The 115343-nt window shown below is 52.7% G+C and carries 103 protein-coding genes and 4 pseudogenes (1 of these 107 running past the window's edge); 90 read left to right on the forward strand and 17 right to left on the reverse strand.

Annotated features, from left to right (window positions below; genetic code table 11):
- Positions 1–454 (forward strand): group II intron maturase-specific domain-containing protein (locus NFS35_RS00005; RefSeq protein ID WP_275564650.1); only part of this gene is annotated, 454 nt, incomplete at its 5' end.
- A gap of 158 nt (positions 455–612) precedes the next feature.
- Here NFS35_RS00005 and NFS35_RS00010 read toward each other — a convergent pair.
- Positions 613–897: a DUF6809 family protein gene (locus NFS35_RS00010; RefSeq protein WP_129182522.1), complete on the reverse strand. Its 285-nt coding sequence runs from the start codon at positions 895–897 to the stop codon at positions 613–615.
- 120 nt (positions 898–1017) lie between these two features.
- On the opposite strand from NFS35_RS00010, the gene NFS35_RS00015 reads away from it, so the two are divergent.
- Positions 1018–1224: a ribbon-helix-helix protein, CopG family gene (locus NFS35_RS00015; protein ID WP_129184072.1), complete on the forward strand. Its 207-nt coding sequence runs from the start codon at positions 1018–1020 to the stop codon at positions 1222–1224.
- A 72-nt stretch (positions 1225–1296) separates the two neighbouring features.
- Here the strand turns inward: NFS35_RS00015 and NFS35_RS00020 are convergent.
- Positions 1297–2289, reverse strand: a pseudogene (locus NFS35_RS00020) (DUF4368 domain-containing protein); the annotation flags it as partial.
- Between the two features lie 215 nt (positions 2290–2504).
- On the opposite strand from NFS35_RS00020, the gene istA reads away from it, so the two are divergent.
- The 23 genes from istA to NFS35_RS00130 all read left to right on the forward strand — a co-directional run bounded on the left by istA (position 2505) and on the right by NFS35_RS00130 (position 31808).
- Entirely contained in the window at positions 2505–4073 is a 1569-nt protein-coding gene (istA, locus tag NFS35_RS00025) for an IS21 family transposase (protein ID WP_251205099.1), read from the forward strand.
- Positions 4063–4194, forward strand: coding sequence for a hypothetical protein (locus NFS35_RS28925; RefSeq protein WP_275564651.1), 132 nt, complete (start codon positions 4063–4065; stop codon positions 4192–4194). The genes istA and NFS35_RS28925 overlap by 11 nt, the downstream gene beginning before the upstream one ends.
- A complete protein-coding gene (locus NFS35_RS00030; RefSeq protein WP_251205100.1) occupies positions 4164–4490 on the forward strand; it encodes an ATP-binding protein in 327 nt (108 codons plus the stop codon). Before NFS35_RS28925 ends, NFS35_RS00030 begins: the two co-directional genes overlap by 31 nt.
- 420 nt (positions 4491–4910) lie before the next feature.
- On the forward strand, positions 4911–9461 hold the full coding sequence (gene gltB, locus NFS35_RS00035) for a glutamate synthase large subunit (RefSeq protein ID WP_251205101.1): 4551 nt from the start codon (positions 4911–4913) through the stop codon (positions 9459–9461).
- A 20-nt stretch (positions 9462–9481) separates the two neighbouring features.
- A complete protein-coding gene (locus NFS35_RS00040; protein ID WP_251205102.1) occupies positions 9482–10975 on the forward strand; it encodes a glutamate synthase subunit beta in 1494 nt (497 codons plus the stop codon).
- Between the two features lie 249 nt (positions 10976–11224).
- Positions 11225–14422, forward strand: a complete 3198-nt coding sequence (locus NFS35_RS00045) for a sulfatase-like hydrolase/transferase (RefSeq protein WP_251205103.1) — start codon at positions 11225–11227, stop codon at positions 14420–14422.
- A 71-nt stretch (positions 14423–14493) separates the two neighbouring features.
- Positions 14494–17262 (forward strand): beta-mannosidase, encoded by a 2769-nt coding sequence (locus NFS35_RS00050; protein WP_251205104.1) that lies wholly within the window; start codon positions 14494–14496, stop codon positions 17260–17262.
- 109 nt (positions 17263–17371) lie between these two features.
- On the forward strand, positions 17372–17848 hold the full coding sequence (locus NFS35_RS00055; RefSeq protein WP_251205105.1) for a GNAT family N-acetyltransferase: 477 nt from the start codon (positions 17372–17374) through the stop codon (positions 17846–17848).
- Between the two features lie 49 nt (positions 17849–17897).
- Positions 17898–18881, forward strand: a complete 984-nt coding sequence (locus NFS35_RS00060) for a sugar phosphate isomerase/epimerase family protein (RefSeq protein WP_251205106.1) — start codon at positions 17898–17900, stop codon at positions 18879–18881.
- A gap of 18 nt (positions 18882–18899) precedes the next feature.
- Positions 18900–20090: an acyltransferase gene (locus NFS35_RS00065; protein ID WP_251205107.1), complete on the forward strand. Its 1191-nt coding sequence runs from the start codon at positions 18900–18902 to the stop codon at positions 20088–20090.
- Positions 20091–20125: 35 nt separating this feature from the next.
- Positions 20126–22225: a hypothetical protein gene (locus tag NFS35_RS00070; RefSeq protein WP_251205108.1), complete on the forward strand. Its 2100-nt coding sequence runs from the start codon at positions 20126–20128 to the stop codon at positions 22223–22225.
- 286 nt (positions 22226–22511) lie between these two features.
- Positions 22512–23396: an ABC transporter permease gene (locus tag NFS35_RS00075; protein WP_251205109.1), complete on the forward strand. Its 885-nt coding sequence runs from the start codon at positions 22512–22514 to the stop codon at positions 23394–23396.
- A gap of 14 nt (positions 23397–23410) precedes the next feature.
- Entirely contained in the window at positions 23411–24073 is a 663-nt protein-coding gene (locus NFS35_RS00080) for an ABC transporter permease family protein (protein WP_251205110.1), read from the forward strand.
- 284 nt (positions 24074–24357) lie between these two features.
- Positions 24358–24732, forward strand: a complete 375-nt coding sequence (locus tag NFS35_RS00085) for a TnpV protein (protein WP_251205111.1) — start codon at positions 24358–24360, stop codon at positions 24730–24732.
- A 138-nt stretch (positions 24733–24870) separates the two neighbouring features.
- The gene (locus NFS35_RS00090) at positions 24871–25068 is read left to right on the forward strand and encodes a helix-turn-helix domain-containing protein (RefSeq protein ID WP_160218064.1); all 198 of its coding nucleotides are present in this window, start codon (positions 24871–24873) and stop codon (positions 25066–25068) included.
- Entirely contained in the window at positions 25061–25750 is a 690-nt protein-coding gene (locus NFS35_RS00095) for a response regulator transcription factor (protein ID WP_016221139.1), read from the forward strand. The genes NFS35_RS00090 and NFS35_RS00095 overlap by 8 nt, the downstream gene beginning before the upstream one ends.
- Before the next feature lie 4 nt (positions 25751–25754).
- Complete coding sequence (locus NFS35_RS00100) at positions 25755–26693, forward strand: sensor histidine kinase (protein WP_251205112.1); 939 nt, start codon at positions 25755–25757, stop codon at positions 26691–26693.
- Between the two features lie 134 nt (positions 26694–26827).
- On the forward strand, positions 26828–27751 hold the full coding sequence (locus NFS35_RS00105) for an ABC transporter ATP-binding protein (protein ID WP_251205113.1): 924 nt from the start codon (positions 26828–26830) through the stop codon (positions 27749–27751).
- Positions 27745–28449: an ABC transporter permease gene (locus NFS35_RS00110; RefSeq protein ID WP_135991512.1), complete on the forward strand. Its 705-nt coding sequence runs from the start codon at positions 27745–27747 to the stop codon at positions 28447–28449. The genes NFS35_RS00105 and NFS35_RS00110 overlap by 7 nt, the downstream gene beginning before the upstream one ends.
- A gap of 11 nt (positions 28450–28460) precedes the next feature.
- Positions 28461–29321, forward strand: coding sequence for a DUF4097 family beta strand repeat-containing protein (locus tag NFS35_RS00115; RefSeq protein ID WP_016221135.1), 861 nt, complete (start codon positions 28461–28463; stop codon positions 29319–29321).
- Between the two features lie 19 nt (positions 29322–29340).
- Positions 29341–29529, forward strand: a complete 189-nt coding sequence (locus NFS35_RS00120; RefSeq protein WP_016221134.1) for a cysteine-rich KTR domain-containing protein — start codon at positions 29341–29343, stop codon at positions 29527–29529.
- A gap of 614 nt (positions 29530–30143) precedes the next feature.
- Positions 30144–30617 carry an RNA polymerase sigma factor gene (locus NFS35_RS00125; protein ID WP_251205114.1) on the forward strand — a complete coding sequence of 158 codons (474 nt, stop codon included), beginning with the start codon at positions 30144–30146 and terminating at the stop codon, positions 30615–30617.
- Positions 30618–30719: 102 nt separating this feature from the next.
- On the forward strand, positions 30720–31808 hold the full coding sequence (locus tag NFS35_RS00130; protein ID WP_251205115.1) for a type 2 periplasmic-binding domain-containing protein: 1089 nt from the start codon (positions 30720–30722) through the stop codon (positions 31806–31808).
- Positions 31809–31866: 58 nt separating this feature from the next.
- Here the strand turns inward: NFS35_RS00130 and NFS35_RS00135 are convergent, their stop codons facing one another.
- On the reverse strand, positions 31867–32691 hold the full coding sequence (locus NFS35_RS00135; RefSeq protein WP_251205116.1) for a helix-turn-helix domain-containing protein: 825 nt from the start codon (positions 32689–32691) through the stop codon (positions 31867–31869).
- Positions 32692–32802: 111 nt separating this feature from the next.
- Between NFS35_RS00135 and NFS35_RS00140 the strand changes: the two genes are divergently transcribed.
- On the forward strand, positions 32803–33663 hold the full coding sequence (locus tag NFS35_RS00140) for a hypothetical protein (protein ID WP_251205117.1): 861 nt from the start codon (positions 32803–32805) through the stop codon (positions 33661–33663).
- Between the two features lie 163 nt (positions 33664–33826).
- On the forward strand, positions 33827–35305 hold the full coding sequence (locus NFS35_RS00145) for a hypothetical protein (protein WP_251205118.1): 1479 nt from the start codon (positions 33827–33829) through the stop codon (positions 35303–35305).
- 82 nt (positions 35306–35387) lie between these two features.
- Here the strand turns inward: NFS35_RS00145 and asnA are convergent, their stop codons facing one another.
- Complete coding sequence (gene asnA, locus NFS35_RS00150) at positions 35388–36398, reverse strand: aspartate--ammonia ligase (RefSeq protein ID WP_251205119.1); 1011 nt, start codon at positions 36396–36398, stop codon at positions 35388–35390.
- A 158-nt stretch (positions 36399–36556) separates the two neighbouring features.
- Here asnA and NFS35_RS00155 point away from each other — a divergent pair, with 158 nt between their 5' ends.
- The 8 genes from NFS35_RS00155 (at position 36557) to NFS35_RS00190 (ending at position 45893) form a co-directional block, all read left to right on the forward strand.
- A complete protein-coding gene (locus NFS35_RS00155; RefSeq protein ID WP_251205120.1) occupies positions 36557–37273 on the forward strand; it encodes a fructose-bisphosphatase class III in 717 nt (238 codons plus the stop codon).
- A gap of 188 nt (positions 37274–37461) precedes the next feature.
- Complete coding sequence (locus NFS35_RS00160) at positions 37462–38814, forward strand: putative DNA modification/repair radical SAM protein (RefSeq protein WP_251205121.1); 1353 nt, start codon at positions 37462–37464, stop codon at positions 38812–38814.
- Positions 38815–38945: 131 nt separating this feature from the next.
- The gene (locus NFS35_RS00165; RefSeq protein ID WP_251205122.1) at positions 38946–39704 is read left to right on the forward strand and encodes a TIGR03915 family putative DNA repair protein; all 759 of its coding nucleotides are present in this window, start codon (positions 38946–38948) and stop codon (positions 39702–39704) included.
- A gap of 176 nt (positions 39705–39880) precedes the next feature.
- The gene (locus NFS35_RS00170; RefSeq protein ID WP_251205123.1) at positions 39881–40105 is read left to right on the forward strand and encodes an HPr family phosphocarrier protein; all 225 of its coding nucleotides are present in this window, start codon (positions 39881–39883) and stop codon (positions 40103–40105) included.
- A gap of 153 nt (positions 40106–40258) precedes the next feature.
- Positions 40259–43129: an ATP-dependent DNA helicase gene (locus NFS35_RS00175; protein ID WP_251205124.1), complete on the forward strand. Its 2871-nt coding sequence runs from the start codon at positions 40259–40261 to the stop codon at positions 43127–43129.
- Between the two features lie 394 nt (positions 43130–43523).
- Positions 43524–43847: a PadR family transcriptional regulator gene (locus NFS35_RS00180; protein WP_251205125.1), complete on the forward strand. Its 324-nt coding sequence runs from the start codon at positions 43524–43526 to the stop codon at positions 43845–43847.
- Complete coding sequence (locus tag NFS35_RS00185; RefSeq protein ID WP_251205126.1) at positions 43844–44794, forward strand: DUF1700 domain-containing protein; 951 nt, start codon at positions 43844–43846, stop codon at positions 44792–44794. The genes NFS35_RS00180 and NFS35_RS00185 overlap by 4 nt, the downstream gene beginning before the upstream one ends.
- A 67-nt stretch (positions 44795–44861) precedes the next feature.
- Positions 44862–45893 (forward strand): DUF4097 family beta strand repeat-containing protein, encoded by a 1032-nt coding sequence (locus NFS35_RS00190; protein ID WP_251205127.1) that lies wholly within the window; start codon positions 44862–44864, stop codon positions 45891–45893.
- A gap of 117 nt (positions 45894–46010) precedes the next feature.
- Here the strand turns inward: NFS35_RS00190 and NFS35_RS29180 are convergent, their stop codons facing one another.
- The gene (locus NFS35_RS29180; RefSeq protein ID WP_330639914.1) at positions 46011–46937 is read right to left on the reverse strand and encodes an ECF transporter S component; all 927 of its coding nucleotides are present in this window, start codon (positions 46935–46937) and stop codon (positions 46011–46013) included.
- Between the two features lie 167 nt (positions 46938–47104).
- On the opposite strand from NFS35_RS29180, the pseudogene NFS35_RS29850 reads away from it, so the two are divergent.
- Positions 47105–47356 (forward strand): annotated as a pseudogene (locus tag NFS35_RS29850) (sirohydrochlorin cobaltochelatase); the annotation flags it as partial.
- Between the two features lie 21 nt (positions 47357–47377).
- Here the strand turns inward: NFS35_RS29850 and NFS35_RS00200 are convergent.
- Positions 47378–48259: a helix-turn-helix domain-containing protein gene (locus NFS35_RS00200; RefSeq protein ID WP_251205128.1), complete on the reverse strand. Its 882-nt coding sequence runs from the start codon at positions 48257–48259 to the stop codon at positions 47378–47380.
- A 139-nt stretch (positions 48260–48398) separates the two neighbouring features.
- Here NFS35_RS00200 and NFS35_RS00205 point away from each other — a divergent pair, with 139 nt between their 5' ends.
- The 14 genes from NFS35_RS00205 to NFS35_RS00270 all read left to right on the forward strand — a co-directional run bounded on the left by NFS35_RS00205 (position 48399) and on the right by NFS35_RS00270 (position 62900).
- Positions 48399–49700, forward strand: a complete 1302-nt coding sequence (locus tag NFS35_RS00205; RefSeq protein ID WP_251205129.1) for a glycoside hydrolase family 27 protein — start codon at positions 48399–48401, stop codon at positions 49698–49700.
- Positions 49701–50051: 351 nt separating this feature from the next.
- Positions 50052–51065, forward strand: coding sequence for a YdcF family protein (locus tag NFS35_RS00210; RefSeq protein WP_251205130.1), 1014 nt, complete (start codon positions 50052–50054; stop codon positions 51063–51065).
- Between the two features lie 107 nt (positions 51066–51172).
- Entirely contained in the window at positions 51173–51394 is a 222-nt protein-coding gene (locus NFS35_RS00215) for a hypothetical protein (RefSeq protein ID WP_251205131.1), read from the forward strand.
- A 627-nt stretch (positions 51395–52021) separates the two neighbouring features.
- Entirely contained in the window at positions 52022–54805 is a 2784-nt protein-coding gene (locus NFS35_RS00220) for a valine--tRNA ligase (protein ID WP_251205132.1), read from the forward strand.
- A gap of 66 nt (positions 54806–54871) precedes the next feature.
- Positions 54872–56191 (forward strand): bifunctional folylpolyglutamate synthase/dihydrofolate synthase, encoded by a 1320-nt coding sequence (locus NFS35_RS00225; protein WP_251205133.1) that lies wholly within the window; start codon positions 54872–54874, stop codon positions 56189–56191.
- Positions 56188–56349, forward strand: a complete 162-nt coding sequence (locus NFS35_RS00230) for a hypothetical protein (protein ID WP_251205134.1) — start codon at positions 56188–56190, stop codon at positions 56347–56349. The genes NFS35_RS00225 and NFS35_RS00230 overlap by 4 nt, the downstream gene beginning before the upstream one ends.
- Positions 56350–56456: 107 nt before the next feature.
- Entirely contained in the window at positions 56457–57755 is a 1299-nt protein-coding gene (locus tag NFS35_RS00235) for a tetratricopeptide repeat protein (RefSeq protein ID WP_251205135.1), read from the forward strand.
- Positions 57756–57985: 230 nt separating this feature from the next.
- Complete coding sequence (locus NFS35_RS00240) at positions 57986–58309, forward strand: STAS domain-containing protein (RefSeq protein WP_251205136.1); 324 nt, start codon at positions 57986–57988, stop codon at positions 58307–58309.
- Positions 58306–58806: an ATP-binding protein gene (locus tag NFS35_RS00245; protein WP_251205137.1), complete on the forward strand. Its 501-nt coding sequence runs from the start codon at positions 58306–58308 to the stop codon at positions 58804–58806. Before NFS35_RS00240 ends, NFS35_RS00245 begins: the two co-directional genes overlap by 4 nt.
- Complete coding sequence (locus tag NFS35_RS00250; RefSeq protein ID WP_251205138.1) at positions 58785–59549, forward strand: SigB/SigF/SigG family RNA polymerase sigma factor; 765 nt, start codon at positions 58785–58787, stop codon at positions 59547–59549. The genes NFS35_RS00245 and NFS35_RS00250 overlap by 22 nt, the downstream gene beginning before the upstream one ends.
- Positions 59550–59735: 186 nt before the next feature.
- Entirely contained in the window at positions 59736–60902 is a 1167-nt protein-coding gene (locus tag NFS35_RS00255; protein WP_251205139.1) for a glycoside hydrolase family 25 protein, read from the forward strand.
- Positions 60903–61035: 133 nt separating this feature from the next.
- Entirely contained in the window at positions 61036–61518 is a 483-nt protein-coding gene (locus tag NFS35_RS00260; RefSeq protein WP_251205140.1) for a stage V sporulation protein AB, read from the forward strand.
- 69 nt (positions 61519–61587) lie between these two features.
- Entirely contained in the window at positions 61588–62229 is a 642-nt protein-coding gene (locus NFS35_RS00265) for a stage V sporulation protein AA (RefSeq protein WP_251205141.1), read from the forward strand.
- Between the two features lie 164 nt (positions 62230–62393).
- Positions 62394–62900 (forward strand): SpoVA/SpoVAEb family sporulation membrane protein, encoded by a 507-nt coding sequence (locus tag NFS35_RS00270; RefSeq protein WP_251205142.1) that lies wholly within the window; start codon positions 62394–62396, stop codon positions 62898–62900.
- 96 nt (positions 62901–62996) lie between these two features.
- Here the strand turns inward: NFS35_RS00270 and NFS35_RS00275 are convergent, their stop codons facing one another.
- Positions 62997–63662, reverse strand: coding sequence for a thiamine diphosphokinase (locus tag NFS35_RS00275; protein ID WP_251205143.1), 666 nt, complete (start codon positions 63660–63662; stop codon positions 62997–62999).
- A 186-nt stretch (positions 63663–63848) separates the two neighbouring features.
- On the opposite strand from NFS35_RS00275, the gene NFS35_RS00280 reads away from it, so the two are divergent.
- From NFS35_RS00280 to NFS35_RS00335, 12 genes are all read left to right on the forward strand, one after another.
- Positions 63849–65450 carry a trypsin-like peptidase domain-containing protein gene (locus tag NFS35_RS00280; protein ID WP_251205144.1) on the forward strand — a complete coding sequence of 534 codons (1602 nt, stop codon included), beginning with the start codon at positions 63849–63851 and terminating at the stop codon, positions 65448–65450.
- Between the two features lie 143 nt (positions 65451–65593).
- Positions 65594–66763 (forward strand): amidohydrolase, encoded by a 1170-nt coding sequence (locus NFS35_RS00285; protein WP_251205145.1) that lies wholly within the window; start codon positions 65594–65596, stop codon positions 66761–66763.
- A gap of 58 nt (positions 66764–66821) precedes the next feature.
- On the forward strand, positions 66822–67244 hold the full coding sequence (locus tag NFS35_RS00290; protein ID WP_251205146.1) for a GNAT family N-acetyltransferase: 423 nt from the start codon (positions 66822–66824) through the stop codon (positions 67242–67244).
- A gap of 235 nt (positions 67245–67479) precedes the next feature.
- Entirely contained in the window at positions 67480–67947 is a 468-nt protein-coding gene (locus tag NFS35_RS00295; RefSeq protein ID WP_251205147.1) for an RNA polymerase sigma factor, read from the forward strand.
- 5 nt (positions 67948–67952) lie between these two features.
- Positions 67953–68900 (forward strand): hypothetical protein, encoded by a 948-nt coding sequence (locus tag NFS35_RS00300; RefSeq protein ID WP_251205148.1) that lies wholly within the window; start codon positions 67953–67955, stop codon positions 68898–68900.
- Between the two features lie 92 nt (positions 68901–68992).
- Positions 68993–71341 carry an ABC transporter substrate-binding protein gene (locus NFS35_RS00305; protein WP_251205149.1) on the forward strand — a complete coding sequence of 783 codons (2349 nt, stop codon included), beginning with the start codon at positions 68993–68995 and terminating at the stop codon, positions 71339–71341.
- 90 nt (positions 71342–71431) lie between these two features.
- Positions 71432–72271, forward strand: a complete 840-nt coding sequence (folD, locus tag NFS35_RS00310; protein ID WP_251205150.1) for a bifunctional methylenetetrahydrofolate dehydrogenase/methenyltetrahydrofolate cyclohydrolase FolD — start codon at positions 71432–71434, stop codon at positions 72269–72271.
- 569 nt (positions 72272–72840) lie between these two features.
- A complete protein-coding gene (locus NFS35_RS00315; RefSeq protein WP_251205151.1) occupies positions 72841–73833 on the forward strand; it encodes an Rpn family recombination-promoting nuclease/putative transposase in 993 nt (330 codons plus the stop codon).
- A gap of 83 nt (positions 73834–73916) precedes the next feature.
- Positions 73917–74393, forward strand: coding sequence for a LytR/AlgR family response regulator transcription factor (locus NFS35_RS00320; protein WP_251205152.1), 477 nt, complete (start codon positions 73917–73919; stop codon positions 74391–74393).
- Complete coding sequence (locus NFS35_RS00325; protein ID WP_251205153.1) at positions 74384–74554, forward strand: LytTR family DNA-binding domain-containing protein; 171 nt, start codon at positions 74384–74386, stop codon at positions 74552–74554. Before NFS35_RS00320 ends, NFS35_RS00325 begins: the two co-directional genes overlap by 10 nt.
- 128 nt (positions 74555–74682) lie before the next feature.
- Positions 74683–75270: a hypothetical protein gene (locus tag NFS35_RS00330; RefSeq protein ID WP_251205154.1), complete on the forward strand. Its 588-nt coding sequence runs from the start codon at positions 74683–74685 to the stop codon at positions 75268–75270.
- Positions 75255–75401, forward strand: a complete 147-nt coding sequence (locus tag NFS35_RS00335; RefSeq protein ID WP_251205155.1) for an ATP-binding protein — start codon at positions 75255–75257, stop codon at positions 75399–75401. The genes NFS35_RS00330 and NFS35_RS00335 overlap by 16 nt, the downstream gene beginning before the upstream one ends.
- A 48-nt stretch (positions 75402–75449) precedes the next feature.
- Here the strand turns inward: NFS35_RS00335 and NFS35_RS00340 are convergent, their stop codons facing one another.
- Positions 75450–76148: a carbon-nitrogen hydrolase family protein gene (locus NFS35_RS00340; protein ID WP_251205156.1), complete on the reverse strand. Its 699-nt coding sequence runs from the start codon at positions 76146–76148 to the stop codon at positions 75450–75452.
- A 297-nt stretch (positions 76149–76445) separates the two neighbouring features.
- Here NFS35_RS00340 and NFS35_RS00345 point away from each other — a divergent pair, with 297 nt between their 5' ends.
- From NFS35_RS00345 to NFS35_RS00380, 8 genes are all read left to right on the forward strand, one after another.
- Positions 76446–77954 (forward strand): ABC transporter transmembrane domain-containing protein, encoded by a 1509-nt coding sequence (locus NFS35_RS00345; protein WP_251205157.1) that lies wholly within the window; start codon positions 76446–76448, stop codon positions 77952–77954.
- A 25-nt stretch (positions 77955–77979) separates the two neighbouring features.
- Positions 77980–78951, forward strand: coding sequence for an ATP-binding cassette domain-containing protein (locus NFS35_RS00350; protein WP_251205158.1), 972 nt, complete (start codon positions 77980–77982; stop codon positions 78949–78951).
- 208 nt (positions 78952–79159) lie between these two features.
- Positions 79160–80854 (forward strand): ABC transporter substrate-binding protein, encoded by a 1695-nt coding sequence (locus NFS35_RS00355; protein WP_251205159.1) that lies wholly within the window; start codon positions 79160–79162, stop codon positions 80852–80854.
- A gap of 166 nt (positions 80855–81020) precedes the next feature.
- The gene (locus NFS35_RS00360) at positions 81021–81980 is read left to right on the forward strand and encodes an ABC transporter permease (protein WP_251205160.1); all 960 of its coding nucleotides are present in this window, start codon (positions 81021–81023) and stop codon (positions 81978–81980) included.
- 85 nt (positions 81981–82065) lie between these two features.
- A complete protein-coding gene (locus tag NFS35_RS00365) occupies positions 82066–82929 on the forward strand; it encodes an ABC transporter permease (protein ID WP_330639917.1) in 864 nt (287 codons plus the stop codon).
- Between the two features lie 22 nt (positions 82930–82951).
- Positions 82952–84586, forward strand: coding sequence for an Imm5 family immunity protein (locus tag NFS35_RS00370; protein ID WP_251205161.1), 1635 nt, complete (start codon positions 82952–82954; stop codon positions 84584–84586).
- A 169-nt stretch (positions 84587–84755) separates the two neighbouring features.
- The gene (locus tag NFS35_RS00375; protein WP_251205162.1) at positions 84756–86723 is read left to right on the forward strand and encodes a methyl-accepting chemotaxis protein; all 1968 of its coding nucleotides are present in this window, start codon (positions 84756–84758) and stop codon (positions 86721–86723) included.
- 90 nt (positions 86724–86813) lie between these two features.
- Entirely contained in the window at positions 86814–88532 is a 1719-nt protein-coding gene (locus tag NFS35_RS00380) for a dipeptide ABC transporter ATP-binding protein (RefSeq protein WP_251205163.1), read from the forward strand.
- Between the two features lie 102 nt (positions 88533–88634).
- Here NFS35_RS00380 and NFS35_RS00385 read toward each other — a convergent pair whose 3' ends face one another.
- A complete protein-coding gene (locus NFS35_RS00385) occupies positions 88635–89486 on the reverse strand; it encodes an AraC family transcriptional regulator (protein WP_251205164.1) in 852 nt (283 codons plus the stop codon).
- Between the two features lie 83 nt (positions 89487–89569).
- Positions 89570–90118 carry a DUF6512 family protein gene (locus tag NFS35_RS00390; protein ID WP_251205165.1) on the reverse strand — a complete coding sequence of 183 codons (549 nt, stop codon included), beginning with the start codon at positions 90116–90118 and terminating at the stop codon, positions 89570–89572.
- Between the two features lie 103 nt (positions 90119–90221).
- Here NFS35_RS00390 and NFS35_RS00395 point away from each other — a divergent pair.
- Both NFS35_RS00395 and NFS35_RS00400 read left to right on the forward strand, forming a co-directional pair.
- Positions 90222–90374: pseudogene (locus NFS35_RS00395) on the forward strand (helix-turn-helix domain-containing protein); the annotation flags it as partial.
- A pseudogene (locus tag NFS35_RS00400) lies at positions 90334–90519 on the forward strand (TnpV protein); the annotation flags it as partial. The pseudogenes NFS35_RS00395 and NFS35_RS00400, both read left to right, overlap by 41 nt.
- A gap of 106 nt (positions 90520–90625) precedes the next feature.
- Here the strand turns inward: NFS35_RS00400 and NFS35_RS00405 are convergent.
- Positions 90626–90952: a helix-turn-helix domain-containing protein gene (locus NFS35_RS00405; protein ID WP_251205166.1), complete on the reverse strand. Its 327-nt coding sequence runs from the start codon at positions 90950–90952 to the stop codon at positions 90626–90628.
- 139 nt (positions 90953–91091) lie between these two features.
- Between NFS35_RS00405 and NFS35_RS00410 the strand changes: the two genes are divergently transcribed.
- The 6 genes from NFS35_RS00410 (at position 91092) to NFS35_RS00435 (ending at position 93910) form a co-directional block, all read left to right on the forward strand.
- Positions 91092–91280: a hypothetical protein gene (locus NFS35_RS00410; RefSeq protein WP_251205167.1), complete on the forward strand. Its 189-nt coding sequence runs from the start codon at positions 91092–91094 to the stop codon at positions 91278–91280.
- Positions 91262–91438 carry a SymE family type I addiction module toxin gene (locus tag NFS35_RS00415; RefSeq protein WP_251205168.1) on the forward strand — a complete coding sequence of 59 codons (177 nt, stop codon included), beginning with the start codon at positions 91262–91264 and terminating at the stop codon, positions 91436–91438. Before NFS35_RS00410 ends, NFS35_RS00415 begins: the two co-directional genes overlap by 19 nt.
- A 36-nt stretch (positions 91439–91474) precedes the next feature.
- Complete coding sequence (locus NFS35_RS00420) at positions 91475–92242, forward strand: nucleoside phosphorylase (RefSeq protein ID WP_251205169.1); 768 nt, start codon at positions 91475–91477, stop codon at positions 92240–92242.
- 54 nt (positions 92243–92296) lie between these two features.
- Positions 92297–92836 (forward strand): DUF1697 domain-containing protein, encoded by a 540-nt coding sequence (locus NFS35_RS00425; protein ID WP_251205170.1) that lies wholly within the window; start codon positions 92297–92299, stop codon positions 92834–92836.
- A gap of 43 nt (positions 92837–92879) precedes the next feature.
- Complete coding sequence (locus tag NFS35_RS00430; protein ID WP_251205171.1) at positions 92880–93449, forward strand: hypothetical protein; 570 nt, start codon at positions 92880–92882, stop codon at positions 93447–93449.
- Positions 93450–93631: 182 nt separating this feature from the next.
- Positions 93632–93910: a hypothetical protein gene (locus NFS35_RS00435; protein WP_251205172.1), complete on the forward strand. Its 279-nt coding sequence runs from the start codon at positions 93632–93634 to the stop codon at positions 93908–93910.
- Between the two features lie 143 nt (positions 93911–94053).
- Here NFS35_RS00435 and NFS35_RS00440 read toward each other — a convergent pair whose 3' ends face one another.
- The 3 genes from NFS35_RS00440 to NFS35_RS00450 all read right to left on the reverse strand — a co-directional run bounded on the left by NFS35_RS00440 (position 94054) and on the right by NFS35_RS00450 (position 95235).
- The gene (locus NFS35_RS00440) at positions 94054–94545 is read right to left on the reverse strand and encodes an MGMT family protein (RefSeq protein WP_251205173.1); all 492 of its coding nucleotides are present in this window, start codon (positions 94543–94545) and stop codon (positions 94054–94056) included.
- 204 nt (positions 94546–94749) lie between these two features.
- Positions 94750–95079, reverse strand: coding sequence for a TipAS antibiotic-recognition domain-containing protein (locus NFS35_RS00445; RefSeq protein ID WP_251205174.1), 330 nt, complete (start codon positions 95077–95079; stop codon positions 94750–94752).
- Complete coding sequence (locus NFS35_RS00450; RefSeq protein ID WP_251205175.1) at positions 95080–95235, reverse strand: hypothetical protein; 156 nt, start codon at positions 95233–95235, stop codon at positions 95080–95082.
- Between the two features lie 134 nt (positions 95236–95369).
- Here NFS35_RS00450 and NFS35_RS00455 point away from each other — a divergent pair, with 134 nt between their 5' ends.
- From NFS35_RS00455 to NFS35_RS00470, 4 genes are all read left to right on the forward strand, one after another.
- A complete protein-coding gene (locus tag NFS35_RS00455) occupies positions 95370–95657 on the forward strand; it encodes an RpnC/YadD family protein (protein WP_251205176.1) in 288 nt (95 codons plus the stop codon).
- Between the two features lie 338 nt (positions 95658–95995).
- A complete protein-coding gene (locus NFS35_RS00460; RefSeq protein ID WP_251205177.1) occupies positions 95996–96400 on the forward strand; it encodes a BlaI/MecI/CopY family transcriptional regulator in 405 nt (134 codons plus the stop codon).
- Positions 96401–96526: 126 nt separating this feature from the next.
- Positions 96527–98875, forward strand: a complete 2349-nt coding sequence (locus NFS35_RS00465; protein WP_251205178.1) for a M56 family metallopeptidase — start codon at positions 96527–96529, stop codon at positions 98873–98875.
- Entirely contained in the window at positions 98796–100094 is a 1299-nt protein-coding gene (locus tag NFS35_RS00470) for a hypothetical protein (protein WP_251205179.1), read from the forward strand. Before NFS35_RS00465 ends, NFS35_RS00470 begins: the two co-directional genes overlap by 80 nt.
- On the opposite strand, the gene NFS35_RS00475 is transcribed toward NFS35_RS00470, so the two are convergent.
- A complete protein-coding gene (locus tag NFS35_RS00475) occupies positions 100064–100552 on the reverse strand; it encodes a TIGR02452 family protein (RefSeq protein WP_251205180.1) in 489 nt (162 codons plus the stop codon). The genes NFS35_RS00470 and NFS35_RS00475 overlap by 31 nt on opposite strands.
- A 560-nt stretch (positions 100553–101112) precedes the next feature.
- On the opposite strand from NFS35_RS00475, the gene NFS35_RS00480 reads away from it, so the two are divergent.
- From NFS35_RS00480 to NFS35_RS00495, 4 genes are all read left to right on the forward strand, one after another.
- Entirely contained in the window at positions 101113–102438 is a 1326-nt protein-coding gene (locus tag NFS35_RS00480) for an MFS transporter (protein ID WP_251205181.1), read from the forward strand.
- Positions 102439–102449: 11 nt separating this feature from the next.
- Positions 102450–105677: an MFS transporter gene (locus tag NFS35_RS00485; protein ID WP_251205182.1), complete on the forward strand. Its 3228-nt coding sequence runs from the start codon at positions 102450–102452 to the stop codon at positions 105675–105677.
- Positions 105678–105853: 176 nt separating this feature from the next.
- Entirely contained in the window at positions 105854–106531 is a 678-nt protein-coding gene (locus tag NFS35_RS00490; RefSeq protein ID WP_251205183.1) for an NUDIX hydrolase, read from the forward strand.
- A gap of 69 nt (positions 106532–106600) precedes the next feature.
- On the forward strand, positions 106601–107341 hold the full coding sequence (locus NFS35_RS00495; RefSeq protein ID WP_251205184.1) for an MmcQ/YjbR family DNA-binding protein: 741 nt from the start codon (positions 106601–106603) through the stop codon (positions 107339–107341).
- 66 nt (positions 107342–107407) lie between these two features.
- On the opposite strand, the gene xrtK is transcribed toward NFS35_RS00495, so the two are convergent.
- The gene (gene xrtK / locus NFS35_RS00500; protein ID WP_251205185.1) at positions 107408–108295 is read right to left on the reverse strand and encodes an exosortase K; all 888 of its coding nucleotides are present in this window, start codon (positions 108293–108295) and stop codon (positions 107408–107410) included.
- 158 nt (positions 108296–108453) lie between these two features.
- Positions 108454–110565, reverse strand: a complete 2112-nt coding sequence (locus NFS35_RS00505; protein WP_251205186.1) for a VIT and vWA domain-containing protein — start codon at positions 110563–110565, stop codon at positions 108454–108456.
- A 204-nt stretch (positions 110566–110769) separates the two neighbouring features.
- Here NFS35_RS00505 and NFS35_RS00510 point away from each other — a divergent pair, with 204 nt between their 5' ends.
- From NFS35_RS00510 to NFS35_RS00525, 4 genes are all read left to right on the forward strand, one after another.
- Complete coding sequence (locus NFS35_RS00510; RefSeq protein WP_251205187.1) at positions 110770–110922, forward strand: hypothetical protein; 153 nt, start codon at positions 110770–110772, stop codon at positions 110920–110922.
- Between the two features lie 124 nt (positions 110923–111046).
- Positions 111047–113869 (forward strand): cation-translocating P-type ATPase, encoded by a 2823-nt coding sequence (locus NFS35_RS00515; protein WP_251205188.1) that lies wholly within the window; start codon positions 111047–111049, stop codon positions 113867–113869.
- A 175-nt stretch (positions 113870–114044) separates the two neighbouring features.
- Entirely contained in the window at positions 114045–114785 is a 741-nt protein-coding gene (locus tag NFS35_RS00520; RefSeq protein WP_251205189.1) for an AAA family ATPase, read from the forward strand.
- A 92-nt stretch (positions 114786–114877) separates the two neighbouring features.
- Positions 114878–115343: the start of a vWA domain-containing protein gene (locus NFS35_RS00525; protein WP_251205190.1), read on the forward strand. Its footprint extends 635 nt past the window's final position; only the first 466 of its 1101 coding nucleotides appear in the window; the start codon lies at positions 114878–114880; the stop codon falls past the right edge of the window.

The raw sequence follows: 115343 nt of genomic DNA on the forward strand, positions 1-115343 counted from the left end.
GAGTAAGAGCCGACTGATAGAGTTTGGAAGGTACGCGGAGAGCAACAGCAGACGCAGATATGGAAAGAAGCCGGAGACATTTGATTTTCTGGGTTTTACTTTCTACTGTGGGAAAGGCAGGAAGAGGGGAAATTTCTGTGTGAAGCTGAAAACAAGCAGAAAGAAATATGCACAGAAACTAAAAGGCATGAAGGAATGGCTGTATGCCAATAACGACCTGCCTGTGAAGGAACTGATAGAAAAGCTGAATAAGAAGCTGGTAGGGCACTATAGGTATTATGGTGTCTCCTATAATGGCAAGAAGCTGGGCTCTTTTCTGCATTTCACCCAAAGATATCTGTGTAAAGCACTGAACAGGCGAAGCCAGAAGAAAAGCTATACATGGGATGGGTTTGCCGATATGCTAAAAGTTTATCCCTTAGCAAAACCAAAGATTTATGTGAGGTTATTCTAAAAGTGAATGTTACTATGAGGAGCCGTGTGCGTGAAAGGCGCACGCACGGATCTGTGAGGGGCTTGCGGCGTGAGCCGCTTGTCTACTCGACTGTCAACAACTCCAAAAAAGGCAGCCGCTCCCCTCAAAGCGTCTGCCTTTTCCTGTCCCCCGTCCTTTTACTCGTTCCTGAAAACCTCCGCCATCATCTTTGCCCCCAGCTTAAAACCGTCAATGAACATTTCCGAGAACTCAAACGGGATTACGTCAAGCTGTTCGTCCATGATTTTAATGAACCGCTCATCAAGGGGCGGCTCCAGCTTGGCCAGCACCTCAATAAAGTCCTCGTAGTGGTGGTAATGCCCCTGATGGATTTTACGGTATTCCTCACCTCTGGGGGCATACTGTTCCGCCGGGAAGATTTCGCCGTTATAAAGCTGTTCCAGTACATTCTTCACTTCCATGACCTCCTTTTCATTTTGTAATACTATTATATATTACATATTTGTATTTTATCATGTGTTATATAAAGGTCAAGAGGAATCGTTTATAATGGTTGCAGGAACGTAATACGGAGGTGTAACATGGCAGACAAGTTTGTGGTGCGTCAGAAGAAGCCCGACAAGAAGGAAGATAAGTCGGTGGTCATGACGCTGCGGATAGACCGGGAATTGCAGGAGGAATTTGACGCTCTGGCGGCGAAAAGCGACCGCTCCCGAAATGAATTGATGTGTATGGCTCTGCGCTATGCCTTAGACCATTTAGAGTTTATCCCGGAAGCCGGAGAGTAGGGAACCCGGCTTCTTTTTCGTGTACGGGCAAAAAGAAAACCCTTCCCCCGGAAAGAGGGAAGGGCATTGCCATTATTCTGTTACCGCCGGTATCTCCCCGACAAAGTTATAAATGATTTTGATTTCCTGAAATTTCTCCCCGCCAGCCTTTTTCACCTCACCCACCAGAATCCGGCTGATAAGGCGGTTTAAGATACCCTCGTCCAGTTCCTGTATCGTGGCATACTGCCGGATTTCCCGGATAAAGGTACGGACATCGCTTTCCTGCTCATTGGAGCGGCGCAAGGAGAGGGTCAATTCTTTTAGCTGCTTCTGGTTTTCCTCCTGTTCCCGTTCCATTGCCGCCGTCAGCTTCACAAACCGCTGCTCCGACAGGATTCCCTTTGCCTTGTCGGTATACAGGTTCAAAAACATATCGTCAATCTCCCGGTTCCTTGCTTCCAGCCGCTCCCGTTCCTTCTCCATCTCTGAAGCGTCCGCCAGATACCGCCGCTCCATGCGGCTGCTAATCCGCTGGTAGAACGATTCCACGTCTTTCAACGCCATTGCCGCAAGTTCCTGAATATCCTTCAGCACAAGGTTGTACAAATCCCTCGCTTCCACCTTATGGCTGGTGCAGGCATCCTTCCCCAGCCGGTTATACGTCTGGCAGATATAATACGCCTTGTCTATCGGCTCCCGTTCCTCGCCGGTAAAGCGGTTCTTCCCAGTTCTGCCCACCTTCTCATAGCGTACCTGCATGGACTTCCCGCAGGTTGCGCAGTAGATAATGCCGTGGAACAGGTTGTAGAAGGGGCAGGCGTTCCCCTCCATGATAGGCGGGCGGCGGTCAATGAGTTCCTGCACCTTCTCCCAGTCCTCCGGGCTTACGATAGCTTCATGGCAGCCCTCAAGCACTTCCCATTCCTCACGGGGAATGATGTCATAGGTGTTGGAGCGGATTCCTTTCTGGTGCGTCCGGCAGACTAAATGCGCCCCCTTATAAAATGGGTTCCGCAGGATATGGCTAATCCGTGCGCTCCCCCATGAGTAATAATTCACGTCACATTCCGTATTGCCCTTTATGAATATTTCGCGCTGAGAGAGCTATCGATATTCATTTGAGATCCACCAGTCAGGTGAGGGGATCCAGTTTATAACCAGTATTCAGAATAGATCCACCTGTCACACGAATAGATCCAATCAAAATTTATGGTCTGTGCTTAACGATTCGTAAGTGTCTCCTGTAGAATCATGTTTGGAGAGATTGTCTCCGATTCTGCGAAAGGAGGCCGAATATTATGGCCCAAAAAATCAGCGTGAAGCTCATACTGGAGCTTCGGGGCAGTGGAATGGGAAGAAACGCCATTGCCCGGACAAGACACATTTCTGTCAACTCTGTTGGTGATGTATTTCACAAAGCAGATGAAAATGGCATCTCCTACGAAGATGTCAGAGACATGGATGAAGACTCGGTTTACCGCATGTTCTATCCTGACAAGTTCGTGCAGGAATCCATGTATGCCCAGCCCGATTACGGATATGTGCATCAGGAACTGAAACGGGTGGGCGTCACCCTGAAGCTCCTCTGGCAGGAATACCAGGACCAGTGCAGGGCGGCCGGCAGCATTCCCATGGAATGCACGAAATACTGCAAAGGATACAGCGGCTATACCATTGTGAACAGGCTGACAAACCATCTGGAGCATAAACCGGGAGATGCAGTCGAAGCGGACTGGTCAGGCCCGGTGATGGAATATGTGGATACGGCAACAGGGGAAGCCGTGAAAGTCTATCTGTTCGTGGCGACCCTGCCATACAGCCAGTATTCCTATGTAGAGCCCTGCCGGGACATGAAGATGGATTCCTTCATCCGCGCCCATGTCCATATGTACCAGTACTTTGGCGGTGTGGCCACACGCCTCATCTGCGACAACCTGAAGACAGGCGTCGTGTCCCATCCCAGGGAAGGGGAGATCGTCCTGACGGCTGATTATGAAGCCCTTGGCAGCCATTACCAGACAGCCATCATGCCTGCGGGAATCCGCAGGCCCAAACAGAAAGCATCCGTGGAGGGGACTGTCGGCAAGGCTGCAACCGCAGTCATCGCCAGGCTCAGGAATGAAGTGTTCTGCTCCTTTGATGAGCTGAAGGCTGCCGTATCCCGAAAACTTGATGCCTTTAACCACAGCAGCTTCCAGGAACGGGAAGGCAGCCGCTATGAAGCTTACCTGGATGAAAAGCCTTTTCTCCATCCCCTGCCTTCCATTCCTTATGGGATTGCCACATGGGTATACGGCAGGAAAGTGAACATTGACTTCCATGTGGTGTTTGAATACAACCGGTATTCCTGTCCTTACCAGTATGCCCGCAAAACGGTAGACCTGAAAGGCACGGACAGCACCGTGGAGATTTACAGCGGCAGCACCCGCATCGCGACCCACAACCGCTTCCCATCCGGCAGGAAGAACCAGTATTCCACCCACCAGGAGGACATGCCGGACAGGTTCCGTATCTCTCCATGGGACGATGTACGCATCAAAAACCGGGCGGGCGCCATCGGGAAATATACGGCAGAAGTGGTTGGCCGGATCTTCGAGGGCGTATCCATAAAAGAACAGGGCTACAATCCTGCCCTGGCTGTTCTGCGGCCAGGCAATAAGTACTCCGGAGCGCGCCTGGAAGCCGCCTGTGAATTCGCAGTGACCAATGGGATCAAGAAGCCCCGCTACCACCATCTTAGCTCCATGCTGGCCGCCAATCAAGATGAAATCTACATGGAACAGAAGAAAGCCTCCGACAGGGCAAAAACACCCATGGGGTACCTGCGTGGCAGCGATTACTATGGAGGTGGCCGGAATGATCAATGATGAGGGCAGGCGCAAACTGCGCGAAATGAACCTTGGCGAAATCATCTCCGGGCTGGAGGCACAGCAGGCTGCCGCCTTCCTGACCTGCTCATGGAATACGGTGACTGTGCCGCCATCATAGGCAGCCCGAAGAAGCTGCTGAACCGGTATGGAAAAATCCCGCTCCTCATCCTGGATGAATGGCTGGTCTCAGACATATCGGACAGTGAGCTGTACTTTCTCTTTGAACTGATGGAGCGGCGTTCTGACTCCACCTCTACTATCTTCTGCACCCAGTACCGGAAAGATGACTGGATCAAGCGGCTTGGCGAGGGTGTCCAGGCGGAAGCCATAGTGGACCGCTATGCACATACCGCCTATTGGATAGAAACGGGCAGCATGAACATGAGAGAGTATTTCGCAAAACCCAGGAAATAACCCTACGGGGTGGATCCCAAAGGCGAACCGGTGGTTCGCTAAGGAAAATCAGTGGAGCGGAACTACGTTCCGCTCCGGATCCGCTGGCGCGAAATAATCAGCTGCAATATAATCATTTGTATGACAGGAATATAGTGGAATGGGGATTTTGAACAGATTTTTTAGTTCTTATGTGTAGGCGATAGATAAAAATATGAAATAACAGGGAGGATAAAAAGGTGAATGGTGCAAATAGACAGAATATTTGAATGAAACAAAAGAGTTGACGAATTATCTGACAATTTTTCTTAAAGTCTTTATTTACAAATGGCAAAAAATGTTGTATAGTAGGAAAAGCAAAGACGCAAAGGAGCGCATTTAGGCTCAGTTGCGTCTTTTTTATGTTTTTTGGAGACAGACCATAGGGAAAGGAGCACCACTATGTTTGATGTGAAGAGAGAAGTTCCACAGGCGCCCCTCTACAGGGAGGCATTTGAGCATGACAACTGCGGAATCGGGGCCTGTGTCAATATCAAGGGGAAAAAAAGCCGCGCCACCGTGGAAAATGCTTTGAAAATTGTGGAGAATTTAGAGCACAGGGCAGGAAAGGACGCGGAGGGCAAGACCGGGGACGGCGTAGGGATATTGACCCAGATTCCCCATAAATTCTTTTCCAGAGTGACGAAAGTTTTGGGGATGGAGCTGGGCGGAGAAAGGGAGTACGGCGTGGCGTTCGTGTTCTTCCCCCAGGAGGAACTGCGGCGGAATCAGGCCAAGAAGATGTTCGAGATCATCGTGCAGAAGGAGGGGCTGGAATTCCTGGGCTGGCGGGAGGTTCCCACTTTTCCTGACGTGCTGGGGCAAAAGGCCGTGGAATGCATGCCTGCCATCCTGCAGGGCTTCGTGAAGAAGCCCGCCAATGTGGAGAAAGGGCTGGAATTTGACCGCAGGCTTTATATCGCGCGGAGATTGTTTGAACAGTCGTCGGAAGACACATACGTAGTCTCTTTTTCCAGCCGAACGATTGTCTATAAAGGAATGTTCCTGGTGGGACAGCTTCGCACTTTCTATGCGGATTTGCAGAGCGAAGACTACGAATCCGCCATCGCCATGGTGCATTCCCGTTTTTCCACCAATACCAACCCCAGCTGGGAGCGTGCCCATCCCAACCGTCTGATGGTGCACAACGGCGAGATTAACACCATTAGAGGCAACGCGGACAAGATGCTGGCCAGGGAAGAGAACATGTCTTCCGAATTCTTGAAAGGTCAGATGCACAAGGTGCTGCCCGCCATAGGCAAAGCGGGCTCCGACTCCGCCATGCTGGACAATACGCTGGAATTTCTGGTGATGAGCGGCATGGATCTGCCCCTGGCGGTGATGATCGCTATCCCGGAGCCCTGGGCCAACGACAAGGCCATGTCCCAGAATAAGAGGGATTTTTATCAATACTATGCCACCATGATGGAGCCCTGGGACGGCCCGGCGTCCATCCTGTTCTCCGACGGCGACATCATGGGGGCGGTGCTGGACCGCAATGGTCTGCGTCCATCCCGCTATATGATCACCGGGGACGACACATTGATTCTGTCCTCGGAGGTAGGCGTGCTGGATATCGACCCCGCTAAAATCCGCCGCAAGGAACGGCTGCGCCCCGGCAAGATGCTGCTGGTGGACACGGTGCAGGGCAAGGTGATCTCCGATGAGGAAATCAAGGAAAAATATGCTTCCAGACAGCCCTACGGAGAATGGATTGACAATAATCTTGTCTTCTTAAAGGACTTGACCATCCCCAATCAGAGGGTGCCTGAGTACACCGCGGAAGAGCGCCAGCGGATGCAGAAAGCGTTCGGCTACACCTACGATGAGCTGAAGACCAGCATCCTGCCCATGGCGAGGAACGGGGCGGAGGCCATCGCGGCCATGGGCGTGGACACGCCGCTGCCGGTCTTGAGCAAATCCGGCCATCCCCTGTTCCATTCCTTTAAGCAGCTGTTCGCCCAGGTGACCAATCCTCCCATCGACGCCATCCGGGAGGAAATCGTCACCTCCACCACAGTGTACATAGGCACGGAGGGCAATATCCTTGAAGAGAGCCCCAAGAACTGCAATGTGCTTAGGGTGAACAATCCCATCCTCACCAACACGGATCTGCTGAAGATAAAGAACATGAAAGCGGAGGGCTTCAGGGTAGAGGTGGTGCCCATCACTTATTATAAGAATACCAGCTTAGAGCGGGCCATCGACAGGCTTTTCGTGGAAGTGGACAGAGCTTACCGGGACGGCGTGAACATCCTGATTCTCTCGGACAGGGGGGTGGACGAGAACCATGTGCCCATGCCTTCGCTGCTGGCCGTGTCCGCCCTGAACCAGTATCTGGTAAAAACGAAAAAACGTACAAGAGTAGCCTTGATTCTGGAATCCGGAGAACCCAGGGAGGTGCACCATTTCGCCACCCTGTTAGGCTACGGCGCCTGTGCCATCAACCCTTATCTGGCGCTGGAGTCCATCCGGGAGCTGATAGACGTTTCCCTGCTGGACAAGGATTATTATGCGGCGGTCAATGACTACAACAACGCGGTGCTCCACGGAATCGTGAAGATTGCCTCCAAGATGGGAATCAGCACCATACAGTCCTATCAGGGCTCCCAGATTTTCGAGGCAATCGGCATCGCGCCGGAGGTCATCAGTAAATATTTCAGCAATACGGTGTGCCGCGTGGGCGGCCTTACGCTGAAAGATATCGAAGCCCAGGTGGATGAACTTCACTCCAAAGCTTTCGATCCGCTGGGGCTGGGAAGCGACCTGACTCTGGACAGCCCCGGCCATCACAAGATGCGAAGCGGCGGCGACGAGCATCTCTACAATCCCGCCACCATCCATATGCTGCAGGAATCCACCCGGCGGGGCGATTACGAAATGTTCAAGCGCTACACCGCCATGGTAAATGATGAGGCTTCTGTTAAAAACCTCCGCGGTCTGATGGATTTCCGGTATCCGGAAAAGAAAGTGCCGCTGGAAGAGGTGGAGCCGGTGGAGAAAATCGTCACCCGCTTCAAGACCGGGGCCATGTCCTACGGATCCATCTCCAAGGAGGCCCATGAGACTCTGGCCATCGCCATGAACAGGCTCCACGGCAAGAGCAATTCCGGCGAGGGCGGCGAGGATCCGGAGCGCCTTACCGCGGGCCCGGACGGCCTTGACAGATGCTCTGCCATCAAACAGGTGGCCAGCGGGCGGTTCGGCGTCACCAGCCGCTACCTGGTCAGCGCGAAAGAAATCCAGATTAAGATGGCCCAGGGCGCAAAGCCCGGCGAGGGCGGCCATCTGCCCGGGGGAAAGGTGTATCCCTGGATTGCGAAGACCAGGCATTCCACGCCGGGAGTCTCCTTGATTTCCCCGCCTCCTCACCATGATATCTATTCAATCGAGGATCTGGCGCAGCTGATATATGATTTGAAAAATGCGAATAAAAATGCGCGAATTTCCGTCAAGCTGGTGTCGGAGGCCGGTGTGGGAACCGTGGCGGCGGGCGTGGCCAAGGCAGGGGCCCAGGTGATTCTGGTATCCGGCTATGACGGCGGCACAGGCGCCGCGCCCAGAAGCTCCATCCACAACGCAGGACTCCCCTGGGAGCTGGGACTGGCGGAGACCCACCAGACTTTGATTCAGAACGGCCTGAGGGGAAAGGTGCGGATAGAGACGGACGGCAAGCTTATGAGCGGCCGGGACGTGGCTATTGCAGCCATCCTGGGCGCGGAGGAATTCGGCTTTGCCACGGCGCCTTTAGTGACCCTTGGCTGCGTCATGATGCGGGTCTGCAATCTGGACACCTGTCCGGTGGGCGTGGCCACCCAGAACCCGCAGCTGCGCAGGAACTTCCGGGGCAAGCCGGAATATGTGGAGAACTTCATGCGCTTCATCGCCCGGGAACTGCGGGAATATATGGCGGAACTGGGCGTGCGCAGCGTGGATGAGCTGGTGGGACGCACGGATTTGCTGAAAGTGCGGGAGGGCCTGGCTCAGAGACAGCGGCAGATTGACCTGTCCCGGATTCTCTCCAACCCTTATGCGGGCCTGGAGCAGAAGATGACCTTTGACCCGAAACAGGTGTATGACTTCGAGCTGGAGAAGACCCTGGACGAGAAAGTCCTCTTAAAGCAGCTGAAAAAAGCCATTGACGCAGGCCAGAAAAGGAGCCTGGAGGTGGATGTGTCCAACACGGACCGCACTTTCGGCACGATTCTGGGAAGTGAGATCACAAGGCGGCTGGGCGACAATCTGGAGGAGGATTCCTACCGGGTGCTGTGCAGAGGCGCAGGCGGACAGTCTTTCGGCGCTTTCATTCCGAAAGGCCTGACGCTGGAGCTGGTGGGCGACAGCAACGATTACTTCGGCAAGGGCCTGTCGGGAGGCAAGCTGATCGTATATCCGCCCAAGGGAAGCACATTCAAAGCCTGCGAGAACATCATCATAGGAAATGTGGCCCTGTACGGGGCTACCAGCGGCAAGGCTTTCATAAACGGCGTGGCCGGGGAGCGCTTCTGTGTGCGCAATTCCGGGGCAATGGCGGTGGTTGAGGGCGTGGGAGACCACGGCTGCGAGTACATGACCGGCGGGCGCGTGGTGGTGCTGGGCGGCACCGGGAAGAACTTTGCCGCAGGCATGAGCGGCGGCGTGGCCTATGTGCTGGATGAGGGAAATGACTTGTACAAGCGCCTGAACAAGGAGATGGTCTCTTCCGGGGAGGTGACGGGCAAATATGATGTGCTGGAGCTTAAGGGCATGATTCAGGAGCATGTAGCGGCCACTAACTCCGCCCGGGGCAAGGAAATCCTGGAGCAATTTGAAGAGTATCTGCCGAAGTTCAAGAAGATCATCCCGCATGATTATGAGCGGGTCATGAAGACAATCGTGCAGATGGAGGAAAAGGGCCTGAGCGCGGAGCAGGCGCAGATTGAGGCATTTTATGCCAACACAGGACGAAAATAATCTAAGGCGGGGTGATGAAAATGGGAAAACCGACTGGTTTTATGGAATATGAGAGAGAAGTGAGCAGGGCTCAGGAGCCGCTGGAGAGGATAAAGCATTTTGACGAGTTCCATGAGCACCTGCCCGGAGAGAAACAGCAGCTGCAGGGGGCCCGGTGCATGGAGTGCGGGGTGCCCTTCTGCCAGGCCGGGATGATGATATGCGGCATGGCCAGCGGATGCCCGCTGCACAACCTGGTGCCGGAGTGGAACGATCTGGTGTATGTGGGAAATTGGGAGCAGGCCTATAACCGGCTGAAAAAGACCAACAGCTTTCCGGAGTTCACGTCCAGGGTCTGTCCTGCCCTCTGTGAGGCGGCCTGCACCTGCGGGCTGAACGGGGAGCCTGTGTCCACCAGGGAGAATGAGTATGCCATCATAGAATACGCCTATGAGCAGGGCTATGCGGCTCCCCGGCCCCCAAAAGCGCGCACGGGGAAGAAAGTGGCCGTGGTGGGCAGCGGCCCCTCCGGCCTTGCGGTGGCGGACCAATTGAACAGGAGAGGGCATTCCGTGACAGTGTATGAACGCTCCGACAGAATCGGCGGTTTATTGATGTACGGAATTCCGAATATGAAGCTGGAGAAGCGGATTGTGGACAGGAAGCGTAAAGTGATGGAAGAGGAGGGAATTGTCTTCGTCACGGGCGTGGATGTGGGGAAAGATGTGAAAGCGGAGCAGCTGCTGCGGGAATTTGACAGAGTGGTCCTGGCCTGCGGCGCTTCCAATCCCAGGGACATCAAGGCGGAGGGAAGAGACGCGAAAGGGATTCATTTCGCGGTGGATTTCCTGAAAGCGAACACTAAGAGCCTGCTGGATTCCGGGTTCGAAGATAAAAAGTATGTGGAGACTAAAGACAAAGATGTCGTCATCATCGGCGGAGGCGACACAGGGAATGACTGCGTGGGCACGGCTATCCGCCATGGGGCAAAGAGCGTGACCCAGATAGAGATGATGCCCAAGGCGCCGGATACAAGGGCCCGGGACAATCCATGGCCGGAGTGGCCTAAGGTCTGCAAGACGGACTATGGCCAGCAGGAGGCCATCGCGGTGTACGGACATGACCCAAGAATCTACGAGTCCACCGTGAAGGAGTTCGTGAAAGACAAGGACGGGAAACTGACCGCGGTGAAAATCGTGAAGCTTTCCTGGGAAAAGGACTCCTCCACGGGACGCATGTGCATGAAAGAGGTACCGGGCAGCGAGCAGACCCTTCCCGCGGACATCGTACTGATCGCGGCAGGTTTTCTGGGGGCGCAGGTCTACGTGGCGCAGGCTTTCGGCGTGGAGCTGAATGAACGCACCAATGTGAGGACCGCCGCCGGGGCCTATCAGACCAGCAGGGAGAATGTGTTCACCGCCGGCGATATGCACAGGGGCCAGTCTCTGGTGGTCTGGGCCATCAGGGAGGGCAGGGAGGCCGCCAGGGCCGTGGATGAGAGCCTGATGGGGTATTCCGGGCTTACGGTGCAGTGAAAAGTAGACAAAAGACCATGGTCGGCTTCGGCTGACCGTGGTCTTTTAAATGAAATAAAGAATATGGTATGCGCCGGAATTTATCATACTGCGTTGGTTAAGTGTATATGGCTGGTGTTATGTAGTCGGGTTACCCGGAAATTTTAACTGTTAAACAGTATATAATCTTGGTCTTGAAGATGGAAAGGACTTGAATTATAATGTAGACATATGTCAAAAGTAAAAGAATTTGTTCAAGGAGGGAATCACTTGAAAATTTCTGTAATCACGGTATGCCTGAATTCCGGGGAGAAGCTGGGAGTCACCTTGGACAGCATCCTGCGGCAGGACTGTCAGGATGTGGAAGTGATTTTGAAAGACGGAGGCAGTACGGACGGCTCTGTGGAAAAGTGGCGCCAGGAGAACGCATCGATTCCCGGCATCGAAAAAGTCAGGATTTTCGTGGAAAAAGACAGGGGCATCTATGATGCCATGAACCAGGCTGTATCCCATGCCTCGGGTGATTTCCTGCTTTTTTTGAACTGCGGGGACAGATTCGCGGACGAAGGGGTCCTGAAGCGGACGCTGGATTATCTGGAGGAGGAAGAAAAGGCAGGGACAGATTTGGACAGGCTGGTCCTGTACGGGGATACCTGCGGCGAGAAGAATGATGTGGTCATTGCCTCGGCGCCGGAGATTACAGGTTTCACCTGCTACCGCAACATACCCTGCCATCAGTCCTGCTTTTACAGCGCGGCGCTGTGCAGAGAAAAGCCCTATGACCTGCAGTACAGAATCCGGGCGGACTATGACCATTTCCTCTGGTGCTATTACCGGGCGGGAGCGAAAATGCGCCATATGGATTTCCCGGTGGCGGTCTACGAGGGCGGGGGCTTTTCGGAGAAGCGGGAAAACAGGGAGCGCGACAGACAGGAGCACAGGGAGATTACCGGAAAATATATGGGCAGGGGGGAACTGTTCCGCTACCGCGCCGTAATGGCCTGCACCCTTGCGCCCCTGCGAAAGGCCATGGCGGAGAGCCGCTGTTTTTCCGGATTCTATCATTGGCTGAAAGAGCGGGTTTATAAAAGAAAAAAATGGTTTTTAGCGGCGTTGCTGTTCTTTTTGGCAGAGCTGGCTTTATTGATATGGCCTGTGGGCTGGCTGAAAGAGGACAAGGAGAACATTCTGCTGGGAGAAGGCTCCTGGTACATGGAAAGTCAGGGGGATTCTTTTTCATGCAGCCAGGAATTCAAGCCGGAATACAGCAACCTGGAGAGCATCGGCATTGTTGTAATGGGAGAAGAGGGACTGAGCGGAGGGGATGCGGTTGTCGTAGTCAGCGATTCTGAGAATGAAGTTCTTTTTCGGACAAAGATTCCATATGAACAGGTCGCGATAGACACCTACACTAATGTGGAGGTGAATCTCTCATTGCGGCCAGGGGGGAAAAGCTACTTTTTGTCGGTATATCTGGAGCCTGATGAAAGAGGAAGAGTTCCGGTTCTGGAGGCCTGCAGTATGGAGTATTTCATGCCGGAAAATATTGCGCTGCGTCAGGAAGAGGAATTGGAAGGAGCCCAGCTTTTGACCAGATATTCCTACAAAGATGGTCTTTCAGCAGGCAGAATCCTGCGTGCACTTTTGCTATGTGCTTTTACGGCATTTGGGATAGCGTTCGGCATTCCTGAGGAACGCAGGCTGCGGACAGCTGCCGGTATTCTGCTGCTTGTCCTGGGCCCTTATGTGTTGGGGAGCCGTTTGGAACTTCTTACGATTAAGACGCAATTTCTGTTACCATATTCCATGAAATGGAATTTAGGCCTGATGTACCTTTTGGAGCTGATTGTCCTGTTATGTACACAGTCAATCAGGTTCAGCATCTGTTTTTGCAACTTGGTACTGACTTTGCTCTATTCGGCGAATTACTTTGTGTTTACTTTTCGCGGGGTGCCTCTGCGCTTCAATGATTTATCCGCCATCGAAACGGCGGTCAGAGTAATGGATCGCTACAGTCTTCGTCCAAACCATCATATGGCTATGGCATGGTGCATTTTTCTGCTGATTTTCGTCTATGGGGTCCAGACAGGGAGATGCCGCAAGGTGAAAAGAGGGAAAAAACGGGTGGCAGGACGTATAGGGTGCTTTGCATTGGGCATTGTCCTGGCGGCAGTGAGCGGGTATCAGTTTTTGTATACGGATATTTTTGAAAAAGCCGGATTCCTGAACATACGTGGATTTGACCAGAATAAGAGTTATCATTTTGATGGATATCTGGTGGCGAGTTTCATAGAAATTCAAAATTCACGGGTGACGAAGCCGCAGGAATATTCTGTGAAAAGGGTGGAGGAATTGCTGAAAGAGGCTGCCGGAAACCTGGAAGATGATTTGAAAGGGGCTCAGAAACCGCATATCATCATGGTCATGAATGAAAGCTACGCTGATTTGCGCGTACTTGGCAATCTGGAGATTAGCAAAGAGAACATGAGTTTTTTCTATAGCCTGAACGAAAATACAGTCAGGGGATACGTCAATGTGTCAGTGCTGGGAGGCGGAACATCAAATTCAGAGTTTGAGGTATTTACCGGCTGCAGTATGGGGTTTTTGCCGTCCGCTTATTATCCTTATCAGCAGTGTGTGGTGAAAGAGATGCCCTCCCTGATATCGGATTTGAAGAAAGCAGGCTATACCACATATTCCATGCATCCGGAAATAGCGGAAAACTGGAACCGTAACAGGATATACCGATATTTCGGATTTGACAATAGCATATGGCTGGAGGATTTTTCGGGAGCGGAAAAGCTTCATTATGGTGTGACAGATATGGAAACTTACAAAAAAGTGATAGAATTGTTTGAGAACAGACAGGAAGGAGAAAGCATGTTTGTTTTTGATTTGACTGTCCAAAACCACGGCGGTTATACCCAATCCGATGTAAACCGGTCAGTAGGAGCCGTGAATGTCTCTTCTGAAGAGGCGGACATCTATTTGTCGCTGATACAGGAATCGGATGATGCTTTGAAAGAATTGATATATTATTTTGAAAAGGTGGAGGAGCCTGTAATCATCTGTATGTATGGGGATCATCAACCGAAATTGGAGGATGATTTTTATGAGAATGTCTATAGCAGTACGCCGGGAATAGAAGAAAAGGATAAGACGCTGAATCAGTACAAGACCCCTTTTTTCATATGGGCAAATTATGACATTGAGGAGCGGGAAGAATTGAATATCGGAATGAGCTATCTGGGAGCTTTGCTGTTAGAAGTGGCAGAGGTTCCGGGGGCTCCGTTCTTTTCCTTTCTGCAGCAGTATATGAATCAATACCCGATTGTCACAGTGAACGGATATGAAGACGAGGAAGGGAACTTTTGTAATTGGTCCGGAGAGGATACGGAACTTATGGAATATCGGATGCTTCAATATAATCATTTATTTGACAGAAATATTGTGGAATGGGGATTTTAGGCAGATTTCCCAGTCCGGGTTTATGCAGGAAAGAACAGGTAAGGATATAGAATGACAGGAGGAGAAATAGAATGATAGTGTTGAATGTGAAAGACAACTGGACATTGACAGTAATTGGAAGAAATATATACGATATTCCGAATGTTCCAATCGAGACGAAGGTTCCGTCTACAGTGTACGGGACATTGCTGGAGAAGAACCTGATGCCCGATCCCTATTACCGGGACAATGAGCTGAAAGCGACGAAACTCATGGAGAATGATTTCGCCTATGAGACCAGGTTTACCCTGGGCAGCCAGGACAGGGAGGCTGACAGGCTGTTCCTGTGTTTCAGCGGCATCGATACTCTGGCCGATGTTTATCTGGACGGTCGGCTGCTTGGAACCGCATGCAATATGAACCGTGTATGGGAATATGATATCACTGCCGAGGTAAAGGATGACGCAGAGGATAAAGTGTACCATCTGAAAGTGGTTCTCCATTCGCCGCTCCGCTATATCAGCGAAGAGAATGAAAAATGTCCCGTAGGCGGCTCGCCGGATGCCATGCCGGGTTTCCCGCACCTGCGCAAGGCGGCCTGCATGTTCGGATGGGACTGGGGCCCCAGGCTGCCGGACGCCGGACTGTTCAGAGAAGTTACAATCCACGCCGTGAAGACCGCGCGCATCGCACAGGTCTATATCACCCAGCAGCATGAGATTACCGGGAAAACCGTCCACGGCAATACCGTGGCATCAGTGCGGCTGACAGCGGATGCCGAAATCGAGTGGATGCCGGAGGCAGGCGGGGAAGAGGTGAAACTGGTGGTGATTCTGACCGCGCCGGACGGAACCGTGCTGTCAGCGGAGAGCGCTTCTATAAATGCCGCGGCGGCTTCCTCTGTCGCCATGAACCTCACAGGGCTTTCCTGTGACCTGAGGAGCAATCACGTCCGGGCAGAGCTTACGGTCTCCGATCCCCAGCTGTGGTGGCCTAACGGGTACGGAGAGCAGCCCCTGTATCAGGTGGAGGCTCTGCTGGTGCCTGCAGGGAGCGACGGCAGCGAGGCTGGCGGAAAGACGGGGCCCCTGGATGTCTGGCGGAAGCGGATTGGTCTGCGCACTATGACGGTGAACACGGATCCCATGCCGGAGGAGCAGTGGGATGCCCACCTGACGAACCAGACGGAGGATCTGGATGACGGAAAAGATATCGTCATGAACCATGGCGACCGAAAAGTCCTGATGGTGGATCGAAAAGGCAAAAAACTGCCCGGCAGGAATTTCGCCTTTGAAGTGAACGGCCTGCAGATTTTCGCCATGGGCGCGGACTATATCCCGGAGGACAATATACTGACCCGCCAGACAAGAGAACGCACCGATATGCTGCTGGCTTCCGCCCAGGAGGCCCGGCACAACTGTATCCGCATCTGGGGCGGCGGCTATTTCCCGGATGATTTTTTCTATGATGTATGTGATGAAAGAGGGCTGGTCATATGGCATGATTTCATGTTCGCCTGTGCGTCCTATGAGTTAAGCGATGCCTTTGAGGCAAATGTCTGCGCGGAGATTCGCCAGAACATCCGCAGGCTCCGCTCCCATCCCAGCATCGGGCTGTGGTGCGGCAACAATGAGATGGAGACCGAATATGAGATGATGTTTTCAGTACAGTCGAAAAAGCAGTACTATGATTACATCAGGCTGTACGAATACATCATTCCGAAGATTGTGGAAGAGGAGGATCCCATGACTTTCTACTGGCCCTCCTCCCCCAGCTCCGGCGGAAACTTTGAGAACAGCAACGCGGAGAATATCGGCGATGCCCACTACTGGGGCGTCTGGCATGGCAATGAGCCTTTCACCGCATACAGGAAGCACCATTACCGTTTCCTGTCGGAGTTCGGTTTCCAGTCTTTCCCGGCGCTCCAGACGATTCGGCGCTTTACGGAAAGCCAGGACAGAAATGTCTATTCCCGGGTGATGGAGCTGCACCAGAGAAATACTTCGGCAAATGGTAAAAATTCAAACTATTTATCGCAGACCTACCTCTATCCGAAGAATTTCGACGAGCTGCTCTACTGCTCCCAGCTGCTGCAGGCGGAGGCAATCCGCTATGGCGTGGAGCATTTCCGGCGTTTCCGCGGCACCTGCATGGGTACGGTGGTGTGGCAGCTCAATGATATCTGGCCGGTGGCAAGCTGGGCCAGCCTGGATTATTATGGGAACTGGAAAGCGCTGCACTATGCCGAGAAGCGCATGTTCGCGCCTGTGCTTCTCTCCTGTGAGGAGCATGGGGAGATTGACCAGAAGCCGAATGTCAATACCCTGCCCGTTCCCATTGACTTCAGCGCGGATCTCCATGTGGCAAACGAGACGGGAGAGCCGGTGAGCGGCATCGTGAAATGGGCCCTCCGCCTGCCGGATTCCTCCGTGGTCCGGGAGGGGCAGTTTGAAGTGACGGTGCCGGCCTACGGCGGCGCCTGGCTCCCGCACCTTGACTGCAATGACATAGACCCGCTGAAGGTGCATCTGGAGTACGCGCTATATGTGGACGGGTCAAATGTCTCCTCAGGAACCACGCTGTTCTGCGCGCCGAAGCATTACGCCTTTGAGGACCCCGGGCTGCAGGTTTCCGTAGATGGGGATACGGTCACGGTGACAGCGGCGAACTACGCGAAAGCGGTGAGCGTGGAGACGGAAGAGGGAATACTGCGGCTTGACGACAACTTTGTAGACATGGAGGCGGGCAGCAGGACATTCCGCATCCTGCCCGGCAGGGACTTTACCCGGGACACGGATGCCGCCGCCGAGGCTTCGGGGGCATACAGGGCCAGGAGCGTATATGGAATTTCCAGTATATGAGCCAGATTAGGAAGAAAGTATAGAAGCGAATCAGCGGGAGAGGCTTGAGCAGTGCGCTGCTTTCCGGCGGTGGCCTTTGGGGTGCGGCAGGAGAAAAGGGAGGAAGAGAATGATGGAAACTGAAAAAAATACAGAACCTGCTTTTCGCTTTTTTCACGTGACAGCGCTCACGGACGGGGAGATTCTGCTGATGCTGGACAGGACCGTTCCTGCCGTTCCGGAGGAGGAATGGCTGCCGTCCTATCATTTCACGATTTTCGATATGGCGGGGAACAGGGCGGGGACCTGTGATTTAAGGATAGGGCACAATCAGAAGACCTACTACGGCGGGAACATCGGATACCGGGTGGAGGAACCCTGCCGCGGGAATCATTACGCGGGGAAAGCCTGCCGCCTGCTGTTCGGACTGGCGAAGCGGCATGGGCTGGATTATCTGATCATCACCTGCAACCCGGACAATTATCCCTCCAGGAAGACCTGCGAGTATGCGGGGGGCAGATTGAAAGAGATTGTGGATCTGCCGGAGGATAACGACATGAGGCTGGAGGGGGAGACGCGGAAATGCATTTATGAGTTCATTCTGTGAACCGGCTTGCCGTATGTTCGGCGGAATTTAGGTTGAACCTCCGCCGGATATGGATTATAATGTATCCAGGCGGCCAGGCGCGGAAGTCTGGAAATGCCGGAAAAGACGGGGGGGCGCGCCCCTGGAAAGGATTGGTGGTAAGATGGAGGATGTGAGAGTGGAACTGGCGCTGAACACAGATTTCGCAGGGGAGGGAACGCAGCTGGAGCAGATCAGAGGGACGCTTGAAGGGATTGCCCGGGCGGGATTCACCCATATTCACTGGTGCCATGAATGGGACGGGGAATACATGTATTCTGCTTATGAAATGCGGCAGATCAGGGAGTGGATGGATGAGTATGGGCTGCGCTCAAAGGCGCTCCATGCTACCAAAGGAGGTGCCAGGGATGTGAATGTCAGGGAGAGGCATTATCGCAAGGACTACACCTCCAACTGGGAGTACAACCGAAAGGCCGGGGTGGAGCTGATTCAAAACCGCGTTGACCTGGCGGCGGCTTTGGGTGCCGGTGAAATCGTGCTCCATCTGTATGTGCCTTATCTTACGATTCGGCAGAAGCCGGAGGCAAAGGAGGATTTTTATACCTGCGTCTTTCGATCCCTGGATGAGCTGATGCCCTATTGCCTGGAGAAAAAGGTGCGAATCTGCATCGAGAACCTGTTCGACATGCCCGGTGAATATATGTTGGAGGCATGGGACAGGCTGTTTGACAGATATCGCCGGGAATTCCTGGGGCTGTGCTATGACACCGGCCATGCCAATATGGTGTGGAGAGAGCAGGCACCGGAAATCCTGGAACGGTATGGGGACAGGCTGTACGCGGTGCACATTCATGACAACAACGGAGCCATGGATTCCCACTGGATTCCGGGAGAGGGCAGCATCTGCTGGGAAAAGGTGATGGGCGTGATAGCGCGGTCTGCGTATGAGGGGCCGCTTCTGTTGGAGCTGAGCTGCCATGACAGGGATGCAGAGAGATATCTGAAGAGGGCCTATGAGGCGGGATGCCGTCTGGAAAGTATGAGAAGAGGTTAAAGGAAATCAAAGGTTAGGATGAAAAAGCAAATAGAAAGAAACGGAATACAGAACAAAGCGGCCGCCCCGAAAGAGCGTATGGCCAATCTGGAACTATTGCGGTGCGTGGCTATGATGATGGTGGCGGCTCTGCATTTTCTGGGAAAGGGCAATCTGCTGCCTGACCTGACGGGCAGCAATCTGGGGAGCGCGGGCCTGGCCGCGTGGCTGCTGGAAAGCTTCTGCATCGTGGCCGTGGATGTGTACATGTTCATCAGCGGATATTTTCTCACTACCTCCTCTTTCAAGCTGAGCCGCCTGCTGCAGCTGTGGCTGCAGATATGGTCATATTCCGTTGTCTTTGGGTTGCTGGGGGCGTTCACCGGAGTGCTGAGGGAGACGGCATTTGACACGCATTATCTGCTGACGCTCCTGTTTCCGGTTACGATGGAGCATTACTGGTTCATGACGGCCTACGTCTTCTTGTATCTGCTCCTGCCCCTGGTGGGGTTAGCGGTGAAAAAAATGACTAAGCAGCAGTTGCAGCTGACGATAGTGCTTTTGCTGGTGTTTTTTTGTATCGGCAAGAGTGTGCTGCCAGTCATCTTTGAGAAAGATGCCCAGGGATACGACTGCCTGTGGTATCTGTGCGTATTCCTGACAGCGGCCTGTGTGCGGAGGTTCGGCGCTCCTTTCCTGGAGAAGAAAGGGCGCGGATTGCTGTTATATGCGGGGAGCTGTCTGCTGATATTTGCGGGGACGCTTCTCTTAAGGCTGGTGTATCTGAGCACCGGCAGGCTGGAGGCGCGGCTGGGCATGTGCATGGAGTACAACCATATCCTGCCCTATCTGGCGGCAATCGGCCTGTTCGGTGCGTTCGCCAGGCTCCGCATACAGGGAAAGTTTGCCGCAATCGTCAACCGGGTGGCGCCATACACTCTGGGAGTCTATCTGCTCCATGAGAACCTGGGGCTTCGCTATTCCTGGCAGAAATGGCTGGGAGCAGAGCGGCTGGCGGCAGTGGCGGCTGGCGGAGGAAACGGCTTTGGGGCTGTGGGCAGTCTGCTTCTGGGGACGGCGGCAGCAGTGGCAGTGGTATTTGTGTGCGGCATTTTGGCTGACATGGTGCGGAAGTGGATTTTTGACAGGGGACATGGGATTATGCTGAAAGTCGGCCCATACCGCAAATTGATGGAAAAGATAGAGAAAGCGGATGCGATGTTTCGATAAAGGCTGGATAGAAAGGATTCTGGACGGAGATGGACATGAGGAAAGAAAAGGACAGGCTGTCCCGGACGAAATGGAATAATCTGCTGGAGAATCTGGCAATCGTGATTCTGGCATTCTATCCCCTGCGGCATATACAGCTGGGGCTGGATTTTTGGGATACCGGATATAATTATGCGAATTTCCAATATATGGGGACAAAGCACATGGATTCCATGTGGCTATTCTCCACCTATCTGACCAATGCGGTGGGGAATATGCTCACAAAGCTGCAGGGTGGGGACACGCTGATGGGGATGAACCTGTACACTGGATTGTTTGCAGGCGCTCTGGCGCTCATCGGTTATTTTTTCTGTACCAGAAAGCTGAAGATGCCGAAAGCGATTGTGTTCCTGGGGGAGATGACGGCGCTGAGCCTGTGCTGGTGCCCTACCGCGTCTTTCTATAATTATCTGACCTATCTGTTTTTCCTGCTTTCGTCCATCCTGCTCTACCTGGGCCTGACGAAGGAAGAAGGCTCCAGGGGCCAAAAAGGGTATCTTGTGGCGGCGGGCGCGTTTTTGGGCGCGAATGTGCTGGTGCGCTTTTCCAATCTGCCTGAGATGGGGATGATCGTAGCCGTCTGGGTGTACGACATCATCCTTTGGCTGGAGGAAAGAAAGCGTGGGACAGAGAGGACATCTGCCGGGGAGGGATTCTGGCGGCGGACTGTCCGCCATACGCTGTGGTGCCTGCTGGGATACGCGGCAGCGTTTTTGGCGATTCTCAGCGATATCCACCTCCGCTACGGCCTCGGGGAGTATGTGGCGGGAATCCGGAGGCTGTTCGCCATGACGGACAATGCGGCGGACTACAAGCCCACCGCCATGATCATGGGAATCCTGGGCGCCTATGTGGAAAACCTGTACTGGGTGGCGCGCATTGGGGGCATCCTGATAGGCGGCATGGCGCTGTTCGCGGTGGCTGGCTGGCTGGAGACGCTGCTCTTACGATTGGAGGAGCAAAAAGGGGCCAAAACGCCTCCCTCAACCGTCGCCAGGGCGATTCCTGCGGCGGCAAGGATTCTGTGGGCTGCCATCTGCGGTGCGGCGCTTTGGCTGCTGTATCGAAAGGGTTTATTTTCTTTCCTGTTCCCCGGCTATGATTCCGTAAGGCATCCCGGGCTTGTCTTTCTGGCTCTGGCGGCGCTGTCCGGCGCTCTGGCGGTGAACGCCAGGACGCTTCATGTGGGTGTCAGGATTCTGTGGAGCGCGGTCTGCGGCTCCATGGTCTGGTGGCTGTATCAGGGTGGTTTCTTTTCTTTCCTGTTCTACAGCTATGACCCCATCTGGCATCCGGGGCCTCTGTTCCTGATGCTGACCATGCTGATTGCCGCCATCCGCATCTTCCACAGGGACAGCCCCAAAGAGGAAAAGCTGATTAGCGGCATGATTATCCTAATCATCATGCTGACGCCCATCGGCAGCAACAACGGTGTCCTGCCCAGCCTGAACAACCTGTTCCTGGCGGCGCCCTATACCCTGTGGGAGAGCTGGCGGTTCCTGCGGCATGTGGGAGAAAAGCGGCTCAAGCGGGGGCTGGCGATTTCGGCCTTTCCCGCTAAGGGGGTTCTGGTATCTTTCCTTGTCCTGTGCCTGTTCCAGTTCGGCGTCTTCGGCGCGGTATTCGCGTTCGCGGAGGCCACCGGGATACAGGACGCGGAGGCCACGGTGGACAATAATGCTGTCCTGCGGAACATAAAAATGAGCCCTCAGAAAGCGGAGTGGATGACGCAGCTGAGCGCCTATGTCAATGAAAACGGGCTGGAGGGGCAGGAGGTCATCCTGTATGGGGGGATTCCGGCCTTGTCGTACTATCTGCAGATGCCCTCCGCGTTCAATCCCTGGAGCGATTTGGCATCCTACAGCTATGAGACCATGGAGCGGGATATGGCGCAGTTGAAGGCCATGATTACGGAAAAGGGGCAGGAGAAGCCTGTCATCATCCTGGAAGATGCCTATGCCTCTCTGTTCCCGCTTTCTGAGGAAGAGTACCAAAAGGTAGGAGAGGATCCCAAGTGGGCGCTCCTGCGGGAATTTATGAAAGAGTTTCGATACGAACAGACTTTCCGGAACGTCAAATTTGCCGTGTATCTTTGATTTTTGTACGAAACCGCATTTCCTGCGGAGTCTAGCGACAGTGGCGGAGGTGGAAAACAGCATGGTTCATATATCATGCTGTTTTTTTGTTGTTTTTTTGTTTGGAATGATTAAAAATCACATAAAATGGCGTAAAATAGAATTGTATTGTAGTTAGAAATTGATATAATAAATAAAAATGACTTAAGGAAAAACGGATGTGGAATAAGCGAGGAGATGAAAAGACGATGAAATCGGGAAAGGATAGATTGGCGAAAAAAAGATAAAATCTGGATTTATCAGGGAGATGCGAAAGAATTGGCAGCTGTATTTTCTGCTGCTTCCTGCGGTCATCTATATTCTTTTGTTTGTATACAAGCCCATGAGCGGAATCCTGATTGCTTTCGAAGATTATAGCCTGAAAAAAGGGATATGGGGCAGCAAGTGGATTGGCTTGGACAATTTCAGCAGGCTGTTTCGCTCCTACTGGTTTCCAATCGCGCTGAAGAATACCCTGACTTTGAGTGTACTGACCCTTTTGATTGGCTTTCCTGTTCCGATTATTCTGGCATTGGCCGTGAATGAATTGCGGCAGGGGCTTTTCCAGAAATCCCTCCAGACAGTATCCTATGCACCCCATTTTATCTCAACTGTAGTCATATGCGGTATGCTTCGGATTTTTCTGAACGCCGAGTACGGAATCATCAATCACTTAATCGGGCTGTTTGGAGCAGATTCTGTTTCTTTCCTGTCAAAGCCTGAACTGTTCAAATGGGTGTATGTACTTAGCGATATATGGCAGAATACAGGCTGGAACGCGATCATTTATTTTGCGGCGCTTTCAGGTGTGGATAAAGCTTTATTGGAGGCCGCGGAAATCGATGGAGCGAACAGACTACAGAGAATACGTTATATCAACTTTCCCGTATTGATACCGACAATCATCATTATGCTTATCTTACAATGTGGAAGCCTACTGAGCGTCGGATATGAGAAGGTATATCTGTTACAGAACGATTTGAATTTGAGTTCATCAGAGGTGCTTTCGACTTATATATACAAAGTAGGGCTCCAGGACAATGATTTTGCTTTTTCTACAGCGGCAGGGTTCTTTAACAGTGTGGTCAATGGAACCATTCTGATAATAGTCAACAGGCTGGCGGGGAAAATCAGCGATTCGAGTCTATGGTAATGGAGGAGGAAGAAATGGGTGCAGAGAACAGATGGAAAAGCTATGGTGGCAGGCGTAAAATGAGTACGCTGAATCTGTCGGATAAGATATTTGTGTTTGCTAATCACATGTTCCTGATATTTGTTTTCCTGATGACATTGTATCCGCTGCTGTTTGTGTTAAGCGCATCTGTCAGCGAACCTGCAAGCGTGACAAAAGGAGAAATGCTCCTTTTTCCAGTGGGATTCACGATGGAGGGATATCGGCATCTGCTAAAATACAAGGATATCTGGAGCGGTTATGGAAATGCCTTTTTTTATACGATTACCGGGACTTTTTTGAACCTGCTTGGTGCTGTACTATGGTGTCAGCCACTGGAACTCTTATTTCACGGAAATGATTTATCTACGGGACAGATCGAAATGGCCCCTGCAGCTGTTTCTGCGGGAAATACTGGCACAGGGGCAGATGGCGGCCGCCAGCATCGAAGGAGCGGATGCGCAGTCGGTACAGGCGCTCATGCAGCAACAGGATACGGCCAATCTGTTGAAATATGCAGTGATGGTAGCGGCCATACTGCCCATGATGGTTTTGTATCCGTTTTTACAGAAATTTTTTGCCAAGGGCGTGATGATTGGTTCGATAAAAGGATGAACCCCAAAATATTTTATATAAAGAGAAGGGAGCAAAGCAAATGAAGAAAAATGAACTGGTAAGGAAAGGATTGGCGCTGATGTTGGCGGGAGTGCTTGCTGTGTCTGTCGCGGGATGCGGAGATTAGGGAAAACAAAGTGAAGGAAGCGCTTCGGATTCCGCAGAGACAAAGGAACAACAGCAAGAACAACAGGCAGAAAGCGATTCCGGGGAGCAGAACGGAAGTTCAGAGGCAGTGAACGAAGGGTGGTTCCTTATCGTAGATGAGCAGATGCAGGACGGATTTTGCGGACATTCAAAATAAGAAAGAAAGTGGAGGTAACAGACAATGGCAAAGACGATTTTTGAGGAACTGGGTGGAAAATACGAACGACAGGGAGATTATCTAATACCGTGCATAGCTTTACCAGCCGAAGAAGAACAGCCGATAGGCACATGGGGGCAACGGCATCTGGACTATCTGAAGCAGTACCGCAAGGTTACATACACCAATCTTCTCACAAGCGGCAGACTGAATACATACCTTGCCGACATCGACAGGCAGGCGCAGGAACGCTTTGAAAGGCTCATAGAGGGCATGAAACAGGCACAGGGCACAACGGAACGCCTAAAGGAAGAAAACGCCTTAGAATGGGTACAACACTTAAATAACATAAGGGCTTGTGCAAGGGAGACTGTGAACAAGGAAATTATTTATAATTAGTGAAGAAACGGTAGGATATCAATATCAAAAATCCTGCCGTTTTTTAATGAGGAACGATTCTTGTTCATGGAATCATTTTCTTGATTGTATTATTCGTTTTGACGCATTATAATATCAGTTATGAAGGAGGTTATTTCAATGTTTGATTACATGAATGTAAAAGAAGCGGCTGAAAAATGGGGATTGTCCGAACGGAGAATACAGGTATTATGTGCTACAGACCGAATCCCCGATGTAATGCGAATCAGCAATGTGTGGCTGATTCCAAAGACTGCATCAAAGCCTATAGACGGGCGTTTTAAGAAAAGAGATAAGGAGGAATCGGACAATGAGTAAGATTTTATTGGTTGAAGATGATATGGAAATCAGTACCATGCTAAAGAATTTTTTGACCACAGAGAAATTTGAGGTAATTACAGCGTATGATGGCAAAAGTGCCCTTGACAGGTTCTTTTCGGATAGTTTCAGTCTGGTTTTGCTTGATTTGATGATTCCTCAGATAAGCGGAATCGAAGTCATGGAAAAAATCAGAGAAAACAGCACTGTCCCGATTATTATTATCTCGGCAAAAGATACCGATTCTGATAAAACGCTTGGTTTAGGTTTGGGAGCAGATGATTATATAACGAAACCGTTTTCCGTCACAGAAGTATTGGCAAGGATAAAAGCAAATATCCGAAGAACTACACAGTATGCTGCAAGTGCCACAGAACAGCAGCCAATACTTCAAACGGGAAACCTTGTCATGAATCTGAATGAGTATTCTGTAACAAAAAACGGCTGTAAAATAGAGCTTACATCAAAAGAATTTGAAATTTTAAAGCTGTTATTGCAGAATCCAAAGAAAGTATATACGAAAGAACAGATTTACTCCCTTGTCTGGAATGATACCTATTATGGTGATGAAAATGCTGTCAATGTCCATATCAGCAGATTGAGGAATAAAATAGAAGATAATCCCCGTGAACCGCAGTATGTGATTACGGTATGGGGAATCGGATACAAATTGGGGGAGTGATAGGATGAGCGATAAAACAATCATATTCTTTTTGGCAGTTGTTGTCTGCTTGCTATTCCTTGTAGTTTTATACCAGCGTTTTATTTTTGGCAGGGGAATACAGGCAAAGATAAGACGGATAAATAAAAAATTGGAGGAAATTTTAGAAACTGGTAGCGACGAGAAAGTAATGGTATTTACGGACAACCCTGTTTTGATGGAATTAGGGGGACAAATCAACCGCCTGCTGATAGACCGACAGAAAATAAGGGCAGATTTTAAAAGGGAAGAAATTTCTTCTAAAAAGATGTTGGCGAATATCTCCCATGACATAAAAACACCTCTAACGGTCATATTGGGTTATCTGGAAATTATGCGTTTGAACCATGCAGATCATGAGATGTTGAAAAAAGTAGAAACAAAAGCGAATCAAGTTATGAATCTTATCAATCAGTTTTTTACATTAGCAAAACTGGAATCTGGCGATACAAATATAAATCTTGGCAAAGTCAATATCAACGAGATATGCAGGGAGAATGTTTTGGAGTTTTATGATATTTTATTGCAGAAAGATTTTGATGTTGATTTGTTTATTCCAGAAACAGCTATTTTTGTGCAGGGGGAGAAAGAAGCCCTGCAAAGGATTTTATACAATTTATTGTCAAATGTAATACGCTACGGCTCCGACGGAAAATATTTAGGAGTTTTTTTGCGTCAAGACAAGAGCAATGTATATATTGATGTGGTTGATAAAGGGAAAGGGATTGAACAGGAATTTGCATCGAATGTGTTTGACAGGCTCTATACAATGGAAGATTCCAGAAACAGGGAAATACAAGGGAACGGATTAGGCTTAACGATTGCGAAGAATCTTGCAAAGCAATTAGAGGGCGATATATTTTTAGACAGCATACCGAATGTCAAAACAACTTTTACAGTAAGCCTCAAAAAAATAACTTATTAAATTCCCTGCGAAAGAAATTCGTAAGAATTAGTCAAGAGTTTTGAAAATCTATATCGCTATAATGATATTCATAAAACACCTTTGGGCGTATTGCTACGTCCGAGAAAGGTGTTACTAAGGAAAGGAGGCAAAAAATGTCTTATATTTTGCAAACAAGCCATCTAAGCAAAACGATAGATGGGAAACAGTTAGTCACAGATGTGAATATCCATGTAAAGAAAGGTGAGGTATATGGATTTTTAGGACCGAACGGGGCAGGAAAAACCACGGTGATGAAGATGCTTACCAACCTTTGGAAACCGACAAGCGGCGCGGTTGCGCTGTTTGGGAAAGCATTGGAAAAAACTTCTTACGAGGTGCTGAAGCGTATGGGAAGTATCATTGAATTTCCTACATTTTATGACCATATGAGCGGAAAGGACAACTTACAGCTTCATTGTGAGTATATGGGGTATTACAACAAGGGCAGCGTGGAGGAAGCTCTTCAGATGCTTGGGCTTTCTGATGCGGCGGATAGGCCTGCGGGCAGTTATTCTTTAGGAATGAAGCAGCGTCTGGGGATTGCCCGTGCCATATTGTGCAAGCCAGAGTTAGTTATCCTTGATGAGCCGACAAACGGTTTAGACCCCGCAGGAATGAAGCAAATCAGAGATTTGTTTCGGATGCTATGTACCGAGTATGGCATGACGCTTATGATATCCAGTCATCTTCTCCCAGAGATAGAAAGTATTGCCGATACAGTTGGCGTTATCCATCATGGAAAGATGATGAAAGAAATATCCATGAAAGAAATTGCAGAAACAAATACGGCGTATATTGAACTTGCCGTAGAGGATACAAAAAAAGCGGCATATGTTTTAGCTGAAAAAATGCAGTTAAGTAATTTTAAAATCGTAAACGATTCGGGGATTCGTATTTATGAGCAGGGTGTCACCACACAAAAGATTTCAAGGGAATTGATGGCAAATGATGTAGAGATTGCTTCCATCAGCCAACATACAGAAAACTTGGAGGACTATTTCTTAAAAGTCACATCGGAGGTGGGAAAATCATGTTAAAGCTTGTCAGACTTGAATGGAAAAAGAATAATATCGGGAAATATTTAGGGGGCGTAATCATTATGGCGGCTCTGCTTGGCTTATTTGTCTTTGCGTTAGCGTTTTTGGGCATTGCCAACGACCCAGATGGGACACTGGATGCTGCGCCTGGGACAGATGTAATCTCCGCTCCTATCGAATTATTTACCAGTATGGCTTTTCTTATTTACACCAGTGTAATGTTGGCATCCTTTATTGTAAGCGCATACAAAAACAAGACCATGAATCTGATGTTTTCCTACCCTATTAAGCGGCAGAAAATCTTAGCTTCCCAAATGATTGCGGTCTGGACTTTTAATTTTGCCGCACTCATTTTAACAAAACTGGCAATTTATATGTGCGTGTTCTTTGGGGCAAAATTTATGCAGTCATCCTTTGCTGTTGATTTTTCAATAGGCAGCCTGTCATTTTATATACAACTGATACTAAAATCAGTGGTAATCGTCAGCATGAGCTTTATTGCCCTGTTTGTCGGGATGGCTTTAAAATCTTCAAAAGCAACGATTGTCACTTCATTTTTGCTGATTTTTCTCACACAGGCGAACATTGGCGATTTCACAATGGCAGGCAACGCAGTATTTCCCATTATTTTGACGGCTATTTCTTTGCTTTTTGCCGCTTTGTCAATCGTAAATGTGGAAAGCAAAGATTTAATGTAGGGGGCGGGGTTATGAATATGAAAAGAATACTGTTAGCGGGGATTTTAGTGATAGCTTTTGGCATATGCGGATGCGGGAATAAAGAAAAAATAGATTCTAACGAGGAATTTTCGGCGGAAGGTATTTCAGAAATTGTATTGGATATTTCCTCTTGGAATTTAAAAGTGATGGCTTCCAGCGATGACAAAGTACACATAGCCTGCGAGGGAAAAGTCGAAGATGACCGTGATATGCAGGTTGTGCAGAAAGATGGAAAACTAATGGTACAGCAGGATGATGATACGGACAAAAATCTGGCGGAGCAATTCTCATTTGGCGAAGCAGGGAAGATAATATTGTATATTCCTAAAGATAATGCTTTTTCCTTAGCCATTAACAATGGTTCGGGAGAGATGGAGTTGGAAGCGGTCAGCATTTCCACTTTGTCCTTGAACAACCAGTCTGGCTATATAACGATGTCTGATTTCATAGCTGAAAGCGCAAAAATAAAATCTCTTTCAGGCGATATTAAAATAACAGACGCTTCATGCACGGATTCTAATATCAATACAGAATCCGCATATGTTACCATGAAAAATACAGTTATTGGAAAGACCGCTGTTTCGACAGATTCTGGCGAAGTGAATATAAGCAACATAAACGGCTATGATTCCCTGTCTGTAGAAACAGGTTCGGGAGATATATCATTGACCCATGAAGCGATGCCAGATAATTTATCCTGCCATATATCCAGTGGTTCGGACGATGTAACCGTACAGCTTAAAAATGCGGAATTCAGTACCGATACGGACGGATGCAAGGATGGGAGCATCGGAAAGGGAGAAAACAGTTTATCTATCATGAGCAACAGCGGAACAGTAATTGTAAAATAGTTTTGGAGTGTAGAAAGATATGGAACAGTATCATTGGATATTTTGCCCTATATGCGATAATAAGACACGCATGAAAATAAGGGAAGATACAGAAATAAAGAACTTCCCTCTGTATTGCCCGAAATGCAGGCAAGAAAGTTTAATCAATGTAAAATCATTAAAAGTAGTTGTTATGAAAGAGCCAGACGCACAGACGCAGAGCCGATGAATTTGTGAAATAAAATCACAGTTTGTCGGCTTTGTTTTATTTCATAAGGTTTTAAGGCGAACGCCCACCATATAAAAAAACGGTGTATTGGTGGGCGGTTATGCTATGCCCGAAAAGACTTAACAGACACTCTCCAGACCTGTTTTTGAAGTTTGGAGGGTTTTTTATGTTCTTTTTTCGGGCAGTAATCCATCTGCTCATGCAATGCAGAATTTATACATACATAGCATATCGGGGATTGGCAGGAAGCCAGTTAAAAAAATCCCTGCTTATGCAACGCTACTTCTCACCATGAAACCAGAAGTAGAATCTCCACTTAACAGAATATGTATCTCCTATAACCGCAGAGGTCACAGAGCCTTTGCGGTTTTTCTTTTGTCGTTTTTTATCAGATTATGCCACAGGGCTGTTTCCGCTGTTGGCTGTCGTTCGCCGCCACAAAGGAGATTGCGGCGGTGGCAGGGCTTACCGAGAGGGCGGTCTACAAACGCCTTGAACGGCTCCGTAAAAAATTGAAGCCTATTTTTTATCCTTTCGGGGAAATTTAACCATTTCCACGGGCTATTGGGTGGGAGGGCAATTCTCCCGCTCAATTTTTTTCGGGAGGAAAGGAAATGGCATACGGGGCAAAGACATATACGCTTCGGGAGGAATCCACGGAAAGCGGCACAAGGTATTTAATCAGTTTTAAGGACGGGCAGGGGGAACACCACGAGATAGAAGTGTCCGAGAAACTCTTTCTTGAATTTCGGCAGATGGAAAGGAGGAACAGGAATCTTCAGCAATGGAACCAGCGGCACAGGGAGTTTAACGAGGTATGGGACGAAACGCTTTACAGACGTGCGTTGAGAGTGCCTAAAACGCTTGATGAAAGCATGATTGAGAAAGAACGGAATGAACTGTTTTACAAAGCGGTTGCCCGACTGCCAGAGATACAAAGGCGGCGTTTCCTGCTCTATTACGAGTATGATTTTAATTTCTACCAGATTGGCGGGATGGAGCATTGCACCGCTTCCGCTGTCCAGAAGTCTGTTTCGGTTGCAAGGGAGAAAGTCAAGGAAGAAATGAGGAAGTATCTCCAATCTTAACGATTACTGCCCGAAAAAGATGGATTAGTACAGTATAACGATAATAAATATGCTAGATTACAGAGGGCATTCATTGACAGGGTCTGGCTGGAAAATGTGGGAATGGAATACCCCAAAACCGTAGAGGAATTATATGAGACACTGAAAGCTTTCAAGGAAAAGGATGCCAATGGGAACGGAGATTCTACGGATGAAATTCCTGTTTCAGGCGACACAAATGCCAGCTGGTATCTTGCGGTCATGAGCGCATTCGGCATGCCTGTGTCCGATACAGCGTATGGCCTGATGCTGTCAGATGGAACCGTTACCTTGGCACAGACGACAGAGAACTACCAGGCGTATTTGACGTATATGAACCGGCTTTACAGCGAAGGATTGTATGATGAAGCGGCTCTTGTCCAGAACAGTGATGAATTTGTGGCGAAGGCCAGAGACGGATGGGTGGGTACATTCGGCGCGGCTGCTCCGTTTGTGACGCTTGGCCAGGATGCTTCCGTGGATGCCGGTTATATGGCTCTGGGAGGTCTGACCTCGGAGTGGAATGCTACAGGCGCGTTCCCTCTTGCAGCCGGTGTCAGCAGTGGGGTGAAGCTGCTGGTCAAGGCGGATACGGCGTATCCGGAAGCGATTGTCCGCCTGATCGACTATTTCTACACGGATGATGGAATCCTTATGGCGGCCAAGGGCACTGAAAAAAGCGTGAAGATGGAGGAGAACCCGTTTGACGCATCCTATCAGCAGGCTATCACTTTTATTCCGGACGGAGAGGAAGACAATTATGATTCTGCGGAGGCGTACCGGTATAAGAAGGCGATCATCAACGAAGGGTTCAATGTGATAAAGTCCATGGAGGGATCGGAATACAGCTTTGTAGATTCTGCATCAGATGAGCTGCTGGCCAGTGAGGAAGTCGCAAAGACCTACGGCTGGAGCGTGCTGATGGAAAGAAGAATCAGGGAGACGGGGACGGTTGACGTAATGCCTGCCTTGCTGTATCAGGAGAGTGAAGCGAATCGGAGGAACACGCTGTACACAGATATCAGTAATTACATTCGCCAGGCTGCCGCACAGTTCATCAGCGGGGAACTGGATCCGGAGACGGATTACGAAAGTTATCTGAATACCCTGAAGCAGATGAAGCTGGAAGAGCTGATTCAGATTGAGCAGGCGGCTTATGACCGCATGTACTGATTGCGCAAGAGGATTGGAAAAGCCTGCCGGTAGAGCGGCTTGGCAGGCTTTTCCGGATCTATACGATTTTTCTGTAGGTTTTCCGCAGAGCGGAGGGCGTAATGTGATACTTTTCCTTGAAGACCTTATTGAAATGGCTGAAGCTGGCGAAACCTACATTATAAGAGATGTCTTCCAGCGAATCCTGTGAGAAAATGATATCATTGTACGCTTTCTCCATTTTCAGGTTCAGGATATAGCTGTGTAGCGTGGTATGAAAATATTTCTTCATAAGCCGGGCCAGATGGCTGTGGCTGTAACCGGACAATGACAGCAAGGCCGGAAGACCGATTCGGATATTGTCGGGCTCCGCCATCTGCGCCAAAGCATTTGCCAGATCTTGAGGACAGGGATTCGGCTTTTGGAGCGAGATTTCAGAAATATATTTTATGAAGGTACATAACAGATATTTATATTCGTAGGTGTAGTATGACTCAGTCTTTGTGCTGGTACAGGCGTGTATAATGTCAAAGACTTCCTGGCCGCAGGTCATAATGGCCTGGTCAGCAGCCGAGAGTTCCTTCAGAAAATGATTGTTGAAGGCAGTGGCAAAAAGCGAAAATTCATTATATTCGATGGAAAGCGACATGATTTTGGCATTGGAAGATTGACTGATGAAACGGTGATAGTCTTTCGGACACAAGATCATAAAATCTCCCCATTTCATCTGGTATCTGGCATCGTTAACCTGATGAAGGATAGAACCATCCAGGACCATGACGATTTCGTAGAAATTGTGGCAATGGTAGATAGAAGTCAGCTTGCGCTCCGCAACAATCTGAAAGATATAGTTATTGTCTTCCAATACACAAAAATCGTCAAACAGGTAGGTTTGCTTTTGCATGGAAATCACCTCGCGGATATGGAATCATCTCTTTGATTCCATTATAGCATCATAATGGAAAAATGAAAGTACTGGGATTTATAAACTGAAAACAAGAGGAGAACAGAAGATATGTTGCTGACTTTGTTTTCTGTCATTGCCGCTTCTGTGAATAGTACGCTGTTACATAAGACGCAGCCTTATGCGAAACAGGAAGTATATCGCTTCAATCTGTACTGTGCTGTAATCTGGTGCGCCATGCTGCTGCTCTTTAACGGCGGATTTCCGGAGCTGAACCAGGATGTCATGTTCTGGGGATCGATATATGGAATCGCACAGGTATTGTTCTTGCTGTTCAAGACCAAGGCCATGGCAGCCGGGCCGGTATCTGTTACGACGCTGATTGGAAATTGTTCTCTGTTGCTTTCCACGGCGGTCAGCGTCATGGTGTGGAAGGAGCCGCTCGGGACAGGGAAAGCGGTGGGGATACTTCTGCTGCTGTTCGCAGTCTTTATCTGTACTTATTCCGGATCGAAAGGAAATGCTACGAAGAGATGGAAAGCCTATAGCATAGGATACTTTGTATTTTCAGCATCCGTTGGAATCGTTTTTAAGTTCTTCTCACATTCGGGAATCGGCGACCAGGCGAATGGCATGATGCTTCTTGCTTCGATGGTCATGATTCTGCTGCTGTCCGGGCTAAGCGGAATGGACCGGGTGCAGCATGGCAGGAGTGGCAGTATGTCGCTGTCAATGGGGAAGATCTCGCCGGGACTGGTCTTTTCCTGCGGGATTCTGAGCTGTTTTTATAACAGGCTGAATGTATATCTGTCCGGTGCATTGCCGGGAACCATTTTTTTCCCGGTATTTAATGGAGGAACCGTTATTGTATCTTTCGCTCTGGGAAAACTGGTGTTGAATGAGAAAATCAATCAGCGGCAGGTTCTGGGGTTAGTTCTGGGAATCGCTGCGATTCTGGTCATTGGCCTATGAGAAGGAGAAGATGATGATAGAATTCGAGAACAGGCTTCCATGTATGCATGTGGGAGAAATTCAAAATGGATCATATAATAATATAGAGGCTGGTTTCCCAGGCGTCTTCACAACGAAGGACACGAAACTGGGAGAATTCATACATCAGTTGAGAGTCGATATCATGAGTGACAGAAGGCTGGTATTTATCGATCATAAAATCCTGGTATGCTGCATCAACTGGATTCGGGACCATGTTCATGTCATGAAAGGGTTCATGCATTGGGAACATGACCTGAGCTCTTTTTTGGATTTTATTCTGGAAAATCAAAGTGAAGAAGGATTTTTTTATGAACTGATAAAGCAGTATGACGATTACCACTGGAAGTATGTGAATCCGGACTGTTACAAAATGTACCCGGAGGACAATCTGGCGCTGGTCAGGCTGGAGATAGAAGCGGATGTTGAGTACCTGGTGGTGGAAGGGGTCAGGCGGGTCTTTCAGGTGACCGGAGACGAGAGCTGGCTGGCCTGGGCGCTGCCGAAACTGGAAAAGGCGATTCGCTATATCATGAACAGTCCCAAAAGATGGGATGAGGAGCATGGATTGGCGAAAAGGGCGTTTACCATCGATACATGGGATTTCGTGTATGGAGTGCCCGGAGATAACCGGAAACTGGAGGAAGATACGCCCATGTCCATCATGCATGGGGATAATTCCGGACTTTATCAGGCAATGCTGCAGCTTGCCTGGATGAACCTGCGCCTGAAAAAGCCGGAGAGAGCGGCCTATTGGGAAGAAAAAGCCCATTGCCTGCAGGAAAATATGTTCCGGTATTTGTGGAATGGAAGTTTTTTTATACATCAGCTTCACTTGAATCATGCGGGAGCTGATGAACTGGAGAGGAGCAGGCTTTCCCTGTCAAATGTGTATGATATCAACCGAGGAGTGACATCGCTGGAACAGTCCCGGGCAATTATCAGGGAATACAAGAGACGCCGGAATCTGACGGAAGCGTTTGCCGAGTGGTTTACAATCGACCCGCCCTATGAGGATTTTGACGGTTATCGGGCAGGACAGTATGTGAACGGTGCCATATCGCCTTATACGGCTGGTGAGCTTGCGAAAGCGGCATTCCGGAATGGGTATGAAGAATATGGATGGGATATCATACAGAGACTTATGAGTATGTATGAGCGCGATCAGGGTATCTTCTTTCTCTATTCACCTAAAAATCAGATGCCGCAGAACCAGCAGGGCCCCAGCGCATGGGGAGCCGCGGCTTTGCTGAGCGCGATTGACGAGGGACTGGCAGGAATCGAGGATTTGGACACCGGTTACCGAAAGTTGGCTTTTTCTCCTCGCTTTCCGGTGACGGATTATACAGAGCTCCGGTATACCACTGGTTACGAAAAAAGCGGAGCAATGGTGGATGTCAGGTATATACTGAAGGAGGAGGGGATGCGCTATGATATTGCCTATCCGGGAGAAGAAGTGGCAGCGCATATCTTATTGCCGGGCGGGAGGCGATGCAGGCAGGTGCTCGTAAATCTTCAGAAAGCCATATTTGCGGAAGAGCAGGTGGGTGAATCTCTCTATGTGAATTTTAAAGGGAAGGTAAGCGGTAAGATAAGCATTCAGATACTGTTCGAACAGGACTGATTGGACATGTCCTGAATAAGAGGAACTTCAGCAGGATGTAAAAATCACCCTGCTGAAGTTCTTTATCCATGGCAATAGGATATTACAACAGCTGCAGCCCCACTTTCTCCGCTTCTTTCATGATATCAGCGGGCCACAGGGAACACTGCACTTCCCCGATATGGGCCTTGCGCAGGAAGAACATGCAGATGCGGGACTGCCCGATGCCGCCGCCGATGGTGAAAGGCACTTCCTCGTTAATCACTGCCTGATGAAAAGGCAGTTTGGCCCTTTCCATGCACCCGGCGGCCTCCAGCTGGCGCAGCAGCGCGTCCTTGTCCACCCGGATGCCCATGCTGGACAGCTCCAGGGCGATATCAAGGACAGGATAGTAGACGATGATGTCCGCGTTCAGGGCCCAGTCGTCATAGTCCGGCGCCCGCCCGTCGTGGGGTTTGCCGTTCCCCAGAGCGCCGCCAATCTGCATCACGCAGACGGCGCCCTTGGCCTTTGCTATGTAGTACTCTCGCTCCTTGGGCGTGTTGTCCGGGAACATCTCCTCCAGCTCGCCCATGGTGACGAAGAAGATGTCGTGGGGCAGGATTTCTTCTATATAATCATAGTGGATGGACATGTATTTTTCCGTCTTGCGCAGGACTTTGTATACAGTGCGGACAGTGTCCTTTAAGGTGTCCAGGGTGCGGTCTTCTTTCCGGATGATTTTCTCCCAGTCCCATTGATCCACATAGATGGAATGGATATTGTCCGGTTCCTCGTCCCTGCGGATGGCGCTCATGTCCGTGTAGAGCCCTTCCCCCACGGAAAAGCCGTACTTCTTCAATGCATAGCGCTTCCACTTGGCCAGGGACTGGACGATTTCGGCTTCCCTGCCGTCCTGGTATCTGATGTCGAAAGAGACCGGGCGCTCTACGCCGTTCAAGTTATCGTTCATGCCGGATTTCGGATCCACCATGAGCGGGGCGGATACCCTCAGAAGATGCAGGCGCTCTGCCAGCAGCGTCTGGAAAAAGTCCTTGACCTTCTTGATGGCAATCTGCGTATCGTACAGATTCAGGCCGGACTGGTAATTTTTTGGCAGTGAAAAGTTTGACATAAAGGTTAATCCTTTCTTTGAGATACAGTTTCCATTTTCTATTTAACAGCTTTTCGGGGGATTTTGCAATAGTTTTTTATATTTTTGGAGCGGAACTATGATATAATAGGCTTATTCGCGGCAGAGAGCCGCCATTGGACACATGGAGGTAAATTTGTATGGCGACATATGCCATTTCTGACATTCACGGTGAATATGATATGTTTCTGGAATTGCTTGAGAGAATAAAGTTAAAGGATACGGACACCCTGTACATCCTGGGGGATATCCTTGACAGAGGACCGCATCCCGTAAAAGTGCTGCAAAAGCTCATGGAAATGCCCAATGCAATCTGCCTGGTGGGAAACCATGAACTGATGGCGCTGGAGTGCCTGGAGTTCCTCTGCAAGGAAATCACGGAGGAATCAATTGATGAAATGGATCCCAGGATGATCGGGAATCTGCTGAGCTGGCAGGGGAATGGGAGCGTGACCACCACAGATGAGTTCCATAAACTGGATAGGGAGGCGCGGGAAGATGTCATTGAGTTTCTGAGGGAACTCCTGATATATGAGGAACTGACCGTGAACGGAAAGGATTATCTGCTGGTGCATGGAGGTCTGGGGAACTATTCTCCTGAAAAGCAGATAGAGGACTATTCACTGGAAGAGCTTGTGTGGGACAGGGCGGATTATGAGACGCAATATTTCGATGACATATATGTAGTCACAGGGCATACGCCCACGCAGTACATCGAAGGGAATCCGAAACCCGGCTATATCTGTCGCAAGAATAATCATATCGCAATCGACTGCCAGTGCTATGTGCCGGGAGGAAGACTTGCGGCAATCTGCCTTGACACAGGGGAAGAATTCTATTCATCGGCAAAGAATTGAAAATCCCATGCATCCCAATGCTCTGCTGTAAACGGAAGCCGGGAGTTCAGAAGATGGCATAAGGTCTTTTAACCGGCTTTGGAAGATGTAAAAAAGCCCTTGCATAAAAAGAACATGTGTGCTAAACTAAATAAGAACATATGTTCTAATTTTGCGAGAAAGAAGCGATAGCAAGAGGTACAAGGGACATGGAATATCTGAAGAATCCTCAGGATAAGGCCATAGAAGACAAGCTGCAGATACTGACAGACGCGGCGAAATACGACGTGGCCTGCACCTCCAGCGGCGTGGACCGTCCGGGGGATGGGAAGAGCATCGGCAGCTGCGTGGCGGCAGGCATCTGCCATAGTTTTTCCGGCGACGGGAGGTGTATTTCCCTGCTGAAGATTCTCCTGACCAACGAATGCGTCTACGATTGCAAATACTGCCGCAACCGCAATTCCAGCGACATCCCCAGGGCCACGTTCACCCCGGAGGAAGTCTGCACCCTGACAATGGAATTTTACCGCAGGAATTATATCGAGGGCCTTTTTCTAAGCTCCGGCATCATAGGCAGCCCCACGTTTACCATGGAGCTGATTTACCGCACGGTCTGGCTTCTGAGGAACCGCTACCGGTTCAACGGCTATGTCCATGTAAAGGCCATCCCGGGAGCGGCGCCGGAGGCCATCGAACAGACAGGTTACCTGGTGGACAGGATGAGCGTCAATTTAGAGCTTCCCACCGCAGAGGGCCTGCGCAGTCTTGCGCCCAATAAGCACCGAAAGAGCATCCTCACGCCCATGCGGCAGATTCAGAATGGCATCCAGATAAACAGGGGCGATCTGGTGCTGTACCGGAATGCCCCTAAATTCGTGGGAGGAGGCCAGTCCACCCAGATGATTATCGGCGCCACACCCGAGAGCGATTACCAGATTATCAATGTGGCGGAGAATCTGTATCGGAAATTTGAATTGAAAAGAGTCTTTTATTCGGCTTTCGTGAATGTGACAGGGGATAAGAGCCTGCCCGCCTTGCCCGGAGGGCCGCCGCTGCTGCGGGAGCACAGGCTGTATCAGGCGGACTGGCTGCTGCGGTTCTACGGATTCAGGGCGGAGGAACTGCTGGACGAGAAACGGCCTTTCTTCAACGTGATGCTGGATCCCAAGGAAGACTGGGCAGTGCGCCATCTGGAGCGGTTCCCGGTGGAAATCAACCGGGCGCCCATAGAGGAGCTGCTGCGGGTGCCCGGGATAGGCGTGAAGAGCGCCCGGCGGATCGTGGCGGCACGCAGGAGCGGCAGCCTGGCCTTTGGGGATTTGAAGAAGATTGGAGTCGTGCTGAAGCGGGCGCTGTACTTTATCACCTGCAACGGCAGGATGATGTATCCTGTGAAGCTGGATGAGGATTCTATCGTGCGAGGCCTTACCAGCGAAAAGGACAGGGTACAGTTCGGGAGCGACGGCATGAGCTACAGGCAGCTGTCCCTGTTTGACGACGCCGCTTTCACGCGTCCGGTTACAGTGCAGGAGCGGCAGCAGGCCGCGGTGGGGCAGCTGTGAGACAGGGTGTTCCACAGTAGGACTGTGACCGGGATTGGCAGTATCGCCGGCAGTTCTTCAGCCGGTGACATTCTGCGGCGGATGAAGCGGGCCGGGAGCAGGAGATGATGCGCAGGCGGAAAGGGACATATATGATTGTATACAGGTGCGAAGATACACTGGAGAGTGTTTTTACCGCTATCTATCAGGCGTATGAAGAAAAACGGAATCACAATGACACTTATTTAAGCCTGACGGATGATCCGATGCTGTTTGCGGAGGATATCCCGGTGGTGGCAGATGAGGAGAAGACCCGTAAGGTCATGGGAACCTTGCGGCGGCGCTTCGGCTGGGAGGACAGTGAAAAACTCTGCATGGCGCTGGCCTCGGAGGACGAGGGAAAGGCCCAGGCCGTCTATAGAACCGTAGTACAGGGACTGCGGGGGAGATGCGGCAGGGGACATCTGTTCGACAATCTGGCGGACAGCCAGGTCTACAAAGCTTTTGCGCTTGCCAGAGGCGTGTCCACAGAGGCAGGACATCAGAAGCAGTTCCTGCGCTTTCAGGAGCTGGAGGGAGGCATGCTGTATTCCAGAATCGGGCCGAAGAATGACGTGATGGTTTTTCTGATGCCCCACTTTGCCGACAGGCTGTCCATAGAGAATTTCGTCATTTATGACGAGAAGAGGAATCTGTTCGGAATCCACCCCGGACAGGGGCGGTGGTATCTGCTGCGGGGAGAGGAGGCGGACAGGCCTGCAGGGCTTCGGTTCTCGGATAAGGAGTTGCAGTATCAGGAACTATTCCGACAATTCTGCCATAGTATAACCATAGAGGAGCGCAGGAACAGAAAGCTCCAGGCGGGCATGCTGCCGCTGCGGTTCCGGGAGTATATGGTGGAGTTTCAGTGAGGGGCGCATGGCAGTGGCTCCTGCCAGGGCGGAAATCATCCGCCGGCCGTGTGAAAATGCTGGTAAAAATAATTGTTTACTTTTCAGGCATTTAGGATATAATGAGAATTGGAGGGAAAGGTTGGGACTGTGAGAGGAAAGCGTGGCAGACGGGTTGTCAGCGAAAGGAAGGAAAAATGATAAAGGAGATTCAGTTAACCCCAAATGAAGTCCAGCATTTCGTCAATGTGGCTTCCAGATGTGATTTTGAAATCGATATTTCCTACAACAGATATATCGTCGATGCAAAATCCTTTTTGGGAGTGTACGGACTGGACTTCCGCAAACCTTTGAAGGTGTCTTATGAGGGATACGATAAGGATTTTGAGGAGCTGCTGAAAGCACTTGCGTTCGAAAACTGAATCACGGCTGCCGGAAAATATCGGAACGGATTTTCAAAAAGGCGAAGATAGTAAAATGACTCCCTGTGTCAGATAGAATTTATGGTATCTGCACGGGGAGTTTTGTGTTATACTGCAAACAGTTGGAATTTACAGATGGAAGGAGAACATTCCATGGAAGAAGAGTGTTTCAGGGAAGTCCGGGCGGGAGTGGAGGAGCCCAAAGAGGGCAGCGCGAATCCGGAGGAGGTACGGGTCTCCGTGCGCAGACTGGTGGAATTCATCCTGCGCCACGGAGACATCGACAACCGCTATCATGCGTCGCCGGACAATGCCATGCAGGAGGGCGGCAGAATCCACCGCATGATCCAGCGCAGGATGGGGGCGGAATATCAGGCGGAGGTGCCGCTGAAGATGACCTTTCCGGCGGACGGATATATGCTCAGCGTGGAGGGGCGGGCAGACGGCATCATCCGGAAGGACGGCAGCGTGACCATCGATGAGATTAAGGGAACCTACCGTGACCTGTTCAGGATAATCGCGCCCATGCCGCTGCATGTGGCGCAGGCCAAGTGCTATGCCTACATATATGGTTCCCGGCAGGGCCTGGAAAAAATCGGCGTGCGCATGACCTACTGCCATATGCCGTCCGGGGAGATCCGGTATTTCCACGAGGAATATGAATTTGAAAAACTGGCGGAGTGGTTTGACGGCCTGCTTGCCGCTTACCGGAAATGGTCGGACTATTCCTGGAAATGGCGCGCTGTACGGACAGATTCCATTGCGGGGCTGGAATTCCCCTATCCCTACAGAGAGGGACAGAAAGAGCTGGCTGCCCATGTGTATCGCACCATTTACCATAAGAAGAAACTGTTCCTGGAGGCTCCCACGGGCGTGGGCAAGACGCTTTCCACCATCTACCCGGCCGTTCAGGCTATGGGAAAAGGGATGGGAGAGAAGGTTTTCTATCTGACGGCCAAGACCATCACCAGGACGGTGGCAGAGGAGGCGGTTCGCATCCTGCGGGATAAGGGCCTGCGTCTGAAGAGCGTCATTCTGACCGCCAAGGAAAAAATATGCTTTATGGACGAAGCGGAGTGCAATCCGGAATGCTGTCCCTATGCGAGAGGACATTATGACCGGGTCAACGATGCCGTGTTCGACATGCTCACTTCCGAGGAGAGCTTTGACCGGGAGACGATTGCGGCCTACGCGGAAAAGCATAGGGTCTGTCCTTTTGAGATGTGCCTGGACGCCAGCGTGTTCGCGGACGCTGTTATCTGCGATTACAATTATCTCTTCGATCCCCATGTGTATCTGAAGCGCTTCTTTGGGGAAAGCGTGGCCGGGGACTACATTTTTCTGATTGACGAGGCCCACAATCTGCTGGAGCGGGGCAGGGAGATGTACAGCGCTGTCCTGGAGAAAGAGGCATTCGTGGAATTGCGCAGGGAGCTAAAAAAGACAATTGTGTCAGAAAAAGAAAGGAAGAGGAGAAATGGGAAAAAACCTGATGTTTCCGGGCAGATGAGCCTTGACATGGCACTGTTTCCGACAGCTGTGTCATGTGCGGACGGGATAGGCGGAGGGCAGCCGGATGCCATTGACCAGACAGGTACCGTTTCCCCGGAAGCGGAAAATGCCGCCCGGAGAGAGCGGGAGGAAGGGCCGGACAGGGAAATCCACAGGCAATTGCGGGGAACGGGTGCGTATGATGAGGAGGACGGGACGGCTGATTGGGAATCGCGCGCTGCAGAGAGGCATGATGCCGGGAATGGGGATGCCGGGGACGGAGGAGAGGACCGGGAAACGCAGGACGCGGATGCTGACGGGGATGGGGAGGCCCCGCCGCAGGCCGCGGATGGACACTATGGCAGAAGGAGCGTCCTCGCCAGGCAGGGCTATGCCGAAAAGATGATGTACCATCTGGAGAAGTGCAACCGGGAGCTTTTGACCCTGAAGCGGCAGTGCGAGGACTACTGTCTCGTGGAGAGCATAGAGGCTTTTGTGGAAAAGCTGATGAGATTTCAGGAGGTCTGCGAGGATTATCTCTCAGAGCAGGAGGACAGACAGCCTCCTGTCCGGGACATGCTGCTGGACTTCTATTTCGCGGTGAGCCACTTCTTTGCCATCTATGAGCTTGTGGATGAAAATTATGTGAAGTACACACGGCTTGACGAGGACGGCAGGTTTTTCCTGAAGCTGCTGTGCGTGAATCCGGCGGGGAATCTGGCGAACTGTATGCTGCGCGGGCGCAGCACTATCCTGTTTTCCGCTACCTTGCTGCCCATCCAGTATTATAAGAAGCTTTTGGGAGGGGAGCCGGAGGATTATGAGGTCTATGCCCGGTCCGTGTTCCATCCGGACAGGCGCGCCCTGCTCGTGGCCAGCGATGTGACCAGCAAGTACACCAGGCGCTCCGAGGACGAATATGGGAACATTGCGCGGTATATCGAAGAGATTGTCAGAAACCGCCACGGCAACTATATGGTGTTCTGCCCCTCCTATGCTTTCCTGCGGACAGTCCACTTAAGATATGTGGATAACTTCGGGGGAGAGGGGCGGGAGTGCATCCTGCAGAGCGAATCCATGAGCGAGGCGGACAGGGAGGCTTTCCTGGACAGGTTCCGCAGGCTTAAGAGTCCGGAAGAGGAGGACAGCATCCTGATCGGCTTCTGTGTGCTGGGCGGGATATTCAGCGAGGGCATCGATTTGAAGCATGACAGCCTGATCGGCGTGATGATCGTGGGCACCGGCCTGCCCCAGGTCTCCCGGGAAAAGGAAATCCTGAAAGCCTATTTCGACAAAAACGGGGAGAACGGCTTCGACTATGCCTACCGGTACCCCGGTATGAACAAAGTCCTGCAGGCGGCCGGGCGGGTCATCCGCACCGCGGAGGATGTGGGCATCATCGCGCTGCTGGACGAACGCTTCCTGCAGCCTGCTTACCGCAGGCTCTTCCCCAGGGAGTGGGAACAGTTCGAGACCGTGACGGTCAATGAAGCGGCGAAGCGTGTGGAACGCTTCTGGGACCAGTGGCTATGAGGGTTTCCGGGTTTTTGCTTCAGGCAGGATCGGGCGGGAAGGGCTTTTTGTGGATTTTGGGTAAATCTGGAAATGACAATGTGGTTATATAAAAATGACAGATGTGTAAATGTGGATAACTCTGTGGATTTTGTGGATTTTTTGGGGACAGAACTTCCATAAAATGACATTTGGATCAAGTTATCCACAAAACGGCCCTTAAAAAGGCAAAAAACGGTACTGGACTGGTCAATGAGAATCGCGCCGTATTCCGCTGTCTTTTTTTCATACAATCTGCAAAATAAATATTGACATATAATATTATATGGCGTATAGTATAGGCATCAGGTAATATTATACAGCATATAATATTGCATCGAAATATAATAATGTGGATAGATAAGGAGCGGATCAGATGGTATTTAACACAGGCGCGGCGCTATTAGACGCCATCGTGCTGGCCGTCGTGTCCAAGGAGCCGGAGGGGACCTATGGGTACAAAATCACCCAGGAGGTCCGGCAGGTTATCGAGCTGTCGGAGTCCACGCTTTATCCTGTGCTGAGGAGGCTGCAGAAGGATGAATGTCTGGAAGTATATGACATGGAGTGCGCGGGCAGGAACAGACGGTATTATAAGGTAACCAGCAGAGGCTGGGCACAGCTGAAGCTGTATGAGAGCGAGTGGCGGCGGTACGCTGACAAAATTACGGGATTGTTTGAAGGAAGGATAGGGTTATGAACAGAGCGGATTTTATGAACCAACTGGAAAGCCTGCTCACGAGCATCGCGCCTGCGGAGCGGGAGGAGGCAATACAATATTATAATGATTACTTCGATGATGCCGGTGAGGAGAATGAGCAGGAGGTCATAGAGGCTCTCGGCAATCCGGCCAGAGTGGCGGAGAATATCAAGCGCGACCTGCTGGGGAACGGCTACGGCGAGAAGACAGTGCGGAAAGCCCAGGCCTCTGACAGGGCCCTGATGGAATATGGCAAGGAGCCGGATGCCGAGCAGGAGCAGACCCAGGAGGCGGGGAGCGGCATTGGAGACAATGGCCGGAACAGGCAGAACGCCGATGCGGCCTATGGGCGGGGAGGAGCCGGCGGGGCAGGCGAAAAATCGTCCTGGAATTTTCAGCAGGAGAAAGCGGATGCCGATAAGGAAACGGCCCGGCAGAACTGGAATCCCTTTGACGGATACGGGCGCAGCCAGGAGTCCGATACGGGAGAGGACGCGTACAGATGGAGCCATGACACCGCAGGATGGTTCGGGGAGAAGCCTGAAAAATCCGGGAAAGGCAAAATGCCTGTCTGGGCTGTGGCAGCGCTTGTGACGGTGCTGATATTGGCTTCGCCTGTGCTGGCGGGAGTAGTCCTGTCGATTCTGGGAGTGGTATTCGGCGGCCTTGCCGGATGGTTCGGTATGATTCTGGGCTTCGGCGTGGCGGCGGTCTGCCTGCTTCTGGTGTTCGTGGTGCTGCTGATCACAGGCATCATATGTTGCTTTACCAATCCCTGGGTGGGGATGGCCATGCTGGGCGGCGGACTGATATGCGGCTGCTTGGGGCTCGTCTTCCTGATGCTGACTGTGGCCATGGCAGGGATTGTCACGCCTGCCATCTTCAGGGGAATCGGCTGGATATTCCGTTCCCTGAAGAAAATGAGGAAAAAGACGGCCGGCGTATAGACGGATTGTTGCTGAAGGAGTAGGTTTCCCGGCGGTTGAAAAATGTTCAGATGGAGGTAGAGGATAGATGAAGAATTTCATGAAAGGCTGCGCAGTCACCGCGCTGATATTCGCTGTCCTGGGGTCGGCGCTGGCGTTCGTGGGCAGCAGTGTGGCGGGCAGGACCACGATTGGACAGGTAGTGGAGACTGTAACGAAAGGCAGGGTCCATGTGGATCCGTACAGATGGTGGATTTGGCAAGTCGGTATGGGCGACGATATTATAGATGCCGGGATTGCGGATTTCGACGAGCTGCTGCCGGAGTATGGAGACAGTAGTGTCGATGATGTTGCTGGCGAGTACCAGGAACCTGTGGAGGATGATCCGGTCACGTTTGTAAGCGAATATGAAATTGCCAAGGGCGATGTGGAGAAATTCTGTCCCGGCGCGGATATCCGCAATCTGGAAATCGATGCGGGCGGCTGCGCCTTCACGGTGTTGGAATCGGAGGATGACTTCCTGTATCTGGAGGCATACAACGCCTATAAATTTCAGAGCTACCTGAAAGGGGCTACTCTGCATGTCAAGTCCGAAAGCAAATCCGGCGTGAACTGGACGGAATCGGACAGATGCGAGATTATTTTGTATGTGCCCCATGGGTACCGGTTTGAAAAGGTGGAGGCCGATTTAGGCATGGGATATCTGAACTTCGGAGATCTGTATACGGATGAACTCTCTCTGGAAGTGGGAGCAGGGGAGATTGATATCACCTATCTGGAGGCGCGGAAAGCGGAGATATCCGTGGGCGCGGGTTCTGTAGTCATTGATGATATGAGCGTGGACCGGCTGGAGGCAGAGGTGGGAATGGGAAGCTTTCAGACGGGCGGAAAGTTAAACGAGGAGGCGGATATCGAATGCGCCATGGGATATGTGGAGATGTACCTGAGTGGAAAAGAGAGTGATTTCAACTATGATCTGGGAGGCTCCATGGGCAATGTAGAGATAGGAGACATGAGTTTCAGCGGTTTCGGCCAGGAGAAGAAGATAGTGAACGGCGCCTCCAAAAACATAGAGGCGGAATGCTCTATGGGGAACATAACCATCCTTTTCACGGAATAGTCATGGAACGGTTTCTGCTGTGTCAACGGCGGCCCCGCGGCGTGGTTACGTCCGGCGGGGCCGCCGTTTTCGCGCATCCGGTTCCTCTTTCCCATAAGCCCGGATCCCTGTGAAGCTTTACGGTTCCACGAACAATCCGGATTTTTTCAGGGCGGGCCGTAGTCCCAGGTAGATTATGGAGGCGGCTATGACTGCCACGACCGCGTTCACTCCGGTGGTGAGGGTGGCGATTTTCGCCAGCGCCGCGGAGATGTCCTGGGGCACTCCCAGCAGATAGGTCTTGTAGAAATAGCCCACCACGGGGTCTGCCACCACGTTGAAGGCCATGCCGCAGAAGCAGGCGGCGATGGTGGCGGCAGTGACTTTCTTAGGGTCATGGGCGTCGCTGATATGGAAGATTTTATGGGCCACCAGGCCTGTGATCAGGCCGATGCAGAGCTTCAGGAAGAAAGTCTTGGGCGCGCTGGTCACGTAGGAGGTGGTCAGGTCGCCGATGGTCATGCCCACGGCCCCCGCAAGGCCGCCCCAGTAGCCGCCCAGCAGCAGCGCCGCCAGCACGCAGAACACATTGCCGAAGTGGAAAGCGGTCTTCTCGGGCCCTATGGGAATGTCGATTTTGAAGAAGGCAAAGCCGATGTAGCACAGCGCCGCCAGAAGACCTGCCTGGGTCAGGCGCTTTATGTCGGCTTTCCCGGATCTGCGCATGCCGATCACCGCGTTGCAGATGCCCTTTACAGTCAGCAGGACGGCGAAGAAGACCAATGTCAGGCCGTAGGAATAAGGACGCTCCAGCGACAGTTTTTCCTCGGACAGCCTGGCGACTTCCGCCTCCAGGGCCTCCGGGTCTCCCTCCCCGGCGCCCTCTTTCACGGCGCTCAGCTGCTCTTTGGCTTCGGACAGCTGCTTCCCCAGGCTGGTGGAAGCCTGATAACTGGTATTGTACGCGTATACCGCGAAAATGATGCCCGCAATCAACAGGACTGCTCCGATGATCAACAGGCTGTAGCTTTTCTTTTTTTCCATCTTGTTCTTATTGTCGCTCATGATTGTAATCTCCTTATATACTTACGAATCAGCGAGGCCTCACTGTATTATTGACAGTGTAGCGGAAAAGTGGCATGACAAAAAGTGCCAGAATAGAACTTTTTTGCCAGACCAGTTGCGGCAAGGCGGAGTACAGAGTGTTGCAATCTGCCTGACATTTTGGCAATGAAATCTATCATATCATGCAGGACGTCTTTGCGGAAAAGAAGTATCCGGCATTCATCGGCAGTGTGTACGGGGCGTCCTCTTTTTCGGATGCGGTAGAGGGCCTGGTCCGCCAGGGAGCCCGGCGGGCGAAGCTGCTTCCGCTGATGCTCGTGGCAGGCGACCATGCGAAAAAAGATATGGCGGGCGGGGAGGGCAGCTTGCTTGCCGCAGTGCGGGATGCGGGAGTCCTGCCGGAGCCGGTGTTCCGGGGGCTGGGGGAGAGTGCGCGCCCTTTATGTGGAGCGGGTGAGGGAAGCGCTGCGGTTCCTGTATTCCGTGGGCGAACAGCCCAGGTGCCGCCGGAACACTTTCGCAAAATAATTCCTGTTCAAAAAACCGCAGGCTTCGGAGATGCTTTCCATGCTGTCCTGCGTGTTCAACAGCAGGAACAACGCATATTCCATCCGAATTCTCGTCAGATATTGAAGAGGGGTCTGCCCGGTCTCCTGGCGGAAGATCCGGGTCAGATGTGCCTGGGAGACATTGCAGAGTTCTGCCGCTTCCCCGATTCCCTTTCGCTCTGAAAAATGATTCTTGAAATAGGAAACGGCCTGCTGTATCAGGAGAGAGCCTTTTGCGGAAGGCGCTTCCAGCTCGCTTAGGAGCTGTGCGAGAAATCGGTAGAGAAATTCGCTTCCCTCATAGAGCGCGAGAGCCTCCTTATTTTTCAGCTTTTCAAAGAGCCGGAGAAACAGTGCAGTGGGGGGACAGGATGCCGCGAGGGAGAAGACGGGGCCGGTCAGGGCCCGGACGGTCTCGTAAAAGGGACAGGCAGCGGGGCCGTCGAAGTGCAGATAGAAAAATTCCCAGCCCTCATCGGAAGATTCAGGGGAAATATCCGGCGACGGCAGATAATAGCGGCTGTCCTCCGGCATTTTGGAAAAAAAGCCCCATCCGGGAGTCAGCTTATGGCAGGTATGCCCGTATGCTTCATAAATACCGCATCCTTTCAACGTAAACTGCAGCAGATATCCGCCATAGGAAGCGCGGACAGAGTTCTCAAAATAATAAGTTTCTCGGAAACGCCGCTCAATGCCCAGATCCAGCAGGACGAGAGGCGGCTGTTCCATCCGTCCCTGTTTCAGAAATCCAAAATTTCCATAAGCATATTCCATCAAAAAATTACCCTTTCCATCAAAGAAGTATCCTTGTTTCTTCCATCCTCTTTCTATATAATTGTAACATAGGATATTGAAGAAAAGAAGTTTCTTATCCGCATTCATATCAAAAAATTACCTGAAAGGAGAGATTTTCATGAACAAGAACGAATTTGCGAAGACGCCGCCCATGGGCTGGAACAGCTACGACTATTACGACACTACGGTGAACGAAGAACAGGTGAGGGCCAACGCGGATTACATGGCGGCCCATTTAAAGGAATACGGCTGGGAGTACGTGGTGATAGACATCCAGTGGTACGCCAATGACGCGGGGACCATGCGGGATAAGTTCCAGTACATCCCCTTCGGAGACCAGGAGATGGATGAATTCGGCAGACTGCAGCCCAGCCCTGCCCGGTTTCCCTCCTCCGCGGGCGGGAAAGGCTTTGGCCCTCTGGCGGACTACGTCCACAGCCTGGGCCTGAAATTCGGCATCCACATCATGCGGGGCATTTCCCGCAGGGCAGCCCGGAACCACTGCCCCGTGCCGGGCACGGATACCACGGCGGACATGGTGGCAGACCCCTCTTCCATCTGCGGCTGGAATCCGGATATGTACGGCGTGCGGGCCACAGAGGAGGGGCAGGCGTACTACAACTCCCTGATAGAAATGTATGCCCGGTGGGGCGTGGACTACATCAAATGCGATGACATCTGCGACAGCTGGCTTTACCGGAACGACCATTTCAGCGGCTGGGAGGAGACCAGAATGCTCCACCGCGCCATCGAAAAATGCGGGCGTCCCATCGTGCTGAGCCTCTCCCCCGGCCCCGCCCATATAGACCGGGCGTGGGAATACGGAAAATACGCCAATATGTGGCGGATTACCGATGATTTCTGGGATAAATGGGAGCTGCTGAAGGCCATGTTCTGGCGCTGCGAGCTGTGGCAGGATCATGTGAAAAAAGGCTGCTACCCCGACTGCGATATGCTGCCCCTGGGATATCTGGGAAAAGGGTTTGGGCATGAAAGGCAGACGAATTTTACGAAAGCCGAGCAGAGGACCATGATGACGCTGTGGTGCATGTTCCGCTCTCCCCTGATGCTGGGCGCGGAACTGACGAAGCTGGATGACTGGACGCTGTCTTTGCTCACCAACAGGGAAGTGCTGGATTTGATGCAGGAGGACTGCCGTGGGACCCAGATTCTGCGCACCGATGACATGGCCGTCTGGAAGAACAAGGACGAAAAGAGCGGCAGGATATGCGTGGCGCTGTTCAACCTGAGCGATGAGGACGCGGAACTCTCCGTCAGTCTTTCCGGGCTGGAAGAGGAGTTCCGGGAGGAAGAACCGGCGCTCCGGGAGCTGTGGGATCGCACAGAGGGCCGGGCTGCCGGACGGAAAGTGACGGCGGCGGTGGAGGCCCACGGGGTGAAGGTGTACCGGATCGGATGAGAGGTCAGGGGCGGTTTGCTGTCATAGATAGTCCGGAGTCTGCCGTAGCGCCCGCTGTCTGCGGAGGGGGACTAGCGCAGGCGGCGAATGGTTTTCCGGATTGTTTTCGTCCGGTTGCCTGCTGCAAAATGATGGCCCGGCGTGCTGCATGAACTGCCATGCTGCTACAAAATTGTAAGGAAAATGTCACCTGATTGTAAGGTTACTGTGCCATAATTGTGATATCATATCTTTATAGAGGATACTCGTTGCCGGATGTCCGTGCATATCATGGGCGGTCTGGGCCCATGATATGGAATTGAAGAAGCCGGGATAGGATTACGGTTATATAGTATAAGGGGGCAGTCAGATATGTGGCAGATTTTGATAGTTCTTTTTGGAATTTCACTTTGTATCTTTGCGGGGGTGATGGTGCGCGAGCCCAGGACATTATGGAGCGGCGTGGCCTTTTTCTGGATGATGGTCTGCCTGGCCATTGCCATGTTTTTAGTTTTAGCCAGGTATTTGGACTGGCTGAACTCCCACAGCGTGCTCCGGTATCTCCTCATCGGGCTGATGTTCCTGGCGATGTTCAGCATCGTTGCGATGCCCGCGGTCCTGATTCTCATGTTCTTCGTGGAGGGCCTCAAGGTCATCCGGCATGAGGGGATGAAACCGGCCAATCTGCTGTCCATGGCGTTTTCCGTCCTGCTCTTCGGCTACCTGACGGTCTGGCCTTTCATAGGCGGCCTGGGCCGGGACATTCTGGGCACGAAACTGTATGCGTTCATCAGCATTTTTGCGGCATATCTTCTGGTGCTGCTGGCCGTTTATTCCCTTTCCGCCATCCTGAACCTGATTCACCTGAGAAAGAGGCGGAAAGCGGATTACATCATCGTCCTGGGGGCGGGGCTGCTGGGTACCAGGGTCACGCCGCTGCTGGCTGCCCGGATTGATAAGGGCATAGAGCTGCTGCGCTACAACCAGAATGCGGTATTGATCATGTCCGGCGGCCAGGGGCCGGGGGAGGATATGGCCGAGGGCGAGGCTATGGCCGCCTACGCGGTTCAGAAAGGTGTTGATGAAGATAGAATCGTAGTAGAAAATCAATCCAAATCCACAGAGGAGAATCTGCTGTTCTCAAGGGAGCTGATGGGCAAAAAGAAAGCGAAAGTCATCGTTGTCACCACGGCCTACCATGTGTTCCGGGCATTGATCCTGGCCAGGCAGCAGGGGATGAAGTGCATCGGATTCGGGGCCAGGACAAAGTGGTATTTTACGCTGAATGCCCTGATTCGGGAATTCATCGGATACCTGAGCCTGACATGGAAAAGGCATGCTTTCGTGGCCGTGCTGACAGCCTGCGCCGCTGCGGTGATTGTATAGCTGCGGGATCTGACAGTGAAGGAGGTGCGGACGCAGTACCGAATATCGAAGGCCACGGCCCGTGATGCAATCCTCGGTGTATTGGCGGGGACGGCCAGGGGCGGCTGGTGAACCTGGAAATCCAGCGGAAGGAGACCATCGACCATGCCGGGAGGAGCAGGTTCTGTGCGGCAATGATTGACAGCCAGTGTCTGGAGAAGGGGAAAGAGTACTATGATATGCCGGAAGTGTACATCATATGCATCAGCGGGACGGATTTGCGGAAGGCCGGGAAGACCCTGTATCAGGTGGAGAAGCTGTTCAAGGGAGGTGGCGCTGTCGCTTTTTGAAAGGGGGATGTCCAATATGCAGATTCTGAGAAAATACCCTTGACAAAATCCGGCCCATAGAATATAGTAAAGCAATAGAAACGAAAAAGGCTGTGACGAAGAGGAGTACGCATTGCCCCTTGACAGAGAAGGCTGTTATCCCGGAAAAGGGATGCTGAAAGACGGCTTAAAGGAAAGGATGCGGAAGGTAGCTTCCAAGCCGGGAGCCTGAAAGCAGGCCGGAAATCCTAAGGCGCAGAAGGCGTGAAGACGCAGGTGTCTTCATCGATGTCTCTGCCATTGGGATTCGGGAAAGTAGGGCTTCACGAGTTATCCCCGTTACAGGATAGGACTTTAGTAGAAGTCACTGAGACAGCGCGGATGCATAAAAGCTCCCGCTGTGAACAAAGGTGGTACCGCGTTAATGACGCCCTTTGCTGATGAGAGTCGGCAGAGGGCTTTTTTGATGCAGTGGAAAGCAGAATGGCTCTGTGAAGACTGCCCGGCAAGAATATTCCTACGGAGAGCATCCGGCAGAAATGGCTCTGTGGAAACACCAGGCAGAGACGATTGTGCGGAGGCGTTCTGGCAGAAAAGCGTTGTGAAAATCAGACGCGGTAATTGACAGGAAAGGAGAAAAGAAACGAAATGGAAGAAAACCGTTCCAAAGAACTGGCAAAGACCTATGACCCCAAGGGCCTGGAAGACAGGCTCTACAAAAAATGGCTTGACAAGAAATATTTCCACGCGGAAGTGGATTACAACAGAAAACCCTTTACCATCGTGATTCCCCCGCCAAACATCACAGGCAAGCTGCACATGGGCCATGCCCTGGACGAGACCATGCAGGATATCCTGACCCGTTTCAAAAGGATGCAGGGCTACAACGCGCTGTGGCTGCCGGGCACGGATCACGCGGCCATCTCCACGGAGGTCAAGATTATCGAGAAACTGAAAGAAGAAGGCATCGACAAGTACCAGCTGGGACGTGAGAAATTTTTAGAGCGTGCCTGGGACTGGAAAAAAGAATACGGCGGACGCATCGTGGAACAGCTGAAGAAACTGGGCTCCTCCTGTGACTGGGACAGAGAGCGCTTCACTATGGACGATGGCTGCAACAAGGCCGTGACCGAAGTCTTCGTAAAGATGCACGAAAAGGGCTATATCTACAAGGGGGCCCGCATCATCAACTGGTGCCCTGTCTGCAATACCTCCATCTCCGACGCAGAGGTGGTATACCAGGAACAGGCCGGACATCTGTGGCATATCAGGTACCCGGTGATGGAGGAGGACGGAACGCCCAGCACCACCCGGTTCCTGACCTTTGCCACCACCCGTCCGGAGACCATGCTGGGCGATACCGCCGTGGCCATCCATCCCGAGGATGAAAGATACAGCCATCTGATTGGAAAGAGCGTGATGCTGCCCCTGATGAACCGGGTGATTCCCGTGGTCACCGACACCTACGTGGACAGGGAGTTCGGCACGGGCGTGGTGAAGATTACCCCCGCCCATGACCCCAACGACTTTGAGGTGGGAAAGCGCCATGACCTTCCCGTCATCAACATCATGAATGACGACGCCACCATCAACGAGAACGGCGGGAAATACGCCGGAATGGATCGCTATGAAGCCAGGAAAGCCATCGTACAGGAACTGGATGCCCTGGGACTTTTGGTCAAGATTGAGGACTATTCCCACAACGTGGGCACCCATGACCGCTGCGGCACGACCATAGAGCCTCTGGTGAAAGAGCAGTGGTTCGTGAAGATGGAAGAGCTGATTAAGCCCGCCGTGGCAGCGGTGAAGAACGGGGACATCCGCCTGGTGCCGGAGCGCATGGAGAAGAGCTATTTCAACTGGACGGACAATATCCGCGACTGGTGCATCAGCCGCCAGCTGTGGTGGGGGCACAGGATTCCCGCGTATACTTGCGATGAGTGCGGGGAAGTGACGGTGGCAGGGGAAACGCCGGAAAAATGCCCTAAATGCGGCTGCACCCGCCTGACACAGGATCCTGACGTGCTGGACACCTGGTTCTCCTCCGCCCTGTGGCCCTTTGAGACGCTGGGGTGGCCGGAGGACACCGAGGAGTTAAAGTATTTCTATCCCACGGACGTGCTGGTGACGGGTTACGACATCATCTTTTTCTGGGTCATCCGGATGATCTTCTCCGGTTTCGAGCACATGGGCCAGAAGCCGTTCCATACAGTGCTGTTCCACGGACTGATTCGGGACGGCCAGGGACGGAAGATGTCCAAATCCCTGGGCAACGGCATCGACCCGCTGGAGATCATCGACCAGTACGGCGCGGATGCCCTGCGGCTTACGCTGATCACCGGCAACGCCCCCGGGAACGACATGCGTTTCTACTATGAAAGGGTAGAAAACAGCCGTAATTTCGCCAACAAGGTGTGGAACGCCTCCCGTTTCATCATGATGAACATGGATGGCAAGACCGTGACGGAGCCTGCCGCTTCCCAGCTGCAGCCGGTGGACAAATGGATCCTGTCGAAGCTGAACACCCTGATAAAGGATGTCACCGGCAATATGGAGAGCTATGAGCTGGGCATCGCAGTGCAGAAGGTCGTAGACTACCTCTGGGATGAGTTCTGCGACTGGTACATTGAGATGGTGAAGCCCCGCCTGTACAATACGGACGACGCCGCAAGCCAGAACGCGGCCCTCTGGACGCTGAAGACAGTCCTGGTCGATGCTTTGAAGCTGCTGCACCCTTATATGCCTTTCATCACGGAGGAGATTTTCTGCACCTTGCAGGAGAGGGACTGCTCCCAGGCGGAAGAAGCGCATTCCATGGAAGAGGAGCATTCCATGGAAGAGTCCATCGTCATCAGCAGATGGCCGGAGTACCGGGAGGAGAGAAGCTTCCCGAAAGAGGAGAAGGACATCGGAATCATCAAGGAAGCCGTGCGGGCCATCCGCAATGTCCGCAGCGAGAGGAACGTGGCTCCCAGCCGCAGGACCCATCTGTTCCTGGTCAGCGAAAGCGATGAATGCCTGAGGACTTTCACGGAGGGCAAGCTGTTCTTCGCCTCCCTGGCCTATGCCAACGAGGTGACTATGGTCCGCAAAGCCGGAGATGACGCAAAAACGATAACAGAAGACGGCTCTGCCGTTGACGCGAACATGGACGATATCACCAAAGACGCAGTGTCCGTGGTGATTCCCGGGGCGACGCTGTACATTCCTTTCGCGGAGCTGGTGGACGTGGCCCGGGAGACAGAGCGCCTGCAGAAGGAGAAGAAGCGGCTGGAAGGGGAGCTGGCCCGGGTGAACGGCATGCTTTCCAACGAGCGGTTCCTCTCCAAGGCACCGGAAGAGAAGATTGCCCAGGAGAAGGAGAAGCTGGCGAAGTACACCCAGATGATGGAGCAGGTGGAACTGCGGCTTGGGCAGCTGCAAAATGCATAAAAAATAAGAGTCATTCCAGTAGGGATTGCTTTAGCAATTCCTACTGGCTTGTGGAGGCACCATGTCATGGAGAGACAGAATATTACCACATTCCGGCAGGCAGCAGAGTACATGGAAGATGTGCCCCGTTTTACTTCAAAGCATGATGTGGAGGAAACGAAGGGGTTCCTGCGGCAGCTGGGCAATCCGGACAGGAAGATGCGCATTATCCATGTGGCAGGCACAAACGGAAAAGGCTCCGTTTGTGCCTATTTGCGCAGCATCCTGGAGGCGGCGGGCTACAGGGTGGCTCTGTTCACATCTCCTCATCTGGTATGCATCAGGGAGCGGTTCCTGGCGGATGGAGAGATGGTTTCCGAGGAGGACTTTCTGAGAGCATTCCTGCACATATACAATCTGCTGGACTGGGAGGCCCTGGAGCGGGAAGAGGCAGGCGCCTATCATCCCACATACTTTGAATACCTTTTTTTCATCGCCATGGTGCTCTTCCCGGAGAAAAAGCCGGATTTCTGTATCCTGGAGACAGGTGTGGGAGGCAGGCTGGATGCCACGAATTCAGTTTACCGAAAGGAAATGTCCATAATTACGCATATCGGTCTGGACCATGTGGGGGTCCTGGGAGATACACTGGATAAAATCGCCTATGAGAAAGCAGGTATCATGTGCGCCGGCGCGCCGGCGGTCTGGTGGGATACCTGCCCTGAGACTACGGCCGTATTTCGGAGGCGGGCGGAGGAACTTGGGATTTCCGCATATTCCGTGTCGGAAAATGACTATTCTTTTTCAAATTTTAAAAGAAAAACCATTGATTTTTGCGTACACAATCTGTATGATAGAGATGTTACTTTTTCGCTCCGTACGATTGCCGCCTATCAGATGGAGAACTGTGCGCTGGCCTGCAAAGCCATTGAAGTGGTGGATGGCGGCAGGACGATTACGATGGAGCAGATGCGCAGGGGGGTGGCGGAGTGCTTCTGGGCGGGACGCATGGAAGAGGTTCTTCCGGAGGTCTATGTGGACGGCGCCCACAATGAGGACGGCGTACGCGCCTTTCTGGAGACAGTGTCCGCGGACGGGCATCCGGGTTCAAGAAGCCTCTTGTTTGGTGTTGTGAAGGATAAGGATTACAGAAGCATGGTAGAGAAGCTGGTTCTCGGAGGTCTGTTCCGCAGAATCGTAGTGACGCATATGCACAGCAGCCGGGCGCTGGATGCGGAAGAGCTGGCAGCGCAGTTTGACAGATATCCGAATTGTTCCTGTGAGATATGCGGAGACGCCGGGGAAGCTTTCCGTAAGCTGCTGGAAAAACGCGGGAGCGGAGAACGCATCTATGTGGCAGGGAGCCTGTATTTAGTCGGTGAGATTAAGGAGTTGCTTGAATCATGATAAATTTTGAAGACGAACTGAAAAAATTCCATCCCAGCCTTGAGGTGGAGGATGTGGAGGATGCTATCTACAGCCAAGATCTGACGGACATAGCCGATTTGCTGATTAAGAAGATTACCGAGACTGATGGTGGATTAGAACAGGAGTATGAAGAATAATAATGATGTTTTGTTATAATTGTGGCCGCCGCCTTTCGGAGCACGACTTCTGCACTTCCTGTGGGGCCGATGTCTCCTTATATAAAAAAGTGCTGCAGGTGTCCAACATGTATTATAACGAGGGGCTGGAAAAGGCCGGCGTCAGGGATTTGAGCGGCGCCGTTGTCAGCCTGCGCCGGAGCCTGCAATTTAATAAGAACAATATCAAGGCAAGGAATCTGCTGGGACTGGTGTACTTTGAGATGGGTGAGGCAGCCTCTGCCTTAAGGGAATGGGTCATCAGCAAGAATATGAGCCCGGAGAAGAATATCGCGGACGAGTACATCGACAAGATGCGCTCCAATTCCGCCAGGCTGGATTCCATCAACCAGACAGTCAAGAAATATAACAGGGCGCTGGCCCTGTGCAACCAGGACGGCGAGGATCTGGCGGTGATACAGCTGCGCAAGGTCTTGTCCATGAACCCCAGATTCATAAGGGCCCACCAGTTGCTGGCGCTGCTGTATATGAAGCAGGAGGAATGGGATCATGCGGAGCGCGAACTGCGCAAATGCATGGATATTGACAAGAACAATCTCCTGACTCTCCGCTACCTGAAAGAGGTGGAGCAGGCCCTGATGCCGGAGGAAGGGATAAAAAGGCGGAGGAAGGACGAGTCCGTCAGATATCGGAGCGAGAATGAAATCATCATCCAGCCCCTGAACGTTAAGGAGCCAAAAAGGGGAGGCGGTTTCGCCACTGTGCTGAATATGGTAATCGGCCTTATCATCGGTATCGCAGCCATGTATTTCCTGGTGGTGCCGGCAGCCCAGTCCCGGGTCCGGAATGAGGAGCAGCAGACCATTACGAAAATCAGCAACGAATCGGATGCGAAGACTGCCCGCATCCAGGAGCTGGAGGACCGGATAGAGGATTTGAACGGAAATGTCCAGAACCTGTACACAGAGATTGAGGGCTATGTGGGGGCAGGCGGAACCATACAGACCACAGAAGAACTCTTCCAGATAGCTGCGGCATATACGGAGTCTGGCGATATGTATGTGGCAATGGATCAGTTGGAGGAACTTGCAGAGCGGGTGGATATGGCGGCCATGCCCGAAGGATTCCAGCGACTGTATCAGTCAATGACTTCCGTCATCGGGCCTGAGCTTTCCAAGGAGTATTTCGATGAGGGATATCAGCAGTACTATACAAACCGGTTCGAGGAAGCGCTGGAGACGCTTGGAAAGGCGGTGCAGTATGATGCTGCCAACATAGACGCTCTCTATCTTTTGGGGGAGGCATACCGCTCCAGCGGCGATACGGCAAACGCCATCACGACCTATGACAAGGTAATAGAACTGTCCCCTGACACCGAAAATGCCAGGCTGGCTAAGTACCGCAAGGACAGCCTGAATGCCGGCTAAGTGTGTAAAGAACTTCTAAGCGGCCAAAGTGCGCCCGCTAAGAAGTTCTAAGTTACACACGAAAGAACGCAAGGACAGCGTTCTTCCAGGTCTCGCACCAAGTGTTTTGGATGGAGAAATCATAAAAAGTACAAAAGAAAAGAACCTGTAGGCGCTATGGGTTCTTTTTTCTACGTATTTATGCGGGCTTCCCATGCCGCAACAGATTTCAGAAAGGAAGGGTGTAAGTTATGGAACAGGTCACTACAGGGGATTTTCAGGTCATAGACAACTGCCTCCTGATTCAGCTGCCGGAGGAGATAGACCATCATGGAGCGGGCTTCATCTGTGAGTGCGCGGACCGGTATCTGGTCAGGGAGGAGGTGCGCGACGTGGTGTTCGATTTCGGAAGGACCAGGTTCATGGATTCCTCCGGGATAGGCATCATCATGGGGCGCTACCGCAAGATATCCTGTTTCGGAGGCAAGGTCTATGCCATACATGTGGACAGGCAGATAGAGAGAATCTTCAGGCTGTCAGGGTTGAATAAAATAGTGGAGGTACTGGAATCATGAGAAATGAAATGGAGATTATCTTTGATGCCCTTTCGGACAACGAGGGATTTGCCAGAGTGGCGGTGGCGGCTTTCATCACCCATCTGAATCCCACCATGGAGGAGATGGCGGATATCAAGACCGCTGTGTCGGAGGCAGTGACCAATTCCATCATACACGGCTATGAGAATCTGTGCGGCTATGGGAGGCCTGGCGGGCAGGATGAGGGCAGTGCCTGTGAAAAGGCGAACCCGGGCAAGGTAAAGCTGCGCTGCGTGCTGGAGAAGAACATCCTACATATCGAAGTGACAGACAGCGGAAAAGGGATCGAGGATGTGGAGCGGGCCATGGAGCCACTGTACACCACGAAGCCGGAGCTGGAGCGCTCCGGGATGGGATTTGCATTCATGGAGGCGTTCATGGACGAGCTGGAGGTGGAGAGCGCTCCGGGCCAGGGGACGACAGTCCGCATGATTAAGAAAATAGGAGTGGGCGGATGGATAGAACATCAGTGCTGATTGCCAGGTCACAGGCGGGAGAAAGCGAAGCGCGAGAGGTACTGATAGAGAGTAATCTGGGGCTGGTGCGCCATATCGTGAGACGGTTCGCGGGCCGGGGACACGATCTGGAGGACCTTTTCCAGATAGGGACCATAGGGCTCATGAAAGCCATCGATAAATTCGACTTAAAGCTGGGGCTGAAATTTTCCACCTACGCGGTGCCCATGATCACCGGGGAAATCAAGCGGTTCCTGCGGGATGACGGGCCGGTGAAGGTGTCCCGGACCATCAAGGAGAACGGGCTGAAGGTAAAGCTTGTCAGGCAGAAGCTCCAGGGAAGGGAAAACCGTGAGCCGACCGTGCAGGAAATCGCGCAGGAGGCCGGGCTGTCCGCGGAGGACGTGGTGCTGGCCATGGAGGCCTCTATAGAGGTGGAATCCATCTATTCCGCCGTGTATCAGGATGACGGCAGCGAGGTCTATCTGGTAGACAAGGTGGTCCGGGGAAGAGGGGGCAGCATAGGCAGCAGCGTGATGAGCGGCTGCGACGGAGAGGACGCGGAAAAGGAGGAGGTCCTCAACCATATGCTGCTTGGCCAGCTTCTGGACAGCCTGGAGCCCAAAGACAGGAATCTGATTTATATGCGTTATTTCCAGAACAAGACCCAGACGGAAATCGCCGCCAGGCTCGGGGTCAGCCAGGTGCAGGTCAGCCGCATGGAGAAAAGGATTCTGCTGAACCTGCGGGAAAAGGTCCGTTGAACTTTAATTTTCTGTAAAATTTTTGAAATCGCGAAAAAGCCCTTTTCTTCCTGCGCCAATTCGTTTACTATGGAAGTATAAGAAAGCTTTCCGGGTACTTCCAGTGCTGCATGCGGTATGTCTGAAAATATGCAGGGAAGACAGATTTGCATAAGGCAGGCGGATTGCTCCGGAGGAGAGGATTGTATGAGAGACAGGACAGTACGTAGAGATGCAGGCAGAATGGGGAGAATGTATGTCAGAAAGGGGGTGCGCCGCCGGATATATGCCATGCTGGCTTGCCTGGTGGCGATGGTGGCAGTGATGTTCTCGGTGATTTCCGTCTATGCGTGGATCAGGGAGCGGGCAGGAGATGCTGCCGCGGCTTCCGGAGGGGATGTGGTGGATGGGAGCAGCGTGGTAAGCATCGATGAGAATGGAAACGTGGTGGATGAAGAAGGAAATGTAGTCGGCGTGTTCTCGGGCTCCGTGGGCCTTACTCCGGAGGAGGTGGAGGTTCAGGTGGCCAACGCCAGGCAGGAGGCGGCCACGGAAGTGCTGGAGGGCATCCGGACCAGGATCAACGACGGGGACTCGATTCTGGATATCCTGCAGCCGCTGTATCCGGATGACCTGGTGGTATACAGCGGCGGACAGTACCATGTGGTTCCCATCGACTACAGCCTGGCACAGAACCAGTGGGACAATGCGAACCTGAATATCCTGGAGACCGGCGAGTATCAGTATCTCCAGGACGGCCAGGTAATTTCCCACAAGGGCATAGACGTGTCCGAGCACCAGGGCGACATCGACTGGAACCTGGTGGCCCAGGACGGCGTGGAATTCGCTTTCATCCGGGCGGGTTACAGAGGGTACGGAACCGGGAAGCTGGTGGAGGATACATATTTCGACGCCAATGTGCAGGGGGCCCAGGCGGCGGGCATTAAGGTAGGGGCCTATATCTACAGCCAGGCCATCACCGAAGAAGAGGCGGTGGAGGAGGCGAATCTGGTGCTGGAAAAAGTCGCTCCCTATACAATGGAATGTCCCATTGTGTTCGATGTGGAAAAGGTCTCCGGGGCGGACGGCCGGATGAACGCCCTTTCCATAGAGGAGCGCACCGCATTGACACAGCTTTTCTGCCAGACCATTGAAGACGCGGGATACAGGACCATGCTGTACTACAATACGGAGATGGGCGCCATGATGCTGGGGCTGGAGGCGCTGGAGGGATACGACAAATGGTTCGCGGCGTATAGGGACAGCTTTTATTACCCATATGCGTATAAGATATGGCAGTATTCCCAGTCAGGGACAGTGCAGGGGATTTCCACGGAGGTGGATTTGAATATCAGTTTTGAGCCTTTGTGGTAACGAGAGAGGATGTTCTGAGGTTGCAAAGGACACAGATTAAGGACTGCTTTGACTTGCAGATATAAGAACAAAGAATAATTTTCAAGATTCCGTATCATAATAGTCAGTAAATCCGGAAAGGAAAGCTGATGGGATGATGCGGAATTTTTTATTGATTTTGACAGGGGGAAGTTATGGTCTGCTGGCGGCGGCAGGCGTGTTCACCGTGCTGGCTGCAGTGGGGCTGGTGCCGCGGTTCGCGGGCAAGACCCACACGGCGAAGCATGTGACGCTATATGAGGAGATGGTGATATTCGGCACATTGACAGGCTGTGTGCTCAGTGTTTTTTCCAGGTACTGCCGGTTCCGGGCCTGGTGGCAGCAGCGCTGTCCTCAGTATGAGCCGGTCCTGGAGATGGCGGGCGTGTTCTGTCAGGCGGTCTTCGGACTGTTCGCCGGGATGTTCGTAGGATGCCTGGCGCTGGCCATTGCGGAGATGCTGGACAGTATCCCGATCCTCACCCGCCGTATCTCTTTCAGGCATGGTCTGGGGCTGGCAATCATCAGCATGGCGGCTGGAAAAATCTGCGGTTCCCTGCTTTATTTCCTGACGGAGCTGCACAGGACGGTGGGGTGAAAGGAACGGCAGAGGGAATTTTGGGCGTGAAGCCGGACGATGGGTATTGATTCGGGAAGGAGAGTTCTTATGGCAAATGTGACAGTCTATTTGAAATGCGACAGGAATGTGGAGGTGCGGTCGGAGGACGTGTTCCTGTCGGATGTGGGTTCCCTGCGCTGTATAGACTCTGTCATAGCGGCCAGGCTGAAAGCTTTGAAAGTACACCATTTCAGCAGTGGGGATACGAAACGGTGCGTCATCAGTTCCCTGTATCTGGTGAAGCTGATGGAGGAGACGTGCCCGAATATCACGGTGCAGATTGTGGGGGAGCCGGATGTGCTGGTGGAGCAGATCAGTGTGGATAAGCATAAGGGCTGGCAGCAATGGGCGAAGTGTGCGCTGGTCTGTCTGGTGAGTTTCTTCGGCACGGCCTTTACGATTATGGCGTATCACAATGATGTAGGCATCAACGATGTGTTCACGGAAATCTATCGTATGGTGATGGACAGGGAGCCACAGGGGCTGAATGTGCTGGAGGTGTCCTATTCCATCGGCCTTGCGGCGGGCATCATTCTTTTCTTCAACCATGTGGGGGTCAGGCGGCTCACAAAGGACCCCACGCCCATAGAGGTGGCCATGCGCAACTATGAGGAGGATGTGGACAAGGCTCTTATCGCTACGGCCGGAAGAGAGGGGAAAACGGAGCAGGGCGGCTCCGGGGAGGAATAATATCCTCCTGTCTGCGCATACTGAGAACAGAGTGCAGTGAAATGCCGCCGGTATGGGAAAGGCCTGCCGGGGGATTTGCTTATGCCGCGACGGGGCAGCATGTGGGAAAGCCGGAGAATGGCGGGAGACGGCATAGGTTTGGGGAAAGCGAGGAAAAACAGAGTATGAAAGAAAAAGAGACAAACATAGAGGCACAAGAGCAGAAAAAAGAGAAAGAGCAGCAGAAAGCCTATGAACAGTATGTCAAGGCGGTGACTCCCACCCACAGCCTGTGGCGGCAGATGCTGCATGCCTTTATTACGGGGGGCATTATCTGCTGCATCGGGCAGTGCATCCTGAATTACGCAGGCAGCCTGGGGCTGGACAAGCAGTCTGCAGGCAGCTGGTGTTCTCTGATACTGGTGCTGCTGTCGGTGGTCCTGACCGGTCTCGGCATCTTTCCGAAGATTGCGAAATGGGGCGGCGCGGGAGCTTTGGTGCCCATTACGGGCTTCGCCAACAGCGTGGCGGCTCCGGCCATAGAGTACAAGGCAGAGGGGCAGGTCTTTGGGATTGGGTGCAAGATTTTCACTATCGCAGGGCCGGTGATTCTTTATGGGATTTTCTCCAGCTGGGTGCTGGGTGTGGCTTACTGGGTTGGGAAGACGCTGGGGATTATTTATACTGCTTAACGATTTCGCTTGCCGTGAAACAAGACTGCATAACGCTGACTGGTTCAATCGCATGATTGCATTAGGCAGTATTCAGCGTTATGCAGTATAAGCGCTTTACGGTGATTTTGCCAAGGACGGCAGAATTCTGATGCCGGGCAGGATGTCCCTGGGCAGGACCAGCAGCAGAGTGCCCTTTTTTACGGAAATGGAGCTCTCCATCCCCTTGAATTCATTGCTGATGCCAAGGGGGAAAGTGCTGCGCAGAAAGGCATTGTTGAGCTCGTATTTCAGACCGTGGAGATTTACGCCCTGACATTCATCCGTGTGGGAAAAAACGGACAGGAATCCCTGGTCTCTCCTGGGCAGCGTCAGCTGGCAGTCGGTAATAGTGGTCAGGACATTTTCCCCATCATGGAGGAAGCCCTGTCTGCCGTTCTGGGACAGGAAGGCCAGGAGCTGGATGTTGGCGATGGTATGCTCGATGCGTCCCCCTGTGCCGCAGCAGAGATGGAACTGGGAAAAGCCCTCCAGGATGCCCTCTTTCAGGGCGGCCAGAGTGTCCGTCTCATCTTTCTGGGGATTGAGCCGGACCACGTTGGAATGGGTGGGGCAGTACCCCAGGGTATCGAAATCTCCGATAATCAGGTTCGGCGTGATACGGGCTTCCTCCAGATAGCGCAATCCGCCGTCCACGGCGATTACATAATCATTTGCGGTAGGGGTGAAGTCAAGCCCTGTGTTCCTGCCTGCGCATACCAAGTAGCAGATTCCCTGTTTCATATAGAGGAGCTCCTTTCTGTTTATGGTCAACATCCTTTACCATTTACTCTATTTTATATCAGCGGCAGAAGAAAAACAAGAACAGATAGTTGAAATCGAACGAAATTTGAATCAGAAACAGTGTGAGAGGAGACGCTTTTTCAGGCAGCCCCGGAGACGCTCTGCCGTTGACAAAAATGTCTCTGAATGATACTCTTATTTGGGAAGAGATTCAGGAGCAGAATCAAGACAGAACGGACAAAGGACGGGAAAAGAAAGGTGAGAAACGCGGGCACAAAGCGCAGGGGCCGAAGGACAGGCTTTATTCTGGCAGTTCTTTTTTTGCTGGCGGCAGGGGGACTGTATTTCTATTTCCGTGTCTATCGGGTGGAGCCGGTATTTACGGAGATTACATATGAATATGGGGACGCGGTCAGCCGGGATATCACGGATTATCTGGCCGGCACGGACTGGTCTGTCCATCTGGGGGAGTTGGATCTGTCCGGGGTGGATGAGTCGGAGACAGGCACTTATGAGGCGGTGGTGATTCATGGAAGAGAGGAGTACGTCTACCGGATTACGATTCAGGACACGGTGCCGCCGGAGATTCTGTGGAAAGAGGGTCAGATTTATCTGGCTGCGGAAAGAGACTGTACTGTCATGGATGTGATAATGGGCGTACAGGATGTGGACAGGGAGGCGGAGGCCTTTTTTCTGGAGGGAAACGATGCTCTGGATGAAATCCGGTTTGACAGTGTAGGGGAATATGCGTTGGAAATCGGCGCCAGGGACCGGGCCGGAAACGAGGCCAGAGGGGAGGTCCGTGTCATTGTGGATACGCCGCCGGCTTTTGAGGGAATCCATGATTTCTATGTGGTTCCGGGAAGTGAGCCGGATTATCAGGAAAAAGTAGCGGCCAGAGATGATGTAGACGGAGATTTGACTGAATCTATACGGATAGACGATTCCGACGTGGAGCTGGACCGGGAGGGCAGCTATACGCTTCGCTATCTGGCACAGGACAGCTATGGGCTGGAGACAGTGGAAGAGGCGCTGGTAATGGTAGGTTCTCCGGAGGAGATACAGGAACTGATAGGGCACCGCCAGATTGACTACCGGGTGGACTGTATCCTGGGAGCGCCGAACATCTATGACGGCGGGGGCTCGGAGTACGAGGATATGGAGGAAACGCTGGAATATATGCGTCCGGCGTTGGTGCAGCTCTATCATGGCCTGGGCAGAGGCGGATACAGTTCCGGTTCGGGCTACATCGTGGAGATAGCGGAGGATGCCGTTTATATCTGTACCAACAATCATGTAGTGGAGAAATATGAGGATTGGGATATTTATTTTTATGATGGGACGAAGCTGCACGGTGAAGCGGTAGGAGTCAGCGAGATTTATGACGTGGGCGTGGCGAAAGTTGCCCGGGAGGATGTACCGGAGGAGCTGCTGGACCGGCTGATGACAGTGCATATCGACAGGACCTATTGGGAGAGTCTGGACGATCAGGAGATTGAGCTGGCGCTGGAGCGGGTGGACAGAGAGGGCGGACTGCTGCATAAAAGCATGGGGAATCTGATTAAGATAAAACAGGAATTTGACTGGTATGAATATCTGCCCCATACAGAAGTGACCATAGAGCTGGTGCACGGAGATTCCGGCTCCGCGGTGCTGGATGGCTATGGGAACCTGATAGGCATGGCATTTGCCTATTCCGTAGAGCCTGTACGATATTGGTGCATTCCGCTGGATGGGATATTGTCCTGCTATGAGGAGATTACGGGCAGGCGGCCGTATGTGTATTAAGAGCGATATGTGATGAAACGGTTCTGGCATTGCTGCATGGAGATGGATTCTGTGCGCGGATGCCTTGGCGGACAACATAAATGTTTGGAAAGAGTTTTTGCGGATGCAGTTGTAAAACAGGCAGAATCGAGGAGGAAAAAAGGATGTTCTATATCAAAAACGGCATGGTGCACGACGGTGTGCACAGGGAAGGGTTTCCCGGAGACATTCTGGTGGAGGACGGTAAAATCAAGGCGATTAGGAAACATATGGAAGAAGGGCATTCCATGGAAGTGCCGGCGGGAGCGGAAATCGTGGACGCGGAAGGGCTGCAGGTGTATCCGGGCTTCGTGGAGGCTCACGGGCACATCGGCCTGGACGGCTACGGCATCGGCTATGAGGGGATGGATTACAATGAGCTCAACGATATCATCAGTCCCCAGATGCGGGGCATCGACGGCGTGAAACCCATGGATCCGGCGCTTCCCAAGGCGGCTGCGGCAGGGGTGACCTGTGTCTGCGTGGGGCCTGGCAGCGCAAACGTGCTGGGAGGTACTTTTACCACAATTAAGACTGTGGGCAAACGGGTGGACGACATGGTAGTCCGGGACGGTGTGGCCATGAAATGCGCTTTCGGCGAGAATCCCAAGCGTGTGTACCGGGACAAGAAGGACTCCAGCCGCATGACCACGGCGGCGCTTCTTCGGGAGACTCTGTTCAAAGCGAAAGAGTATATGGATAAAAAAGAAGCGGCAGGAGACGACATTTCCAAGCGCCCGGCCTTTGACATGAAGCTGGAGGCTCTGCTCCCTGTGATGAGAAAAGAGATTCCCCTAAAGGCCCATGCCCATGCTGCGGAGGATCTGTTCACTGCCCTGCGGATCGCACGGGAATTCGACCTGAAGATTACGCTGGAGCATGTGACGGAGGGGCATCTGATTGTGGAGGAGCTGGCGAAGGAGAACGTGCCGCTGGCGGTGGGGCCTACCCTTACCAGCGCGTCCAAGTTCGAGCTGCGCAACAAGAGCTGGATTACGCCGGGCGTGCTGGCGGCTGCGGGCTGCCAGGTGTCCATCATCACGGACTCCCCGGTGATTCCCCAGGAGTATCTGCCCCTGTGCGCAGGGCTGGCGGTGCAGGCGGGGATGGATTCCTTTGCCGCCCTCCAGGCCATCACCATCAATCCCGCGAAGCACGCGGGGATTGCGGACAGGGTAGGATCTCTGGAAGTAGGGAAGGACGCGGACATCGTCATCACGGACGGGTGTCCCTTTGAAGTGTCCACGAAAGTGAAGCATGTGTTCATTGACGGGAAGAGAGTCTGTACAGAGTGATTGTGAGCCGGACGGGCTGTGCGAATGCAGGAAACGCGAGAACAGGAGGCAGGCGCCGATGGAAGAGATACGGTATGAACTGGTGGACAATGTATTGAGCGCAGAAGATTTTGTCCGGCTGAAAGTGGCTGCCGGATTTAAAGAGAGGCCTTTACCCCAAGTCGAAAAAGCGCTGAAAAACGGACTGTTCAACGTCTCCGCCATATGTGACGGGCAAGTCGTGGGAATGGGGAGGCTTGTGGGTGACGGAGCCATGTACTGGTACCTGCAGGAAATCGTTGTCCTGCCGGAATACCAGGGAAAGGGAATCGGGAAAAGCATCGTGAACAGGCTCCTGGAGCATATCAGAAGCGCTGCCATGCCCGGCACGATCATAGATATAGGCCTGACGGCAGTGAAGGGGAAAGAGCCTTTTTACGAAAAGTTTGGATTCTCCGTCCGTTCCACCGGAATGGGGCAATTGATGGAAATACAGGAATAGACGGCAGGGAAATGTGCATCCTGTCATGCGCCTGCGGCGGCCGAAGACAGGAAATTGGCAAAGGGCTTTGGTCAAAGTCAGCGCAGAATGCAGCAGGACGAAAGTCTTATATGCTCTCTTTCGGGCAGACAAGTGAAGCGGGAGCCGCTTGTCGCCCGTAGAGGGCATTTTTATTTTTCCAAATACGTTACTTTTTACCCTCTTCGGACGTGTTTCAGACAAAGGAGGTGGACGCATGGACATGGAGCGGGAGCTGCGGGAGGCGGTCATGAAATACAGCGACATGCTCTACAGAATCTGCATCGTCATGCTTTGCAATGAGCAGGATGTGCAGGACGCCATTCAGGATACCTTTTGCCGATATCTGGAGAAGAGGCCGGACTTTCATGATGAGGAACACAGGAAAGCCTGGCTGATTCGGGTGGCTACGAATATCTGCCGGGACATGATGCGGTTCCGGATTCGGCATCCGAAGGTTTCCATTGACGAATTAGAAGACAAGATTGTAATACCTGAGCAGAAAGAGACGCTGAGGGAGTTGCTGGAACTGCCGGTGAAGCAGAAGACGGTGATTTATCTGTACTATGTAGAGGGATACCATATCAGGGAAATAGCCGATATCCTGGGGATTACTGAGGGCGCGGTGAAAATGAGGCTCCGGCGCGGCAAAGAGCAGATGAGACTGCTGTGGAAGGAGGGATAGGACAGATGAGCGGGCTTAGGGTAAAGGAAACCATGGAGCAGATACACATTCCGGAAGAGATGCGGGAGCAGATTATTTTAAATGTCCGGGACAGGATGAAAGCCGGGACAGCCGGAGGGGACGGAACAGGACAGGCAGAAACGGCTGGAGGGGCCAAAACAGGAAACCGCAGGGCTTACAGTGCTCAGAAGGCGCACGGTACTCAGAGGGCACACAGCGCCCGGAGGAGAGCGGCAGCCGTGGCGGCATTTGCGCTGGCGGCAGGCCTTGCGGCCGTTCCGGTGCAGGCTCTGGTTCAAAATATGGTGAGGGCGCGGATGGAGGATATCCCAAAGGAGAGAGTGCAGGAAATGGAGAATCAGATTCGGGAGCTGAATGTGGAAGCCGACAGCTTTTCCAGGGAATATACCGACGGAGAAAACGCGCGCATGAAAGAACTGGGGAAAGCGTATCGAAATGGGAGATTCCCGGAAAAAACTCTCTTGCAGGTGGATGACGCGGAGGATGTGGAGGAGGGAGCGCTATGCTATCTCAACACCACAGGGCTTTTCTGTCTGCCGGAGGATCGGGAACTGACGGATGAGGAGATTTTGGAGATTATTGATTTCAATTATGCCAGAAGCTATGCCGTTGAGCAGAGCGCGGCGGCCCAGGCGGCGCGTAAGGAGCAGCAGGAAGAACAGGAACGGCTTAAGGCGCGGCTGCAGGCGGCGGGAGGAATCAGCGAAGAGACAGCAGTGGAACTGGCGGCGAATCAGATGAAAGAGGAGATTGGCGCGGCGGCTGAGGGAAAAGTCGAAATCAGGGTGACTTTGACAGAATGGTTGAAAGTGGACGATGATGAGGAGAGATATCTTGTATACTATGTAGCTTTCAGCAATCCGGAGGATCTCTCTTCCTATTTATGTGCCGTTGACGCTATGGATGGAAGTATTTTGGATACATTTCAATAATCGTATAAATTGGAAATTTTGAATGATATTACGTTAAAAAACTGATGAAAGGAAGAATGGAATCATACATGAAAAAAGCAGGAAGAATTTTAATGTTATGTGCTCTTTTGTTTCTGACAGCCTGCGGCAGGGGCGATGCCGGCGGGAATCAACAGAGCGGCATGTCCCGGGAGATCGGCGCGGCCGGGGACACTGATGCCGCAGGGGGAAAGGAATGGGTCTATGTGCCGGAGGTGCTCTGGGTAGGGGATGAGCGGGCGGACTACGGAGACATGCGGCTGATTGGAGATACGCTCTGCTATATGCAGGTACCCGGGGAGGATGAGGGCAGCGGGAAGAAAATCTGCCGGTATTCCATGACAGACAACGCCTTGCAGTCAGTGGACATCGACTGGCAGTCGGAAGGGGATTTCTGGGAAAAGCACGCCTATGCTTTTGACAAGGACTGTAATGTATGGCTGATAGCGAATGTCTATTCCGAGGATTACAGCCAGCTTATGCGTTTCCTGTGCCGGTTCGATTCGGAGGGGAAGCTGATTTTCGCCCGGGAGATCACGGAACAGCTGGGGAGGGGCATCTCCGTAGGCGACATGGTTGTGGACAGGCAGGGGCGGCTCTTTATCTGTTCCAGTGAATACTCTGATGTGGCCGGTATCTGGCTGTACACAGGCGATGGAAGTTTTCAGGGCTTCATTGGATTCGATGCTTCGGAGACGGTTTTCGTAAAGGGAACCGCAGAGACGGAGGATGGAAAATTCTATGTCTGTTACAGCGAAGGGCAGGAGCGGGAGCGCTGCATACTGATGGAAGTGGACTTCGAGGGCTGCCAGGCCAGCGTGCTGACGGAGGATATGCCGTATATCGATGGGTTTTGTTCGGGAAGACGGTTGGACAGGAGTCTGTCTGCAGCCGGGGAGGACAGCGCTTCTCCAGAGCCATACGACTTCCTGCTGTATGACCATACGAACGCCTATGGATGCAATCTCTCTGGCCAGAAAAGCGGCACAGAACCAGTGGTGGAAGAGCTGTTTGCCTGGGCGGACAGCGATGTGAACGGATATTATGTGACGAACCTGGGGGTAATGGGAGACAGCAGATATTTCTGTACAGTGGAAGACTGGCAATATGACGACAGATGCGTAATATTTCTGGATAAAACAAATGCGGAAGACGCACCGAGGAAAGTTAATATGACCCTTGCCGCTGTGAACGAAGGGGGCGAGCAGGCGGCCATGGTGGTGCGCTTCAACAGGGCCAATCCCCAGTACCATCTCGCTGTAAAGAATTACGAGTCCCTGACGGATTTGTATATTGCCATACTGGCAAAGGAACCCATCGATATCATTGATTTGTCAGGAGTCAATGTGGAGAAGCTTTCAAAACAGGGGGTATTCGCGAATCTGTCCCCTTATCTGGAACAGTCGGAGAAATGGGGACCCTCCGATTTCGTGGACGGCATATTGGAGGCATATACATTTGACGGTGTCCTGGTGGGGATTCCGGAGGGCTTTACGATGCTGACACTGGTGGGGGATGGGACGCAGACCGGGGGAGAGGGCCTGTCGCTGGACGGGCTGTTCCAGGCGCTTTCCCGCAATCCCGGGGCGCTGCCTTTCGAGGGGCCTGATAACGAGAGACTGACCAGGGAAGAAGTGATGCAGTATCTTATGATATTTGGCGAGGATGTCTTTATCGACTGGGATACAGGGGAATGCCGTTTTGATTCGGAGACTTTCCAGGCAGTATTGGAGCTGTGCAGCCGCTATCCTGACGGCGATGCAGCCGCTGTCCGGAACGGTTCCGAATCGGAGATTTCTCTGCCCGCCAGGCTGCAAAGCGGTCAGGTGCTGTTTGCCCTGGCGCGTATGGACGATATTAAAGATTTTCAGCTCTATAAGGCCATATTCGGGGAAACAGCCGCCTGCGTGGGCTTTCCCACCGGGGACGGAAAGGGCGGGACTTTATTGTACAGCGACGGCGCGTTTGGAATTTTCGCAGGTTCGGAGAACAAAGACGGGGCCTGGAAATTCGTAGAGAGCATTCCGGACTGGAAGGTCAGGGAGGGGATGGAGCTGCAGGATGTCTATCTGTGGTATAGTATTCCGGACAGATTTCCTGCCCTGAAAAGTACGCTGGATATGATCATAGAATACAGGACACAGGAAGACCAGGCATGGCTGGAGAGAGGACATGAGAATCTGGGCGGCAGAAGCTATGAGGACGGCTGGAGCTTTGATTACCATATGGTGATGCGGGATGAAATCGAGACTATACTGAATCTGGTGAAAGACGCGACTCTCGCTTTTGACCTGGAAAATGATGAAATCATCAAAATCATCCGGGAAGAAGCCCAGGGCTATTACAGCGGACAGAAGAGCGCGGAGGATGTGGCAGAAGTGATACAGAGCCGTGTCCGGATGTATGTGGAGGAAAACAGGTGAATTTTCGAAAGAAACGTTGAGAAACCTCCGCGGCAATGTTATACTGGTTACAGGCGGCAGGCATGAGCTGTTATGCGAAAGGAGAATGAAATGTACCAGATAATAGACGGAAAAAAGATTTCTCAGGAGATAAAAGACGAGATGCGGGAGAAAGCCGCGGCCTTGAAAGAACAGGGGACAGAGCGGTGCCTGGCCGTGATACAGGTGGGGGCAGACCCGGCGTCTTCTGTGTATGTCAGGAATAAGAAAAAGGCCTGCGAGTATGTGGGAATCCGTTCCCTTTCCTACGAACTGCCAGAGGAGACCAGGGAGGAGGAACTGCTTGGCATCATCGGGGAACTGAATGGACGTGAAGATGTAAACGGTATATTGGTACAGCTGCCTCTTCCGGCACATATCAATGAGGACAGGGTGCTGTTATCCATCGCGCCGGAGAAAGACGTGGACGGCTTCCATCCTGTGAGCGTAGGGAACCTGAGTATCGGCAGGCCGGGCTTTCTGTCCTGTACGCCGGCTGGGGTGATTCAGCTGCTGAAGCGCTCGGGCATTTCCATAGAGGGGAAAGAGTGCGTGGTGCTGGGCCGGAGCAACATCGTGGGCAAACCCATGGCTATGCTGCTGCTGCGGGAGAACGGCACGGTGACGGTATGCCATTCCCGGACGAAGAACCTGAAAGAGGTCACGAAGCGGGCGGATATCCTGGTGGTGGCCGTGGGCAGGCCTAAGATGGTGGATGAAAGCTATGTGAAAGACGGAGCCGTAGTCGTTGATGTGGGAATTCACAGGAATGAGGAGAACAAGCTCTGCGGAGATGTGGACTTCGACAGCGTGGCGCCGAAGACATCATACATCACGCCCGTCCCCGGCGGCGTAGGCCCTATGACCATTGCCATGCTGATGGCAAACTGCGTGGAGGGGCTATCGGATTAGGGCCTGTGGGAGCAAAATCAATGTTATGTGTTGTGTGAGGGGCGGGATATAGTGGAAACGGAGATACCAGATTTGAATCACAAAGGGGTTCACTCCCCGCAGCTTACTGCGGGGAGTTTCATTTGCTGGTGCCGTTGCTGTCTTGATTGTACACAGATTTGCAGCATAGCGCAATAGAATTTTGCCCAGATTGCATGATTCAGGCACAAGAAATTGCCGATTAAAAGAAAGTTTTTGATTGCGTTCTATGCGGGGATGTGATATACTTTTTTGTAATAATTTATTCAGTAAGCAGGATATTCTTGCTGCGGTCAATATTCCGCAGAACTTAAATTCAGATTTTCTATTTGTCAAAGATCCCTGCTTAAACTCAAATTTATAAATCATGCGGGGATGAGACTGGGATTTATACTGCTTAACAGTTACAATTTCTGAGTAACTCGACTACATAACGCCAGCCATATACGTTCAACCAGTGCGGTACGGTAAATTTTGGCGTTATGTAGTATAAGGTTTTTGCAAGAAAGTTTCCGGCTTTCTGCGTCCTGTCCTCCCGCGGAAAGGAGAAAATGGGAGAGCCGAACAATGCGCTGAAAGTCTACATGAACAGACCTGACAGAATCAAGTCTGTGCTGGAGTATTATCTGGGGGCGAGGCTGCCATCGGACTGGAAATGCGAAGAGACAGGAGGGTTTGTGACTGTCAGGAATTCCAAAGGAAAACTGTCCTTTCGTGAAAGAGATTTCCTGGGGAAAGCGCAGGCCTGGGGAGTTCGTTTCCTGCTTGGGCTGGAGAACCAGGACAGCATCAATCTGACCTATCCCTGGCGGCTGATGGAATTGGACTACCTGACCTATGGGAGGGAGATTGAACGGATACAGGAGAGGAATGTTTATAACGAGGTTAAATATGGGGTAGAGGACGACTTCAAGTATCGATACAGAAAAGACGATTGCCTGAGGCCTGTACTGAATCTGACTTTATATTGGGGCAGGAAGAAGTGGAAGAAGCCGCAGACGCTGAAAGATATGATGGGCAGCATGGAGAGACTGCCGAAAAAGCTGCAGCGTTTGGCGGGGGATTACCGAGTCCATATGGTGTGCATGCGGGAGATTCCGGATGAAGACATTCAGAAGATGGATTCCGATTTAAGGTATGTGTTAGGTATCATGAAGCGGACTGCTTCTCCAAAGCAATATAGGGAATATATCTGGAAGAATAGGGCATATTTCAGTAAGATACCCAAAAGTGCTGTGGATGTGATAGATGCATGCACAAATATAAAGAATATCACGGAAAAGCTGGAATATACATTCAATGCGGAAAGCGGAGAGGAGGAAACAAATATGTGTAAAGCATTGGACGAGATAGAAAGAAATGCGGTAAAGCGTGGATTAAAGAAAGGAGTAAAGCAAGGAGTAAAGCAAGGTGCTTTGATGATGTTGTTCTCACTGGTAAACGATGGGCTGCTCAATGTGGGGGAAGCTGCCAGGAGGGCAAAGCTGTCGAAAGATGCTTTTTGCACCAAAATGACAAAAGCCGGATATAAGAAGCCAATATAGAAGGCCAAGGAGCTGATGGCAGAGCTGACGGACATTGTGCTGCTGGTTTTAACAGCCTGTCCGGGGGAGAGCGGGTTCGCTGTGTGGCGCTGAGTGAGATAAGGCAGAGAGTGAAATCGATGGAGGAGCGGGAAAGAATGCGGATAGCCATATGCGATGATGAACTCCAATACAGACAACTGATACATGAGAAGCTGCTGCAGGACAGCATCTGCTGCGACTACGAGACGGAGATTTCGGAATACGAAAGTGCCGCGGAACTTCTGGCAGCGACGGAAAAGGGATATTCTGCCGATGTGTTTTTTCTGGATATCCAGATGTCCGGCGGTGAGGACGGCATCTGGGTCGGCCGGGAGCTGCGCAGGCGCGGTGAAAGAGGGTTGATTGTCTATATCACAGGATTTATCGACTATGTGCAGATAGGGTACGAGGTAAGGGCGTTCCGTTATCTGCTGAAAGGCCAGATAAACGAAAGCCTGCCCAGGGTGCTCGGGGATATCAGGCGGGAGCTTTCCGGCAGTTCCTATTTTTTCAGGCGGGCAGAGAGTCCTTGCGGGTAGAGAAACGTGACATCCTGTATCTGGAGAGCCGTATCCGGATTCTGCGTCTGGTGACGGCGGAGAGGGAGTACAGCTTTTACGACAATCTGGAGCATGCGGCGCGGGAACTGGGGGAATCTTTCCTGCGCTGCCACAGGAGCTTTCTGGTAAATATGGATTGAATTCGGAAATATTCCAGCAATGAAATCGTGCTGGAGGGCGATATCACGATTCCAATCAGCCGTTCCTATGGGAAAGCGGTGAAGCAGAGGCTGATGCTGGAGATGAAGTGACGGAGCATGGGAAGAGAATGCAGATATTCAGTTTATGCCTGACAGGGCTGTTGACTATATGTGCGGTGTATGGTCAGAGAAAATACGATGATACGAAAGCCGGCGTTTTGGGCATGGGCTTTTTTTCGATTGCTTTTTATCTGGACAGCATCTTCTATCTGATTATGAAAAATGCAGCCGTCGGCTGTTATTCGGTTCCGGCAGGCTTCGGCAGCATTGGAACGGAGGCGGAAATGGTGTTCCAGCTGATGGGGATTCTCATTTCCAAAAGCATTGTGGTGATTGGGCTGACGGCGTGGACGATAATAAGGCGGGGGTTTGACGGAAAGACCGGGGCTGGATTAGAAGCGCAATTTGATGGAGGAATGACAGGCGGCAGAAGCAGGGACTGGTACGTGGAAAAACCTCAGGGAGCCGGGCCAGGGCAATCAGGTCAGATGCAGAGGGGCTGGCAGTATCTGGATGGCCTGACAGTGGGCATAGGCGTATTTTCTGTGATATTGGCGGTGGAATGCATGAGGGGCGGCAGGGATGGTTTGTCGGTGGCACTGCGCCTGTTTTTTTCTGCTGCTGCTTTTGGCGGGCTATTATGCGCAATCAGGTAGGGCACGGGCTGGGGCTGCGCAGCATGGAGCGCATCGTCCACGCCTGCGGCGGAGAACTGGCGGTGGAGCGCACGGAAAGCCAGTTCACGGCAGTGGTGCGGCTGCCGCGCATTCCTGTATCATACATCTGATTTGCAAAAATCTTTCCGCGAGGGAAATTGCGGACACAAACTGGAAAACTATTCTGCCAGTCGATAGAATAAGCCGGGGATTCTGTCATCGCAATAGTCGATGGCTTTTTCTTTGCTTTTCTCTAAGTCGATTTCAGCCATAAATACCCCATATTCATTTTGCCTTATGAAAACGCATCTTCCGGATGGGTCATAGACATACGCCAATGGAATTTTTCCTGCAAAATGAGAACAGCCCATGACATATACTTCGTTCTCAATGGCACGCGCTTTCGCTAACGAAGTCCATTGTTCAAGCTGTAAGGCATGATACATTCCTGTTCCGATTGGGTTGATTAGTAAGACCGGATTCTCTAAACACATGATTCTTGCCACTTCCGGAAAATGTATTTCATAGCAGATGGGGATTCCAACTTTTCCGAATTTCGTATTGACACAAGTGATTTTTTCACCGTTCTTTTTTCCTTTTTGCTTTTCGCCTTTCGTCAAAATGCATTTTGTGTATTCGTCAACGATTTTACCGCCGTCAATTACCAATGCCTTTTGCTGTCCGTTATAATCCAAATCCTTAAAACCTGTAATCACATATTTTTCTTTTCCCTTTATGATATCGATTGCTGCCCGCAAGCTATTGCTATCTAAAAAACCCTCCGGAAAGATATAAAGGTCTGCTTCTTTTTGGGATAAGAAGTAATGCAACTCTTGTATACTGTCATTTTGGTTAGGGACGATTAATGCCACATTCATAATGATTGTCCTCCTTGGCCAGAAGTAAGTGTTTCTGTCAAACCGTTTTTGCCGTCCAGCCCATGTCCTCTTTCCGAATCCGGCAGTGCGGCCTTTCCATTACGCTTATTATACATATCGAATGGCTGGAATTCAATATCTGTATGGGGGAATCATGGCATGGCGGCATGGTACGGTGTCGGCTTAGGGTTATAATAGAAATCAGCGGAATCCCAACATTCAGTACAATTCTTCTGCTATAATAGCACTTAGATAATAGAATCTGCTTTTGATATAGAATCTTTTCTGGAGAGAGGAATGAAAACAATGAGGATACTATGGAGGAAAAGCATATCAGGGAAAAAGAGCATTCCGGGAAACTGCCTGTTTTGCCTGAAAACGGTTTTCCGTTATGTTCCGTTCAATACACTGGCAGCGATGGTCTGCCTGCTCGTACCGGCCACCTTTGCGGGGCTTCAGGTGCTTCTGCTGCAGCGAATCGTGGACAATGCCCTCGCGTATGTGCGGGGTGGGGCCGGGGGAGCGGAGGCCATGGAGGCCATGGTCATGTGGGGCATCTGTCTGGTGGCGCTCCTGACTCTGGGCACTTCCATGCAGCGAATCGGCATCTACCAGATGGATCTGGCCAGCGTGAAGCTCATGGAGCGGATGGCCCCGGACATTGCCGGACGGCTGACCGAACTGGAATATGCTTCCTTTGAGCAGCAGGACACCCAGGAGCTTTTCCAGAAAATGTCCGGGAGCCCGGAGACGGGAATCTTCAACTGCTGCCTGAGCACTATGTTTGTCATACAGAGGACTATCAACCTTTTCTTTTCCATGGCCGTGATTTTCGCAATCTCACCGTGGATGGGGCTGGGAATCATCGTAATCGGCATCCCCATGATGGTTCTTGGGTATTACGCGGCGGGCCACAGCATGACCATGATGGAGGAAGGGGCGGACGCCAGGCGCAGAATGGCCGACTTGAAGAGCCTGCTTACCAATAAGCATGCCATGTTCGAGATGAAGCTGTTCGACGCGGCGCAGCTGTTTGGGGAAAAGTGGAATCATTACAGCACGGAATACGCGGACATAGCCCTGAGGGAGAATCGGGAAGTAATGAAGCTGGATATCTGCAGCAGGCTTCTGAATGTGATCTACCTGATATTCGTGGTCTTCATGGCGGCAGCGGGGCTGTTGGGCGGCAGCCTGACGCTGGGGCAGTTTACCGCGGCCCTGAACGGTGTGGCGGGAATCGGCAGTGGTTTGAACGATGGGAGCCGTCAGGTGATATGGCTGTTCGCCAATGCCATGGGGATTCATTATTACATGGATTTTCTGAAACTGGAGACCAGAAAGGACATGGGAACGGTGGAAAAGCTGTCCTACTATGATATCGCCTTTGAGAACGTAAGTTTCCGGTACCCGGGGACGGAACGGGATATCCTGAAAAACGTCACTGAATTTCATATTTTCACAGATTGCTACAGGGCGTTCCCGGGGTTTTTTGTGCTGGGTTTTGTGCTGGATTCAATCGGCATACTGACCGCAGTGGCGGCGCCGGTGCTGCTGGCACGGATTCTGGAGCTGGCGGGGGAGGAAAGCGGCAGTGGAAGGGCGCTTGCCGGAGCGATTCGATTGTATGGGCTCTGTCTGGCCTGTGCCCCAGTGGTGGAAGTGTTCTTCCGCACTCTTTCCAAGCGGGCAAATGTGCAGGGCGAGCGCTATTTTGGCGGAAAACTGGTTGCTTTTTCGGAGAAAATCCAACTGGCGGCCCTGGAGGATCAGCGGTGGAAGGCGGCAAATCTGCTGCTATGCCTTTAATATTGGGGTGGCTTTTTTCCTGCTGGTGCAGGGCAGGATTTCCCCGGGGGCTTTTGCCGCCTGCCTGTCGGCGTTCACTGCCTATGACAGCAGCCTGCAGACCTTTATCGCCATGCTGTTCGACGCTGTGGCGACTTATCATGTGGTGGAGGATTATTATGACTATTTCACTGTCCCCATGGAAGAGGACGGCAGCAGGGGGTATCGGCCCTTTCAGGATGCCATCTCAGTGGAGGATGTTTATTTCCGCTACAGCGGCAGTGACAGGGACGCATTGAAAGGCCTTTCCTGCCGGATTCAGAAAGGGGAACATGTGGTGATTGTAGGGGAGAACGGCTCCGGCAAGACGACTTTTGCCAAGATTCTCACGGGAGCCTATCTGCCCTCGGCAGGGCATGTGTCCTATGACAGGCAGAAGATGGGGGAACTGCGGCGCCGGAGCCTTTACGACCATATTTCTGTAGTGCTTCAGGATTTTGTGCATTATCAGTTCACTCTGTGGGAAAACATCGGCATCAGCTGCCTGAGACGCATGGCTGAGGAGACGGCCAGGGCGGGGAAGAAAGCCGGGACAGACGGAATAACCATGGAAGAGTTGGTGAGCCGTGTGGCGGGCGAGGATTTCCTGCAGAAGATAGGCGGACTGGATGTCCAGATAGGCAGGGAATTCGGCGGCGAGGAGCTGTCCGGCGGGGAGTGGCAGAAAATCGCCATCGCCAGAGGCCTTTGGAAAGACAGTGACATCATTATCCTGGATGAGCCCACCGGCGCCCTGGATCCGCTGGTGGAGTACGATATTCTGTCGAAATTCGTGGAAATGATTCAGGACAAGACCTCGGTGATCATCTCCCACCGGGTGGGAATCTGCCGCAGCGCAGACAAGATTATCGTCATGAAAGACGGAAAAATGGCTGAGTGCGGACGGCACGAGGAGCTGCTGGAAAAACAGGGTGAATACGCCAGGATCTGGCGGGAACAGGCCAAGTGGTATGCGTAAACGGTGGAGGTTCCGCTTCCGGCCTGTGGCAGGTCTGCGGATTGCCCCGGATTGATGAGAGAAATCCCTTTGTATTTTAGAAAATACTTGCTTTTCCCCTGTTCTATGGTAAAATGAGGGTGACAATCGAATAATGAGAGGTTTATCATCATGCCAATGGAAAGCATACATAAAAGCGTTCCATTGCGACGAAGAGGAGAAGAGCGTAATGAAAAGAAGTTTTCATGGAAAGAAGAGCTTTTGCGGCTTTCTGGTTACGGCGCTTCTGGCAATGGCTGTACTGGGCGGATGCGCAGACGGCACAGGAGAGTCTTCGGAGGATAATTCCTCTAAGGAGTCCACAGTAGAATCCACGCAGACTGACTCTGCGGAATCCGGCGAATCCACGGGAGCTGACGCTTCCGGAGAGAGCACAGAGCCGGAGGGCAGCGAATCCGGTTCGGCAGAAGACGCCGCGTCCGGACAGGAAACCGGGGATAGGTACGGCGGCTCCATCGTTGTAGGAGTACAACAGGATATCGACAGTCTTGACCCTCACAAAGCGACGGCGGCAGGAACGAAAGAAATTATCTTCAACATTTTCGAAGGCTTGGTGAAGCCCGACGAGAATGGCAATCTGATCAATGCGGTAGCCAGTGATTACACGATCTCCGAGGATGGATTGGTCTATACGTTCACCTTGAGGGACAACGTGAAGTTCCACAATGGCAATGTCGTGACAGCTGAGGACGTGAAATACTCTCTGGAGAGGGTATCGGGACTGCTGGATGGCACTCCCCTGATTTCCACGCTGAGCACGATTAAATCCGTAGACATACTTGACGAAAAGACGGTTCAGGTGACAGTGGAGAACGCGAATACGGAGCTGATTTACAGCTTCGTGGCGGCCATCATCCCCGCGGGCAGCGGAGAGGACGAGACGGCGGACCCCATCGGTACCGGGCCGTTTTCTTTTGTCTCCTATAAGCCTCAGCAGGGAATCGTCCTGGCGAAGAACCCGGACTACTGGCAGGAGGGGCTGCCCTATCTGGATCAGGTGGAGTTCAAGATCATCAACAGCGCCGACACGGCCCTGTTGGAGCTCCAGGGCGGCACCATCGACTTCTACGCCTACCTGACGGATTCCCAGGCCCAGGCCCTGCAGGGCAGCCACCAGGTGATTTCGTCCCCCACCAATATGGTGCAGGCGCTGTTCCTGAACAATGCGGTGGAGCCCCTGAACGATGTGCGGGTGCGCCAGGCGATTTCTTATGCCCTGGACAAAGAGTCCATCAATGACTTCGTGGGCGGCGGCAACGGCACCCTGCTCAGCTCGGCCATGCTGCCTACGCTGAAGGAGTATTACGTGGACCTGAACGACACCTACGGCACCACGGCCAATGTGGAGAAAGCTAAGGAGCTCATGGCGGAGGCGGGCTACGCGGACGGATTCGACATGGAGATCGCCATTGTCTCCACCTACGAATTCCATATGCAGACCGGCGAGGTAATCGTGGAGCAGCTTAAGGAGATCGGCATCAACGCCACCATCAAGGGCATGGAGAACAGCAGCTGGCTGGACGAGGTGTACAACGGACGGCAGTTCGACGCCACCATCACCGCCCTGACCTGCGACATGACGCCGGGATACCTGATGAACCGGTTCCAGACCGACTCCGGCAAGAACTTCATCAATTTCCAGAGCGCGGAGTATGATGAAATCTACGCGAAGGCACAGGCTGCTCTGGATCCGGACGAGAAAGCCGGATACTACAAGGAGCTGCAGAAGATTCTCTGTGACGAGGCGGGCAGCGTGTTCATCCAGGCTCCGGCCAACCAGACGGCCATCAGCAGCAAGCTGGAGGGCTATAAGTTTTACCCCGTGTACGTGCAGGATATGAGCACGGTGTACATCACGGAATAGTGTGTGGGCTTTGGGGCTGCGGCGCTACTGCCGCAGGCGACAATTTGTAAAAAAGGGACGGGCGGGGCAGCCTCGATAGAGGCAACCCCAATTGGGGCATCCGCAGTCGTGGCATCTGCCGATTTGGGGAGCCCGCCTGTCCCGGGAATGAAAAGGAGGCGGCAGCGTGAAATATCTGGGTAAGAAAACCATCACTCTCATTATGACATTGTTCCTTGTTTCCGTTGCCGCTTTTCTTGCGTTCCAGATCATCCCCGGGGACGTGGTCATGTCCATCCTGGGGACGGAAGCCACTCCCGAGAGGGAGGAGCAGCTTCGGGAAGAGCTGGGATTAGGCGACCCGCCGGCAGTCCGGTACCTGAACTGGATGACGGGGGTGCTGAAGGGCGATTTGGGAGTCAGCTATCGCTACTCCAAGAACATGAACGAGATGATGCCGGTGGAGGAGCTCATAGGGGACAAACTGCCTGTGACGCTGTGGCTGGCGGCCGTTTCGCTGGCGCTGATCGTGCTGGTGTCCATCCCTCTGGGGGTGCTCTGGGTCAGGAGCGGCAGCCGTGTGCTGGACGCGGCATTAGGCGTCATCACCCAGGCCACCATGGCGGTGCCCTCTTTCTTTCTGGGCATCCTGGTGACATTCGTGTTCGGCATCATACTGAAATTTTTCGCTCCCGGCGGCTATATCAGCTATCAGGAGGATTTCTCTGGTTTCCTGGGATACCTGCTGTTCCCGGCGCTGTCCATCGCGCTGCCGAAGATTGCCATGACGGCCAGATTTCTTCGTAACTCTATGCTGACGGAAGTGGGCACGGACTATGTGCGCACGGCCTACAGCAAGGGCTGCACCAAGCGGCGGGTCATGTATGTCCATGTGCTGCGCAACGCCATGATGCCCGTGGTCACCTTTCTGGGCATGATTGTGGCGGAAATCGTGGCGGGCAGTATCGTAATCGAACAGGTGTTCAGCCTGCCCGGCATCGGAAGGCTCCTGATCAGCGCCATCTCCACCAGGGATTTCCCGGTGGTGCAGATTTTGATTTTGTATATCACTTTTGTGGTGATTTTTGTGTATTTCCTGGTAGATATTCTGTACCGGGTGATCGATCCGCGGATCAGCGGGAAGTGACTGCCGGGTCATCAAATGGCATGAGACGGGTGGGGGGCGGCGGTTGCCCTGCGGATCAGCGGGAAATGACGGTAAGGAGGCATTTATGGGCAGGACGTTCCGGGAAATGGAAAGAGCTCCACAGGAAGAAGGGGGTTCGTGGAAGGACAGGATTCCATGGAATAAGTATTTTCTGGCAGGGCTGGTCATGACAGGCCTTGCCCTGGCACTGGGCATCCTGGGGCTGTTCTGGACGCCCTACAGCACTACGGCCATGTCGGCATCGGAAAAGTTCGATCCGCCGTCCCTGCTCCACATCTTCGGCACGGACAATTTCGGCCGGGACATTTTCTCCAGGGTCATGAAAGGACTGGGCACCACCATCGGCATCAGCGGCCTGGTAGTGCTCTTTTCCGGTTCTGCGGGCATCCTCCTGGGGGCGCTGACAGGGTATTTCGGCGGCCTGGCGGATGAAATCGTCATGCGGGTCACGGATGCCGTCAACGGGTTCCCCAGCATCCTCCTGACCTTGGTCATCATCAGTCTCCTGGGCAGCGGCAGGCAGAATGTGATCATCTCCTTAGGGATAGTGTTCGTGCCAAGCTACGTGCGCATCGTGCGGAGCGAATACCTGAAGCTGCGGGACGCGGACTATATCAGGCGGGCAAGGCTGCTGGGCGTTAAGGATGTCCGCATCCTCTTTGTCCACATCCTGCCCAATATCTTCTCCGTGTTCTGGGTATCTGTCATGATAGGCTTCAACAACGCCATCCTGGCGGAGTCCGGCATGAGCTATCTGGGGATAGGCGTACAGCCCCCGGAGGCCAGCCTGGGCAACATGCTCTCGGACGCCCAGGGCTATCTCCAGGCAGCGCCCTGGTACGCCCTGTCCGTTGGCCTGTCCATCGTCTGGGTGGTGCTGGGATTCTCCCTGTTCAGTGAGGGGATACGCAGAGGAAAGTGTGAATAGGTTTGGCAAAGGAGATGCTTTGATGGAAAATACAGAAAAATCTGCTTTGGAGCTGGCGGAGAAGGAGATTGCAGAGACCGGAGCGCTCAGCTTTCCGGGCCGCCGGAGGTTGTGGGAGGCCATGGGGCCGCTGGAACCCAGGGAGCAGGATTCCGGCACGCCCCGTTCTCTCACCGGACCGCTGAAGAAACGGGCGGAGCTGGCGCTGGCTTGTGCCAAAAAGGTGTCCCGCATCTGGTGCGCCTTTGATGGGGAAGACAAGCGGCCCCGGCATCTGATGAAGCAGACCCGGGCCTACCTGGACGGAAAAATTTCCGCGGAAGCTCTTAACGCTGAGAGAGGTGTCATTGATGACTTCATGATCATCGTGGAGGATGAGGGCGACAGTGCCACCGCTGCGGCTCTGGCCGCCTGGGATGCCCTGGTAGTGGCTCTGGAGGACGAATCCCTGCTGGAACCCTGCTGTGCCGATGCCACTGACGCCGATCTGGATCCCTACGACTGGGACGCCGCGAAAAACGCCGCCATGGCCTGGCGGGACGCAGCCTCCGGGGGCGACCCGGGCAAGCGGGCGGTGCGGGAGATGAAATACTGGGCCTGGTATCTGGAGGAGTGGGCCAGGCTGCTGGGGGCGGAGGACTACCGGTTCCCGCCCAGGTACATCAGGGCCTTTCAGGAGAAGCAGGCTCCGGCCCGGCCTGTGCCCCAGGAAGTCACCCTGGAGAGCTTCGCCGAATATATGGGCGGCAGATACCAGTTCCATACCTATGCTTCGCTGCGGGAGGGCTATGACCGGGAGCCGGGAACCTATACTGTGAGTCTCTGGTTCGGCGGGAATCGCAGCACATGCCCTGTATGCCACAAGGAGACGGAACTGGTTGATATTGTCCATGGGGATCGCTGCCTGTGGAAGATTCCCCTGCCGGGCGGCCGGAAACTGGAGGTGCATCGGATCATGCCAAACTTCCGCTGTCCCGACCACCCGGATATCCCGTTCATTTTCCCGCCATCCGCCGAGCTGGTCTCCAACTACAACGCGGCCCTTAAAGACTACTGGAAGGGCCCTGGCCGCAAGCAGGCGTTTGTGGAGCAGCTGGAGAACCGTCTTCCCCGGATGCTGAATATCCAGGCGGTGGATGTGGGATATCTGGCGAACCACTGGGAAGAGCTTCATCTGACCAATGCGGGCTGGGTGGACAGGGAAATGGAACAATATGCCTTTGACGTGGCCCCGTTTCTTCCCAATTTCTTTCTCCACAGCTGCACTTTGGAGCAGTATCTCCGCTATTATCCTGACCAGGTTCGGCGGCTGGAGGATGGCAGTATTGAGATAGAGCTTTTCCGTCTCTGGATCCGGATCTGGATGGACGAGGCTGGCCGGCCCAAGCGGGCCATGCTCACCACACGGTTTGCCATCTGGGTCGCGGGGAAGCCGGATAAGAATCCTTTTCTGCCCAAACTGTTGGCCGAGCTGCGGGGAATGACGCCAGAGCAGGTAAAAGAATCCCTTCGGACCGCCAAGCCTGTTTCAAGGGATTATGAACTGGAGCCTCTGTCCGGCCTGACCCGGCCTGAAGCTATCCGGTTCCAGGCCACCCTTGAAGCGGGGGGAGTGGAGTGCAGGATTCTGCCCACTCCCATCGCGCAGCAAGGCTGATATACTACATAACGCCAGAATTTACCATACTGCATTGGTTAAACGTATATGGTTGGCGTTATATAGTCCGGTTACTGTTTATACGGTAAGGAATTGTTAAAAAATTTTCAAAGACAGGAGGTTGAGCCGCAGCCTGGCACAGTAGCGCACAGGAGCCGGCAAATGTAAAATGAAGAAGATTCAGACGAAGATTATGATTTTGGTTGTACTTGCCACATTGGGAGTCTCTTTGGTGAATGTGCTGCTGGGTACGGTGATTACCCGCAACTCCACCGTGACGGCTCTGGAGAAGACTGTGGGCGAGACGGCGAAGCTGGCGGCTCTTTCAGCCGAGAACATGATATCCACCTATACCCTCACCATCGCGGAAGTGGCCTCTTATCCCGTGCTCTCGGATCCGGAGTCCACGGCCGAGGAGAGACAGGCGTTCCTCCAGTCCAAGGTGGACGCTTATTACATGCGGTTCGGGGGCATGGCGGATGTCTCCGGCTACGACGCAATCCATGATGCGGACGTCTCGGGGGAGCCGTTCTTCCAGGCGGCTCTTGCAGGGAATGCCTATATGTCCACCCCCTATATGGACGGCGACGACATGTACCTGGTAGTATCTGCGCCGGTGACGAGCGGGGGCAGCGTGCAGGGCGTGGTCTATTTCCACTGCGACACCAATATCCTGCAGGCCATCGTAGAGGGCATCCAGATAGGCGAGGACGCGGATGCCTACATACTGGATAAGGAGGGCACCACCATCGCCGCTGTGGAGGTGGAGGAGGTGCTGAGCCAGGAGAACCTTCTGCGGGAGATGGCGGAGAATCCGGGCGACAGCTTTGTCCAGGAACTGGGCGCCATCGAGAAAAAGATGATCGCAGGTGAGAACGGCGTGGGAAGCTATACCTATGAGGACGGCAGCGACTATATCCAGGGCTATGCCCCTATCCCGGGCACGGACGGCTGGAGCGTGGGCGTGTCAATCAGCGAGGATGAATTCATGCGTTCCGCCTATGTGGGCAATAACATACAGATAGCAGTCAGCCTGGCACTCTGCCTGCTGGTGATATTGATTTCAGCATTCGTGTGCCGCACCGTCACGGGCCCCATCGTGAAATGCGCTACGCGTCTGCGGGCTCTTTCCCAGGGAGACCTGAAGAGCCCTCTTCCCGAGGTGAAAGGCAGGGACGAGACCAGGGTGCTGGCGGATTCCACCGCCCAGCTGGTGGAGACTTTCAGGGGCATCCTGGCGGAGATCGGCGCGGTGCTGGGCAGCATTGCCGAGGGCGATTTGACCAAAGAGAGCGACAGCGCCCGGTATCCCGGAGACTTTCAGGAACTGCAGAAGGATCTGGAGACCATCGGCGATAAGCTGAATCAGACCCTGGGAGGTATAGCGGCGGCCACGGCCCGGGTATCCAGCGGTTCCGCCCAGGTGGCATCCTCGGGAATGGCCCTGTCCCAGGGGGCTACGGAGCAGGCCAGCGCCGTGGAGGAGCTTTCCGCCACCCTGGAGGATATGGACAGGGACGCGAAAGAGACGGCCCGGCTGGCGGAAGAGACCAGGACAGCGGTCCGGGGCGCGGAGGAAAAGCTCCAGGAAAGCAGCAGCCAGATTCAGGATCTGAACGAAGCCATGGAGTCCATCACTGCCTCCTCCAACGAAATCAAGCGCATCATAGACACTATCGAGGACATCGCCCTCCAGACCAACATTTTGGCCCTGAACGCCTCCGTGGAGGCCGCCAGGGCCGGGGAAGCGGGCAAGGGCTTTGCGGTGGTGGCCAATGAAGTCCGGGAGCTGGCCAATAAGTCCGACGAGGCCACCAAGGCCACCATGGAGATGATTCGCCGCTCCATCCAGGCCGTGGGCAGCGGCAGCCAGGCCGTGTCCAATGTCACCGTATCCGTGTCCGACGTGGTGGTGCTGGCAGGGCAGGCGGCGGAGCAGATGGAAGTGATGGCAAAGGCCGTGGAGCGCCAGACCGGTGCCATCGACCAGGTCAGCATGGCCGTGGGCCAGATTTCCGAAGTGGTGCAGTCCAATTCCGCCACGGCCCAGGAGAGCGCGGCCACCAGCGAGGAACTCTCCAATCAGGCAGCGGTGCTGAAAGGCCTGGTGGGCGGCTTTACTCTCCGGAGACAGTGAGGAAACCCGGAAGGGAAGCTACGGGGATTCGGGAACGAGAGAATGAGGAACTCTCCAGAAGCCTGACAGCCCGAAAGGAGGCACAGCGTTTTGATTAAGATAGAGGATTTGTCCGTTGCCTTCGGCGAGACGGAAGCGGTGAGACATGTGAATCTGGACTTGGTGGAAGGAGAGATCCTGGGCGTGGTGGGGGAATCCGGCTCCGGCAAGTCCGTCACGGCCCTGACCCTCATGGGGCTGGCGGCGGATACGGCGCGTGTCACCACAGGCCGAATACTTTTTGACGGCGTGACGTTGCGGGAAGCGGGCAGCCCCTGTGATAAAAGGCTTTACCGCAGCTACCAGGGAGCCAGGATGTCCATGGTGTTCCAGGAGCCTATGACTTCCCTGAACCCTACCCAGAGGGCAGGGCGGCAGGTGGAGGAGATGCTGCGGCTCCACACCGGGCTGGCGGCTGCGGAGAGGAGGGAAAAGGTGCTGGAGGCTTTCCGGGCGGTAGGGCTGCGGGAGCCTGAGAAGGTGTACGCAAGCTATCCCCACCAGCTCTCCGGCGGCATGCGCCAGCGGGTGATGATCGCCATGGCGGTGATTCTGGAGCCGGAGCTGATCGTGGCGGACGAGCCCACCACGGCCCTGGACGTGACCATACAGAACCAGATCATAGAGCTGCTGCGTAAAATCAACGAAACCCAGAAGAACGCCATGCTTTTCATCACCCATGACCTGAACCTGGCCAGGCGGCTGTGCCACAGGGTAGCGGTGATGAAGGACGGCCGGGTGGTGGAACAGGGGCCTGTGGAGGAGATTTTCCGAAATCCGAAGGAGGAATACACGAGAAGGCTCATAGAAGCCGTTCCCTCCAGGATGGAACGCAGGAAAGATATCCGAGAGGTGTTTCAGGAGCCAGTCAAAGGGGACTTCCGAAATACAAAAGAGGAATATACGAAAAGAAAAGTGGCAGTTTCCGGGGCAGAGGAGAGAGCGTCTCAGGAATCTGCGCAGTCTGCCGCTCCTGTCCTGGAGGTCAGGAACCTTTCCGTGTACTATCAGGACGGGAACGTGAGCTTTCTTTCCGGAGACAGGAAGAACCGGCAGGGAGAGCGGCTTTCCCTGAGGGAGCGGCTGTCCGGGACGAAGAAGGAATGGGTGGTGTCCGGGGCGGATTTCGAGATTTATCCCGGGGAGAGCTTAGGGCTGGTGGGGGAGAGCGGCTGCGGCAAGACCTCCCTGTCCAAGGCAATCTTAGGCATGAACTGCCATATCCAGGGGGAAATCCGGCACCATAGCATACGCCCCCAGATGATATTCCAGGATCCCTACAGCAGCCTGAATCCCACGAAGACCATCGGATGGCTTCTCCAGGAGCCCTTAAGGGCGGCGGGAGCCCTGGACAAATCCAGAGCTATGACCAAAGGGGACATGGTGGCCGCCGCCTACGATATGCTGCGCAAGGTGGGGCTGGAGGAGAGCTATTTTAGCCGCAGGCCATCCCAGCTCTCCGGCGGCCAGCGCCAGCGGGTGAGCATCGGCCAGGCGCTGATCACGAGCCCGGGCTTTTTGGTGGCGGACGAGCCCGTGTCGGCCCTGGACGTGACCATACAGGCTCAGATCATGGAGCTGCTGCAGCGTCTTCAACAGGAGATGCACCTGGCCTATCTCTTCATTTCTCACGACATCAATGTAGTCTACCGCATGTGCGACAGAATCATGGTGATGAAAGAGGGGCGGATTATTGAGATTGGGGAGACGGAAGAGATATTCGAGCATCCCAGGGAGGACTACACGAAGCTGCTGCTGCGGGAATCCTGAAAAGCCGCAGTCGCTTTTGCGGGCATCGGGGTATGCCTGTATTTCCGCAGGAACAGGCATACCTGGGAGCTGGAGAGGCGGGAGGACTGAACGATTTCCCTGTTACGCCTTTTTCTTTGTTACGGGTATCCATACCTCGTATTGCGCGTTCTGCGGATCCGGATTTAAGTAAACCTCAATATCAGGGGCGTTGGCATATTCATATCCGGAGGCCGGAAGCCACTCTGTTATGATTCGCCGCTCCAATTCCTGTATCGACTGGTTCGTGCCCGTTCCGGGAAAGATTGCCCAAGTGGACGCAGGAACGGTATATTCTTCAAACCCGCCGCCTGTCTTTGTACTGGAAACGGCAATGAAATATTTCCATTGTTCTTCCTCGTTGCAGACGCTTATGCCCAAAAGGCCCATTGGCGGCGTATCCATCATTCCTGCCAGCTTCTGTATGGTTCCGTTTGCGGACGCCTCCTGCCACATCTTGGGCACCACCATAAAGTTGCTTTCGATTTCCCTGTCAAGCGGCGCGGATACGCCGATAATGCGGAAGGCTTCTTTTGTTTCAATCCGATAATTCATCTCTGTCGCTCCTTTCACAGCAATTGTAAACACAATGGGAGAAAAAGACTTCACGGATACGCCCTCGTCTTTCACGGACGAGGGGGCTATCCCGTGAAAAGACTGGAACGCCCTGTTGAATGCGGTGGGGGAACGGTAGCCGTACTTCTCTGCGATATCGATGATCCGTGCATCCCCGCCCTGCAAATCTACCGCCGCTAAAGACATTTTTCTCCGTCGGATATACTCTGCCAGAGTGATGCCCGCCATATAGGTAAACATCCTCTGATAGTGATAGGTGGAGCAGCAGGCAATCCGCCCCAGCTGTTCATAGTCGATTTCGCCTGTCAAATGTTCTTCAATATAATCCATGCTTTGGTTTAATCTTTCGACCCATTCCATGAGATACCTCCTCGTATGTATTGTGCTTTGCGGATTTAAATGTGTCTTTATCATTATAAGACATTTTCTTACATTTTTCCTCTCTATCCTTGCACAAAAAAGAGAGGCGGCAGAACAGCCTCCTCCCGGGCGGTGGGATCCGTGAAGAGCCCGGCCTTCGGCGGGTGATAGGTGAACCACAGGAAGCAGGCCAAAAGGATGCAGACAAAGCAGCCCAACAAAATGCCATAGGGCTTTCCCCTGCAGGACAGGGCGAGACGGCAGGCAATCCGGAACGCGATCAGGACGCTCAGAAGAAAGGTGCCGAGATCCAGAAGGAACAGGTCCCTGCCCAGGATAAAGGTATAGCCATAGTATAAGAGCGGAATCGCCAATGTCCCGGCCAAAAGCCCCGCCCAAAGGGAAGAAGGGAGGCAGGGGAAGTCTCCTTTCAGCCTGCCGATCAGGAACAGCGAGTACAGGAGCATGGGAAAGAACAGCAGCTTCATATGCTCCCAGACCGATTCATTGACCGGGGAGAAAAGGCCGACCACAGCGTGCCTTCCGCTCCAATCATACAGGAAGTGTGCCAGCGTGCCGGTGAGCATGACAAAAAGGATGCCGATAACGGTATATCGTCTCAAAGTCTTCATAAAAATCCCTCCGCGGTTAGTATATGTAACTTTGCGGCAGATATGTGCGGCGCAGATTCCGGACATATCCTGCCGGAATGCTCGCTTGGCAGACTGGAGGTTCAAAGATATCAGCATGGACACGCTGGCACGAATCTGCGAAACGCTGGATTGTGGCATCATGGACGTGATTGAACTGGTCAGTGATGGGCTTTCCGCCACAGGAGGGAACGATAATGGAAAAACTGAAAGAAAGAATCACAGAGAACGGCATTGATTATATTCTGGCAGGCGACTACTATATCCCGGACTTGAAGCTGCCTGAGGAGAACCGCCCCATCGGACGCTATGGGCGACTGCACCGGGAATATCTCAAACAGGAACACCCGGCACGGTACAGCTCCCTTATCCTGACCGGGAAATGGCCGGATGAACAATATCCGCAACCGGGCAGAGGAAATCGTAAACAGTGAACTGATTTATATTTGATTGGATATGCAAAGGCCAGCCAATTACCGGCTGGCCTTTCTAATCTTCCCTGCGCTCCAATACCGCCCGAATCATGGCAGCGGCGATTTCCTGCTGGCTGGGCGATGTGCTTTCCCACAGTTCCGCCAGTTCCCGTATTTTACTGACTTCATTATCTTCCAGCGCATCCTGCAGCAGATAATCAGGGGAGATTTTCAGTGCGTTGCAGATATTGATAAATACGGGCAGACTGGGAACCTTTGTCCCGCCCTCAATCTGCCGGAGGTAAGTTGCGTTGATATTGCAAAGTTCCGAGAGCCTGTCTGCCGTGAATCCCCGGTCTTTCCTTACCGTGTTGATACGTCTGCCTAATCCTTTTCCTTCCATAATGCCCACCCACTTCATAAGCTACTAGCATTTATTTTGTTCACTTTTAGACTACATCACGCATAGGGATTGCAATAGATTCTAAAAGTATATATAATATTAGCTAATAGACTATAAACCATGAAAGGGGAACAACAGAATGGAACTGAATTATTTTAGGGATCACCTTTTTGATTTACTGAATGACAGCGAAGGGATGAGGATTGCCGACCTGAACGCAGACGAGCGGAACAGCCTGCTCACTGTCAGGACAGAGGATGGGGATGTATTTGAAATCGTGTGCCGACAGGCAGCGGGGAAGGAGGACGGATGGACGACCGCAAACTGACCGTATATAATGGGCGAGATACTTTCAAGAAATCGCCGCTGCAGATTCTTTTACAGGGGAACTGGCTGGAACAGGCCGGATTCTCCGCAGGGGACAAAATCACCGTGAAATGGATTTTTTGTAAAGTCTATTCCCTCTGGAAAGTGATTGCGGTATAATGGAGCCATTGACAAGTCGAAATGGAGGTAAAAGACATGATATTGAAGAATAAATATCCTGTATGTGAATTTGACACCGGTAAAAATCCGATTATTCAGGCAGCGAATTTTTTGGCTAAAAGCCTTCCTGAAAAATGTGTGGTTACCTTTTTCAGAAAGGAATTGGAACAGTTTGTTTCGGAAAACAATCTTCCTGTCATTGGCTATCTTAATTCAGAAGTGCTTGATATACCGATTTATGAATATGGATATGGTACAGATAAGCTTTGTATTACAATGGCATTTTGTGGTGCGCCGGGTGCGGCTGTAGCGATTGAAGAACTTCATGCTATGGGATGTGAGAAATTTATAATCTGCGGGGGCGCAGGGGCATTGACAAAGGACAGTAAAGTGGGAGAAATCATTATCCCTGTTTCTGCGGTTAGAGATGAGGGGACATCCTATCATTATTTAGAGCCATCCCGTGAAGTGGAATGCCATAAAGAAACGGTTAAGACTGTTGTTTTGTGTTTGGAACAGATGGGGATTCCATTTAAAACCGGGAAAACATGGACAAGCGACGCTATATACAGAGAAACTCCTGATATGGTTGAATTAAGGCGAAACGAGGGATGTATAACTGTGGAAATGGAGGCGGCAGCCTTTTTTGCGGTGTCTCAGTATTACAATATTCCGCTTGCTCAGTTATTATATGCCGGTGATGATGTAAGCGGAGAGGAGTGGGATTCCCGAAATTGGAATACGCAAAAGAATATCCGATATGATTTAATTATCTCTGCAATCGAAATTATAAAGAAATTGTAACGGGTTATGTGGTTATAAGCTTAAATCGAAATTTGCGTGGAGGTATCAGTATAGATGAAAAGATATATTGCTTTTTTGCGAGGTATCAATATAAGTGGCAAAAACAAAGTGCCAATGGCAGAATTAAAACAGGGCTTTGAAAGACTTGATTATGCAGAGGTCAAAACCTATTTGAGTAGCGGTAATGTGATTTTTTCAAGTAATGAAGCCGATACAATCAAAACGACAGGCCGAATTGAGGAAATGATTAAAAATCAATTTAGTTTAGATATTCCTGTTTTTGTCATATCAAGGGAAGAACTTGAGGACATTTTATGCCATGCGCCCGACTGGTGGGGAGATGAAAGCAAGGAGATTTATGACAATCTAATCTTTATCATGCCTCCCGCTACATTCAAAGATGTATATAACGAAATCGGAGAGCCTAAAGAGGGATTGGAAAAGATTATGGAATACAAAGAAACTGTATTCTGGTCTTTCAGTCGGAAAGACTATCAAAAAACAAACTGGTGGTCTAAAACAGCAAGCGCAAATATCGGCAGTAAATTGACGATAAGAACGGCGAATACAGTTAGAAAAATTGTTGGCATGTAATTGTTTTTCAAATTACCGTTTGCCAATTTGCGGAAGATTGTTTATGAGATGGGAAAATATAAACAAAGATATGATGTTATCGCCAACAGGAATGGGAATTATTTTTTATTCAGAAGGCGCTGTTAAAGATATTCCCAGTGGGGAAGATTTTTTGAACAAAGAGTATTGGGATGCCCAAAATGTTGGAGATCACATTAGAAAAGGGGATATTGTAGCAATATGTACAGGGTGTGACTCTGAAGAATATGAACTTCGATTCCGCAGCGGATATCCAGATGATGAAATTGCGGAAAAATATCCAGCACATTTGCGCCTTTTTATTGAAGTCATGGGAAATGAAATAAATGTAGCTGATTTGTATGATTTGATGGACTGGCAAAATGACTGTCCAAAAGAACAACAAATCGAAGTAGAACCGGGTTTCTATCATTTGACATTTTCTGGAGAACAGCCTAAATTTGCTATGAAAGAAAAACTGACCGATGAGGAATATGATGAACTTTTAGATAAACCCAGCATTATTTATATACATATAAACAGGCTTGAAACTGTTCCCGAAAGTAAATGGAAAGGTGGCGTTCCTTTTATGTATTGGGCTTATGAAGAAGAATAGCTTATGAAGTTCCAATCTGCTTCAATCATCACAGGGGAAGCCACCCTTCCCCTGCGCTGGCTCTGCCAGCTACCCCTTTGTGGTTTTGACGCCCGAAAATCTTTCAGAAAGCCTATTTCATTTAGCAAGTCAAAGCTGTATAATAGAGCCAGCGTAAAATCGGAATTGATGGAGGGTAAACTATGGAATATAAGGACTATATTAAGCAAGGTTTGAATGGGAATGCCCCATTAAAATTAATTTTATGCGGAAATATACAGGGGACGGAAAATGATAAAGCAGGTGTTGTATCAGTTGTGTATGCTACAAATGATAAAGACTTAGCAGAGCAAAAAATGAATGAATTGATTGCGGCCAATCCTGATAATTATTACATGGTTTATAGTGTACCACTAAATGTTGATTTGACGGAACTTTCTCATTATCCTTCAATAGCAATTTCTAAAGATGATTTACAATAAACCAGCCCGGCAGACCGCTGTATTGTTCCTGCTAATTGGGGATAACACAGTTCATTCATCCACAATGTATGGCCCCTCTTCTCCGCCTTGCAGATAGATGATTCATTCTGCGCCATTTGACGGAAAGGAAGCAGGCCAGCGCGCTATGGGCATGTTCCGTTCAATTGGAACAGCGCCTTTTCATAATCCTGCACATAGTATCTGATATTTTTGCGCCCCTTTTGAACGATGGTATGACCTTCTGCTTCCAGCATTTCTTTCTGTGCTTCTACGCCGCCGGGGTATTTGGCGTTGAGCTCTCCGCCCGCTTTCAATGTCCGCCAATACGGAGTTTTGTCTTCGGTACGCTGGTGACTGGCCCAGGCCGCAATCGATACGAATATCCCGGCTGTAATCGGTTCTGTGAAATCCGCCCCATTCAGCGCCGCGAAATGTTCACGGATTTTTCCCACGGTGATCACTTTGCCATAGGGAATCCGTTTCATCACCTTGTCATAGTCTATGGGCGGGGCGAAGTACATTCTGCTCCCGCCGTATTTCTCGATGCTTTTTTGGTCGGTAATGGTCTGGATCTTGGGCATATCCTTGCTGTCATGCAGCATAGCGTTAAAATCTTTCCTGTCTTCGTCTGCCATATCTGACACCTCCTGCCTTCATTATAAGCTAGCGGCAGACTCCATGCAATGAGACGGTTTGAAAAATTTCCCCAGGCTATTTGGATTTTTGTCTGCTCAGAAGGATTCCACATACCACAGCATAACGCCAGAATTTACCGTATCTCACTGGTCAAACGTATATGGCTGGCGTTATGTAGTCGAGTTGCTCAGAAATTTTAACTGTTAAGCAGTATAAATAGTCGTTTGCGGCTTTTGCCGCTGTTCCCATGGGGTTGTGGCGGTATCGATATCGCCGATTTCCACCAATTTTGGAAGCATGCTCGTATCACCGTTTGTGAACTCCATGATCAGGCCCCAATATTCTTTTACAATCTGCTGGCATTTTTCGCTTTCTGGCGGTATGTTTTGTGTTTGAAGCTGTATGATTTCATCGCTGAGACGGTTGAATCTGTCCATAAAATCCAGGCCGCTTTCCTTATCGAACTGACTGCGGATATGATCCAGCGTATCGTCATCGAAGCGTTTGATATGACAGTAGGCGTCATTCTTCATCTACAGGTTGACGATGATATCTGCATACATCTTGAAGTTGACTGTCTGCATTTGTAGAACTTCGGTTTTTAGCTGTTCGATTGCCAGCAGGGAAGCCTTGAGCTGTTCTATTTTCTGGCGGATGTCATTTGCCTGTTCCGTAAGAGCGTCTGCCACGTCGGCGGGCGTCTCTAAAGAGATCAGGCGTTGTTTGATATCGTCCAGAGAAAAGCCCTTCTTTATCGTAGTATTGCAGGGTACGAGAGTATCAGGAAATTTTAGTAAGGCTTGACGGACTGGAACAGCAGGGAGTGATTGGGGCATTTGACAAACGGACGCTTATTGATTTATCCGGGGATGTGATTCACGAAATCGCACAGAAGTATCAAAATGTGCAGAAAGGCGTAGGTGATATGATGAGAGGCGCATTGATTGAAACAAGTGCAAGGAGATTAAAAAACGAAGCAGAAAATGAAGCAAAGAGGAATATCGCGCTTAGAATGCTGAAACGAGGGAAATTGGCAATTGAGGATATTGCAGAATATTCAGGTCTTAGTGTTGCAGAAGTAGAACAGCTTGCAGGACTTCCGACAGTGTAGGGCAGCAGTCATAAAGCAAGGAAATAACGGATGATAAAGATCACGTATTTTGCTGAGTAGCACCTGCATAGCCAATGCCAAATTATCGTTGACAGGGCAGGGGATGTCGTCTATAAGAGAGAAAAGTTTTGAAAAACAGCCTGCAAATAAAAAGTCAAGCTATATAAACGGCATTTCATTCTTGCCAGTCACATAGCACAGCAAGTCATGCCGTTTATCTGGCTTTTTGGCAAGTTTTAATCACTACATAATATAAATACTTGACATTTATATTAGGCAATTGTAGAATAAGAAAAAGATATTAGGCAAATGTAGAAATACAGAGGAGATTGGAACCTATGAAGAGACTGCCGGAGTCGGAGCTGGAAATCATGATGATAATATGGAGGCATGGAGAGCCCGTGAATCGGATGGAGATAGAGGCACAGCTGGAGAAGAAAGTGGCCGCCCCTACCGTCCTGTCCTTCCTGAACCGCCTGGAGGCCAAGGGCTTTGTCAGCGTGGAGAAGGTCGGCAAGGTGAACTGGTACACGCCGCTGGTGGCGGAAGAGGACTATCTGCAGCGGGAGAGCAGAAGCATCCTCCGGAAGCTGTACCGCAATTCCCTGAAGAATTTCGTCACCGCCCTCTATGACGGGGACGCCCTGACGCAGCAGGACATGGAGGATCTGGCCGAGTTCCTGGAGGAAAAGGGGCGGACGGCGGAGAAGAAAGAAAGCGGGGCAGAGGGCAGCTGTTTCTAAGAACAGAAAAGGCAATGGCAGGAGCAGGCGGAAAGTTGTTCTGGGGACAGGGAGAGCAGGAAGGAAGAGCGGAAAGAAACAGCAGGTAGGAACGGTTCAGGGGATATAGAAAGGACGGAAGCGGACATGAGGGCGAAATGGAGGAAGATTATATGGGCGATTCTGGCGGTGCAGCTTCTGCTCCTGCACCTGCTGCTTTTGGAGAAGGCATACAGCCTGGATTATCTCATCGGCAGGGCGGCAGGGCATTTTGATCTGCCCTACTTCCTGTATTCCAGGTGGAGACAGCTGACAGTACTGGGGTGGCTTGCCACGGCAGGCATCGTGGCGCTTGCTCATTATCGGAATTACATAAAGTTCCGCAGATGGTGCATTGGACAGATTCGCATCGTGTCTGAGGAGTCCGTCCGCCAAAGTCTCAGGGAAGCCGTCCTGGAGACAGGGATTGAGAGGAGTGCAGTTCGGGAAAACGGAAGTCCAAAAGCCGGGACTGGAAAAAGAGCGAAATCATTCCTTTACCGTGCGCCGGGAATCCAGGAGCCTTTTGTCATGGGCTTCCGCCGTCCTATCCTGTTGCTGCCGGAGAAGGAGTACAGCGAAAACGTGCTGAAATTCATCTTTCTCCATGAGTGCCATCATATCCGGCAGAAAGACACGCTCTATAAGCTTTTCTGGGTGCTGATGCAGTCCCTTCTCTGGTTCCAGCCCCTGATCTATCTGCTGGCGGCCCTGGGAAACAGGGACGTGGAGGTGGCCTGCGACGAGGCGGTGGTGGAAGGCAGGGACATGGAGGCCAGGAAGGAGTACGGATATGCTCTGCTGGAATGCCTGCGGCAGGGGAGGGAAAGGGGACAGGCCTATTCCGCGTACTTCTACCATGGGAAACGTCTGATGGAGGCCAGGATAGGCGCCATCATGAGGGAAGACCGGAAATGGGACAGGCTGGCCTATGTGGGCATCGCGGTGCTGCTGTTGGATTTGGGCCTGAGCTTTTACCGGGTGGGAGAGTTCCTGTACCAGCGTTACCAGGCGGGCAGGGAGGAGCCATTGGTGTCCATTTATGAAGGATACGAATTACCGGATCATTTCACACAGTCTGCCGTTTCGAAGATGACATCCCTGGAGCCGGTGGGGGAGGAGGCGTATCGCGAGGAACTGTGGGCAGAGGATGCGTATCCCCAGAAGGAATACGCGGAGCTCCCCTATGCGGCGGAAGGCCCATGGCAGGTGAGGCTCAGGGACGCGGATCACTACAGCGACGCCATAGGCCTGCTGGCGCAGCGGTATCTGTCCTATTTCATCGACTGGAGATGGGCCGCGGAGCGGGATCCGGAGACCCATTCGGAATTCCAGAGGGTGGAATCCGTCTATTGGAGGATGCTGGCGGGGGACAGGCAGGAAAGCGTGTTCGCGGTGGTTTTCCGGTACTATGTGGGAACCAGGGAGGACATGGAGGCATTTCCGGAGGAACTGGCGCGGAAAGCCCGGTTCGTCTGTGAGGACGGCATCCTCTATTATGCCTATTTTGACTGGACGCTGCAGATACGCATGGTGAAGGACTATGTGTTCCGGCTGGAGGGCATCGCAGAGACTGGACAGGTTCTGGGGGCATTCCGGGAAAAGCATGGGCAGGCGGATTTTTCGGATGTGCCGGCGCTGAATCTGGCCAATGAGGTGCGGTGGCCCGGTCTGGAAGAGAATCCATCTAGTGCAGCTGCTGGTACAGAGACAGCGGAATCCTATCGGATGGAGATGAGGGATGGCGCTCTGTGGGCCAGCGGCGGGGACGGCGTGCTCCGGGAGGTGCCTGTGCCCATGGAAGAGCTCCTGACCAGAGGGGACGAAATGGACGGGCAGCTGGCTTCCCTGCCGCCTGAAAGCTGTCAGATGGACGCGCGCAAGCAGATCATCGCTTACGGCGGCGACAGCGGGACTCCCTTTGCCGTGGTGTATTATGACCAGGAGAAGGGAGGCTTCCGGAGCTCCGTGGTGACGGAAAAATATGTAGGAGGCAGACGGATATTCGTGGATTTCCCGGAAAACAGCCAGGACGGCTTCGTGATTTTCACAGGGGAGCGGGTAGTATGGCAGGAAACCTCCATCCTCTTTCGCACCAGGGACGGCGGAGAGACCTGGCAGGAGGTGGGAGCCGCCGGGCCGGACTGGAACCAGAGCCATTCCCTGACCATGGATGCCGCGTTCCTGGACAATCAGGTGGGCTTCGTGACCATCCGGTCTTCGGGGGAGCCGGATATCTGGCGGACAGCCGACGGCGGGGAGCATTGGGAGAAGCTTGCGCTCCCCCATGTGCCGGAAGGGTATTCCATTGCGTACGCGCCGGAGCGCCAGGGGGACGTGCTGGCGCTCTATGTTGGGATGGAGGATTATTCGAAATATGGCGGGGAAAAAGCGAAATACGAATCCACAGACCAGGGAAACACCTGGGAATACAAAGGACTTGTCCTGCGAAAATAGCGGAACTTCCCTTTTTTGGAAAGCGGCGTTCCATGTGCTGACCAGGCCGGTCAATCTTGTCCTGTACTGGCTTTCCTGGCGCCATCTGTGCTCCCTGTGCAGATATGGCAGACTTTACAGGAATGTGCCGGTTCTGGCGGTGTGCCTTGTGTGGTGGCTTGGCGCCATAGGGTATGGGCTATGGCTGTGGGGGCGTTATAAAAAGGGGAGGCGCTCCGCCGTCTTCCGTAAGCTGCTGCCCTGGGAGAAAGGGCTGGTACTGGCCGCGGGAGAGGGCGCGGAAGGAGCGGCGGTCAGAGCGGATAGCGCGAAGGAGACAGTGCCCGGCGGGGCAGCCGAAACAGAGATGCGGGAAACCAAGCCGATTCCGGAAGGCTCCGTGAAATGGTATGTGAAAAGACGGCATTTCTGCCAGCTTTTCCTAAAGGAGAAAGAGGTTCTGCTGCTGGATCTGCGGGGGCTGACCGGGGAAGAGCGGGACTTCCTGGACGTGAAGCTGTCGGCTGTAAGCTTCCTGGGCAAAGGAATCTGGCGGGCAGCGGCTGGAATCTTCCTGGCAGCGGTTACGCTGTACGGAGGGCGGCTGGTGGCGGAGAGCGCCGTTCCCTACCAGGGAAAACTGGCGTGGTACCTGGACGATTTAAAAGATAAGAGGACATGTACGTTAAAACATGACAATATATACGAATGGGGGATAGAAGGCATTCTGGAGGATGTGAGGGAAAAGGTAAACCTGCCGGAGGCCCTGTGCCTGGCCACCAGCTTCAATCTGCATTTCGCCCCGGACGGCGAAATCATCACCCTGGACACCATGCTCTATGGCTTCGATGAGAAGGGGGATTTCGTGGACAGCTATCTGATCAGCTACAACAGGGCGCATTCCGGAAAGATAACCGTTTATCTGCACGGCGCATCCTCGGCTTCCTATGACGAAAGCCGCGCCCTGGCTCCGTTGGTGGAGGGAGTCAGCGTGATGCCGCTGCGGGAAACGGTGGAAGAGTGGAAGGGAGAGGAGTGCTTCGGAATCCTTTACTACGGAAGCCGCATATGGTACAGCAGCGAGGGAATCCGTCTGCTGGATCAGGACGGCGGCTGGCAGCTGCCGCCCTATGACCAGTATTCCTTTTCCGGGTACAGCATATCCGTATTCTGCCCGGAAAACAATGACCTGGTTCCCGCCCGTTACATTTACCCCTGGACGCTTCGCATGATTCCCTGAGCGCCCGCTATGGAATGTGCGGACAGCTCCTGAAATGCCTTGATACATTTTTTTTCTTTAGAATGGTCTAACACAGCATGAAACACAGAATCGAAATACCGGCCCATTCCTTCTTCCAGAAGCTCTCTCCACCAAACCGCCACCTCCCCGGGGTCGTTTCGGAATACGCCGCATCCATAGGCTCCAAGCACCAGATGCTTTGCTTTCTGCTCTGCAAAGATTCCCAGAGCCAGCCTCATTCTCCGGCGCATGGCCTTTTTGGCTTCCTGTACATTCTCTCCCTTCAAAAGCACTTGCCCCATATTGACTGCCGGCAAGGTCAGCACGGAAGCTTTCACAGGGGTCTCTGTCAACCGGAAGCTCTCATCTCGGAAGAACACGACTGGCGGTGTCCAGCGCCCTCTATCCCACCCTGACCGCGCACGAAGGGTCTCCCTGGCCATTGCTTTTCTGTCCATGTTTTCCTCCTGGTACCTTGCATATACTGTCACAGGCCGTACTTCAGGTACAGCGAGTCCCAAAAGTCCTTGTCCCATATGGCGCGCTCCGGGTCATCCTGCCTTTTAAAAAAACGCCCTCATTCACCTTATTGTTTTTTTGTACGGAATCTGGAACCGGATTCTTTTACAATATTGTAACACAAGACGAAAACCCTGTAAACAGAGGATAGCAGGAATCGAAAGCCTTGGAACTCATCAACCAGAATGTCCCGGACGCCGTCCCGGGCGACAGAATCGTGGTGTTCAAGGACGGAAAAACGGGATTAAAATTGAAAGATATAGCTTGCCATATGCTTCAAAATTGCATATAATAAAGGGCATTATGATGGCTTCAGGCTTTCACAACAGATGAAATATGAGGAGGAAAGAATTATGCTGCTAATGATTGCATCAGCTCCATGCAAAGTCTTGTAGGGCAGGATTGCATGGAGTAGAATGACTGCTCTGGGACTTTGCTTGATTTGCCGTATTGTTATTGACTAAAAAACAATCATGAAATCAGATAAGGAGCAAAGTCTATGAAAAACATTGAACATATCAAAAATATCAGGAATTTGAGGAACACGATTCAGGAAATGCGCACATTTCTGCTGCTGTGGCTCACCCAGTCTTTTTCCGGGCTCGGAAGCGCCATGACCAGCTATGCGCTGGTCATCTGGTCTTACACCCAGAAAGGCTCCGCCCTGATGACGGCGCTTTTGATGGTGAGCTCCTACACGCCTTATGTGCTTCTGAGCATTTTCGCGGGCGCCCTGAGCGATAAGTGGAACAAGAAAGCCACCATGCTGGTCTGCGACACCCTGGCGGCGGCCACCACGGTAGTCATGCTGATTCTGCTGCGCGGCGGCAGGCTGCAGATATGGCATCTGTATCTGATCAACGGCATCAACGGGCTGATGAACACGGTTCAGCAGCCGGCCTCGGAGGTGGCGGTGACGAAAGTCCTGCCCAGGAAATACTACCAGCGGGTGGGGGGCCTCAGGTATCTCTCCAGCGCCCTGAATTCCATCATGACGCCCGTCATCGCCACGGCCGTGCTGGGCATTGCGGGGATGGGGGCAGTGGTGGCCTTTGACTTAGGCACTTTCGGCATCGCTTTCCTGACTCTGGCCTTTTGCATCCGCATCCCGAAAGAGACAGTGGAGGAAGAGGAGAAAGAGAAGCTGTGGACTTCGGTGAAGAAGGGGCTGGCCTATCTGCAGGAGCAGAAAGGGATAATGGGGCTGATTCTGTTCCTGGCTGCCATCAACCTGGTCGCTTCCATCTATGATGCGGCTTTCCCGGCCATGATGCTCTCCAGGGAGGGCGGGAGCGAGAAGGTTATGGGGCTGGTGAACGCGGTCATCGGTGTCTCCACTCTGGCGGGGAGCGTCATTGCCTCTTTCGTGAAAGTGCCAAAGAGCCGGGTGCGGGTCATCTGCAACTGCCTGCTGTTTTCCATGAGCTTCGAGAATTTCTTCCTGGCCCTGGGCAGGACACCGTTTGTCTGGTGCATCGGCGGATTTCTGGGATGGATTTCCATACCGCTGATGAGCGCCAATCTGGATGCCCTTATGCGGCTGCGCGTACCGGAGCAGATGCAGGGAAGAGTGTACTCCGTGCGGAATTCCCTGCAGTTCTTTACGATACCCATCGGGTATTTCCTGGGAGGATTCCTGGTGGATCAGGTATTCGAGCCTCTGATGGCGGTTCAGGATGCGGGCAGCGTACTGACGCGGCTCTTTGGCAGCGGCAAGGGCTCAGGCGCGGCATTCCTTTTCTTCGTGATTGCCTTTGCGGGAATCGGGGTGTGCCTGTACTTCCGCAGGAACCGTCATATCTGGGAGCTGGAAAGGCAGGAGTGAGGGGGAAAGGAATGGAATCAAAAGGAAAGAACAGGAAATTCTGGGCGGCATTGTTCATCTTCAGCCTCACGGGCCAGGTGGCCTGGGTGGTGGAGAATATGTACTTCAACGTCTTCATCTATAAGATGTTCCACGCCACCGCGGCGGACATTTCTCTGATGGTGGGGGCCAGTTCCGTGGCAGCTACGGTGACGACTATCCTGGTGGGAGCTTTTACGGACTATGTGGGTAAGCGGAAAGCCTTTATCTGCGGAGGTTATCTTGCCTGGGGCGTGTCCATTCTGGCTTTTGCGTTTCTGCGGGTGGATCTGCTGACGCCTTTGGCGGGAAGCGCTCTGCGGGCGGCGTCCTTAGGGATAGCGCTGGTGATCGTCATGGACTGCGTGATGACGTTTCTGGGCTCCTCGGCCAATGATGCCTGTTTCAATGCCTGGATGACGGACTGGGGCGACGGCGGCAACAGGGGGAAGATAGAGGGAATCAATTCCATGATGCCGCTGGTGGCCATCCTGGTGGTGTTCGGAGGATTCTCCGCCTTTGACCTGGACAGGGCGGGGAGTTGGACGGCAATCTACCTGATTGTAGGCGCCGGGGTGATGCTGATCGGCGTCGCGGGCGCATTCCTCATCGAGGAAAAGCCAAAGCTGCGGGCGGAGAGAGAGCAGGGGTATTGGGGGAATCTTTCTTACAGCTTCCGGGTTTCGGTCATGAAAGCGAATCCTCTGCTCTACGCCGTGATTGGAGCCTTTGCCGTCTTCGGGATTTCTATCAATATCTTCATGCCCTATCTGATTCTGTATTATGAGAAGACATTAGGGATGGCTAACTATGTGGCGGTCATGGCTCCGGCCATCGTGCTGGCGGCTGTGATCACAGCGTTTTATGGGAAACTGTACGATTTGCTGGGATTCAAGACTTCGGTGGTTCCGGCGGTTGTGCTCCTCATGGCGGGGTATGTGGTCCTGTACGCGGGGAGGGCTGCGGGAGTGGTCTTCCTGGGCTCTCTTTTGATGATGACGGGGTATCTGACAGGTATGGCGGTCTTCGGGGCCATGATCCGGAGCAACATTCCGGAGCAGCGGGCGGGGCAGTTCCAGGGCATCCGGATCATCGGACAGGTGCTGATACCGGGCATCGTGGGGCCCGCCATGGGGGCTTTCGTGCTGCGGGACGCGGACACGATCATTAATTCGGACGGAACCGCCTCGTTTCTGCCAAATGGGAATATCTTCCTGGCGGCACTGGCAGCAGCGGCGGTCACGCTGGCGGCGCTGGGGCTGATCTTCCGGATGATGCGGAGAGGGCACCATCGGCTGATGAGCAGATGCGGGGAGCGGCTTCTCGGGGAGATGAAAAGAGGAGAGAGCACGGCAGATATATCGGAGAGGGATGGGACGGCAAGTGAGGGCACGGGGACAAAGAGCGGCTCTGGCAGGAGCGATGCCGGGGCAGCAGACGTGAAGAAACCAGGTCATGTCTGGGATTCCTACCCGCGCCCGCAGATGCGCAGGGAAAGCTATCTCTGTCTGAACGGCGTCTGGAACCTGAATGGTCAAAGCATTTTGGTGCCTTTTCCGCCTCAGTCCCAGCTGTCCGGCTATCAGGGGCGCGTGGGGACGAAGCTGGTCTATGAGAAGACATTTGCGCTGTCGGAGGAGTTTTTGGCCCAAAAGGCCCACGGCAAGCGAGTTTTGCTGCATTTCGGGGCTGTGGATCAGATGGCGGAAGTCTTTTTGAACGGGCATTTTGCAGGCAGGCATGAGGGAGGCTATCTGCCTTTCTGGTTCGATGTGACGGAGTATCTGGAGGACGGGGAGAACCGGCTTCTGGTGAAAGCGGAGGATACGCTGTCCGCCCTGTATCCTTACGGGAAACAGCGCAAGGCCAGGGGCGGCATGTGGTATACGCCGGTGAGCGGTATCTGGCAGAGCGTGTGGATGGAGTGCGTGCCGCAGGCCTATATCGAGCGTCTGGACGTGACGGCGGACACGCGGAATGTGCGGATAGCCGTGGTGAGCAGCACCGGTGGAGGAGTAAGAGGGATGAATGGCGGATTGGGCGATGTGGCGGAAAGGCCTGACTGCGCGGATAGAGAATCAGACGATATTTCTGACATCACTGTCACAATTAAACTCCATGATGGCAGCCTTTACACTGTACGCGCAGGAAAGGACAGCGACGCCCTGGAAATCGACCTTGCCCGTATCAGGCTGGGGGACGGGAGTGAATATCAACCGCTGCTATGGACGCCGGAGCATCCATATTTATACGAAATGACAGTAGCCATGGGAGAGGACAGAGTCACGTCCTACTTTGGCCTCAGAACCATCGAAGTGAAACAGATAGGCGGAATCCCCAAAGTCTGCCTGAACGGGAACCCTATATTCCTGCATGGCGTCCTGGACCAGGGGTATTTCTGCGACGGCCTGTACCTTCCGGCTGAAGCGGAAGAATACGAACAGGATATCCTGCGCATGAAAGAGCTTGGCATCAACCTGCTCCGGAAGCACATCAAGATTGAACCGGAATGCTTCTATCACTACTGCGATGTACACGGAATGATGGTAATGCAGGACATGGTGAACAATGGAAGATATTCCTGGGTCAGGGATACCGCGCTGCCTACGGTTGGAGTGAGTCTGAAGAACGCGGGCAGGCTGGGAAACAGAAAGCGCAAGGAGTTCTTCAGGCAGCATATGAAAGACACTATTCTGCACCTGCGCAACCATCCCGGCGTCATCTCCTATACCATTTTCAACGAGGGCTGGGGACAGTTTGACAGCGATGCCATATATCAGGAGGCGAAGTCGCTGGACGGCACAAGGCTGTACGATGCCGCTTCCGGATGGTTTGCGGGGGAGAGGAGCGATTTCGACAGCCAGCACATTTACTTTAAGCGCCTGGTGGTTCCGAAAGTGCCTGACAAACCTGTACTGATATCGGAATGCGGCGGCTATTCCTGGCGGGTACCGGAGCATTTCTATGCAAAATATGCCGGGTTCGGCTATGGGGATTGTGCCGATAGGGAAGAACTGACGGAGCAGATTGGAAAACTGTATAGAGAAAGAGTCCTCCCGGTGATTCCGAAAGGCGTCTGCGGCTGTATCTACACCCAGCTTTCCGATGTGGAGGATGAGACCAACGGCCTGTATACCTATGACAGAAAGGTCTGCAAGGTGAACGGGAAAGCGATGCGGGAGATTGCAGGAAAGCTGGAAGAGGCAGTTTTTCCCCACTGAACAGGGAACCGCAAACTGGTATACTGCATAACGCTGAATACTGCCTGATGAATCATGTGATTGAACCAGTCAGCGTTATGCTGTCTGGTTTCACGGCAAGTGAAATCGTTAGGCAGTATAAAATAAACGGAAGACAGTAAATAGGAACGGAAGAAAGCACAGGGAAAGGAAAAGCCATGGATTTGAAAGAAAATGACAGAAATGTCAGGAATAGACAGGAAAGAGATGACACTGCGGCAAAATATGCCGGTGATGCTGCAGAGGCAGCCGCCGATGAGGAAAATCTGGCATGGGAAGAAATCAGCACGGAACATATCGTGCAGGACCGGTGGATCGATTTCAGGAAATCTGCCTATCGGTTTCCGGACGGAAAAGTGTTCGAGCCATTTTACAGCGAAAGCCGCAGGGATTATGTGGTCATCGTCGCATCGGACGAAGAGGGAAAGTACATTTGCGTCAGGCAGTTCAGACAGGGAATCAAAGAAGTGACCACGGAATTCCCGGCAGGCGGTATCGAGCGGGAAGACGGCAGGGAATACGGCCCAAGGGACAGCCGGTGGGTGGCAGAGGACGCGCTGGAGGCGGCCAGGAGGGAGCTGCTGGAAGAGACGGGATATCTGTCTGACGACTGGAAAGCATTGATATCAGTGCCGTCAAATGCCACGATATCGGACAACTATGCCTATGTCTTCGCAGCGAAAAACTGCCGCAAAACGCAGGATCAGCATTTGGATGAGACGGAATTCCTCAATGTCAGGAGATATTCCGCCGCAGAGATTGAACAAATGATAAGCCAGGGCAAGTTCCAGCAGGCAGTCCATATCATGGCATGGCTGCTGGCGCAGAGACAATGAGCCATAGGAACTGCCGGGCGGCGGGGCCGCGGCTGGCAGAGCGGCCTGCCGGCACAGAGGAGACAGGAAATGCGGGAAAATATTTTTGCGTACATCAAGAAGAAATACAAGGCGGCCCCGGAATATCCCTGGGGAGAGGATGACGGAGCTGTCCTGCGCCACAGCGACAACAGGAAGTGGTTCGCTCTGGTGATGAATGTGGACAGAAAGAAGCTGGGGCTTTCCGGGGACGGACACGTGGATGTGGTCAATCTGAAGATTGAGGACAAGATGTTCAAGGACGTGCTGATGCGGGATGCAGGCATTCTTCCGGCCTACCATATGAACAAGGAACACTGGATTACAGTGCTGCTGGACGGCACAGTGGAGGAAGAGCAGGTATGCGGCTTGATTGACTTAAGCTTTGCGGCCACTGCCTCAAAGAAAGCGAAGCTCCGCCCGCCCAAAGAATGGATTGTTCCGGCGAATCCGAAGTTCTACGATATAGAACATGCCTTTGACCGGGCGGAGATTATCGAGTGGAAGCAGAGCGGCAGTATCAAGGCAGGCGATACCATTTTCATGTATGTGGCGGCGCCTGTGTCGGCCATCCTCTACAAATGCAAGGTCGTGGAGGCGGATATCCCTTACCATTATCAGGACGAGAACCTGACTATCACCACGCTGATGAAGATAAAGCTTCTGCACAGGTACAAGCCGGAGCAGTTCCCTTTTGGCAGGCTGAAAGAGGAATACGGAATCTATGCCGTGCGCGGTCCCAGAGGGGTGCCGAACAGCTTGCGCCACGCGCTGGATTTGCAAAAAGAGTGATTCATCAAAATACTTGGATAGATGAAATCAATGTCAAAATAACAAAGCTTTAAAAGGGCAGGGGGATTATCCCCTGCCCGGGAACTGTCTGCGAATCAAGGCTCCAAGGCAGTACAGGAGCAGGATGAAGCCACAGCACAGGGTCACCAACAGGGCAAATTCCGTGAACTGCTTTCCGCTTCTGTCGTAGGCCCTGTTGAGGAACGGGATTCCCAGCACAAGAAAGAAATACCAGAACAAAGGAGACAGGCATTTGCGGAGAACCAGCGCGGATGTCTGTTTTCTATCTGCGCCGGAATTTTTATGGAAGAGAAGTCTCGTCAACTGATGGATAGTCAGCAGAGCGGCAAAGTATACCACAACTCCGATCATGGTATGAAGCCTGTCAGGAGTCAGAAAACGGCCGAAAGCGTGAATGCGTTCAAAAAACGAAGGCAGATAGATCGCCGCGATGATGCGTAATCCGTTCACGAAGACCGTGAGCACATAGGAGAGCAGGAGACTGGCGGCAATCCAGCAGATGCCCTTTCCGATTCTGAGCGGGGAGGATTTTGACATGACGCTGACGTCATTGTCATAAATATGCCCGGGGCAACTGGGACTGGAGGATTCCTCTTCCTTATCACGCCTGCAACCCGCCGGACGGAAATCAGCCGCCTCATGCACAAAAGAGAAAATGAGCATGGCGGCAGTGATGATCAGGAACTGGACGCCGGAACAGGAGGGCGCGATGAGGAAGCGCAGGCCATGGTTCGCATAGCCCATCCCCCGTTCATACACGAAAGGAATGCCGCTCAATACCTCCACCCATCCGGCGGTGGGGCCGAGAATCCATCTGAGTCCCTCGCAGTCGGCCTTGCTGTAGAGATATTTCATTCCGAAAAGAATAAAGAATCCGATGATATAAAAAAACAGGTTCTGCCTGAGAAATCGGTTGATTTTCTGTGTGTTCATCTTTCATGCTCCTGAATATGTTTTCATCCGCACCACAGTATATTCAGTTCGGCGCGGTTGTGTTTTTGAATCATGTCCTGTACCTGCCGTGGGGGCTGTTTCTATGCTGCAGACCGCAGCCGGGTACAGGCTGCGGTCTGCGCATTCCGTTACTGACATCAATGTCTCTTTTTCTTCCTGCGCTGACACAGGATGCCATAGAATGACACGATTGTCAGAATGAATCCCAGTATGATTCCGCCGGGTTCCGAGTATGCGGTATATCCTCCGCCGATAGCCAGGTTGGACACCTGCAGAGGCAGGGGACTGGCCTGTTTCACGTCCTCGCTCTCGCCCTCTTCGTTCCTGATTTCATCCACCACTGCCACAAAGGAAGTGTAAGGGGTGGTCATGTTGTAGTCCAGTCCCAGCTGCGTGATTTCCTCTTTTACGGAATCGTCGTTCCTGACGCTGCCGTAGCCGGCCAGCTGGTCCAGCTTGGTGCGGGCCCAGAGATAGCGGATGGATTCGTTCTCCGCGTCTACAGTTGCATCGGCCACGGAGATTTCCTGCTTATACTCCTCGTTCCCGGCCTTCCCGGAGACTGTGATGGTGCCGGCGGGCTCTCCGCGCCACTTGCCGAACAGGATAAGAGGCTTCTGGGCGTAGAGGATGGAGGGCGTGGCGGTGGCTACGTCATATACGTCAAATCCTTCATAATCAACCGTAATACCGGTCAGCAGGGGAGACTCGATGTAAGCGGCGAAGCGCTCGGCAGAGCTTTCCGCGTCCTCGGAATCAGTGACCAGGAAAGACTCGCCCATGCCGCACTGTGCGATTCCCTTGATCAGGTAGTCGTTGACGGAACAGCCGATGCCGAAAGAGAAAAAGCTGGCCGTGTCCATATTTTGGTTGATCAGGTCATAGATGTCGTCTTCATTGGAGATATAGCCGTCAGTGATGATGACCACGCTCCGGGCAATATCCTCATTCATGGGCACGGAGAGGGCTTTCGTCAGCGCTGGCAGCATGGAGGTTCCGCCGCCTCCCTCCTGCTCGTCGATCAAATCGATAGCTTTCTGGATATTCTTGGAGTTGGCAGCCAGGGACTGGGGAGCCAGCAGGTAGGTATCATCCGAAAACAGGACCAGGTTGAAGGTGTCGGTCTCTTTTAAGCCTGAGACCAAATTCCTGATCAAATCCTTGGAGGTATCCAGAGGATATCCGTACATGGAGCCAGACACGTCCAGGACGAATATGTACTCCCGGGGCGGGATGTCATCCGGGGTGAAACGCTCCGGCGGCTGCACCGTCAGGAAGAAGTATTTTTCGGAATTGTTTTCCGTCAGCACCAGGCCGCTCTGCACCGACTCGCTGGTCAGTCTGTATTTCAGGATGAAATCCCGGTTGCCCGCAAAGTCTTTTGTGTCGGCAAGGGTGATTCTGGCCAGGGAATCCGTCTCTTTTGCCACATTGATTTCATGGGACTTACAGGTCACATCAGCGATGGGGACACCGGTGGAAAGGCTGATATTGATATGGTACTCGCTGTCCGGCATCACGCCTTCGGGAAGATACGGGCTGGCTGCCCAGTCGTCGGCAGCCTCTTCGTCTCCGTCGGAGGCGTCAGCGGCCTCCTGGCTGTCCCCTTCGGGAATCTCCTTAGAGGGCACGGCGTCATCCGGCACGGGACCGCTGCTGTCCTGAGGGGCAATGTAGCGCGGGCCTACCACGGTTGGGAAGACGAATTCGTATTCGCCGTCCCTGCAGGTGATCAGTTCCGTATAGTGCAGTTCGATGCGGGCAGTGTCTCCGGGCATGATGTTGGCCACGTCCATGGTGAACACATTGGGCCTTTTCTGCTCCAGCAGGGAAGCGCTCTTCCCCTCTTCTTTCGCCTCTTCATATTCCTCCTTTGCCTCTTCTTTTTCTTTGATGGTGGCAGTGACCCTGTGGCTTCCGATTTCCATGGTCATGCCGTGGACAGTGGCGGTGGTGGAGGTGGGGAACACATACTGGGCGTTTATGGGCTTGTCGCCCTGGTTTTCATAGGTCTGCACCACATAAGTCTCGGCGATGGCGCCGTTGATATTGGTGGTCACCTCGGTGGACTTTAAGGGGAAATAGTCGGTGGAAATATCCGCGCCCTCGCTCTGGATGACGAAATAGGGGGCGAGGAGCTTGTCCTCCTCTGCCTCATCCTCTTCCAGGGCAAAGGCGGTGGAAGGGCGCGCGGCGGTCAAAAGCAGCGCGGAGAGCAGTAAAATCAGGTGCTTCTTCATTTTTTTCATTGTAGTGTACCTCCGTTTCTGCAATCAGAATAAGCCCGCGATGCACATAAGGTGCATCAAATTTTAAACATTTTTGCATCATTTTGCTGTTTCGGAAAAATGATGCAAAAAGTATGGAAAAAGTCCGAAAGAGGGCACAGAGACGGAAAAACGTAATATATTAATGGTAAATCGTTCTGTAATATCTGAAAGGGTTTCTTCTAAATGGAAAAGAGCACAAGTTTTACGACTGTCAATGCCTGCAGCATGTCCGGGGTAAGGCCGGTCATGACGCCTCTGCCCTATCCGCCCGCCAGAATCATCGAGGATGAGGAATACCATATCATGCTGCTGCAGGATCTGCTGAAAGGGCTGTAGGAGGGAGACGGAGCAGCTGCTTCCGGTTGCTTCGAGGAATGTTTCCGGGATGTCTCGTCGAGGACATACTTTCCTTTCCGCAAGCATAGACTTTCAAAAGAAACAAGCTTCGGGAGGGACAGACGTGTTTGAAAATTGGGGCATTGGGGAGACGGCAGAGGAATTAAAGAGCGACATACACAGGGGCCTGGAACTGCGGGAAGCGCAGGAAAGGCTGCAAAGGGAGGGGCCAAACGAGATGCGCGCTCCCCGGAAGAAGACGACAATAGAGTCTTTTCTGGAGCAGCTGAACGACCCGCTGATTTATGTGCTGATTGTGGCGGCGGTGGTCTCCGTGCTGCTTGGGGAGGTCAGCGATGCCGTCATCATCGGTGTGGTGGTGGTGATGAACGCGGCGGTGGGCATGCTCCAGGAGGGCAAGGCCAGGAAAGCGCTGGAATCCCTGAAGAAGCTCACCAGCCCCAGGGCTTTCGTCATCCGGGAGGGCAGACGCATGGAGATTCCGGCGGCGGAGCTGGTAAGGGGAGACCTGGTCTGGCTGGAAGCGGGATGTCAGGTGCCCGCCGATCTGCGGCTGACGGAATCCCTGAATCTGAAGATAGAGGAATCCGCCCTGACGGGAGAGTCTCTTCCTATAGAGAAGGATGCGGGATTCTTGGGGATTCAGGGAAGAAATGCCTCTCATGGAAAAGGTGCATTCCATGGAAAAGGTGCATTCCATGGAACACAGCTGCCCCTGGGGGACAGGCGCAACATGGCCTATATGTCCACCATCGTCACCTACGGCAGAGGACAGGGGCTGGTGACGGCCACCGGCATGGACACGGAACTGGGGCAGATTGCCACCATGATTACGGAGAGCAGGGATGAGATGACCCCGCTCCAGAAGCGGCTGGGGGAGCTGGGGAAAGTGCTGAGCCTATTGTCTTTGCTGTTGTGCGCCGCGCTGTTTGGAATCGCTGTGTTCCAGCACAGGAATGTGGCGGAGATGCTGATCACGGCCATCTCCCTGGCGGTGGCGGCGGTGCCCGAGGGGCTTCCCGCAGTGGTGACCATCTGCCTGGCTCTGAGCGTCACCCGCATGGTGAAAGTGAACACCATCGTGCGCCGCCTCCCCTCCGTGGAGACCCTGGGAGCCGTCAGCGTGGTCTGCTCCGACAAGACGGGGACGCTGACCCAGAACCGCATGACTGTGGAAAAATGCTGGCTGGACGGCAGGATACAGAAAGCGGCGGACTGCAAGCCGTCCCTCTGCCCGGATTTCTATTACGGAATGGTGCTGTGCAATGACGCTATTGCGGAAAAAAATAATCGGACAGGCGACCCCACGGAACTGGCGCTGCTGGACTTTGCGGAAAACTTCGGAATAGAGAAAGCCCGGCTGGAGAGCCTCATGCCCAGGGTGGATGAGCTTTCTTTCGATTCCGACAGAAAGATGATGACTACACTGCATAGAAAAGATGACATATCGGGAAACCATTACGTTAAGAGCGGAAGAGGGGAATTGAGGGCTGCGGAGATTGCTGACATTGGAAGCCTGCGGGGCTATGGCGGGACGGCACATACAGTTTCCTATACAAAAGGAGCGCCGGACGAGGTGCTGAAATGGTGCACCCGGATATTTACGGAAAACGGCTTCGTCCGGCTGACCGAACGCCATCGCAGACAGATTCTCGGGGCGGTGGAGGAGATGTCAGGAGAGGCCTTGCGCACCCTTGCGGTGGCCATGCAGACGGAGAGCCCGAAAGCCACGGAGGAGAATCTTATTTTCTTAGGGCTGGTGGGCATGAAAGACCCCGCCAGGCCGGAAGCCGCCAGGGCAGTGGCCGATTTCAAGGAAGCGGGCGTGAAGACCGTCATGATTACGGGAGACCATGTGGACACGGCTTTCGCCATCGGCAGACAGCTTGGCATCGTGAGGCGTCCCGAACAATGCATGACCGGGGAGGAACTGGGGCTTTTGTCGGAGGAGGAACTTATTGAAAAGATTGAAGACATATATGTCTTCGCAAGGGTGTCCCCGGCCCAGAAGGTGCGCATTGTGGAGGCTTTGCGTCAGAGAGGGGGAATCGTGGCCATGACCGGGGACGGGGTGAACGATGCCCCTTCCTTAAAGAAAGCGGACATTGGCATTGCCATGGGAAAGAACGGAACGGACGTGGCCAGACAGGCATCGGACATGATACTGACCGACGACAATTTCGCCACCATCAGACGGGCCATCGAAGAGGGGAGAGGCGTCTATGAGAACATCCGGAAGTCGGTGATTTTCCTGCTTTCCTCCAACCTGGGAGAAATCATCACCATGTTCTTCGCGGTGATATGCGGCATGGCGTCCCCCCTGAAGTCCAGCCATATCCTCTGGATCAACCTGATTACCGACTCCCTGCCGGCACTGGCGCTGGGGGTGGACAAAAACGATGGGAAGAGCCTGATGCGGCAGCAGCCCAGAAAGGCGAATGAGAGCCTGTTCGCCAGAGGGGGACTTCTGTGCACCTGCTTTTACGGCGTATTGATTGCCGGCGTCAGCCTGACGGCGTTCCTGATGCTTCCCTGGGCGCTGCTTCGGACGAACGGCCTGGCGGTGACTTTGGAGAATCTGACGCAGATTCTGCAGAACGGCTCCGTACTTTCCAAGGCCCAGACCTATGCTTTCACGGTGCTCGGCATGTCCCAGCTCTTCCACGCGGTGGGCATGCGGGATACCCAGCGCTCGGTATTCCGGATGAACCATCTGGAGAATAAACTGATGATTCTGGCCTGCGCGGCGGGCTTCCTGCTGCAGTTCGCGGTGACGGAGATTCCGTTCCTGATCCAGGCTTTCGGGACATCCACGCTGTCCGGCAGAGAATGGATGCGCCTGTGCGTACTGGCCGCGGCGCCCCTGTTCGCCCATGAGATATTTGCGCTGACGTTTCTGGGCAAAAATTATCATAAAGCAGATTAAAAATAAACATTTTACAGACTTATTTATCCAGATTCCCATTTTCCAGGCTCTATGAATGTATCTTTATACGCGCATTTCATTAGCGGCAATAAATCGATTGGGACTATTGTAAATGGAATCTTCTTTCTGTATAATGAGACAAAATGAACAGCGCACAAGGGAGCAAAGAAATTCCATGAATCTCACCGTTACCGTAAACCATAAACAGCTGCTGGACGTCCTGCTGAATGTAGGGCTGATCCGCCCGGTGTTCATCTGGGGCGCGCCGGGCATCGGCAAGTCCGCCATTGTCCAGGACTTCGCGGACAGCCTGGGGCTGCCCTGTGTCTCCCTTTTGGGCAGTCAGCTGGCCCCGGAGGACATCATCGGCGTCCCTCAGATCAGGGACGGATACAGCGTCTTTTGCCCGCCCCGGACCATCGCCAGACAGGAGCCCTACGTCCTCTTCCTGGACGAGCTGAACGCCTGCACCTCGGAGGTGCAGAAAGCATTCTATTCCCTCATCCATGAGCGGCGGATCGGGGAATACTGCCTGCCGGAGGGCTCCATCGTGGTGGGCGCGGGCAACCGGGCCCAGGACAACGCCATCACCCGGCCCATGTCCTCGGCGCTGGTGAACCGGATGTTCCATGTGGAGCTCACCGCCAGCCCCAGGCTCTGGCTGGAATGGGCCGCCGCAAACGGCATCCATCCCTACATCTACGACTACATCACCAGCCGCCCGGACCATCTGTGGGCAAAACCCCCCAAGAGCGAGGAGCCCTTCTCCACGCCCCCGGGAGAAGGATTTTCTCTGGAATGCCGCCTGCGACTGTGTGGTGGCCAGGTATCTGGCGGACTTCCACATCGGCACGGTGCCCGGGGAGCTGGATTTTCCCCTGCCGTCAAAGGCCAGGGAGGAGGAAAAGCTGTATGACTGGCTGAAAGAGCACAGTGACCCGGCCTATCTGCATTTCTCCACCATGAGCGGCGGACGGGCGGATATGGTTCCTGTCCAGCTATCCTCTTTTGGGGGGCATAGCCTCCGGCTTCCGGCTGGTGGAAGACGCGCTTGTAGCACAGCGGATGGACATTTCCATTGCCGCGATTTCCATTCAGATGCGGGAGATTTATGTCAATCCCAATGCTCACCTGACCGAGCAGGAGTGGAGGTTCGTGCTGGCTCATGAATACCTTCACGCCGCTCTGTGCCATGAGCGGCGGCTGGGCAAGCGGGATCCGGAACTGTGGAACACAGCTTGCGATTATGTGATCAACCAGTGGCTGCGGGACATGGAGGTGGGCTCCATGCCGGAGGGGCTGCTCTACGACCCGGAGCTTGCGGGGCTGTCGGCGGAGAGCGTCTATGACATTCTGGCCGTCAACCTGCGCAAATACAGGCGCATGGCCTGCCACGACATTGTCTTCGGCCCGCCCGGCTGGGAGGAGACAAAAGATTTCGTGGATCTGGATGAATGGTGTCGCTCGGCCATCC

The organism is Acetatifactor aquisgranensis (genome assembly GCF_943193215.1).
Taxonomy (GTDB): Bacteria; Bacillota; Clostridia; order Lachnospirales; family Lachnospiraceae; genus Acetatifactor; species Acetatifactor aquisgranensis.

What these genes read in the sequence shown, in the direction of transcription:
- NFS35_RS00010 (WP_129182522.1), bottom strand. Translation starts at nt 897, where the DNA reads ATGGAAGTGAAGAATGTACTGGAACAGCTTTATAACGGCGAAATCTTC.
- NFS35_RS00015 (WP_129184072.1), top strand. Translation starts at nt 1,018, where the DNA reads ATGGCAGACAAGTTTGTGGTGCGTCAGAAGAAGCCCGACAAGAAGGAA.
- istA (WP_251205099.1), top strand. Translation starts at nt 2,505, where the DNA reads ATGGCCCAAAAAATCAGCGTGAAGCTCATACTGGAGCTTCGGGGCAGT.
- NFS35_RS28925 (WP_275564651.1), top strand. Translation starts at nt 4,063, where the DNA reads ATGATCAATGATGAGGGCAGGCGCAAACTGCGCGAAATGAACCTTGGC.
- NFS35_RS00030 (WP_251205100.1), top strand. Translation starts at nt 4,164, where the DNA reads ATGGAATACGGTGACTGTGCCGCCATCATAGGCAGCCCGAAGAAGCTG.
- gltB (WP_251205101.1), top strand. Translation starts at nt 4,911, where the DNA reads ATGTTTGATGTGAAGAGAGAAGTTCCACAGGCGCCCCTCTACAGGGAG.
- NFS35_RS00040 (WP_251205102.1), top strand. Translation starts at nt 9,482, where the DNA reads ATGGGAAAACCGACTGGTTTTATGGAATATGAGAGAGAAGTGAGCAGG.
- NFS35_RS00050 (WP_251205104.1), top strand. Translation starts at nt 14,494, where the DNA reads ATGATAGTGTTGAATGTGAAAGACAACTGGACATTGACAGTAATTGGA.
- NFS35_RS00055 (WP_251205105.1), top strand. Translation starts at nt 17,372, where the DNA reads ATGATGGAAACTGAAAAAAATACAGAACCTGCTTTTCGCTTTTTTCAC.
- NFS35_RS00060 (WP_251205106.1), top strand. Translation starts at nt 17,898, where the DNA reads ATGGATTATAATGTATCCAGGCGGCCAGGCGCGGAAGTCTGGAAATGC.
- NFS35_RS00065 (WP_251205107.1), top strand. Translation starts at nt 18,900, where the DNA reads ATGAAAAAGCAAATAGAAAGAAACGGAATACAGAACAAAGCGGCCGCC.
- NFS35_RS00070 (WP_251205108.1), top strand. Translation starts at nt 20,126, where the DNA reads ATGAGGAAAGAAAAGGACAGGCTGTCCCGGACGAAATGGAATAATCTG.
- NFS35_RS00075 (WP_251205109.1), top strand. Translation starts at nt 22,512, where the DNA reads ATGCGAAAGAATTGGCAGCTGTATTTTCTGCTGCTTCCTGCGGTCATC.
- NFS35_RS00080 (WP_251205110.1), top strand. Translation starts at nt 23,411, where the DNA reads ATGGGTGCAGAGAACAGATGGAAAAGCTATGGTGGCAGGCGTAAAATG.
- NFS35_RS00085 (WP_251205111.1), top strand. Translation starts at nt 24,358, where the DNA reads ATGGCAAAGACGATTTTTGAGGAACTGGGTGGAAAATACGAACGACAG.
- NFS35_RS00090 (WP_160218064.1), top strand. Translation starts at nt 24,871, where the DNA reads ATGTTTGATTACATGAATGTAAAAGAAGCGGCTGAAAAATGGGGATTG.
- NFS35_RS00095 (WP_016221139.1), top strand. Translation starts at nt 25,061, where the DNA reads ATGAGTAAGATTTTATTGGTTGAAGATGATATGGAAATCAGTACCATG.
- NFS35_RS00100 (WP_251205112.1), top strand. Translation starts at nt 25,755, where the DNA reads ATGAGCGATAAAACAATCATATTCTTTTTGGCAGTTGTTGTCTGCTTG.
- NFS35_RS00105 (WP_251205113.1), top strand. Translation starts at nt 26,828, where the DNA reads ATGTCTTATATTTTGCAAACAAGCCATCTAAGCAAAACGATAGATGGG.
- NFS35_RS00110 (WP_135991512.1), top strand. Translation starts at nt 27,745, where the DNA reads ATGTTAAAGCTTGTCAGACTTGAATGGAAAAAGAATAATATCGGGAAA.
- NFS35_RS00115 (WP_016221135.1), top strand. Translation starts at nt 28,461, where the DNA reads ATGAATATGAAAAGAATACTGTTAGCGGGGATTTTAGTGATAGCTTTT.
- NFS35_RS00120 (WP_016221134.1), top strand. Translation starts at nt 29,341, where the DNA reads ATGGAACAGTATCATTGGATATTTTGCCCTATATGCGATAATAAGACA.
- NFS35_RS00125 (WP_251205114.1), top strand. Translation starts at nt 30,144, where the DNA reads ATGGCATACGGGGCAAAGACATATACGCTTCGGGAGGAATCCACGGAA.
- NFS35_RS00130 (WP_251205115.1), top strand. Translation starts at nt 30,720, where the DNA reads ATGGAATACCCCAAAACCGTAGAGGAATTATATGAGACACTGAAAGCT.
- NFS35_RS00135 (WP_251205116.1), bottom strand. Translation starts at nt 32,691, where the DNA reads ATGCAAAAGCAAACCTACCTGTTTGACGATTTTTGTGTATTGGAAGAC.
- NFS35_RS00140 (WP_251205117.1), top strand. Translation starts at nt 32,803, where the DNA reads ATGTTGCTGACTTTGTTTTCTGTCATTGCCGCTTCTGTGAATAGTACG.
- NFS35_RS00145 (WP_251205118.1), top strand. Translation starts at nt 33,827, where the DNA reads ATGAGTGACAGAAGGCTGGTATTTATCGATCATAAAATCCTGGTATGC.
- asnA (WP_251205119.1), bottom strand. Translation starts at nt 36,398, where the DNA reads ATGTCAAACTTTTCACTGCCAAAAAATTACCAGTCCGGCCTGAATCTG.
- NFS35_RS00155 (WP_251205120.1), top strand. Translation starts at nt 36,557, where the DNA reads ATGGCGACATATGCCATTTCTGACATTCACGGTGAATATGATATGTTT.
- NFS35_RS00160 (WP_251205121.1), top strand. Translation starts at nt 37,462, where the DNA reads ATGGAATATCTGAAGAATCCTCAGGATAAGGCCATAGAAGACAAGCTG.
- NFS35_RS00165 (WP_251205122.1), top strand. Translation starts at nt 38,946, where the DNA reads ATGATTGTATACAGGTGCGAAGATACACTGGAGAGTGTTTTTACCGCT.
- NFS35_RS00170 (WP_251205123.1), top strand. Translation starts at nt 39,881, where the DNA reads ATGATAAAGGAGATTCAGTTAACCCCAAATGAAGTCCAGCATTTCGTC.
- NFS35_RS00175 (WP_251205124.1), top strand. Translation starts at nt 40,259, where the DNA reads ATGGAAGAAGAGTGTTTCAGGGAAGTCCGGGCGGGAGTGGAGGAGCCC.
- NFS35_RS00180 (WP_251205125.1), top strand. Translation starts at nt 43,524, where the DNA reads ATGGTATTTAACACAGGCGCGGCGCTATTAGACGCCATCGTGCTGGCC.
- NFS35_RS00185 (WP_251205126.1), top strand. Translation starts at nt 43,844, where the DNA reads ATGAACAGAGCGGATTTTATGAACCAACTGGAAAGCCTGCTCACGAGC.
- NFS35_RS00190 (WP_251205127.1), top strand. Translation starts at nt 44,862, where the DNA reads ATGAAGAATTTCATGAAAGGCTGCGCAGTCACCGCGCTGATATTCGCT.
- NFS35_RS29180 (WP_330639914.1), bottom strand. Translation starts at nt 46,937, where the DNA reads ATGAGCGACAATAAGAACAAGATGGAAAAAAAGAAAAGCTACAGCCTG.
- NFS35_RS00200 (WP_251205128.1), bottom strand. Translation starts at nt 48,259, where the DNA reads ATGGAATATGCTTATGGAAATTTTGGATTTCTGAAACAGGGACGGATG.
- NFS35_RS00205 (WP_251205129.1), top strand. Translation starts at nt 48,399, where the DNA reads ATGAACAAGAACGAATTTGCGAAGACGCCGCCCATGGGCTGGAACAGC.
- NFS35_RS00210 (WP_251205130.1), top strand. Translation starts at nt 50,052, where the DNA reads ATGTGGCAGATTTTGATAGTTCTTTTTGGAATTTCACTTTGTATCTTT.
- NFS35_RS00220 (WP_251205132.1), top strand. Translation starts at nt 52,022, where the DNA reads ATGGAAGAAAACCGTTCCAAAGAACTGGCAAAGACCTATGACCCCAAG.
- NFS35_RS00225 (WP_251205133.1), top strand. Translation starts at nt 54,872, where the DNA reads ATGGAGAGACAGAATATTACCACATTCCGGCAGGCAGCAGAGTACATG.
- NFS35_RS00230 (WP_251205134.1), top strand. Translation starts at nt 56,188, where the DNA reads ATGATAAATTTTGAAGACGAACTGAAAAAATTCCATCCCAGCCTTGAG.
- NFS35_RS00235 (WP_251205135.1), top strand. Translation starts at nt 56,457, where the DNA reads ATGTATTATAACGAGGGGCTGGAAAAGGCCGGCGTCAGGGATTTGAGC.
- NFS35_RS00240 (WP_251205136.1), top strand. Translation starts at nt 57,986, where the DNA reads ATGGAACAGGTCACTACAGGGGATTTTCAGGTCATAGACAACTGCCTC.
- NFS35_RS00245 (WP_251205137.1), top strand. Translation starts at nt 58,306, where the DNA reads ATGAGAAATGAAATGGAGATTATCTTTGATGCCCTTTCGGACAACGAG.
- NFS35_RS00250 (WP_251205138.1), top strand. Translation starts at nt 58,785, where the DNA reads ATGGATAGAACATCAGTGCTGATTGCCAGGTCACAGGCGGGAGAAAGC.
- NFS35_RS00255 (WP_251205139.1), top strand. Translation starts at nt 59,736, where the DNA reads ATGAGAGACAGGACAGTACGTAGAGATGCAGGCAGAATGGGGAGAATG.
- NFS35_RS00260 (WP_251205140.1), top strand. Translation starts at nt 61,036, where the DNA reads ATGATGCGGAATTTTTTATTGATTTTGACAGGGGGAAGTTATGGTCTG.
- NFS35_RS00265 (WP_251205141.1), top strand. Translation starts at nt 61,588, where the DNA reads ATGGCAAATGTGACAGTCTATTTGAAATGCGACAGGAATGTGGAGGTG.
- NFS35_RS00270 (WP_251205142.1), top strand. Translation starts at nt 62,394, where the DNA reads ATGAAAGAAAAAGAGACAAACATAGAGGCACAAGAGCAGAAAAAAGAG.
- NFS35_RS00275 (WP_251205143.1), bottom strand. Translation starts at nt 63,662, where the DNA reads ATGAAACAGGGAATCTGCTACTTGGTATGCGCAGGCAGGAACACAGGG.
- NFS35_RS00280 (WP_251205144.1), top strand. Translation starts at nt 63,849, where the DNA reads ATGATACTCTTATTTGGGAAGAGATTCAGGAGCAGAATCAAGACAGAA.
- NFS35_RS00285 (WP_251205145.1), top strand. Translation starts at nt 65,594, where the DNA reads ATGTTCTATATCAAAAACGGCATGGTGCACGACGGTGTGCACAGGGAA.
- NFS35_RS00290 (WP_251205146.1), top strand. Translation starts at nt 66,822, where the DNA reads ATGGAAGAGATACGGTATGAACTGGTGGACAATGTATTGAGCGCAGAA.
- NFS35_RS00295 (WP_251205147.1), top strand. Translation starts at nt 67,480, where the DNA reads ATGGACATGGAGCGGGAGCTGCGGGAGGCGGTCATGAAATACAGCGAC.
- NFS35_RS00300 (WP_251205148.1), top strand. Translation starts at nt 67,953, where the DNA reads ATGAGCGGGCTTAGGGTAAAGGAAACCATGGAGCAGATACACATTCCG.
- NFS35_RS00305 (WP_251205149.1), top strand. Translation starts at nt 68,993, where the DNA reads ATGTTATGTGCTCTTTTGTTTCTGACAGCCTGCGGCAGGGGCGATGCC.
- folD (WP_251205150.1), top strand. Translation starts at nt 71,432, where the DNA reads ATGTACCAGATAATAGACGGAAAAAAGATTTCTCAGGAGATAAAAGAC.
- NFS35_RS00315 (WP_251205151.1), top strand. Translation starts at nt 72,841, where the DNA reads ATGGGAGAGCCGAACAATGCGCTGAAAGTCTACATGAACAGACCTGAC.
- NFS35_RS00330 (WP_251205154.1), top strand. Translation starts at nt 74,683, where the DNA reads ATGCAGATATTCAGTTTATGCCTGACAGGGCTGTTGACTATATGTGCG.
- NFS35_RS00335 (WP_251205155.1), top strand. Translation starts at nt 75,255, where the DNA reads ATGCGCAATCAGGTAGGGCACGGGCTGGGGCTGCGCAGCATGGAGCGC.
- NFS35_RS00340 (WP_251205156.1), bottom strand. Translation starts at nt 76,148, where the DNA reads ATGAATGTGGCATTAATCGTCCCTAACCAAAATGACAGTATACAAGAG.
- NFS35_RS00345 (WP_251205157.1), top strand. Translation starts at nt 76,446, where the DNA reads ATGAAAACAATGAGGATACTATGGAGGAAAAGCATATCAGGGAAAAAG.
- NFS35_RS00355 (WP_251205159.1), top strand. Translation starts at nt 79,160, where the DNA reads ATGAAAAGAAGTTTTCATGGAAAGAAGAGCTTTTGCGGCTTTCTGGTT.
- NFS35_RS00365 (WP_330639917.1), top strand. Translation starts at nt 82,066, where the DNA reads ATGGGCAGGACGTTCCGGGAAATGGAAAGAGCTCCACAGGAAGAAGGG.
- NFS35_RS00370 (WP_251205161.1), top strand. Translation starts at nt 82,952, where the DNA reads ATGGAAAATACAGAAAAATCTGCTTTGGAGCTGGCGGAGAAGGAGATT.
- NFS35_RS00375 (WP_251205162.1), top strand. Translation starts at nt 84,756, where the DNA reads ATGAAGAAGATTCAGACGAAGATTATGATTTTGGTTGTACTTGCCACA.
- NFS35_RS00385 (WP_251205164.1), bottom strand. Translation starts at nt 89,486, where the DNA reads ATGGAATGGGTCGAAAGATTAAACCAAAGCATGGATTATATTGAAGAA.
- NFS35_RS00390 (WP_251205165.1), bottom strand. Translation starts at nt 90,118, where the DNA reads ATGAAGACTTTGAGACGATATACCGTTATCGGCATCCTTTTTGTCATG.
- NFS35_RS00405 (WP_251205166.1), bottom strand. Translation starts at nt 90,952, where the DNA reads ATGGAAGGAAAAGGATTAGGCAGACGTATCAACACGGTAAGGAAAGAC.
- NFS35_RS00410 (WP_251205167.1), top strand. Translation starts at nt 91,092, where the DNA reads ATGGAACTGAATTATTTTAGGGATCACCTTTTTGATTTACTGAATGAC.
- NFS35_RS00415 (WP_251205168.1), top strand. Translation starts at nt 91,262, where the DNA reads ATGGACGACCGCAAACTGACCGTATATAATGGGCGAGATACTTTCAAG.
- NFS35_RS00420 (WP_251205169.1), top strand. Translation starts at nt 91,475, where the DNA reads ATGATATTGAAGAATAAATATCCTGTATGTGAATTTGACACCGGTAAA.
- NFS35_RS00425 (WP_251205170.1), top strand. Translation starts at nt 92,297, where the DNA reads ATGAAAAGATATATTGCTTTTTTGCGAGGTATCAATATAAGTGGCAAA.
- NFS35_RS00430 (WP_251205171.1), top strand. Translation starts at nt 92,880, where the DNA reads ATGAGATGGGAAAATATAAACAAAGATATGATGTTATCGCCAACAGGA.
- NFS35_RS00435 (WP_251205172.1), top strand. Translation starts at nt 93,632, where the DNA reads ATGGAATATAAGGACTATATTAAGCAAGGTTTGAATGGGAATGCCCCA.
- NFS35_RS00440 (WP_251205173.1), bottom strand. Translation starts at nt 94,545, where the DNA reads ATGGCAGACGAAGACAGGAAAGATTTTAACGCTATGCTGCATGACAGC.
- NFS35_RS00445 (WP_251205174.1), bottom strand. Translation starts at nt 95,079, where the DNA reads ATGAAGAATGACGCCTACTGTCATATCAAACGCTTCGATGACGATACG.
- NFS35_RS00460 (WP_251205177.1), top strand. Translation starts at nt 95,996, where the DNA reads ATGAAGAGACTGCCGGAGTCGGAGCTGGAAATCATGATGATAATATGG.
- NFS35_RS00465 (WP_251205178.1), top strand. Translation starts at nt 96,527, where the DNA reads ATGAGGGCGAAATGGAGGAAGATTATATGGGCGATTCTGGCGGTGCAG.
- NFS35_RS00470 (WP_251205179.1), top strand. Translation starts at nt 98,796, where the DNA reads ATGGCGGGGAAAAAGCGAAATACGAATCCACAGACCAGGGAAACACCT.
- NFS35_RS00475 (WP_251205180.1), bottom strand. Translation starts at nt 100,552, where the DNA reads ATGGACAGAAAAGCAATGGCCAGGGAGACCCTTCGTGCGCGGTCAGGG.
- NFS35_RS00480 (WP_251205181.1), top strand. Translation starts at nt 101,113, where the DNA reads ATGAAAAACATTGAACATATCAAAAATATCAGGAATTTGAGGAACACG.
- NFS35_RS00485 (WP_251205182.1), top strand. Translation starts at nt 102,450, where the DNA reads ATGGAATCAAAAGGAAAGAACAGGAAATTCTGGGCGGCATTGTTCATC.
- NFS35_RS00490 (WP_251205183.1), top strand. Translation starts at nt 105,854, where the DNA reads ATGGATTTGAAAGAAAATGACAGAAATGTCAGGAATAGACAGGAAAGA.
- NFS35_RS00495 (WP_251205184.1), top strand. Translation starts at nt 106,601, where the DNA reads ATGCGGGAAAATATTTTTGCGTACATCAAGAAGAAATACAAGGCGGCC.
- xrtK (WP_251205185.1), bottom strand. Translation starts at nt 108,295, where the DNA reads ATGAACACACAGAAAATCAACCGATTTCTCAGGCAGAACCTGTTTTTT.
- NFS35_RS00505 (WP_251205186.1), bottom strand. Translation starts at nt 110,565, where the DNA reads ATGAAAAAAATGAAGAAGCACCTGATTTTACTGCTCTCCGCGCTGCTT.
- NFS35_RS00510 (WP_251205187.1), top strand. Translation starts at nt 110,770, where the DNA reads ATGGAAAAGAGCACAAGTTTTACGACTGTCAATGCCTGCAGCATGTCC.
- NFS35_RS00520 (WP_251205189.1), top strand. Translation starts at nt 114,045, where the DNA reads ATGAATCTCACCGTTACCGTAAACCATAAACAGCTGCTGGACGTCCTG.